102 protein-coding genes, 1 tRNA gene and 2 pseudogenes (2 of these 105 cut by a window edge) are annotated in these 115,343 nt (G+C 39.0%); 54 read left to right on the forward strand and 51 right to left on the reverse strand.

The window, feature by feature from the left end; translation table 11 throughout:
• Together R2R28_RS07405 and R2R28_RS07410 are read left to right on the forward strand one after the other, a co-directional pair.
• Positions 1-946: the 3' portion of a DUF4374 domain-containing protein gene (locus tag R2R28_RS07405; protein ID WP_316825055.1), read on the forward strand. It extends 296 nt beyond the left edge of the window; the window shows 946 of its 1,242 coding nt (coding positions 297-1,242); its start codon lies off the left edge, out of view; its stop codon occupies positions 944-946.
• Between the two features lie 33 nt (positions 947-979).
• The gene (locus tag R2R28_RS07410) at positions 980-2,281 is read left to right on the forward strand and encodes a PepSY-associated TM helix domain-containing protein (RefSeq protein ID WP_316825056.1); all 1,302 of its coding nucleotides are present in this window, start codon (positions 980-982) and stop codon (positions 2,279-2,281) included.
• 211 nt (positions 2,282-2,492) lie between these two features.
• Here R2R28_RS07410 and R2R28_RS07415 read toward each other — a convergent pair whose 3' ends face one another.
• The gene (locus tag R2R28_RS07415; RefSeq protein ID WP_055910391.1) at positions 2,493-2,693 is read right to left on the reverse strand and encodes a hypothetical protein; all 201 of its coding nucleotides are present in this window, start codon (positions 2,691-2,693) and stop codon (positions 2,493-2,495) included.
• Positions 2,694-2,891: 198 nt separating this feature from the next.
• Between R2R28_RS07415 and R2R28_RS07420 the strand changes: the two genes are divergently transcribed.
• Together R2R28_RS07420 and R2R28_RS07425 are read left to right on the forward strand one after the other, a co-directional pair.
• Positions 2,892-3,575 carry a Crp/Fnr family transcriptional regulator gene (locus R2R28_RS07420; protein WP_316825057.1) on the forward strand — a complete coding sequence of 228 codons (684 nt, stop codon included), beginning with the start codon at positions 2,892-2,894 and terminating at the stop codon, positions 3,573-3,575.
• A 278-nt stretch (positions 3,576-3,853) separates the two neighbouring features.
• Positions 3,854-4,447: a molybdenum cofactor guanylyltransferase gene (locus tag R2R28_RS07425; protein WP_316825058.1), complete on the forward strand. Its 594-nt coding sequence runs from the start codon at positions 3,854-3,856 to the stop codon at positions 4,445-4,447.
• Between the two features lie 119 nt (positions 4,448-4,566).
• On the opposite strand, the gene R2R28_RS07430 is transcribed toward R2R28_RS07425, so the two are convergent.
• The 7 genes from R2R28_RS07430 to nirB form a co-directional block, all read right to left on the reverse strand.
• Positions 4,567-6,048, reverse strand: coding sequence for a rubredoxin (locus R2R28_RS07430; RefSeq protein WP_316825059.1), 1,482 nt, complete (start codon positions 6,046-6,048; stop codon positions 4,567-4,569).
• A 3-nt stretch (positions 6,049-6,051) separates the two neighbouring features.
• Positions 6,052-6,558 carry a nitrate reductase associated protein gene (locus R2R28_RS07435; protein WP_316825060.1) on the reverse strand — a complete coding sequence of 169 codons (507 nt, stop codon included), beginning with the start codon at positions 6,556-6,558 and terminating at the stop codon, positions 6,052-6,054.
• 291 nt (positions 6,559-6,849) lie between these two features.
• Positions 6,850-10,401, reverse strand: a complete 3,552-nt coding sequence (locus R2R28_RS07440; RefSeq protein ID WP_316825061.1) for a molybdopterin-dependent oxidoreductase — start codon at positions 10,399-10,401, stop codon at positions 6,850-6,852.
• Between the two features lie 36 nt (positions 10,402-10,437).
• Positions 10,438-11,805, reverse strand: coding sequence for an MFS transporter (locus R2R28_RS07445; protein WP_316825062.1), 1,368 nt, complete (start codon positions 11,803-11,805; stop codon positions 10,438-10,440).
• Positions 11,806-11,839: 34 nt separating this feature from the next.
• Positions 11,840-12,235 (reverse strand): hypothetical protein, encoded by a 396-nt coding sequence (locus R2R28_RS07450; protein WP_316825063.1) that lies wholly within the window; start codon positions 12,233-12,235, stop codon positions 11,840-11,842.
• A gap of 58 nt (positions 12,236-12,293) precedes the next feature.
• On the reverse strand, positions 12,294-12,641 hold the full coding sequence (nirD, locus tag R2R28_RS07455) for a nitrite reductase small subunit NirD (RefSeq protein ID WP_029276048.1): 348 nt from the start codon (positions 12,639-12,641) through the stop codon (positions 12,294-12,296).
• A 36-nt stretch (positions 12,642-12,677) separates the two neighbouring features.
• Positions 12,678-15,191: a nitrite reductase large subunit NirB gene (gene nirB / locus R2R28_RS07460; protein WP_316825064.1), complete on the reverse strand. Its 2,514-nt coding sequence runs from the start codon at positions 15,189-15,191 to the stop codon at positions 12,678-12,680.
• A gap of 240 nt (positions 15,192-15,431) precedes the next feature.
• Here nirB and cobA point away from each other — a divergent pair, with 240 nt between their 5' ends.
• A complete protein-coding gene (cobA, locus tag R2R28_RS07465) occupies positions 15,432-16,196 on the forward strand; it encodes a uroporphyrinogen-III C-methyltransferase (protein WP_316825065.1) in 765 nt (254 codons plus the stop codon).
• A 135-nt stretch (positions 16,197-16,331) separates the two neighbouring features.
• On the opposite strand, the gene R2R28_RS07470 is transcribed toward cobA, so the two are convergent.
• The 3 genes from R2R28_RS07470 to R2R28_RS07480 all read right to left on the reverse strand — a co-directional run bounded on the left by R2R28_RS07470 (position 16,332) and on the right by R2R28_RS07480 (position 18,809).
• Positions 16,332-17,069 (reverse strand): DUF481 domain-containing protein, encoded by a 738-nt coding sequence (locus R2R28_RS07470; protein ID WP_316825066.1) that lies wholly within the window; start codon positions 17,067-17,069, stop codon positions 16,332-16,334.
• Positions 17,070-17,093: 24 nt separating this feature from the next.
• Entirely contained in the window at positions 17,094-17,345 is a 252-nt protein-coding gene (locus tag R2R28_RS07475) for a hypothetical protein (protein ID WP_316825067.1), read from the reverse strand.
• A 114-nt stretch (positions 17,346-17,459) separates the two neighbouring features.
• Entirely contained in the window at positions 17,460-18,809 is a 1,350-nt protein-coding gene (locus R2R28_RS07480) for an alpha-L-fucosidase (protein ID WP_316825068.1), read from the reverse strand.
• Between the two features lie 192 nt (positions 18,810-19,001).
• Here R2R28_RS07480 and R2R28_RS07485 point away from each other — a divergent pair, with 192 nt between their 5' ends.
• Together R2R28_RS07485 and R2R28_RS07490 are read left to right on the forward strand one after the other, a co-directional pair.
• Positions 19,002-19,853, forward strand: coding sequence for an SDR family oxidoreductase (locus R2R28_RS07485; protein WP_316825069.1), 852 nt, complete (start codon positions 19,002-19,004; stop codon positions 19,851-19,853).
• A 27-nt stretch (positions 19,854-19,880) separates the two neighbouring features.
• Positions 19,881-20,705, forward strand: coding sequence for an ion transporter (locus R2R28_RS07490; RefSeq protein WP_316825070.1), 825 nt, complete (start codon positions 19,881-19,883; stop codon positions 20,703-20,705).
• A gap of 39 nt (positions 20,706-20,744) precedes the next feature.
• On the opposite strand, the gene R2R28_RS07495 is transcribed toward R2R28_RS07490, so the two are convergent.
• Positions 20,745-21,044 carry a hypothetical protein gene (locus R2R28_RS07495; protein WP_316825071.1) on the reverse strand — a complete coding sequence of 100 codons (300 nt, stop codon included), beginning with the start codon at positions 21,042-21,044 and terminating at the stop codon, positions 20,745-20,747.
• Between the two features lie 192 nt (positions 21,045-21,236).
• Between R2R28_RS07495 and R2R28_RS07500 the strand changes: the two genes are divergently transcribed.
• From R2R28_RS07500 to R2R28_RS07510, 3 genes are all read left to right on the forward strand, one after another.
• Positions 21,237-22,040 carry a glycoside hydrolase family 97 N-terminal domain-containing protein gene (locus R2R28_RS07500; RefSeq protein WP_316825072.1) on the forward strand — a complete coding sequence of 268 codons (804 nt, stop codon included), beginning with the start codon at positions 21,237-21,239 and terminating at the stop codon, positions 22,038-22,040.
• On the forward strand, positions 22,025-23,155 hold the full coding sequence (locus tag R2R28_RS07505) for a glycoside hydrolase family 97 catalytic domain-containing protein (RefSeq protein ID WP_316825073.1): 1,131 nt from the start codon (positions 22,025-22,027) through the stop codon (positions 23,153-23,155). Before R2R28_RS07500 ends, R2R28_RS07505 begins: the two co-directional genes overlap by 16 nt.
• Before the next feature lie 236 nt (positions 23,156-23,391).
• Entirely contained in the window at positions 23,392-23,988 is a 597-nt protein-coding gene (locus R2R28_RS07510; RefSeq protein WP_316825074.1) for an FMN-dependent NADH-azoreductase, read from the forward strand.
• Positions 23,989-24,158: 170 nt separating this feature from the next.
• On the opposite strand, the gene R2R28_RS07515 is transcribed toward R2R28_RS07510, so the two are convergent.
• The gene (locus R2R28_RS07515; protein ID WP_316825075.1) at positions 24,159-24,521 is read right to left on the reverse strand and encodes a response regulator; all 363 of its coding nucleotides are present in this window, start codon (positions 24,519-24,521) and stop codon (positions 24,159-24,161) included.
• A gap of 260 nt (positions 24,522-24,781) precedes the next feature.
• On the opposite strand from R2R28_RS07515, the gene R2R28_RS07520 reads away from it, so the two are divergent.
• Positions 24,782-25,096, forward strand: a complete 315-nt coding sequence (locus R2R28_RS07520; RefSeq protein WP_316825076.1) for a hypothetical protein — start codon at positions 24,782-24,784, stop codon at positions 25,094-25,096.
• 300 nt (positions 25,097-25,396) lie between these two features.
• Here the strand turns inward: R2R28_RS07520 and mnmA are convergent, their stop codons facing one another.
• Positions 25,397-26,488: a tRNA 2-thiouridine(34) synthase MnmA gene (gene mnmA / locus R2R28_RS07525; RefSeq protein ID WP_316825077.1), complete on the reverse strand. Its 1,092-nt coding sequence runs from the start codon at positions 26,486-26,488 to the stop codon at positions 25,397-25,399.
• Positions 26,489-27,180: 692 nt separating this feature from the next.
• On the opposite strand from mnmA, the gene R2R28_RS07530 reads away from it, so the two are divergent.
• Complete coding sequence (locus R2R28_RS07530) at positions 27,181-29,466, forward strand: GH92 family glycosyl hydrolase (RefSeq protein WP_316825078.1); 2,286 nt, start codon at positions 27,181-27,183, stop codon at positions 29,464-29,466.
• A 207-nt stretch (positions 29,467-29,673) separates the two neighbouring features.
• Here R2R28_RS07530 and R2R28_RS07535 read toward each other — a convergent pair whose 3' ends face one another.
• Positions 29,674-30,087: an EamA family transporter gene (locus R2R28_RS07535; protein WP_316825079.1), complete on the reverse strand. Its 414-nt coding sequence runs from the start codon at positions 30,085-30,087 to the stop codon at positions 29,674-29,676.
• A gap of 141 nt (positions 30,088-30,228) precedes the next feature.
• On the opposite strand from R2R28_RS07535, the gene R2R28_RS07540 reads away from it, so the two are divergent.
• From R2R28_RS07540 to arsB, 4 genes are read left to right on the forward strand one after another with little or no spacing between them, the layout of a single operon-like run.
• Entirely contained in the window at positions 30,229-30,558 is a 330-nt protein-coding gene (locus tag R2R28_RS07540) for a metalloregulator ArsR/SmtB family transcription factor (RefSeq protein ID WP_316825080.1), read from the forward strand.
• 37 nt (positions 30,559-30,595) lie between these two features.
• Positions 30,596-31,162 carry a DUF6428 family protein gene (locus tag R2R28_RS07545; protein WP_316825081.1) on the forward strand — a complete coding sequence of 189 codons (567 nt, stop codon included), beginning with the start codon at positions 30,596-30,598 and terminating at the stop codon, positions 31,160-31,162.
• A gap of 18 nt (positions 31,163-31,180) precedes the next feature.
• Complete coding sequence (locus R2R28_RS07550; protein WP_316825310.1) at positions 31,181-31,600, forward strand: arsenate reductase ArsC; 420 nt, start codon at positions 31,181-31,183, stop codon at positions 31,598-31,600.
• A gap of 1 nt (position 31,601) precedes the next feature.
• Positions 31,602-32,666, forward strand: a complete 1,065-nt coding sequence (arsB, locus tag R2R28_RS07555) for an ACR3 family arsenite efflux transporter (RefSeq protein ID WP_316825082.1) — start codon at positions 31,602-31,604, stop codon at positions 32,664-32,666.
• A 124-nt stretch (positions 32,667-32,790) separates the two neighbouring features.
• Here the strand turns inward: arsB and R2R28_RS07560 are convergent, their stop codons facing one another.
• The 3 genes from R2R28_RS07560 to R2R28_RS07570 form a co-directional block, all read right to left on the reverse strand.
• Entirely contained in the window at positions 32,791-33,642 is an 852-nt protein-coding gene (locus R2R28_RS07560; RefSeq protein ID WP_316825083.1) for an SDR family oxidoreductase, read from the reverse strand.
• Positions 33,643-33,742: 100 nt separating this feature from the next.
• Positions 33,743-34,576 carry an SDR family NAD(P)-dependent oxidoreductase gene (locus R2R28_RS07565; RefSeq protein WP_316825084.1) on the reverse strand — a complete coding sequence of 278 codons (834 nt, stop codon included), beginning with the start codon at positions 34,574-34,576 and terminating at the stop codon, positions 33,743-33,745.
• Between the two features lie 90 nt (positions 34,577-34,666).
• Entirely contained in the window at positions 34,667-35,578 is a 912-nt protein-coding gene (locus R2R28_RS07570; protein WP_316825085.1) for a helix-turn-helix transcriptional regulator, read from the reverse strand.
• A 147-nt stretch (positions 35,579-35,725) separates the two neighbouring features.
• Here R2R28_RS07570 and R2R28_RS07575 point away from each other — a divergent pair, with 147 nt between their 5' ends.
• From R2R28_RS07575 to fabF, 4 genes are all read left to right on the forward strand, one after another.
• A complete protein-coding gene (locus R2R28_RS07575) occupies positions 35,726-36,313 on the forward strand; it encodes a TetR/AcrR family transcriptional regulator (RefSeq protein WP_316825086.1) in 588 nt (195 codons plus the stop codon).
• 73 nt (positions 36,314-36,386) lie between these two features.
• Positions 36,387-36,836, forward strand: coding sequence for a PaaI family thioesterase (locus R2R28_RS07580; protein WP_316825087.1), 450 nt, complete (start codon positions 36,387-36,389; stop codon positions 36,834-36,836).
• 12 nt (positions 36,837-36,848) lie between these two features.
• Positions 36,849-37,616 (forward strand): SDR family oxidoreductase, encoded by a 768-nt coding sequence (locus R2R28_RS07585; protein ID WP_316825088.1) that lies wholly within the window; start codon positions 36,849-36,851, stop codon positions 37,614-37,616.
• A gap of 221 nt (positions 37,617-37,837) precedes the next feature.
• Complete coding sequence (gene fabF / locus R2R28_RS07590) at positions 37,838-39,088, forward strand: beta-ketoacyl-ACP synthase II (RefSeq protein WP_316825089.1); 1,251 nt, start codon at positions 37,838-37,840, stop codon at positions 39,086-39,088.
• A gap of 302 nt (positions 39,089-39,390) precedes the next feature.
• Here the strand turns inward: fabF and R2R28_RS07595 are convergent, their stop codons facing one another.
• Positions 39,391-40,041: a YceH family protein gene (locus tag R2R28_RS07595; RefSeq protein WP_316825090.1), complete on the reverse strand. Its 651-nt coding sequence runs from the start codon at positions 40,039-40,041 to the stop codon at positions 39,391-39,393.
• A gap of 217 nt (positions 40,042-40,258) precedes the next feature.
• Between R2R28_RS07595 and R2R28_RS07600 the strand changes: the two genes are divergently transcribed.
• Positions 40,259-41,305, forward strand: a complete 1,047-nt coding sequence (locus R2R28_RS07600) for an NAD(P)-dependent alcohol dehydrogenase (RefSeq protein ID WP_316825091.1) — start codon at positions 40,259-40,261, stop codon at positions 41,303-41,305.
• A gap of 55 nt (positions 41,306-41,360) precedes the next feature.
• On the opposite strand, the gene queG is transcribed toward R2R28_RS07600, so the two are convergent.
• Positions 41,361-42,296, reverse strand: coding sequence for a tRNA epoxyqueuosine(34) reductase QueG (gene queG, locus R2R28_RS07605; RefSeq protein WP_316825311.1), 936 nt, complete (start codon positions 42,294-42,296; stop codon positions 41,361-41,363).
• 137 nt (positions 42,297-42,433) lie between these two features.
• Here queG and R2R28_RS07610 point away from each other — a divergent pair, with 137 nt between their 5' ends.
• Positions 42,434-42,640: a hypothetical protein gene (locus R2R28_RS07610; RefSeq protein ID WP_316825092.1), complete on the forward strand. Its 207-nt coding sequence runs from the start codon at positions 42,434-42,436 to the stop codon at positions 42,638-42,640.
• A 58-nt stretch (positions 42,641-42,698) separates the two neighbouring features.
• Here the strand turns inward: R2R28_RS07610 and R2R28_RS07615 are convergent, their stop codons facing one another.
• The 3 genes from R2R28_RS07615 to R2R28_RS07625 form a co-directional block, all read right to left on the reverse strand.
• A complete protein-coding gene (locus R2R28_RS07615) occupies positions 42,699-44,207 on the reverse strand; it encodes a bifunctional GNAT family N-acetyltransferase/carbon-nitrogen hydrolase family protein (RefSeq protein ID WP_316825093.1) in 1,509 nt (502 codons plus the stop codon).
• Between the two features lie 337 nt (positions 44,208-44,544).
• Entirely contained in the window at positions 44,545-45,567 is a 1,023-nt protein-coding gene (gene ruvB, locus R2R28_RS07620) for a Holliday junction branch migration DNA helicase RuvB (protein ID WP_025144690.1), read from the reverse strand.
• A 31-nt stretch (positions 45,568-45,598) separates the two neighbouring features.
• Positions 45,599-46,492 carry a 3-hydroxybutyryl-CoA dehydrogenase gene (locus R2R28_RS07625; RefSeq protein ID WP_316825094.1) on the reverse strand — a complete coding sequence of 298 codons (894 nt, stop codon included), beginning with the start codon at positions 46,490-46,492 and terminating at the stop codon, positions 45,599-45,601.
• Positions 46,493-47,028: 536 nt separating this feature from the next.
• Here R2R28_RS07625 and R2R28_RS07630 point away from each other — a divergent pair.
• From R2R28_RS07630 to R2R28_RS07640, 3 genes are read left to right on the forward strand one after another with little or no spacing between them, the layout of a single operon-like run.
• Positions 47,029-50,139 carry a SusC/RagA family TonB-linked outer membrane protein gene (locus tag R2R28_RS07630; RefSeq protein WP_316825095.1) on the forward strand — a complete coding sequence of 1,037 codons (3,111 nt, stop codon included), beginning with the start codon at positions 47,029-47,031 and terminating at the stop codon, positions 50,137-50,139.
• 11 nt (positions 50,140-50,150) lie between these two features.
• A complete protein-coding gene (locus tag R2R28_RS07635; protein WP_316825096.1) occupies positions 50,151-51,752 on the forward strand; it encodes a SusD/RagB family nutrient-binding outer membrane lipoprotein in 1,602 nt (533 codons plus the stop codon).
• Between the two features lie 25 nt (positions 51,753-51,777).
• Positions 51,778-52,692 (forward strand): DUF1735 domain-containing protein, encoded by a 915-nt coding sequence (locus tag R2R28_RS07640; protein ID WP_316825097.1) that lies wholly within the window; start codon positions 51,778-51,780, stop codon positions 52,690-52,692.
• 621 nt (positions 52,693-53,313) lie between these two features.
• On the opposite strand, the gene pdxH is transcribed toward R2R28_RS07640, so the two are convergent.
• Positions 53,314-53,964 (reverse strand): pyridoxamine 5'-phosphate oxidase, encoded by a 651-nt coding sequence (gene pdxH, locus R2R28_RS07645; protein WP_316825312.1) that lies wholly within the window; start codon positions 53,962-53,964, stop codon positions 53,314-53,316.
• Positions 53,965-54,010: 46 nt separating this feature from the next.
• On the opposite strand from pdxH, the gene R2R28_RS07650 reads away from it, so the two are divergent.
• The 3 genes from R2R28_RS07650 to R2R28_RS07660 all read left to right on the forward strand — a co-directional run bounded on the left by R2R28_RS07650 (position 54,011) and on the right by R2R28_RS07660 (position 55,561).
• Positions 54,011-54,574 (forward strand): YqgE/AlgH family protein, encoded by a 564-nt coding sequence (locus R2R28_RS07650; protein ID WP_316825098.1) that lies wholly within the window; start codon positions 54,011-54,013, stop codon positions 54,572-54,574.
• Positions 54,575-54,694: 120 nt separating this feature from the next.
• Positions 54,695-55,351, forward strand: coding sequence for a hypothetical protein (locus tag R2R28_RS07655; RefSeq protein ID WP_316825099.1), 657 nt, complete (start codon positions 54,695-54,697; stop codon positions 55,349-55,351).
• A gap of 9 nt (positions 55,352-55,360) precedes the next feature.
• Positions 55,361-55,561 (forward strand): helix-turn-helix transcriptional regulator, encoded by a 201-nt coding sequence (locus R2R28_RS07660; RefSeq protein ID WP_316825100.1) that lies wholly within the window; start codon positions 55,361-55,363, stop codon positions 55,559-55,561.
• A 237-nt stretch (positions 55,562-55,798) separates the two neighbouring features.
• On the opposite strand, the gene purE is transcribed toward R2R28_RS07660, so the two are convergent.
• Both purE and R2R28_RS07670 read right to left on the reverse strand, forming a co-directional pair.
• A complete protein-coding gene (purE, locus tag R2R28_RS07665; RefSeq protein WP_316825101.1) occupies positions 55,799-56,299 on the reverse strand; it encodes a 5-(carboxyamino)imidazole ribonucleotide mutase in 501 nt (166 codons plus the stop codon).
• An 81-nt stretch (positions 56,300-56,380) separates the two neighbouring features.
• On the reverse strand, positions 56,381-57,520 hold the full coding sequence (locus R2R28_RS07670; RefSeq protein ID WP_316825102.1) for a 5-(carboxyamino)imidazole ribonucleotide synthase: 1,140 nt from the start codon (positions 57,518-57,520) through the stop codon (positions 56,381-56,383).
• A gap of 54 nt (positions 57,521-57,574) precedes the next feature.
• Between R2R28_RS07670 and R2R28_RS07675 the strand changes: the two genes are divergently transcribed.
• A complete protein-coding gene (locus tag R2R28_RS07675; RefSeq protein ID WP_316825103.1) occupies positions 57,575-58,765 on the forward strand; it encodes an NAD(P)/FAD-dependent oxidoreductase in 1,191 nt (396 codons plus the stop codon).
• A 249-nt stretch (positions 58,766-59,014) separates the two neighbouring features.
• On the opposite strand, the gene R2R28_RS07680 is transcribed toward R2R28_RS07675, so the two are convergent.
• The gene (locus R2R28_RS07680) at positions 59,015-59,731 is read right to left on the reverse strand and encodes a hypothetical protein (RefSeq protein ID WP_316825104.1); all 717 of its coding nucleotides are present in this window, start codon (positions 59,729-59,731) and stop codon (positions 59,015-59,017) included.
• Positions 59,732-59,954: 223 nt separating this feature from the next.
• Here R2R28_RS07680 and R2R28_RS07685 point away from each other — a divergent pair, with 223 nt between their 5' ends.
• Positions 59,955-62,150 carry a radical SAM protein gene (locus R2R28_RS07685; RefSeq protein ID WP_316825105.1) on the forward strand — a complete coding sequence of 732 codons (2,196 nt, stop codon included), beginning with the start codon at positions 59,955-59,957 and terminating at the stop codon, positions 62,148-62,150.
• A gap of 707 nt (positions 62,151-62,857) precedes the next feature.
• On the opposite strand, the gene R2R28_RS07690 is transcribed toward R2R28_RS07685, so the two are convergent.
• From R2R28_RS07690 to R2R28_RS07700, 3 genes are all read right to left on the reverse strand, one after another.
• The gene (locus tag R2R28_RS07690; RefSeq protein WP_316825106.1) at positions 62,858-64,270 is read right to left on the reverse strand and encodes a S41 family peptidase; all 1,413 of its coding nucleotides are present in this window, start codon (positions 64,268-64,270) and stop codon (positions 62,858-62,860) included.
• Between the two features lie 105 nt (positions 64,271-64,375).
• On the reverse strand, positions 64,376-67,603 hold the full coding sequence (locus R2R28_RS07695) for an amidohydrolase family protein (protein WP_316825107.1): 3,228 nt from the start codon (positions 67,601-67,603) through the stop codon (positions 64,376-64,378).
• A gap of 14 nt (positions 67,604-67,617) precedes the next feature.
• Complete coding sequence (locus R2R28_RS07700) at positions 67,618-68,586, reverse strand: YhcG family protein (protein ID WP_316825108.1); 969 nt, start codon at positions 68,584-68,586, stop codon at positions 67,618-67,620.
• Positions 68,587-68,701: 115 nt separating this feature from the next.
• On the opposite strand from R2R28_RS07700, the gene R2R28_RS07705 reads away from it, so the two are divergent.
• From R2R28_RS07705 to rplT, 10 genes are all read left to right on the forward strand, one after another.
• On the forward strand, positions 68,702-70,594 hold the full coding sequence (locus R2R28_RS07705; protein WP_316825109.1) for an ATP-dependent DNA helicase RecQ: 1,893 nt from the start codon (positions 68,702-68,704) through the stop codon (positions 70,592-70,594).
• Between the two features lie 154 nt (positions 70,595-70,748).
• Positions 70,749-72,056 carry an MFS transporter gene (locus R2R28_RS07710; protein ID WP_316825110.1) on the forward strand — a complete coding sequence of 436 codons (1,308 nt, stop codon included), beginning with the start codon at positions 70,749-70,751 and terminating at the stop codon, positions 72,054-72,056.
• A gap of 22 nt (positions 72,057-72,078) precedes the next feature.
• Positions 72,079-72,816, forward strand: coding sequence for a (Fe-S)-binding protein (locus R2R28_RS07715; RefSeq protein WP_316825313.1), 738 nt, complete (start codon positions 72,079-72,081; stop codon positions 72,814-72,816).
• A gap of 480 nt (positions 72,817-73,296) precedes the next feature.
• The gene (locus R2R28_RS07720) at positions 73,297-74,193 is read left to right on the forward strand and encodes a hypothetical protein (RefSeq protein WP_316825111.1); all 897 of its coding nucleotides are present in this window, start codon (positions 73,297-73,299) and stop codon (positions 74,191-74,193) included.
• Positions 74,194-74,411: 218 nt separating this feature from the next.
• Positions 74,412-75,503: an acyltransferase gene (locus R2R28_RS07725; RefSeq protein ID WP_316825112.1), complete on the forward strand. Its 1,092-nt coding sequence runs from the start codon at positions 74,412-74,414 to the stop codon at positions 75,501-75,503.
• A gap of 98 nt (positions 75,504-75,601) precedes the next feature.
• Positions 75,602-76,096 carry a hypothetical protein gene (locus tag R2R28_RS07730; RefSeq protein ID WP_316825113.1) on the forward strand — a complete coding sequence of 165 codons (495 nt, stop codon included), beginning with the start codon at positions 75,602-75,604 and terminating at the stop codon, positions 76,094-76,096.
• A 115-nt stretch (positions 76,097-76,211) separates the two neighbouring features.
• Complete coding sequence (thrS, locus tag R2R28_RS07735) at positions 76,212-78,137, forward strand: threonine--tRNA ligase (protein ID WP_316825114.1); 1,926 nt, start codon at positions 76,212-76,214, stop codon at positions 78,135-78,137.
• A gap of 17 nt (positions 78,138-78,154) precedes the next feature.
• Positions 78,155-78,724 (forward strand): translation initiation factor IF-3, encoded by a 570-nt coding sequence (gene infC, locus R2R28_RS07740; RefSeq protein ID WP_025144713.1) that lies wholly within the window; start codon positions 78,155-78,157, stop codon positions 78,722-78,724.
• A gap of 29 nt (positions 78,725-78,753) precedes the next feature.
• Complete coding sequence (rpmI, locus tag R2R28_RS07745) at positions 78,754-78,954, forward strand: 50S ribosomal protein L35 (protein ID WP_010600880.1); 201 nt, start codon at positions 78,754-78,756, stop codon at positions 78,952-78,954.
• A 74-nt stretch (positions 78,955-79,028) separates the two neighbouring features.
• Positions 79,029-79,373, forward strand: a complete 345-nt coding sequence (gene rplT / locus R2R28_RS07750; RefSeq protein WP_025144714.1) for a 50S ribosomal protein L20 — start codon at positions 79,029-79,031, stop codon at positions 79,371-79,373.
• A gap of 258 nt (positions 79,374-79,631) precedes the next feature.
• Here the strand turns inward: rplT and R2R28_RS07755 are convergent, their stop codons facing one another.
• From R2R28_RS07755 to R2R28_RS07775, 5 genes are all read right to left on the reverse strand, one after another.
• Positions 79,632-81,083: a DUF294 nucleotidyltransferase-like domain-containing protein gene (locus tag R2R28_RS07755; protein ID WP_316825115.1), complete on the reverse strand. Its 1,452-nt coding sequence runs from the start codon at positions 81,081-81,083 to the stop codon at positions 79,632-79,634.
• A complete protein-coding gene (locus R2R28_RS07760) occupies positions 81,073-81,744 on the reverse strand; it encodes a 3'-5' exonuclease (RefSeq protein ID WP_316825116.1) in 672 nt (223 codons plus the stop codon). The genes R2R28_RS07755 and R2R28_RS07760 overlap by 11 nt, the downstream gene beginning before the upstream one ends.
• 454 nt (positions 81,745-82,198) lie before the next feature.
• Positions 82,199-82,936 (reverse strand): MIP/aquaporin family protein, encoded by a 738-nt coding sequence (locus R2R28_RS07765; RefSeq protein WP_316825117.1) that lies wholly within the window; start codon positions 82,934-82,936, stop codon positions 82,199-82,201.
• Positions 82,937-83,047: 111 nt separating this feature from the next.
• Complete coding sequence (gene glpK, locus R2R28_RS07770; RefSeq protein ID WP_316825118.1) at positions 83,048-84,538, reverse strand: glycerol kinase GlpK; 1,491 nt, start codon at positions 84,536-84,538, stop codon at positions 83,048-83,050.
• 34 nt (positions 84,539-84,572) lie between these two features.
• Positions 84,573-86,141 carry a glycerol-3-phosphate dehydrogenase/oxidase gene (locus R2R28_RS07775; protein ID WP_316825119.1) on the reverse strand — a complete coding sequence of 523 codons (1,569 nt, stop codon included), beginning with the start codon at positions 86,139-86,141 and terminating at the stop codon, positions 84,573-84,575.
• A gap of 158 nt (positions 86,142-86,299) precedes the next feature.
• Here R2R28_RS07775 and R2R28_RS07780 point away from each other — a divergent pair, with 158 nt between their 5' ends.
• Both R2R28_RS07780 and R2R28_RS07785 read left to right on the forward strand, forming a co-directional pair.
• Positions 86,300-87,064, forward strand: a complete 765-nt coding sequence (locus tag R2R28_RS07780) for a DeoR/GlpR family DNA-binding transcription regulator (RefSeq protein WP_121283352.1) — start codon at positions 86,300-86,302, stop codon at positions 87,062-87,064.
• Between the two features lie 43 nt (positions 87,065-87,107).
• The gene (locus R2R28_RS07785; RefSeq protein WP_025144721.1) at positions 87,108-87,497 is read left to right on the forward strand and encodes a response regulator transcription factor; all 390 of its coding nucleotides are present in this window, start codon (positions 87,108-87,110) and stop codon (positions 87,495-87,497) included.
• 386 nt (positions 87,498-87,883) lie between these two features.
• On the opposite strand, the gene R2R28_RS07790 is transcribed toward R2R28_RS07785, so the two are convergent.
• Entirely contained in the window at positions 87,884-88,897 is a 1,014-nt protein-coding gene (locus R2R28_RS07790; protein ID WP_316825120.1) for a zinc-binding alcohol dehydrogenase family protein, read from the reverse strand.
• 122 nt (positions 88,898-89,019) lie between these two features.
• On the opposite strand from R2R28_RS07790, the gene R2R28_RS07795 reads away from it, so the two are divergent.
• Positions 89,020-89,859: an AraC family transcriptional regulator gene (locus tag R2R28_RS07795; protein ID WP_316825121.1), complete on the forward strand. Its 840-nt coding sequence runs from the start codon at positions 89,020-89,022 to the stop codon at positions 89,857-89,859.
• Between the two features lie 15 nt (positions 89,860-89,874).
• On the opposite strand, the gene R2R28_RS07800 is transcribed toward R2R28_RS07795, so the two are convergent.
• Complete coding sequence (locus R2R28_RS07800) at positions 89,875-92,259, reverse strand: outer membrane beta-barrel family protein (RefSeq protein ID WP_316825122.1); 2,385 nt, start codon at positions 92,257-92,259, stop codon at positions 89,875-89,877.
• Between the two features lie 109 nt (positions 92,260-92,368).
• On the opposite strand from R2R28_RS07800, the gene R2R28_RS07805 reads away from it, so the two are divergent.
• The 3 genes from R2R28_RS07805 to R2R28_RS29140 all read left to right on the forward strand — a co-directional run bounded on the left by R2R28_RS07805 (position 92,369) and on the right by R2R28_RS29140 (position 94,889).
• Positions 92,369-93,823, forward strand: a complete 1,455-nt coding sequence (locus R2R28_RS07805; RefSeq protein WP_316825123.1) for a HAMP domain-containing sensor histidine kinase — start codon at positions 92,369-92,371, stop codon at positions 93,821-93,823.
• Positions 93,810-94,502, forward strand: coding sequence for a response regulator transcription factor (locus R2R28_RS07810; RefSeq protein WP_316825124.1), 693 nt, complete (start codon positions 93,810-93,812; stop codon positions 94,500-94,502). The genes R2R28_RS07805 and R2R28_RS07810 overlap by 14 nt, the downstream gene beginning before the upstream one ends.
• A gap of 177 nt (positions 94,503-94,679) precedes the next feature.
• Positions 94,680-94,889 carry a CPCC family cysteine-rich protein gene (locus R2R28_RS29140; protein WP_410479163.1) on the forward strand — a complete coding sequence of 70 codons (210 nt, stop codon included), beginning with the start codon at positions 94,680-94,682 and terminating at the stop codon, positions 94,887-94,889.
• Positions 94,890-95,209: 320 nt separating this feature from the next.
• Here the strand turns inward: R2R28_RS29140 and R2R28_RS07815 are convergent, their stop codons facing one another.
• Positions 95,210-96,202, reverse strand: a complete 993-nt coding sequence (locus R2R28_RS07815; protein WP_316825125.1) for a GlxA family transcriptional regulator — start codon at positions 96,200-96,202, stop codon at positions 95,210-95,212.
• 275 nt (positions 96,203-96,477) lie between these two features.
• Here R2R28_RS07815 and R2R28_RS07820 point away from each other — a divergent pair, with 275 nt between their 5' ends.
• Both R2R28_RS07820 and R2R28_RS07825 read left to right on the forward strand, forming a co-directional pair.
• A complete protein-coding gene (locus R2R28_RS07820; RefSeq protein ID WP_316825126.1) occupies positions 96,478-96,972 on the forward strand; it encodes an SRPBCC domain-containing protein in 495 nt (164 codons plus the stop codon).
• A 71-nt stretch (positions 96,973-97,043) separates the two neighbouring features.
• On the forward strand, positions 97,044-97,487 hold the full coding sequence (locus tag R2R28_RS07825; RefSeq protein ID WP_316825127.1) for an SRPBCC domain-containing protein: 444 nt from the start codon (positions 97,044-97,046) through the stop codon (positions 97,485-97,487).
• A gap of 613 nt (positions 97,488-98,100) precedes the next feature.
• Here R2R28_RS07825 and R2R28_RS07830 read toward each other — a convergent pair.
• The 4 genes from R2R28_RS07830 to R2R28_RS07845 all read right to left on the reverse strand — a co-directional run bounded on the left by R2R28_RS07830 (position 98,101) and on the right by R2R28_RS07845 (position 101,073).
• Entirely contained in the window at positions 98,101-98,832 is a 732-nt protein-coding gene (locus tag R2R28_RS07830; protein WP_316825128.1) for a DUF6261 family protein, read from the reverse strand.
• Between the two features lie 629 nt (positions 98,833-99,461).
• Entirely contained in the window at positions 99,462-100,169 is a 708-nt protein-coding gene (locus tag R2R28_RS29145) for a hypothetical protein (RefSeq protein WP_410479165.1), read from the reverse strand.
• Entirely contained in the window at positions 100,133-100,363 is a 231-nt protein-coding gene (locus R2R28_RS07840; protein WP_316825130.1) for a hypothetical protein, read from the reverse strand. The genes R2R28_RS29145 and R2R28_RS07840 overlap by 37 nt, the downstream gene beginning before the upstream one ends.
• A 350-nt stretch (positions 100,364-100,713) precedes the next feature.
• Positions 100,714-101,073, reverse strand: coding sequence for a lipocalin-like domain-containing protein (locus R2R28_RS07845; RefSeq protein WP_316825131.1), 360 nt, complete (start codon positions 101,071-101,073; stop codon positions 100,714-100,716).
• Between the two features lie 985 nt (positions 101,074-102,058).
• On the opposite strand from R2R28_RS07845, the gene R2R28_RS07850 reads away from it, so the two are divergent.
• Genes R2R28_RS07850 through R2R28_RS07870 form a run of 5 tightly spaced genes read left to right on the forward strand, consistent with a single transcriptional unit; the run spans position 102,059 to position 108,030 of the window.
• A complete protein-coding gene (locus R2R28_RS07850) occupies positions 102,059-103,210 on the forward strand; it encodes a porin (protein WP_316825132.1) in 1,152 nt (383 codons plus the stop codon).
• Between the two features lie 9 nt (positions 103,211-103,219).
• Positions 103,220-104,650 carry an anion permease gene (locus tag R2R28_RS07855; protein ID WP_316825133.1) on the forward strand — a complete coding sequence of 477 codons (1,431 nt, stop codon included), beginning with the start codon at positions 103,220-103,222 and terminating at the stop codon, positions 104,648-104,650.
• 41 nt (positions 104,651-104,691) lie between these two features.
• Positions 104,692-105,354: a succinate dehydrogenase cytochrome b subunit gene (locus tag R2R28_RS07860; RefSeq protein ID WP_316825134.1), complete on the forward strand. Its 663-nt coding sequence runs from the start codon at positions 104,692-104,694 to the stop codon at positions 105,352-105,354.
• 2 nt (positions 105,355-105,356) lie between these two features.
• Positions 105,357-107,267 carry a fumarate reductase/succinate dehydrogenase flavoprotein subunit gene (locus R2R28_RS07865; protein WP_316825135.1) on the forward strand — a complete coding sequence of 637 codons (1,911 nt, stop codon included), beginning with the start codon at positions 105,357-105,359 and terminating at the stop codon, positions 107,265-107,267.
• A 16-nt stretch (positions 107,268-107,283) separates the two neighbouring features.
• Positions 107,284-108,030, forward strand: coding sequence for a succinate dehydrogenase/fumarate reductase iron-sulfur subunit (locus tag R2R28_RS07870; protein ID WP_316825136.1), 747 nt, complete (start codon positions 107,284-107,286; stop codon positions 108,028-108,030).
• Between the two features lie 348 nt (positions 108,031-108,378).
• Here R2R28_RS07870 and R2R28_RS29150 read toward each other — a convergent pair.
• The 7 genes and pseudogenes from R2R28_RS29150 to R2R28_RS07895 all read right to left on the reverse strand — a co-directional run.
• Positions 108,379-108,603: pseudogene (locus R2R28_RS29150) on the reverse strand (Arm DNA-binding domain-containing protein); the annotation flags it as partial.
• A 146-nt stretch (positions 108,604-108,749) separates the two neighbouring features.
• Positions 108,750-108,974, reverse strand: a pseudogene (locus R2R28_RS29155) (Arm DNA-binding domain-containing protein); the annotation flags it as partial.
• Between the two features lie 300 nt (positions 108,975-109,274).
• Positions 109,275-109,361 (reverse strand) — tRNA-Ser (locus tag R2R28_RS07875).
• Between the two features lie 94 nt (positions 109,362-109,455).
• Complete coding sequence (locus R2R28_RS07880; protein ID WP_316825137.1) at positions 109,456-110,445, reverse strand: YihY/virulence factor BrkB family protein; 990 nt, start codon at positions 110,443-110,445, stop codon at positions 109,456-109,458.
• Between the two features lie 8 nt (positions 110,446-110,453).
• A complete protein-coding gene (locus R2R28_RS07885; protein WP_316825138.1) occupies positions 110,454-110,861 on the reverse strand; it encodes a thioesterase family protein in 408 nt (135 codons plus the stop codon).
• Positions 110,861-111,916 carry an endolytic transglycosylase MltG gene (mltG, locus tag R2R28_RS07890; protein ID WP_316825139.1) on the reverse strand — a complete coding sequence of 352 codons (1,056 nt, stop codon included), beginning with the start codon at positions 111,914-111,916 and terminating at the stop codon, positions 110,861-110,863. The genes R2R28_RS07885 and mltG overlap by 1 nt, the downstream gene beginning before the upstream one ends.
• 18 nt (positions 111,917-111,934) lie before the next feature.
• Positions 111,935-112,705 (reverse strand): PASTA domain-containing protein, encoded by a 771-nt coding sequence (locus R2R28_RS07895; RefSeq protein ID WP_316825140.1) that lies wholly within the window; start codon positions 112,703-112,705, stop codon positions 111,935-111,937.
• Positions 112,706-112,937: 232 nt separating this feature from the next.
• Between R2R28_RS07895 and R2R28_RS07900 the strand changes: the two genes are divergently transcribed.
• On the forward strand, positions 112,938-113,924 hold the full coding sequence (locus R2R28_RS07900) for a D-alanine--D-alanine ligase (RefSeq protein ID WP_316825141.1): 987 nt from the start codon (positions 112,938-112,940) through the stop codon (positions 113,922-113,924).
• A 188-nt stretch (positions 113,925-114,112) separates the two neighbouring features.
• Here R2R28_RS07900 and R2R28_RS07905 read toward each other — a convergent pair whose 3' ends face one another.
• Complete coding sequence (locus R2R28_RS07905; RefSeq protein WP_316825142.1) at positions 114,113-114,637, reverse strand: hypothetical protein; 525 nt, start codon at positions 114,635-114,637, stop codon at positions 114,113-114,115.
• 282 nt (positions 114,638-114,919) lie between these two features.
• Positions 114,920-115,343, reverse strand: partial view of a copper homeostasis protein CutC gene (locus R2R28_RS07910; protein ID WP_316825143.1) — the 3' portion only. It continues 323 nt past the right edge of the window; the window shows 424 of its 747 coding nt (coding positions 324-747); the start codon falls outside the window, past its right edge; its stop codon occupies positions 114,920-114,922.

Below are 115,343 nucleotides of genomic sequence, written 5' to 3' on the forward strand. Positions count from 1 at the left end.
ACAGGGAAATCCAGGTGCTGTAACCTCTTACCGCCTGGATGGAACAGGAAAGCTGATTAAACTGACTAATTTTCAGAGTGAAACGGTACAACTTTTTGCTCCTGTTAAAGACGACGTTTTAACCATTAAAGTACCAAGATCAGGAAACGAGTTTGCCACCATGTTCAGGATAAATGCCCGTAAATATCAAATTGTGGGAGAGCAACAGGTAAATATTGTAAAGCTAGCCGGTAATGGCGAGCGGGCTCACTTTACCTGGGCAACACAAGTTGGCGATAAACTTTTTGCACCCTATATGAGTATAAAAGGTGTAGCGCCTGATGCATTCGGAACGGCTTATCCTGATAGCTCATGGGTAGCGGTTTATACCTATCCGGAGTTAAAACTCGAAAAAATTATCCGCGATAACCGCACCAGCTATATTGGCGCTTATTTTACGGATGGACTTGTTGAAATTGAAAATGGAGATGCCTATGCATTTTCATTTGCAGCGGCAACCAATGGTGGGATTCCAACTTCTAAAAATCCTTCAGCAGTTATCCGCATCAATAAAGGAACGACCGAATTTGATAAAAGTTATTTCTTTAACGTCCAGGAGATTTCCGGAGGACATCATATTGCTGGTCAGAGTTATTTAGGAAGTGGAAAATTTATCCTTCAGATGTATCCTCAACCAAATTCTCTGGAAGGTTCGGCCAGGAAATTTGCCATTGTGGATGTGATCAGTAAAAGTTTTAAATGGGTAACCGGACTTCCTGCTGATATTACCAAAACAACAACCATTAATAATTACGCACCAAAAGATGGAAAAACAGGTTATATCGGCATTACCACGGCAAGCGAAGGAAGTTATGTTTACGTATTCGATGCCGATATCGCAGTAGCAAAAAAAGGTTTAAAGGTTGAAGGTGGCACCATTACCGCAATCAATGCCCTTCAATATTAAAAATAAAATTTATACGCTTAACAACACAGAACAATGGCAACGGCAAACAAAACTATTCCAGCAAAGAAAAAGAATAAAGATTCATTATTTAACAGGATCAATAAATGGCTTCATCTCTGGCTTGGCCTCATTTCGGGAGTCATTGTTCTTATTGTTTGCATAACAGGTTGTATTTGGGTTTTTAATGAAGAAATTACCGGATTGCTGGAGCCTGAAACGAAAATCGAAAAACAGGATAGGCCTGTGATTACGCCTTCGCAACTGAGTGCCATTGCTTTTAAGCTTTACCCTGAAAAGATTCCTTCTTATGCACAGTATCAGCAGGGAAGAGTTATCACTTTAAATTTAAGGGGAAAAAAGGATGAAGGACGGCGCGGAGGAGGAACCAGTTTGAAAATTAATCCTTACACAGGAGAGGTCATCAGTAAAGTGGTACACAAAAAGGGGGAGGTCGATTTTTTTAGGTTTATCCTCAACGGTCACCGTTTCTTGTGGTTGCCATACGCCATCGGAAGACCGATTGTAAACTACGGAACCATGATATTTGTGGTCTTGTTAATTACCGGATTAATCTGGTGGTATCCCAAAAAATGGAATAAATCAACCCGTGATAAGAGTTTCAAAATTAAATGGGGCGCTTCGTTCAAAAGGGTAAACCTTGATCTACACAATGTATTGGGTTTTTATTCTTTAATCTTTTTGCTGTTTATCGCCTTAACAGGGATGGTATACGGGATTAAGTGGTATAGCGAAGGTTTGTACTGGGTAACTTCCGGAGGCGATAAATTAGGCGATTTTCAGCGTCTCGAATCAGATTCTTTATCGTTAGGCAAATTCTATACCCCACAAAAAGCAATGGATCTGGCCTGGCAGAAAGTAATCAGCCGTCACCCCAAATCGCAGGGTTTTTACTACAATTTTCCTGATACTTCAAAAGCTAAAGCTACCATCAATATTACGGTTTATCCCAATACAGGCCAGTTTTACAATAACCAGGGTTATACCTTCGATCAGCATACTTTAAAAGAATTTAAGCGCGAAGGTGTTTATTCCATTCCTTACGAGGAGGCTGGTTTTGGTGGTAAACTGCGCAAAATGAATTACGATATTCATGTAGGGAGTATTTTGGGCTTTCCCGGTAAAGTAATGGCTTGCCTGGCTTCGTTAATTGGCGCAAGCTTACCGATAACCGGTTTTCTAATCTGGTATGGAAGGAAATTCAAGAAAAAAGCACCAAAAAAAGAGCCGGTTTTAACGGCAGCAGGTAATGGTTCGGGAGGTTTTAAGCCAGGAGCTAAATTTCGGGTTAAAAAAGTTGAAGAAGTTTTAGAATAGGGTGAGTTTTTTAACCACAGATAACCACAGATTTTAAGTCTGGATGAAGAAGATCGTCGTTGCGAGGAGGAACGACGAAGCAATCTTACAACGATCGCTATAATCCATAGTTTAAGATTACTTTTCTCACGGATTTTTTAACGATAGTTTTAATTTATATTGATAAAAAAAGAAAACCCAGACATTCGTCTGGGTTTTCTTTTTAAATCTTTTACAATTTTACCTTTTTAGCTTTTGGTTCAGGTTTTTCAGGTAATTGTATCGATAAAATTAAATCAATGCTTTCCGAATTGGTTTCATAATCGGCTGCAATTTTTTCCCATCTTTTTAATTCTGCCTGTAAGGTTTCGATTTCCTTACCTAATGATTCGATCTTATTCTGGATTGATTTTCTAACGTTTGTATTTGCCATAACACAAAATTATGATTTGGTGGCATATCTTTAAACTTCTTTATGCCTGGTAGGCCTATAAAAAACGCTAAGTGTTCTATGTCAACGAGTTTTATTCTAATAAAATTTTCAACAACAGTGAAGAACATTAGAATTTATATGAGATGACATAAAATTGTGCAATCATTTGTTATTTTTACCCAACGTCCCTTTTAAAATATGAAAAAAAATAGCAGCTGCGATCTGAATACCTGTTTTATGTGCAAATTCACATTAAAAGAATGGCATCCTGCTATAGAAAGCCATAAAAGCAATTTTACCGCTAAAAAAGGGGAAGTGATTATCAAAGAAGGCGATCCGGTTAGTGGTGTTTATTTTGTTACTTCAGGCAACATTAAAGTGCATAAACAATGGGGCGATAAAGAACTGATTTTACGTTTTGCAAACGATGGTGCTATATTTGGTCACCGTGGGATCAGCACCAGTATTTCTACCTATCCAATTTCTGCAACGGCTTTAGAAACCACGAAACTTTGCTTTGTCGATATCGAATTTTTTAAAACCACCATAAAGGTAAACCACGAATTTGCTTATAGTTTACTCATGTTTTATGCTGATGAACTGCATGCTTCGGAGAAAAAAATGCGTAATTTGGCTTTAATGTCGGTAAAAGGCCGGCTTGCCGTGGCTATTTTAGGGTTGAGAGATCAATTTGGATTAGATGCCGAAGGATTCTTAAATTTAGCACTAAGCCGTCAGGATCTGGCCGCTTTTACTGGCGCCACTTATGAAACTGTTTTCAGGACGATGAACGAGCTGCTAGCAGAAAAGTTAATCGTAGTGAAAGGAAAGCAAATTGGCATTTTAAACGAAGCTGGGTTAGTGGATTTGAGTAGTAAATAACCTAGAATCCTTTCTGTCACTGAAAAATGAATATAAATGGTAAGTTTTTTTTTAGAAATAGTAAACTAATAATGGTCGTCATTGCGAGAAGGCTTTTTCAGCCGACGAAGCAATCTTAGTAGCAGGGTTCGAAAAGATGAAAGATTGCTTCGTCGTTCTTCCTCGCAATGACGATTTTTCTAGTTGAATCTATTATTATTAGCGTAGTCGAAGTGCCGTTCAATATGTATGTTTCATTCAGTTTATCTTAACACCAGTTATTTAATGATAAGCATAATATGTTAGGAATCGTTTTATGTGGTGGGCAGAGTTTGCGTATGGGCACCGATAAAGGTTTGCTCAACCATCAGGATAAATTATGGGCGCAGGTAGCCTTCGATAAGCTAAGCTCGCTTAATCTCCAGGTAAAATTTTCGGTTAATCCATCACAGCAAGAAATCTATGCTGGTTATTTTGGCAACGAACAGCTAATAGTTGACTATTCTTTACTTGATATCAAAGGACCATTATTGGGGGTGCTTTCTGCTCACATATCAAATCCTGAAGAAGATCTATTCCTGTTAGCCTGCGATATGTTGTTAATGGAAACAAAGTTGTTAGAGAAACTTATCTACTCGTTTAAGGCTGATAGCACTTTCGATGCTTATATTTTCAGTAAAGATGGTCAGCAAGAACCTTTATGCGGGATTTATAAAGCTGATGGTTTGAAAAATATTGCCCACCTGCTTAATACCAATGGTTTGGCCAAACACAGTATGAAATACATTTTAAGTAATCTACGGGTTTGCGAAATTACAGTTGATGAACATGATTATCGTTACTTCGGGAATTTTAATTCGCAGGAGGAGGTAAAACAAGTATTCCTAGAATGACGTCATCTCGACCGTAGCGGAGAGATCTATCTCGAGACAGATTTCTCGACTTCGCTGCGCTCCACTCGAAATTACAATATGGGAAGTGAGCTTTGCTCGAAATGATGATATTCTTCATTTTACAAAATCTGCAAAGCCGATTGATCAATTTTAGTGAAATTACTTTTCTCTCCTTCGCAAAGCGTACAGCAATAATCTTCTGGTAAATCTTTAAATGCCGTACCGGGATTAATGTTATTTTCAATTTCTCCAATCCGCTCATTGTAAACGGTTAAACAGTTATTACATTGATATAAAAAACCAGCATCTTTTTTTTGAATTTCTTCTGTTTGGAAGCTTTGTTTTTGATTACCCGTTTTCATAGCATCTAAGCGGTATTTATAGAACTTAAATATCGATCGCCTGATTTGCTCTGGTAAAAGAAAACTGGGATTGCTGCGGCTAAAAATTTCGCCAGTACGCTCATTGGGATTAAAGTCCTTCGCGCATAAAATATCATAAACAGGAAACAGTTTTACACCTGGTAAGTTAATGAGATGGCGTTTTTGGATCAGGATACTGCTAAAAACTTCACTTTTTTTACGGGTTTTAATACCAAAGCAAATGCCAAAGGTTCGGGTATCATCAATGCTTAAATGTTTAACAAGAAAGCTTTTTAGCGCTAAACCTTCGTTGCAATTATCTTCTACCTGAAAATTTAGCTCGTTAGCAGCATGACGCATATTAATCTCGAATTCTTCGAGCAAGGCATTCCAAAGGTTTTTATCTTTTTCGTCAATCCCTTTTATAATAATGGTTTTCCAGGAGGTACAGCACAATTGACCGAGTTTGGTATCTAAACAAAGCTGACATAGTTTTTTTAGAAATGCAATGCTAAACAGTTCATCTCGCCTGTAAATTCCCAGCCAGTATTTGTTGTTGTATCGGTTTAAACCCTCGTAATAAGGCAGATTGAATGAGGATAAGGACACTATATTTTCTGCCGGTTTAAGAATGAAGTTATCCTGATCTAAAAGTGCAAAAAGATCTTCACCATTGGCTAAAGCATTATCTGCAAAATATGTTGGATTATTTTTAATAATGGTTTCTAACGCTTTGGTAACCTGAGCGATGTGGTTGGTGTAGCAGAGTTGATTCCACTCGTAAGTTACATTGGTTTTCGGAAAGCGGATAATTAAATGCCAGTAATGTTCTGATTGTGAAGAGGCTATCCAGTTGATGTTTCCCGTTAACATAGGCGTAAAACTCTGGTCGCTATCGCAGATATTTACTTTTATAGAAGGTTTAAAATCGATATCATCTAAAATATCTTTATACACACCTTCGGTAAGCCAGGTTTTACGAATAAAAATTTCTTCTGCAGGGTAAGAACTGATGATATTCGGGAAATTATTGCTGTCTACTTCGTAATCGATCCCGAGTTTATCCATTTCACCCGTAAAGATGTCGATGTTGTAGCTTGTCGTATCAATCAATAACTGCTGGCGAAGGCCAAAACGAACATATTGGATTCGCGCTCTTGTTGCAGCAACCAGGATGTTGTACAGATTGCCTGGTGATATGATGCCGCCTGGAAAGTTAATGATGATGGTTTGATACATGGTTTAGCTATTTAGAAGTCCGAATTCTACTACTGCCTTTGAAAAATTTTTGTTTTCGTGCCCTGGCCGGCATAATTTTAAAAGTGCAAATCTTTGGATATTGGTAAGTTTGCGCCACTGGTTTATGGATAGCTGCAACTGCAATTCGGCTGATTTTTCTTTCAGCATTAAAGGGATTTGATGTAAGTTTCCCCAATCGGGTAAAGGATCGATAGCTAAAGTTGTGGCCTGGTTTCCTGTATATTTAGTAATCAGGCCAATTAAAAACTGATGATACTTGTCTGTTTGTTCACGGGTTGAAACAGGTAATAACGCTAATTGGATTCTTTCGGATGGATGAAATTTACTCCATTCGGCCAATTTTAATTTTATTCCAGCTGCATCCATCTTAAAACGGACCACCATAGGGATGCAACGCATATTTTCTTCAATAAAATCTTCTTCGAACTTAAAATATTCAATTCCTTTAAGGTTTTTAAATTCTGAAGGACTCATTTTTACTTTCATCATTCTGCTTAATTTTAAATATTCTTTAGCAATCTATCGTCATTCCCGCGCAGGCGGGAATCTTAATGCTTATTGTATTACGATTCCCGGTCGTTTACTAATGACAATTTTCAAAAATCGATCGTCATTGCGAGGAGGAACGACGAAGCAATCTTTCCAACCTATGATAAAGATTGCTTCGTTGGCTGAAAAAGCCTTCTCGCAATGACGACCTCCCTAGGAAAACCTGTCATCAGAACCCCATTATCTTTTTCTTAAAACTGACTGCAAGGGATCATGAACCGCCAAAATCTATCATTTCTCTGCTAAAACCAGCTTAGGTTCCGTTTTTAAAACGTTTACAAACGAATCTAAAATTACTTTTACTTCTGGTCGGCAACTGCCACAGCCCATTCCAGCACCTGTTAACTGGCAGAGCTGCAAATGATCTTTACAACCATCTTTAATTTTGTTGATCAGATTGCCTTCGCCAACATTATTACAACTACATACTGTTTTGCCAATAATAGGTTCGGTTGTTTTGCCGCTCCTCAATAGTTGAAGCCGTTTTTCGCTCAGCTCCATTTTGTTTTCGATCAGGTTTCTGAATTCTAAGAATTCGCTTTTATCGCCAATTAATATGGCCCCAACCAGTTTATCGTTGTGTACAATACATTTTTTATAGTAGCGCTTGGCTTTATCAATAAAAACAATTTCCTCATAGGTAGGGTCGTTATTCGGTATTTCTGCCAAGCCTAAAGAGCAGAGTTCTAAACTGTGCATTTTAAGGATATTCATAAGCAAGCTGCCCTGGTAAAATTTGGCAATGTCTCCGCAAAGAAACCGCGCTACTATTTCAGCCTGTTGTTCTGCAGCTGCGGTAATACCGTACATTTGACCTTTAAATTCAGCAATTTCCCCAATAGCATAAATGTCTTTCTCGTTGGTTCTCAGGTATTCATCCACAACAACACCTCTTTTACATTCTATGCCAGCATCTTTAATCAGTTCGGTGTTAGGCACAGTACCAATGGCAATTACCAACGATTCGCAATCGATTAACAAGCCGCTTTTTAAGCGGATACCTGAAATGCTTTTTTCGCCGATAATCCGATCTACCTCATCGTTGTAAAAGATTTCGATGCCTTTGCTGATGAGTTCTTCGTGCAGTAATTGACTGCCCAGTGCATCTAACTGGCGACCCATTAATCTCGATATCCTTTGGATGATGGTTACTTTTGATCCGGTTTCGGCCAGCGAGGTTGCAAGTTCAATGCCCAGTAGTCCACCGCCAACAATGACTACTTTTCCGTTTGTAGTATCAACATGTTTTTTAAAGCTGTCTGCATCGTTACGGCTGCGCATAGTAAATATGCCGTTCAGCTTAGGGATATCCTTAAGCACAAAAGCCCTGCTTCCGGTAGCCAGAAGCAGAATGTCGTAATGGTGGGTTTCGCCATTGCTATCGGTAACCGTTTTATCTTCTTTGTTAATCTTTTCGATACCCAAACCGCGGTGCAGCTTAATCCGGTAATCGGTTTCCTCGCTGTCGCTCATTTTAATAAGGTTATGCCAAGGCAAAGTGCCGATGATATAATCGGGGAGGAGTACCCGGTTGTAAAAAGGGAAGTTCTCTTTGCTGAATATCTCGATATCATCTTCGGTGTTTAAGGCCCTGTAACTTTTCACAAATCCGCAGGCACCGGCACCTGCGCCGATAACGATAATCTTTTGCCGCTCTTTTTTATAGCGTTTTACCTGTACCGCACTGAACTTAAAATCGGGTTCTTTGCTCTGCGGATCAACCAGATTATTAGTAAGGTTGTTTACCCTATTTAAATCACTTTTTAATATTTTGCCCCAATGCATGGGCATAAAAACTACACCAGCCTTTATATCTTCTGAGAATTTAGCCTTTACGCGGGCATTTCCCCGTAAACTAGAAATCTCGATAATATCATTGTCTTTAATGTTTCGAACTTCTGCATCAATGGGATTAATCTCCAAAAAAGATTCGCTAATGTGTTGGTTTAGTTTGTTTACCTTTCCCGTTTTGCTCCGTGTATGCCATTGATCCCTGATTCTTCCTGTGGTTAAAATCAGCGGATGTTCTGGTGTTAAAGCTTCCGATTGGTTCTGATCATCAAATGATAGGATATTGGCTTTTTTATCTGGAGTGTAAAATTGATGATCGGTAAATAATCTGGCAGTTCCAAATGCCTTTTCTTCTTTTGGATAAGGCCATTGAACGGCTCTTTTCTCCTTTAAAATCTGATAATTAAGGCCGCTGATATCAATGTTGGTTCCAGCTGTTAAAGCTGCGTGCTCATCGTATATCTCGGCTGCATTACTAAAGTCGAAACCATGATAACCCATTTTTTTTGCAAACCGGCAGATAATTTCCGAGTCAGGTAGCGCTTCTCCGGGTGCTTCTGTTACTTTACTCAGATAAGAAATATAGCGGCCTGCATTGGTCATGGTGCCTTCTTTTTCTATCCAGGCAGCCGCAGGCAATACTACATCGGCATATTTTACGGTTTCTACGGTATTGCTAATATCTTGAACAACAACAAACTTTGCTTTTTTTAATCCTTCTTCAGCTACGCGCACATTGGGAAGGCTGATTAATGGATTGGTACATAAAATCCATACTGCTTTGAGTTTTCCGCTGTTCAGTTCATGGAACATTTCGGTGGCGGTTAATCCTGGTTTAGCTTGTATGGTACCCAATGGGATCTGCCAAAATTTTTCGACTTCATTACGATGCTTTTCATTGGTTAAAACACGGTGTGCAGGTAATAAATTGCTTAAGCCGCCAACTTCACGACCGCCCATGGCATTCGGCTGTCCGGTAAGTGAGAAAGGACCGCTCCCCGGTTTGCCAATGTGACCAGTAATCAGATTCAGGTTAATGAGCGAGAGGTTTTTATTGGTGCCCACCACACTTTGGTTAAGCCCCATAGTCCACATGCTGATAAAACCCTTTGCATTACCGATGTAAGATGCGGCTAAACGAATATCATTCTCTGCTATACCACAAATTACTGCCGCTTCTGCCAAAGAGGTAGCGAAAACAGTGGAGTGGTATTTTTCATAACCGTTGGTATTGTTAATGATAAAATCGGTATCAATTTTCCCATCTTCTATCAAACATCTACCTATGGCATGGTGAAGCGTGATATCGGTGCCTGGATTAAGCTGTAAATGAACATCTGCTAGTGAACAGGTTTGTGTTTTCCGAGGATCGCTAACGATAATTTTTAAATCAGGATTTTTCTGTTTTGCGGCTTCAACACGGCGCCACAGGATAGGGTGGCACCATGCCGGGTTTGCGCCTGCAACAAAAATACAATCGGCAATTTCAATATCATCGTAACTAATGGGCACAGTATCTTCACCAAGACTCATTTTATAACCAACAACCGCACTGCTCATACATAAGCGGCTGTTGGTATCGATGTTATTACTACCGATAAATCCTTTAATTAATTTATTTACTACGTAATATTCTTCTGTTAAACATTGCCCGCTGGCATAGAAAGCCACACTATCTGGACCGTGTTTTTTAATCAACGCTTTAAAAACTGCAGCTGTTCTTTCTAGTGCGGTATCCCAACTAACCCTTTGGAGGGGCATATTTTTGTTGTAACGCATTTCGGGGTAGAGTAGTCTGTCACTTTTATCATTTGCTGTATAATGAAGATTCATGCCTTTACTGCACAGCATACCTTTGTTTACAGGGTGGTTTTTGTCTCCTTCAACAGTTATGCGCTCATGGATATCTTTATTTACCACAATACCACAGCCCACTCCGCAATAGCAGCAGGTGGTTGTTTTGTTAGGCGATATGTTTTTTTCTTCTTTCAAATGATCGGCTTGTAGGATAGATTTTATAAGCGTTGTTTATTTGCTAGGAGTAAGTGCCAGGTCTTCTATCTCAGCTGTTTTTTGCGCCATAATGGTTCTGAAGATGAATACTGCAACGCCAATGCCGAGGATAATAAAACCAAGTAAGGTAAAAGCGCTGGTATAATCAATCAGATCTTTTTGAACGCTAAGGCCATTTTCGATTACATTTTTAGATGCGTGACTTGCTTTAGCTTTAAACATAAAAGCAATAAGCATAGCGCCGATATTTCCACCAGCCCCTACAATACCTGCTACACTACCAACTGCAAGCGGATTAATGAATGGAACAAGGCTGTAAGTTGCGCCGTTGGCCATTTTTAAACTTAGGCCGAAAACAAACATCATGAAAATAGCCATTCCGATATTGCCCGATTTTGCGAACCAGATTAAACCGATTCCTTCTACCAAAAGTAATAAGGCGAGCAAAAGTGTTTTGCCATCAAATCCCCATGTTTTACCGATTTTATCGGCAACAATTCCACCTAGTGGTCTGGCGAAAATATTAATCCAGCCAAAAATGCCTGCAACCATTCCGGCCACAGCTATTGTTGCGCCAAATGAATCTGTAAAGAAGATTGGTGCGAAATTATCTACTGTAATTTCTACGCCAAAACATGCTGCATAAGCAATGGTTAAAATCCAGGTGCGGTAATCCTTTGCGGCGATTAAAAATGTGTTTTTGGTGCTTTTTATGTTTTCGTCTTTTAAGTCTTTAAAATCCCCTTTTGGGGTATCCAAAGTATAGTGGTGATATAAGAAGGCGCAGATCAAAAGCATTACGCCGGGGAAAATCATAGCATAGCGCCAGCTGTCTTCAGTGCTACAGAAACCAAGGGCTGTAAAGCCTGATGCAATTAAAGGCATAAATAAATTGGCTGCACCACCACCAGCGTTACCAAAACCTCCGGCCGTTGCATTTGCTGTTCCTTTAATATTGGTTGCAAACATAATTGAAGTATGGAATTGGGTAATTACGAATGATGCGCCGATTACGCCAATGGCTAAACGGAAAAGTAAAAAAGAGGTATAAGAGTGGCTGGTTCCGATTAAGAGGACTGGAATGGCGCAAAGCACCAAAAGCCAGGTGTAAATCAGTTTAGGGCCAAATTTATCAATCAATCTTCCGATGAGTAAACGGGCAATAATAGTGGCCGATACTGAAGCGATTTGGATATTGCCTACCTGATCTTTAGTGAGGTGAAGCTGTTCTCTTGCTATCTTCATTAAGGGTGCCATTCCGAACCAGGCGAAGAAACAGAAGAAGAAAGTTAACCAGGTAATATGAAAGGTTTTCATCTGAACACCTTTAAGCGAAAATATATTAAGTTTATCTAGTGGTTTGGTTGTAGTATTCTGTGTCATAATGGTCGATTTAAGCGTGATAAATTGGTCCTTGTTAAAATTTATAGCCTAAACCTACGCCGACGTTCCATTCGCCATTTTTGACTGCGGTTTTAGGATTGTAATATAGGGGCACTTGTAAGGCTATATGGCGAAATGCTGCCGTTAAGCCAAAGCCGAGGTTAGGGGTAAGGGCTGCATTTTTTGGCGCCCCCGCAGCAACCTTATCTTCTTTGATCCGTAAGCTTGGCAGTAGCCCTAATAAAACGGTATAAGGTTTTTTACTGAATTTTATGCTAGGTCCGGTACAGTTTATAAAAGCACCATGATCAACGTAACCAGCAACGATAGTACCGTCGAATAAAACGGCTTTAGTTTGCGATTTAGCAGAAAAAAAGAACAAGGTAAGTGCAAGGCAGCCTGTTATGGCTACATAATTAGAAATCTTCATGTCGGTTTGGTTTGGGTTAAATTTTTATCCGGAAAAGTTTAAATCTTACTGGGTCAGGTTAAGATTTTGGCGTTGTGCCAATATAAACAGTTCCGTTTTCTATCTTTACAGGATAGGTTTTTATGGCGCATTCGTCGCCACTTAAACATTCGCCAGTGCTCAATGAGAATGTTTTTTTGTGAAAAGGGCAAGCTACCTTAGGTTCATCGGTAGTGGAGCCAATCATTCCACGGCTTAATGCCATTTGCTTTTTATGCGGGCATTCGTTTTGAGTGGCATACCACTCATTTCTTCTGGTGAAATAGAAAAGTGCAATCTGATCTTCACCATGTTTTACACAAACGCCACCGTTCTCAATGGCATCCTCGACTCGGCAGGCTGCTAGCCAATTTGATTGTTCATTCATAATTTTGGGTTTTATAAGGTTTGTAAAGATTTAATGTTAAACTGTTTTCCATTCTGCGGTTCTTTTTTGTCCACGCATTTCAACAAATTCTATAGTTGGATCTTTGTCTTCTGGTGCATTTACAAAATGAGAGAATCTTTTTCTGATCGCAGGGTTTTCAACTGCCTCTTTCCACTCGCATTTATACGAAGCGATTAAATTCTCAATTTCATTTTCCCATTGGGCCGCCATCCCTAAACTATCGTTGATAATCACATTCCGTAGGTAATCTATTCCGCCTTCCATTTTGTTCAGCCAGGTTGCTGTTCGGGTAAGCGGATCGGCAGTACGGATGTAAAACATCAAAAATCTGTCGATGTATTGAATGCAGGTTTCGCTATCTAAGTCTGTTGCCAGTAAAAGGGCGTGTTGTGGTTTGCTGCCTCCATTACCGCATACATATAGGTTCCAGCCTTTTTCGGTAGCAATAATGCCGAAATCTTTGCTTTGGGCTTCTGCACATTCTCTGATACAGCCACTTACGGCCGATTTGAATTTATGTGGTGCGCGTATGCCTCTGTATCTTTCTTCAATTCTGATGGCAAAACTCACGCTGTCGTGCAACCCGAATCTGCACCAGGTGCTACCAACGCAGCTTTTAACTGTTCTTAAGCCTTTTCCATAAGCATGGCCACTTTCAAAACCTGCAGCAATTAATTCCTCCCAGATAATAGGAAGATCGTTAAGGTGTGCGCCAAACATGTCGATCCGCTGACCTCCTGTTATTTTAGTGTAGAGGTTGTATTTTTTAGCTACTTCGCCAATTACAATCAATTTTTCGGGCGTAATTTCTCCTCCCGGAACCCTCGGTACTACGGAATATGAGCCACCTTTTTGGATGTTGGCTAGAAAACGGTCGTTACTATCTTGGGCTACATCGTTTCCTTTTTTAAGGATCATTTCGTTCCACAGGCTGGCCAGGAGAGAGGATACCAATGGTTTACATACTTCGCAACCATCGTTTTTACCCAATGCATCCAGTACCTCATCATAACTTTTTAATTCATGAATATGGATAAGGTCAAAAAGTTCCTGTCTGCTGTAGTTAAAATGCTCGCAAATTACATTTTTGATGTATTTACCTTGCGATTTTAAGGTATAAGTCATTAGATCCTTTACCATTGGCAAGCAGCCACCGCAACCTGTACCTGCTTTGGTGCATTTTTTCAGGTCATCAATATTTTCGCAAGAGCCGTCTGCCACTGCAGAACATATGTCGCCTTTGCTAACACCTTCGCAACTGCATATTAATGCGCTATCTGGTAAGCCTGTAATTCCGGCTCCGCCAGCAGGTTCGCTTCCTCCGCGTGCCCCCAGTATCAGTTCTTCAGGATTTTCTGGCAATACAATCCGGTTATTAGAGGTCTGCAACAGCAGGTTATACGCTGTTGCATCTCCAATTAATATACCTCCTAAAAGGTATTGCCCGTCATTACTAACATTTATTCTTTTATAAACTCCTTTATGTTTGTTTTCGAAGATGATGGTACGACAATCGGGCTCGGTAATAAAATTATCACCAAAACTGGCTACATCAATTCCGATCAGTTTGAGTTTGGTACTCATATCAAACCCTGTGAAAGCTTTATCACCTTCGCAAAGATTTGCAGCCAACACTTCGGCCATTTCGTAACCTGGCGCAATTAAGCCATAAATCATCCCATCGTATAAAGCGCATTCGCCAATGGCAAACACTGCAGGATCGTTGGTCTGCATTTTTTCATCAACTACAATTCCGCCCCGCGGACCAACCTCAATGCCACAGGCTTTGGCCAGTTCATCACGTGGTTTTATACCGGCAGAAATCACCAGCATATCTACATCTATAGCCGTATCGTCGCTAAACTTTAATGCGGTAATACGGCCATCGCCTTCAATACTGGTGGTGTTTTTATTTAAGTGGATTTGTAAACCTAAATCTGCAAGCTTCGATTTAAGCATGTCACTACCAGCAGCATCAATTTGTCTTGGCATTAAACGTGGTGCAAATTCAATAATACTGGTTTTATCGATCCCCAAATCAATCAAGGCTTTAGCAGCTTCTAGCCCCAATAAACCGCCTCCAATAACTGAAGCTGTTTTTGCCTTTTTTGCATAACTACTAATAAGGTCAAGATCTTCTATCGTACGGTAAACAAAAACACCTTCTTTCTCAATTCCAGGGATGCTTGGAACAAAAGCACCCGAGCCAGTAGCAAAAACTAGAATATCGTAGCTGTAATCTAAACCATTGGCGGTATAAACTTTCTGAAGATCGCGGTCTATTTTAGTAACAGGGTTATTAAGAAAAAGGGTGATATTTTGTTCCTGGTACCAGTTCTCTGTAGAAAGGGAGAGGTCGTTGGCAGTTTTGCCGTTAAAATATTCACTTAAATGAACACGGTCATAAGCTCTGCGGGGTTCTTCGCCAAAAACAATAAGATTAAAAGAGGAGGTTTTCGATCTAAGCTTTTCGCAGAATTTATATCCCACCATTCCATTTCCTATTACGATTATTTGTGGTTCTTTCATAAATCTTAAATGTTTTTAGGTTTTTTGCTTTGTTTTGTTGGTGATTATTTGCTTTTAGTGTATTTTATTTAAAAATATCGGTTTAAAATTTATTTTTTCACTTGTAATATGATTTTTGATATTCAAATATATGTTTTAATTGCTTTAAAAGTTTATTTTTCATGATTTTTATCATAAAATATTTAATTTTTTAATAAATTTTCATCACTTTTATGCTTAAATAGTTAAATTATTAAAATTATGAATCAAAAAACTACTGATTTTGGACTTTTTATAATGGGTGGAGGTCCTGGTGATCCCGAATTAATCACTATGAAAGCTTTTAATGTGCTAAAAAGGGCAGAAGTTATCCTTTATGATAACTTAAGTAATGAAAAATTGCTGGAAATTGCTCCGAAAACATGTAAAATGATCTATGTTGGTAAACAACCTTATGGAAATTACACGCCGCAAGAGAAAATAAATGAATTAATTGTCGAAAATGCCCAAAATTACCAGGTGGTAGTGCGTTTAAAGGGCGGAGATCCTTTTATCTTCGGTAGAGGATTTGAAGAATTGATTTATGCGGAGGCAAGAGGCATTAAATGTCATTATATTCCAGGTATAAGTAGCATGCAAGGTGCAGGCTTTATCGATGTGCCCTTAACACACCGTGGAATTAGTGAAAGTGTTTGGATACTTACCGGAACCAAGAAGGACGGTAGTTTAACCGATGATTTAAAATGCGCCATGAAAAGTTCGGCTACAGTTGTTATATATATGGGTATGAAAAAAGTTGGCGAAATCTCTAAAGCTTATTGCGATGCGGGTTTAGGCGATATGCCTGCGGCAGTTATTCAGCATGCTACCTTGCCCAATCAAAAACAAGTGGTATGTTCAGTGCAAAATTTACAGGAATCAGCCGAGGAAGCTGGCTTAACTTATCCGGCCATTATTATTATTGGTAATGTGGTGCAGGCTAAAGCTTATGCAAACTTAAATCAGGGAGAGTTGTTGTCAGCGTAAATAGGTTCATTAGTTCAATGGTGGTGGAGACACTGCTGTTTAAATTGGTTAATCGACTCCGTTCATGGTGACTGGTTCAGGTAATCTACTCGGGATCTCAGACGGCAGACTTAGGCCTCCGGACTGAAGGCTAATCTAAAAAAACTTATCAAGCGTTAAACCATATGTAAGGTTAAGGTTTTCACTACGTGTAATATTCAGTTTGTTATAAGTTAATGCTGTGGTTAAGCTAATCCACTTGCGAAGTTTTAAGCCAAGTGTGGTTGTAGAACGGATAATGTGATCGCCTTTTCTATCGAAAGAATTTTGCAGAAAATGGTTCCCATCTATTGTAATCAGTTCTTTTATAGCGAAATGGTATTGTAACCTTAACGAGTTTCGATAAGTATGATAACTGTCGCCCACAATTAAGCTACTTTGATCAAACAGCACACCATCACTTAAGTTGATGTAAGCATTCGGTTGATCCAAAATACTATAAGCAATGCCACCGCCTGCAAGCAATTGATTTTTAAGTTTTAACGAATAACTGGTATTGTAATTTACCAATCCCCAATAATAAAAATGCGGAAAGGTTTTATAGAGGTTAAAATTTAATGTAGTCGAAAAATCGTTATTGGTTAAATCATTATTCTGTTTACCATAAAGCCAGCCAGTGGTTGAGTTTAGGACAAAACTTTTCTTTTTCATGCCAAAATTAAGTGCATTGTTTAGCAAATAGGCTCTATCTTCGTTCGTACGGTTGATAGATCCAGTTGAAGCAAGTGTAATGTGATAGTTGGTACTATCGGTATATTGGGCGTAAGATTTCGAACAACAAAGTAAAACTAAAAAGGAAAGCACAATAAACCTCATCAATAATTTAATATTCATCTCCATCAATATGTTTAACCAGATTTAATTCTGTTCGTACCACTTTGGTACCGGAATATAATCTTCATTCCAGGTTACTTCGTCGTTTTCATCTTTATAACCTGCAGAAATCAGTGCTATTCTTGGTTCTTCCGCAACAATATCCTTTTTAAACTGATAAGCATCTACAGTTAAATGATGGTAAAGCTTTTCCTGCTCTGTTTTGCTGCCGGTTAACAGGATTAAAGCATTTTCGCCTGTTTTTAGTTTATGTATAAATGTACCTTTTACTTTCATCTCAATTGTTTAGGTTTTATACAAATGAAAATTGAATTATGTTTGGTCATCTTCACTAAAACAAAAAAAGCCTGCAAGTTTTCACTCGCAGGCTGATTGATTCATATAGGTAGATTAATTTAACGTTAACTCAATTACCGGGATTTCGAAATCCGGTTTTTTCTTTGGCAGTTTTAATACCAGTGTATTCCCTGTTGATTTTTCCGTATTGATCTGTACTTCCGAATTATCATGTAAAAACTGGGCATATTTAGCTTTGTTTTTATAACCTTCTAACGTGATAGAACCGGTATTCGGATACTCGAACAGGTGGACATATAATTTTTTGGCATTTTTATTATAGGTGAGTTTCGTTCCTTCAGGTGCTTTAAACTCAGCCGGGGCAAAACTACAATGATAAATAGATTTAGCGTTGGCGTGCATCCAAAGACCTAAACTATCTAATGCCGTATTGGCACGGCTATCAAACTCGCCTCGGGCGGTGGGGCCAACATTTAATAATAAATTACCACCATTGGCTACCGAGGTAATTAATAAATCCAATAATTTTCGGTTTGTTTTCCAGGTGTTTTCATCCCGGTGGTATCCCCATGAGCCTGAAAAAGTTTGGCAGGTTTCCCAAACTTTGCCACGGTATTTTTCCAGTTCTTTCGGCCCCACCTGTTCAGGAGTTTCAAAATCGGTTCCATCTTCATAATCGTTCAAATCGAGGCGGTTATCTACAATAATGCCTGGCTGTAATTTTCTGATCTGTTTTAACAATTCTACCGATCCCCAATCATTTTTCCCCTTGCCATTTTTTCCCGGATAAGAGAAATCGGCCCAGAGAATATCAATTTTGCCATATTTGGTCAGTAGTTCTGTAACCTGGTTATATAGGTATTTACGGTATTTGGCCATATCCCTGTTTTTGTTTAGGGCGGCATAAGCTTCGTCAGTTTCAGGTTGTGGCCTTAAAGGATGATATTTATCGACAGGAAAATCAGGGTGGTGCCAATCAATCAGCGAATAATAAAAACCAACTTTTATGCCTTCTGCACGGAAAGCATCTAAAAATTCTTTTACCAGATCACGTTTGGCTTGTGTGTTGGTCGCTTTATAATCAGTATACTTACTATCAAATAAAGTGAAACCTTCATGGTGTTTAGTCGTCAATACCGCATACTTCATTCCGGCAGCTTTGGCCTCTTTTGCCCACTGTTTTGGGTTGAATAAATCAGGATTAAACTGATCAAAGTATTTCTGGTAGTTTTCGTTGGTAATGCGTTCTGCATTTCTTACCCATTCATGACGGGCAGGTAGGGCATAAAGCCCCCAGTGGATAAACATCCCGAAACGGGCATCAGTCCACCATTCCATTCTTTTGGTTTTTTGCGCTGCGGTTTCGTTACCTAATCGCTTTTGGGCAAAACCCGGTAAGGTTAAGCTCAGGGCCAGCAAAGCCGATAAAATGGTTTTTCTCATGTGTGGTTTTTTTGGTTAGGGTAAAGTGCTAATTTAGTGAGCTATGTGTTTTAAAAATGTTGGCATATGAGCAAAATATTAAGTTAAATTGGTTTAAAATATAGCTTCTGATTTAAGGTTACAAAAACTTTGCAGTTGATATGCTTGTTTAATGAGCGATAACTAAATGTTAATCCGATTAAAATCAATGCAATGAAAACTCAAAAAACACCAGCTAAACAACATAAACAACCGGGTATAGAAGCCAAAATGAATCCCAGGCCAGAAGTGATTAAAGCAAATTATAATGGTGCCGGAAAGCTTAACGAAAAAGTAGCGTTAATTACAGGCGGCGATAGCGGTATCGGCCGTTCTGTTGCAGTTCATTTTGCAAGAGAAGGGGCTGATGTGGCCATAGTTTACCTGGATGAAGACATTGATGCTAAAGAAACCCAGCAACTGGTTGAAGCCGAGGGAAAAACCTGTTTGTTGATTAAAGGTGACGTGAAGAAGCCTGCCTTTTGCAAAAAAGCAGTAGTATTAACCGTTAAAAAATTTGGGAAGATTAATATTTTAGTAAATAATGCCGGAATGCAGGTGCCGCAAAAAGACCCGAAAAAAATTGATGACAAACAGCTGGAGGAAACTTTTCGCACCAACATATTCGGGTATTTTTATTTTGCGCATGAAGTGCTTGAATATTTTCACGCCGGAGATACTATCATCAATACCACTTCAGTAACTGCCTATCGTTCTTCGCCCAATCTGATCGATTATTCTTCCACCAAAGGTGCAATTACCTCTTTTACACGTTCGTTGGCTACAAATCTCGCTAAAACGGGCATCCGCGTAAATGCAGTTGCACCAGGACCAGTGTGGACGCCCCTGATCGTATCCACTTTTGATGAAAAGAAAATTAAGTCATTTGGATCGGAAACCGCAATGGAAAGGGCAGGGCAGCCTTCTGAACTCGGTCCGGCTTATGTGTTTCTTGCTTCAGATGATGCCTCTTTTATTACGGGCCAGGTTATACATGTAAATGGTGGCGAAGTGGTAAACGGTTAATGCTTACCTTTAACCTAAATAAAACGCATGGAATCAGATCAACCCAAACACTGGCGGTTTAAACTGCACGAAGTAATTTACGAATCGAATACTCCGGCAGGTAAAGCTTTTGATGTTGGCCTGCTAATCGCCATTTTTTCGAGTATTATTGTGGTAATGCTTGATAGCGTGGTGAGTATTCATTTAAAATACGGCAAACTATTCAACATTACCGAATGGATTTTCGCCTCCCTTTTTACCATCGAATACATTTTAAGGCTGGTGAGTATCCGTAAACCGATCAAATATATGCTGAGTCCGCTTGGGATTATCGATCTCGTGGCTTTGTTACCTTCTTATTTAAGTATCTTTTTTATTGGTGCACAATCGCTGCTGGTTTTTAGGGCTTTAAGATTACTCCGCGTTTTCAGGATATTTAAACTTGGACACTTTTTAACGGAGATTAACTTTTTAACCCAGGCCTTAAAAAACAGTGTTCGTAAAATCAGCATTTTCCTGTTAACAGTTTTAACCATCACGGTAATCCTGGGGTCTATCATGTACCTGGTAGAAAAACGTGAAAATGGATTTTCTAACATTCCCGAAAGCATTTATTGGGCTATTGTAACCATTACAACCGTTGGCTATGGAGATATTTCACCAATTACACCATTGGGCAAGTTTGTTGCTTCGGTAGTAATGCTGATCGGTTATGCCATTATAGCCGTGCCTACCGGGATTATCACCCACGATATTGCCATGGCAGCAAAGCAGAAAAAAGAATTGCCCGAATCTTGTCCGAGTTGCAGCAGGGAAGGGCACGACAGCGATGCGCTGTTCTGCAAATATTGCGGATCATCCTTGTTCAGGTAAAAAAGCCAGACTGAACTCCAATCTGGCATTTTTATGCTTTTATAACATTTCACTATCATCTTCATCATAAGCATTGGGGTCGTTATCCAATTCCTCAATGTCCGATTCATTATAGTCATCTGCTGCCTCTTCGTTCTCTTCATCATCAGGACCTTCAATTTCTTCATTCAATTGCGTTCCTTCACCATCAGCAAATTGAACTTCATTTTCAGTATATTCATCATCGTCTGATTCAGGAGTGTTATGTCCATCTGCTGCATTTCCGTTCGAACGGTCGATTTGAAACTGTTCGATGTTTTGAATTTCTTCTTCCGGTTGATTATTTTCTAAATTTTCCATGGTATGTTCTTTTATAATAGAACAGGTTGAAGAAGCATTAAGTTTATGGAAATTTAAAATCTTAAGTTCCTAAGGTTGTTAAAGTATTATTTATTGATCGGGAGGCATTGTGAATTTAAAAACTTGTTTAACTTTAAATAACTAAAACGATTTATGTAATTCGTTTAATACACAAAGAAATCCTAATCAAATATGAAAAAACAACTGTTATTATTTTTATTGCTGTTATGCACAGTAAAACTCTTTGGCGCGCCGGTAGAGCTCTTGTCGCCCGATAAGCGTATTAAAATATCCGTAAATATTAAAGATAAAATCGGTTATGCCGTTACTTTTAACGGTGATCCTTTTTTAGCCAATTCTTACCTGCAGTTAAATTTAGATCAGGCTGAGCTAGGAGCAAATGCCAAATTGATCAAAAAAACATTTTCGATGGTTAACACCAGTTCTAGCCCCGTAATCCCACTTAAAAATAGTACAGTAATCGATCAATATAACCTGTTAAAACTCGATTTTAAAGGCAATTTCAGTGTAGAGTTCAGGGCCTACAATGATGGCATCGCTTACCGTTTCATTACCAATATAAAAGATTCGATTACGGTAAACAGTGAAGATGTACATATCAGTTTCAATGATGATGTTAAAACGGCTTATTTAGAAACCGGAGGCTTTAAAACTTCTTACGAAATTCTTTACCGCCAAGACGAATTAGGTCAAGTAAACAAAGATAAAATGAGTGTACTGCCCATCTTATTTAATACCGGTAAGTATAAAGCCCTGTTATCAGAAGCTGATCTTTACGATTACCCATGTTTATTTGTAAAAGCAGTTGACCACAAAACTGTTGATGCCATTTTTCCAAAAGTACCGCTTGTTTTTGGAGACGATGGCGATAGGAGTAAGAAAATTTTGCTGGGAAAAGATCATTTCCCTGGCGCTTTTTGGTCATTACCGATAAAGATACCCAGTTGGCAGCTAACCAAATGGTGTATAAATTAAGCACACCCAATAAATTGCAGGACATCAAATGGATAAAACCTGGACAGGTAACCTGGGAATGGTGGCATAATGCCTATGTTTATGGTGTTGATTTTAAATCGGGTTATAATCAGGATACCTATAAGTATTATATCGATTTCGCTTCAAAATTTGGTATTCCCTATATTATTATGGACGAAGGCTGGGCAAAAACTACCTTAAATCCATTTGAGCCTAACCCTACCATTAACCTGCAGGAACTGATTGCTTATGGCAAGCAGAAAAACGTAAAAATTGTACTTTGGTTTACCTGGCTGGCGGTAGAAAATAACTTCAATATTTTCGAAACACTGGAGAAATGGGGGATTGCAGGGGTAAAGATCGATTTTATGGATAGGAGCGACCAGTGGATGGTAAATTATTATACACGAGTAGCAAAAGAAGCTGCCAAACACCATATTTTAGTCGATTTTCATGGTGCCTTTAAACCTGCCGGACTTGAGGTTGCTTATCCCAATGTACTTTCGTACGAAGGTGTGGTGGGGATGGAGCAGAATATCGGTGGCGGATTGGCAACACCAAACAATAATTTATTCCTGCCTTTTCTACGTAATGCGGTTGGTCCGATGGATTATACGCCAGGGGCAATGCGTTCGGCACATAAGCAGGATTACAAACCTAGCTGGGTAAATACCATGAGTATTGGCACCAGGGCACATCAGCTGGCGATGTATATTGTTTTTGAAAGTGGTTTCCAGATGCTGGCCGATAACCCTTTCAATTATTTACGGGAACCGGAAACCACCTCATTTATTACCAGTGTTCCGGTAACCTGGGATGAAACCAGGGTTTTGGATGCAAGCGTGGGCGAATATATTGTTACGGCAAAACGCAAAGACGAAAAATGGTTTATCGGTGCGATGGGTAACGATCAGAAACACGATTTAAAAATTGAAACTAATTTCCTTAAAGCAAATACCAGTTACCAGATCACTTTAATTAAAGACGGAATTAACGCCGATTTCCAGGCCATGGATTTTAAACGTGTAGTAAAACCGGTTAAAGCTGGTGAAACAATCGATATTAATATGGTAAAAGATGGTGGTTTTGTCGCTGTAATCGAATCATTGAAATAACATAATCTTTATTTTCTTCTTGCCGTCATTCTCGCGTATGCGGGAAGCTTAATGCAATTTTAAAGCTTGAAGATTGTCCCTTATTCGGGAGTGACGGTTTTTTACAATATATCTCGATCAATTTTAAAAGATTAAAATAGCCACTATACTAAAGGATAGCACTATCCTTTAGTATAGTAATAGCTTTTTGATACTTCGTATCCATAATTTTGCCATGCATAAAAGGCAAAAAAAACATGAAAATATTACATCTTATATCAAGCCCTAGAGGCGCAGCATCTTTCAGTATTAAATTGGGAAATGCCATTGTAGAAAAATTGCAGGCCGTAAATCCAGACAGCACTTTAATTACGCATAATTTAGTCGAATCTCCTTTCCCGCATTTAGAAGAAGTGCATATCAATTCTTTCTTTACACCGCTCGAAAGTCATACACCGGAGTTTGCAGAAGCGATAAAACATTCAAATGAGGCTATTGCCGAACTTAAGGATGCAGATGCCATTGTTATTGGTGCGCCAATGTACAACTTCGGGATTCATTCGTCATTAAAAGCATGGATTGATCATATCGCACGTGCTGGTCAAACATTTAGTTACTCTGAAAAAGGTCCCGAAGGTTTGGTGAAAAACAAAAAAGTTTATCTGGCAATTTCTTCAGGTGGCGTATATTCTGAAGGACCAATGAAACCTTACGATTTTACAGAATCTTATTTAAGATCAGTATTGGGATTTCTGGGCATGACAGATGTTACTGTTTACAGGGCAGAAGGTTTAAACATGCCAGATCTTAAAGAAGTAGCTTTAGATAAAGCAATCGAAAGTATCGCAATTTAAGTTCATTGGTACATTAGTCATTAGTTCATTCGTGGGTTGGCCGGTCATTTAAATCGACTAAAACTGTGAACTAATGACTTTGGACTAAATTTAAAGGCATTAAAACTTAATTTTTTTAATTCGTCGGTTCATTTTCTGATTGCTAAAATCGAAGAACTTCAGACTAAAAACTAAGCTGCTAAATACTTCTCAACTCTGCTGGCAAAATCGTTCAGGTCAAAAGGTTTATTGATAAAATCCTCTGCATCACATTTCGCTTTAACTGCATTCAAATGGTTATTAGCCGACATCATCATGACTGGTATATTGTGTGTTTTGATATTCCTTTTTAAAGTATTACAAATATCCAAGCCATTTCCATCCGGCAACATAATGTCTAGTATCACCATATCTGGCCTGTGTTTGCCCATCTGAAGCCAGAAATCGTTGCTATTCGGACAGGTTCTTACTTCGTAAAGTTCTTCAATCAATAGGAATTCGATAATTTCCCTGATATTCGGGTTATCTTCCACTACATAGATGCACTTTTTCATAAGCTCTACTTTTATAATACTAATAACTTATCTCGTTATCAGATGTTTAAAGGAGTTATGCACAATGCCAGAGTTATCAACCTTTGCCTGATTGATGTCATGCTTTTATATAATTTTTTTTTTTACTAAAAAAAAGATAAGAATAATTTTTATTACTAATATTTTTAGTATAAATTTGTTTTAGGGCAATTTTAATATGCCCTCAAGTAATTCTAAACAAAAGGCTTTTGCCAGTTGTGTTTGTTAATATATTTTTTTCTATGACCGTTACCGTTTTACCCATATTCGAAACCGATTTTAGACCCGATGCTTCATTAGGCAAAATTATGAATGAACGATTACGTATTGCTGCGGCAGACTTGCAGGATATTCATTTACAACACTTAAATGCAATGGGGCAGCGGAGTGATGATGTAGTGGTTTATGTGAGTTATAATCCCAAATATAAAATCAGGTGGCGGGTGGTTAACGATGTGCCGCAAGAAGTAGAAGGTTTTGTTACACAGATTTGTGGTAATTTAGGCTATATTCAATGGAAAACCGCTGTGATTAATGTTTTTAAAGGTGTTGAGTAGTTAATTGTAAAGTCCTCTTTGTTAGTGATAGCCCTATCTATACCGTTATTTCGGGTTTGAATTTATCGCATGAAAATCAATAAGATTGATAGAGAAGTTAGTGCGTACACCCTCAAAAAATATCGTCATTTCGAGCGGAGTGCAACGCTGTCGGGAAATCTGTTTCGAGGTAGATCTCTCCGCTCCACTGCGTTTCGGTCGAGATGACGATCGTTCTGTAGAAAGTTATGAAGATGCTTCCCGATGTTAAAATCGGGACAGCATGACAGTTGCAAGGTAAGTAACGGATTGGAAAGTTTCTTAAATCAAAAATCCACCACCTAATAAATCGTTTCCTTCGTAAAATACTGCCGATTGACCTGGAGCAATTGCCGAAACATTATGATCGAATACCACACGCATTTTATCTTTTTCCTGAACTATTGTACTCAACATACCCGCATCTTTATAACGGATTTTAGTAATTACATCATTCATTGGTTCTTCAATGCTGGCGTATTTAACCAGGTTTACATTGCGTACCATGGCTTCTTTACGTTCAAGTTCATCAGCCCGGCCCAATACTACCGTATTGCTTTCAGGCAAAATCTGGGTTACAAACATCGGTTCGCCGAATGCCACGCCCAAACCTTTACGCTGGCCGATGGTATAAAAAGGATAACCTTTATGTTGGCCAACCACCATTCCATTACTTAAAATGAAATTTCCGCCGGCAACCCTGTCTTCTAAATCCTCTACTTTATGTTTCAAGAAAGCCCTGTAATCGTTATCCGGTACGAAACAAATTTCATAGCTCTCTGATTTTTTGGCCAATTCTTCCTGTCCCATATCCAAAGCCATTTGTCTGATATCAGATTTGGCAAAACTGCCCAAAGGGAATTTAGTACGTGAAAGATTTTCTTGTGAAACACCCCACAATACATAAGACTGGTCTTTATTTTCGTCTTTTCCTTTCGAAATTACATAACGGCCACTATCTTGCTGGCGGATATTGGCATAATGCCCCGTTGCAATAAATTCGCAATCCAGTTTATTGGCACGTTTTAATAAAGCTTCCCATTTAATGTGCGTATTACACAATACACATGGATTTGGGGTTCTTCCGGCCAGGTATTCATCCACAAAATTATCGATTACATAATCGCCAAATTCATCGCGGATATCTAATATATAGTGGGGAAACCCATAGTTTACCGCAAGTGTACGGGCGTCGTTAATGCTATCTAACGAGCAACAGCCAGTTTCCTTACTGCTACCACCAGAAGTGGCATAATCCCAGGTCTTCATGGTTAAGCCAATAACCTCATAACCCTGCTCATGCAACATTACAGCCGCTACCGAACTATCAACCCCGCCACTCATGGCAACCAGAATTCTACCGTGTTTACTCATCTTAAAAATATAAGGTTGCAAAAATAAGGTTTATTTAGCTGAAATTATTTAAAGCAAGTCAGTTACTTGTAAAAAGCGGTAGCTAAATTGTACGAGCTTTTCACTTAGTTGTTCTAAGGTGGTCAATAATAACATCAACCCCGCAGGTTTTAAAAACATGCGGGGCTTGAATCTTAATTAATTGTATCTTCCCGCTATCGAACGAGCGTTGAATAGTTTATCGTTTACAAACGATAGAAATCGCTAAATTAATAATTGCATAACATAGGTTGGTTGGCAAGTAAGCAATTTCTTTTTTTGATGCCCTGGAGTAGCTTATATGAAGCAATAATATTTTGAAAAGCAAGGTTTGGTGTACTTCGGTTCCGAAAGTCCTGCTATCGCTGCAAGTCCTCTCCAGATGAAACCTGTGAAACAATCAAGCACACAATAAAAGACAAAACAGAAAGTGCTTAAATCGGGATTCGGGCTTTACGCTTATATCAGGTTTATTTAACAAAGTCTGTAGTCTAAGCGCATAAACCTCGCAGGTTTATAAAACCCGCAAGGTTTAAAGTAAGATAAATCGTATCTTCAAAAGTCTAAATTGTATTTTTTGTTTTACTTAAACGTTTTAGTATCCTGTTTTATGCATATTTGAAGATAAATTTATACCTTAGAATTTTCAATAAAACAAACTAATTTAAACCAATATGATTAAAAAAGTTATCCTGCCTTGTCTTTTGCTTTCAGGTATGATGGCATCGGCACAGCAGAACCTGGTGCAGTATGTGAAGCCCATTATCGGCACCTCAAAAATGGGGCATACCTATCCGGGTGCAACCGTTCCCTTTGGCGCAGTGCAGTTAAGCCCCGAAACAGATACTTTATCTTACGAAGTAAACGGAAAATACAACGGCGATGTATATAAATACTGTGCGGGTTACAAGTACGAAGACAAAACCATTACGGGTTTTAGTCATACACATTTCAGCGGTACCGGTCACTCTGATTTAGGCGATTTCCTGATTATGCCTACACAAGGCAAATTACAGCTAAATCCTGGTATAGCATCAAACCCTAAAGGAGGTTATCGCTCGGCCTTTTCTCATGCAAACGAAGTTGCAGAAGCAGGTTACTACAAAGTGAAGTTAGATGATGATAACATCACAGCAGAATTAACCTCAACTACGAGGGTAGGCATGCACCAATATACTTTTCCTAAATCAGATCAATCACACATTATCCTCGATCTGATGGCGGGGATCTATAATTACGAAGAAAAAACTGTTTGGACTTATGTTCGTGTGGTAAACGATACCCTGATTACAGGTTACCGTCAAACAAACGGATGGGCCAGAACCAGAACCGTTTATTTTGCCATGAGTTTTTCTAAACCTTTTAAAAGTTACGGACGTAAAAGCTACGATGCAAAACAGGCTTACAGAGGTTTTTGGGGTAAATTTAACCAGGACCAGAACTTCCCTGAAATTGCAGGTAAAAAGTTAAAAATGTTCTTCGATTTTGATACCCAAGAAGGGGAGAAGATCAAAATTAAATTTGCTTTATCGCCGGTTAGTCAGGAAAATGCCTTGCAGAATATGCGTGCAGAAATTTCGGGCTGGGATTTCGAAAAAGTAAAAGCACAGGCTCAGGCTACCTGGAATAAAGAACTGAATAAAATTCAGGTAACAACTTCTAACGATAATAAAATAAACTTTTATACCGCTTTATACCATGCGTATATCAATCCAACCACTTATACCGATGTAAACGGAGAATATAAAGGTTTAGATCAGGGTGTACATAAAGCAGATGGATTTACCAATTATACAACTTTCTCTCTTTGGGATACGTATCGTGCCCTGCATCCGTTTTTTAATATTACACAGCCAGCCCGCAGTAACGACATGGTGAAATCAATGCTGGCACATTACGATCAGAGCAGTTTACACATGTTGCCAATCTGGTCGCACTATGCCAACGATAACTGGTGTATGAGCGGTTACCACAGCGTTTCGGTAATTTCTGATGCGATTATTAAAGGCACTTACACTGGCGATCCGAACCAAGCTTTGGATGCTTGTATTGCAACAGCCAAACACCGCGATTACGAAGGCATTGGTTATTATATCGATAAAGGTTATATCCCTGCTGAAAAATCAGGAATTTCGGTTTCCAATAACTTAGAATATTCTTACGATGACTGGTCGATTGCTCAGCTAGCCAAGAAATTGAACCGTATGGATGTGTATGACGAATTTATCAAACGTTCTAACAACTGGAAAAATAACTACGACAGCGCTTCTGGTTTTATGCGTCCGAAATTAGCCGACGGAACTTTTAAAAAGCAATTTGATCCAAAAGATACCGAAGGACAAGGTTTTATTGAAGGAAACAGCTGGAACTATAGTTTCTTCGTTCCGCAGGATCCTGCTTCGCTAATCGAATTAATGGGCGGTAAAAAGAAATTTGCTACCCGTTTAGATACTTTGTTCACCATGCATTTACCTGATGAATTTTTTGCCCATACTGAAGATATTACCCGAGAAGGTATTATCGGCGGTTATGTTCATGGTAATGAACCGGCACACCATATTGTATATTTTTACAATTGGACGGATCAGCCATGGAAAACTCAGGCACAGGTTCGCCACATTTTAAACATGCAATATAAACCTACGGCCGATGGTTTGGGTGGAAACGATGATTGCGGACAGATGAGCGCCTGGTACATGTTTTCATCACTTGGTTTTTATCCTGTAGCACCAGGTTCTGATGTATATTCATTAGGTAGTCCGCTGGTTAACAATGCCGTAATTAATTTAGAAAACGGCAAAACCTTCACGGTTGAGGCCATTAAACAAAGTGACAAAAATGTATATGTAGAAAAAGTTTTATTGAATGGAAAAGAAATTACCGATCATAAAATCAAACATGCAGATATCACAAACGGTGGAAAGCTCACTTTTTACATGAGCGCCAAGCCTAAAAAATAGCGATACATCACTTTAGTATTGAACCGTTGACTAATTTTTGGTCAGCGGTTTTTTTTTAGTCGATAGTTCATGGTTGATAGTCTAATAGACTAATAATCATATCCAATAACGCCTTAATATTCATAACATCTCAATGATGAAAAAGATTAGTGTTTAAGTCGATTCCGTGCTTTCAGTGTCTCCGTGGCTAAAAATATACGCCAAATCTTAAAGTAAAATTACCAAGCTACCCGCTACAATCAACCCACCTCCAATTAATGTTTTGGTATCAATAGGTTCCTTTAAAATCAAAAAAGCCAACCCCATGGCAATGGCTACACTTAATTTATCGATCGGTGCCACTTTAGAAACACTGCCGGTTTCGAGCGCTTTAAAATAGAAAATCCACGATAAACCCGTTGCCAGACCCGATAATCCCAGAAATATCAGGTTGTTTTTACTCAATACTTTAAGTTGAGAAATTTCTCCGGATACTAAAACGATGCCCCAGGCGATAAATAAAATCACCACGGTTCTAATCGCCGTTGCTATGTTTCCAATAACGCCTTTTAAACCAACTTTAGCTAAAATAGCCGTCGCAGCCGCAAATAGGGCAGAGAGTATGGCATAAAATTTCCACATGTTTTTATTTTTTCTTTAAAATACAAAATATTTAAACACGAAGTAAAATATACAATCTATAGAAATTCTGTAGCTGTATAATCTTATTTAAAATAAATTTGGAACTTTAATTTATATATCGTAATATTGCGATATATAATTATGGGACTTACCAAAACAGAAATCTTTACCGAAGAGCAAAACCAAATGGCTGCCTTGCTTAAAGCGATGGCACATCCTGCCCGGATAGCCATTCTTCAGCGTATTCTAAAATCAAATACCTGTATTTGTGGCGACCTTGTTGAAGAGCTTGGTTTAGCACAGGCAACCATTTCGCAGCATTTAAAAGAGCTTAAAAATGCTGGCATTATACAAGGCACTATAGAAGGAGTGAGCATTTGTTATTGTATCGAGCCTAAAACATGGAAATTACTTCAAAATCAACTGGGCGATTTCTTTGCTTCTTATAAAGGCGAACAAAACTGCTGTTAAAATTTTTTACTCAAATCAATCGTTAAATTGCAATATTATGATTAATATGTTTTCAATCGAATGGAATAGCTTTAAAGCTGAACTTCAACGACATCCAGAGCTGATTTTACAGTTTCAATATGCCCAAAGTAAGTGGGTAAAAGCCAATTATCACATCACTGAAATTAAACAGGCACCAATTACCTCGGTTGACTGTGGTGGCGTGGTGAATGCCTGGACAGAAATTATCGTACAATTATGGGAGCCTACCGAAGCAGAGGAGGGCAGGGCGATGCAAGTAAAAAAAGCATTATCCATTATTGATCTGGTAGAAAGCAAAATGGCTTTAAACACCAAGGGAATTGTGAAAATTGAATTCGGCAATTCAGAATTTGATACCAGGCAAATGTATCCCGGCGAATTTAAAATCGACGGCGATAACTTGGTTATAAACCTAACACCCGATGCCACACAATGTAAGGCCATTAACCGAGGTGGAAGTTGTGGAACTACTGAAACCGGCGAAGAATGTTGTGCACCCGCTCAACCCGAAAAAATTAAGGTGGCATTGGTTAATCTTGCTGTCGGTCAAAATAGTTGTAGTCCGGAAAGTGGCTGTTGTTAAAAATAAAAATTTATGAAAATGAAAAATGTGTTGGTGCTTTGTACCGGAAATAGCTGCAGGAGTCAGCTGGCAGAAGGTTATTTAAAATATTTTGCCCAAAATAATGCCAAAATTTATAGCGCAGGTATTGAAGTGCACGGTGTTAACCCAAGAGCAATAAAAATAATGGCAGAAGATGGGATCGACATTTCCAGCCAAACATCAAATAATTTAGACGAATACTTTGATGTTCCTTTCGATTATGTGATTACCGTTTGTGATCATGCGAAAGAAAGCTGTCCGTATTTTCCAACAAAGGCAATAAAATTACACCACAACTTTCCTGATCCTGCGAAAGCGGTAGGTACAGAGGAAGAAATCATGGCTCAATTCAGAATTACGAGAGACTTGGTTAAAGCTTATATGCAGAAATTTGTAAATGAAAATTTAAAAGCATAAGATGTCGGCAAATGTTTGTGCACCGGGCACTAAGTCTAGAAAATTAAGTTTTTTAGACCGCTATTTAACCTTTTGGATTTTTTTAGCCATGTTATTGGGAGTGGCATTGGGGGCTTTATTTCCTTTATCTGCAATATTTATCAATTCTTTTTCCAGCGGAAGTACCAATATTCCATTGGCTATCGGATTGATTCTGATGATGTATCCACCCTTAGCTAAAGTTAATTACCGGAATCTGGGCGAAGTGTTTAAAAATATTAAGGTATTAAGTGCTTCGCTTATTCTTAATTGGATAATTGGTCCGTTTTTAATGTTTTTCCTCGCGATTATTTTTTTACATGGTTATCCTGAATACATGGTCGGTTTAATGATGATCGGTTTGGCCAGGTGTATTGCCATGGTGGTAGTTTGGAACGATCTTGCTGATGGAAACCGCGAGTACGCAGCTGGTTTAATAGCCCTAAACAGTATTTTTCAGGTATTGCTTTACAGCGTATTTGCTTATTTTTTTATTACTGTTTTGCCACCTTTTTTTGGCCTTAAAGGTATTGCTATAGATATTTCTATAGTAGAAATTGCAAAGAGCGTTGGTGTTTATTTAGGAATCCCTTTCTTGCTTGGTATTTTAAGTCAAAAAATACTGATTAAATTGAAAGGAGAGGAGTGGTTCCGCTTAACTTTCATTCCTCTGATTTCGCCGGTCACCTTAATTGCTTTGTTATTTACAATCGTGGTGATGTTTAGTTTAAAAGGAGAATTAATTATGCAGATTCCCATGGATGTATTGCGGATCGCATTGCCATTGGTTATTTATTTCGTGGTCATGTTTGTAATCAGTTTCTTTACTGGCAGGTACTTTGGAGCCGATTATAGCAAAAGTACGGCTATTGCTTTTACCGCCACCGGGAATAATTTCGAACTGGCCATCGCGGTAGCCATAGGTGTATTCGGTATTAATTCTGGTCAGGCTTTTGCTGGTGTAATCGGTCCATTGGTAGAGGTACCAGCATTAATTGCATTGGTGAATTTGGCGCAATGGTTTAGGAGGAAATATTTTAAGATGTAAGATTAAGTAAAAAAGTCGTCATTGCGAGGCACGAAGCAATCTTAAAGCGCACGCTGGTAGCGATTGTTGTAAGATTGCTTCGTCGGCTGAAAAAGCCTTCTCGCAATGACGACTGCGATAAATATTAAGCGCCAATCTCTTCGAAATTGGTCGCCGTTGCCAGATATTTCCAATTGGCCATGTCTCTTTGTACATCTGCAATTTTTGCATCAGCCACCTGGTAAGCATCGGGGCCAAGGAATAAATGTAGTGGCGGATTTTCGCTTTTTGCAGCTTCAATAATAACTTCTACCGCTTTTGCCGGATCGCCTGGCTGTTGGTTGTTGATGTCGTTTTGGTGTGCAGCCTGCGAATCGCGCACTTCTTTATAAGCATCGATCGGAGAACTTGGTACTGCTAATGATCCTTCGGTAAGAAATGCTGTTCTGAAATAACCTGGTTCTACAACCGTTGCTTTTATGCCCAATGATTTTACTTCAGCAGCCAACGATTCCGTAAAGCCAACTACCGCAAATTTTGTAGCGCAATAAATTCCGAAACCAGGGAAGTTACCTGAAAAACCACCGATTGAGGAAATATTGAAAATATGACCCGATTGTTGTTTTCTTAATTGAGGAAGCACTTTTCTGATTACATTTAAGGAGCCGAAAACGTTCACGTCGAAATTTTGACGAGATTCTTTATCGCTTAACTCTTCCAATGCACCAAGCATGCCATAACCGGCGTTGTTTACCACTACATCAACCTGACCGAATTTGCTAATGGTTTGGCTTACTGCAGCTTCTACACTATTTTCGTTAATTAAGTCAACGCTTAACGGTAAAAAATTCTCGTGTTCGCCTACGGCTTTGATTAAATCGTTTAAATTTCTTGATGTTGCAGCAACATTAAGGCCGTTGTTTAATAATGTTTTCACTAAGATTAATCCCAGACCTTTGGACGCGCCTGTTACAAACCAAACTTTTTGATTTTCCATGATATTGTTTTTTAGAATGAAATGAAATGATTGGCAGGCAGTCCCGAAGTGCTTCGGGACTGTAGCCGTTGTGGATTGCTAATTCGCCATTAGCATGTAATTAATTGTCGAAATCTGTCGAAATCGTAATGGCTTTCCAGTTATTGAACTCTTTCGATAAACAGTCTATTTTATCAGAAGCCCTTTGAAATGCGTCGTTACCTAAAAGCAAGTGGACCGGTGGATGTGGCATACTTGCCAGAGAGATCATTGCAGCAGCTGCTTTTTCAGGATCTCCAACCTGCTGACCATCCATTTTCAAATACTTATTGTGTATTGCCCTTACTTCTTCATATGCTGCAATTGGATTAGCAGCCAATATCAGCGAATCAGGTGTTAAGAAATTTGTTCTGAAAGCGCCGGGAGCAACAACAGTAACTTTTACACCAAATTCTTTAAGGTCTTCGGCCGATACTTCTGATAATGCGATTACCGCTGATTTTGCAGCAGCATAAACCGCCCAGCCTGTTGCACCGGCAATACCCGCAATTGATGCAATATTGATGATATGTCCCGAACGTTGTTCCCTTAAATAAGGTGAAGCTTTTCTGATTACATTTAATGTTCCGAAAACATTTACATCAAAACTATTACGTGTTTCGGCATCAGTTAATTCTTCAATACTACCCCCAATGCCATAGCCAGCATTGTTAATCACCACATCAATCCTTTCGAATTTGGAAATGGTCGCCTTAATTGCATCCTCCACACTTTGTTCGTCGGCCAGGTTAACAGCCAGTGGAAGGAATTTTCCCGTATCAGCATTTACGGCTTTTTTAAGTTCATCAATATTTCTTGAGGTAGCCGCAACAGACTGACCAGCTTTCAGTAATTGATTTACTAAACTTAATCCTAAGCCTTTTGAAGCACCGGTAATAAACCAAACTTTTTTCATGCCCATAGTTTTATTCTTTTTTTGTTAAAACAAAATTACAGCAGAAACAGCTTCAGTGTATTACGTTAATCAAACTGATGATTACGAAATTCAAACAATTCGGTAAGACGTAGGGGTGTGCTTAGTCAGTTTTTTGAAAAAGTTGTTAAAATGGGTGGGTTCTTCAAAGCCCAGGCAATAGCCTATTTCCGATATATTCCAGTCTGTATGTTTTAATAAAGCCTTTGCTTCAGTCAACAATCGTTCGGTAATGTAATTTGTAGTGGTTTTTCCGGTAGTTTCTTTAATGGCCCGGTTTAAGTGGTTTACATGTACCGAAAGCTGGGCGGCATAATCTTTTGCCGAACGCATGGTGAGCCTTTGTGTAGTAGTTTCAATAGGAAACTGGCGCTCCAGCAGCTCTGTAAATACTGAAGTAATCCTCGTATTGGCATCAGTATGTTTAAATAAAGCTTCTGACGGTTGCGTTTTTAGGGCAAAGTGGGTAATTTCTGTAATGTAATTTCTCAGCAGGTCGTACTTGTAAATATAATCCGTACCAATTTCTTCAAACATTTTAGCAAAAATGCCTTCCACCTGCGCATCCTGTTGGTCATTTAAAAAGTATGCCGGGTTTCCTCCGGGAACAAACATTGGCAGATCGCCGATATTACCACGGATTTTTTCCTTAAAAAATGATTCAGTAAAAATGCAGAAATAACCAGTTACATCACTTTTATTGCCACTGGCCAATTCCCAGGTATAAGGTACAAGAGGGTTGAAAAAAATTAAAGCAGTGCCATCTATTTCAATGCTTTTATCTGCATAATGGTAAACGTTATGGCCGCGGGTGAGGCAGATTTTGTAATAATCCCTGCGGTTATAACTCATTGGTTTCTGATCGTCCCTTAAACAGTCTTCCAGTTTAAAAACGTTAAAATGCCCCACGCCATTTTGCAGATTATCGGGCAGGAAACTGAATTTGTTCTGATAAAAGTCTTCAATGCTTTCTGGTTTGTTCATAGATCAAAGTTACAAAATTCAAACGTAAAATAGATAATATGAATATTGATGAATGGAGCGCACTTTTTAAAAGGAGATTCCGATGATAAAATAATTTGCAGTTAATATACCGATTGGTATATATTTGCATCGTCAATTTAGCAGAACATGACCAAAGCAGAAAAAACGAGAAATTTCATTGTAGAGAAAACCGCACCTATTTTTAATATGAAAGGTTATGCAGGTACCTCTTTAAATGATATTACGGCTGCTACAGGTTTAACCAAAGGTAGCATTTACGGTAATTTTGCCAATAAAGATGAAGTGGCAATGGCTGCTTTTGATTATAACCTTAAAAATGTTTCAACCCGGATTGAAGCTGAAATGAACCGGCAGACCAGTATTAAGGATAAACTTTTGGTGTACATTGATATTTATCAGAAATTTATCGATGGTTCGGTCTCAGCAGGAGGCTGCCCGGTACTCAACACGGCCATTGATGCTGACGATACCCATCCCGAATTGAGGGGAAGGGTGTTAAAGGCTGTTTTAGACTGGAAAAATAAAATAGGTAAACTGGTTGAGGCAGGTATTGCCAATAAAGAAATTTATGCAGATCAAAATCCTGAGCAAATTGCCTTAACCATTATTGCGATGGTTGAAGGGGGAATCATGATTTCGAAGCTGACTTCAAAAACTGAATATTGGGGCCTTATTACGGGCTCGTTAAAAAAATATGTAGATAGCCTCGGCTAAAAATTTTAACCTAAAATATACCGATCGGTATTTTGTTATGGAAAGAAGTAGAACAATAACCTGGGAAGACCCCATGAAAGGAGCAAAGGAGGCCATGCAAATGGATGGAATAGCTTATTTACAAGCCATGAGCGACAATAAATTTCCTTTGCCGCCGCTTTTACACACTTTAGACTTTAGTGTAACCGTAATTGAGGCAGGAAATGTCGTTTTTGAATTTACACCACAAGAATTCCATTATAATCCCATCGGAACCGTACATGGTGGTGTAATTACAGCCATTTTAGATTCGGCGATGGGTTGTTCTGTGCATTCGCTTTTGCCTGCAGGAAAGGGCTATACCACTTTAGAGCTTAAAGTAAATTTTCTAAAGGCCATCACCATTAAAACCGGAAAATTAAAAACCATCGGAAAAGTCATCAACCTGGGTGGCCGTACTGCTTTGGTAGAAGCACAATTGGTTGATGAAAATAACACCGTTTATGCTCATGCCGTGAGCACTTGTTTAATCTTAAAATTTTAATAAAAATATAAAATGAAAACTTCACAAAATACCGTTTTATTGATCGGTGGAACAGCCGGTATCGGCCTGGAAATTGCAAAACAATTAACCGCTTTAGATAATCACGTCATTATTACCGGCAGAAACCAGGAAAGGCTTGATGCTGCAGCATCACTTCAAAATGTAACTACCATCCTATCTGACGTAAGCAAAGCCGGAGATGTAGATCAATTGGTAGAAAGGATTAAAATAGACTTTCCTCAATTAAATATAGTGATCAATAATGCAGGGAGGGCAATTCTTTACAATTTGGCCGATCCTAATCAGGATGCGTTTGCAAATGCAGAAGATGAAATGTTAACCAATTACCTGTCAATTATCAGAATTAACCAAAAATTATTGCCTGTTTTATTAACGCAGCAATCATCGGCTATTGTAAATGTATCTTCAATCGTTGCTTATGTTCCTGGTATTACTTTGCCAACTTACGCAGCAAGTAAAGCAGCGCTTCATTCGTACAGCACCGCTTTAAGGTTAAGTTTGGAAGAAACTTCGGTTAGGGTTTTCGAATTGATGCCTCCGTTGGTGGATACTGAATTTTCGAAAGAAATTGGTGGGCATAACGGTATCAAACCATCGGTGGTTGCCGACGATTTATTGGCAGCTTTGGCAAATGATGAGTATGAAATAAGAGTAGGTGATACGGCTAAAATTTACGAACTGTTCAGACAATCGCCTGCTGACGCTTTGAACGTAATGAATGCCAATAGAAAAGCCTGGATCGATTCTGTCCAGAATTAATTTAGTATAGCAGGAATAAAAAAGAAATTGTTGTTTCCTTTATTATGACAGTTTTCCATGCAGGAATTGTTACTTTCGCGGCATTAAGTGTAAATCCTGGATTTGCATCAACCTTAATAGGCGATAGGGCAACGTATAGCTATTCCTGCTATATTAATAAATACCCTTAGCATAATGACAGGTTGATATTTATCCAGGGGGATTGACTAAAAAACAATAAAATGAAAAGAGTAGTAGTAACAGGTTTAGGTGCGATAACCCCGCTTGGCAACACTGTTGAGCAATTTTGGCAGCAGATTTTAGCTGGTAAAAGTGGCATTGGCCCAATTACAAAATTTGATTCGAGCAAATTTAAAACGCAGTTTGCAGGTGAAGTAAAGGGTTTTAACCCTGATGAATACCTGGAGAAAAAAGAAATTAAAAAGTACGATCTGTTTACCCAATATGCCATCGGCTCCAGCGATCAGGCAATAAAAGATGCTGGTTTGGATTTTAGTGCCATGAGCGATGATCAACTGGCTGAAGTTGGCGTAATCTGGGCTACCGGAAATGGTGGTATCGGTACTTTTGAATCGCAATTGGAAGAATTTCACGCCGGAGACGGAACGCCAAGATTTAATCCTTATTTCATTCCGAAAATGATTGTGGACATTGCCGCGGGGGCTATTTCCATCCGTCATAAATTACGCGGACCGAATTACTGCACGGTGTCGGCCTGTGCATCATCCAATACTGCAATTATTAATGCTTTTGATACCATTCGTTTGGGGAAAGCAAGTATCATGGTTGCAGGTGGATCAGAGGCTGCAATCACTAAATCATCTGTTGGTGGATTTAATGCAGCCCAGGCTTTATCTAAAAATAATGAAAATCCTCAAGGTGCTTCTAAACCTTTCGATAAAGACAGAGATGGTTTTGTGATGAGCGAGGGTGCCGGAGCATTGATCCTGGAAGATCTAGAACATGCACTACAGCGTGGTGCGCATATTTATGCAGAAATTATTGGTGGTGGAATGGCTGCTGATGCTTATCACCTTACCGGTACGCCTCCGGATGGAATTGGTGCTGCTTTAGGCATGAAAAAAGCGCTAAAAGATGCCAATATTACGGCTGATAAAATTGATTATATCAATGCGCATGCTACTTCTACCGGATTAGGTGATTTAAGCGAATTACAGGGTATTAATACCATTTTTAATGGTTTACCGGTAATAGTTGGCGCTACTAAATCAATGACAGGCCACTTGCTTGGTGCTGCAGGTGCTATTGAAAGCGTAATCAGCATTTTATCGATCAGAGATAATGTAATTCCTCCTACCATTAATACTAAAAATCTGGACGAAAATATCCCTAAAGGATTGAATATTGTATTGGGCGAACCGATTAAAAAAGAAATCAATTATGTATTAAATAATACTTTTGGTTTCGGTGGACACACAGCCAGTACGATTTTTAAAAAACACGGTGCTTAATGAGGATTATTGATTAAAGTGATTTGCTGGTCTTAGCGTCTCGCTAAGACCTTTTTTGTTGCAGTTTTTTTGCCATGGAGGCACGGAAAACACTCCCCGTTCTGTCATTCTGAACGCAGTGAAGAATCTTTTGATAATTGAGGGCTTTTTGTGGGTATTGCAACGGAACACAGAGATTCTTCGTTGCACTCAGAATGACAAAAAATTATACGTTCCACTCGAAATGATGAATTTACCAGGATTACAACTATGGGTGAATACCAATAAACCAATGGCAAATGAACCAATGAACTAAAATAAACTTACTTATCCATCAACAAATTTACCAGTTCCTTCAATTCTTCTATTTCCAGTTCCAGTTTTTCGATGCGATTTTCCAGTTCAGTGGGATCAAACGCTGCGATTGAAACTGTTTCGGTTTCTACTTCGGTAGTGGTTTCTGCCTGTTCGCCCAGAAGGTGAACAAAACGGGCTTCTTTCTGTCCGGTTTTTTTAGCGAGTTGTTTTACAAATGCAGGTTCATCATCCGATAGTTTTTGAAGTTGCTCCTGTACTTCCTCAATACTTTCAAATTCATAAAGTCTTCCCGAATTGCTGTTGATTTCGCCTGGGGTTAATGGTCCACGTAAAAGCAACAGACAAATAATGGCCAGCTCAGAAGGTAGTAATGGGTAAACAATGGCCAGGTTATGCTTGTATTTGGTTGCACGACTCGATCCTCCGGTGGCGGTAGAAATTAAGCCCTTTATTTTAAGCTGGTTTAACGTTAAGGTTATGGTTTCTTCATCGTAATTTACCACAGGGTTTCTGGCGCTTTTTTGATTGCATGCCGCTGTTAAGCTGTTTAAGGTCATGGGATAATAGTCAGGCGTGGTTCTGCTTTTTTCTATCAATGCGCCTAAAACACGTTGTTCTGCTGCAGATAAATCGGGTAGTGGTTTTACGTTGTCCATATTATAAAAGTATAAATTGGTTGTACATTTTGAAAATTATTTTGTTAGTGCTTTATTTACAGGCGGTTATTTGTGTTATGGAAGAGGTGTGTGTGGCAAAACCAACCGGATAATTAAGTTATCTGCCAATTGCAACATGATGGCATATACTGAAATGAACCCGCTCTGACAAAGCGTAAGGCTTAATGCTCTAGCTTTGAACAAAATTTAAATATATATGATAGCTGCAAAAGGATACGCTGTTCACAGCCAAAGCGATAAACTGGCTCCATGGAATTTCGATAGAAGGAACGTTGGGCCTAAAGATGTATTGATTGAAATTTTATTTAGTGGTATCTGTCATTCTGATATCCATCAGGTAAGAAGCGAATGGGGACCAGCAAGATACCCAATGGTACCGGGACACGAGATAGTTGGTCGTATTACCGAAGTCGGTTCGGCTGTTACTAAATTTAAAGTAGGCGAATTGGCGGGGATTGGCTGTATGGTAGATAGTTGTAAAGAATGCCCTACCTGCAAAGGTGGCCAACAACAGTTTTGTGAAAAAGGTGAAACCGTGTGGACTTATAACAGCGTTGAACGCGATAAAACCACACCAACTTATGGTGGTTATTCGAATAAAATTGTTTGTACAGAAGAATTTGTGGTTCATGTTTCTGATAAATTACCTTTGGCTGGTGTTGCCCCGTTATTGTGCGCAGGTATTACCACTTATTCGCCAATTAAAAGATGGGGAATTACAAAAGGACATAAAGTAGCCGTTTTAGGTTTGGGCGGCTTGGGCCACATGGCGGTTAAATTTGCGGTTGCCTTTGGTGCAGAAGTAACGGTTTTAAGTACCTCTCCATCAAAAGAAACTGATGCTAAAAATTTGGGTGCACATAATTTTGTGATCACCAAAGATCCGGAGCAATTAAAACAATACGCTAAACATTTCGATTTTATTATCGATTCGGTATCTGCACCGCATGATTACGAAATGTATTTCAAATTATTGAATGTAAACGGCGTGCATATTTGTGTAGGTATACCAGCAGAGCCTATTAAATTCCCGGGTTCAGGTTTAATGCATGGTAACAGGGTTTTAACAGCCTCAAGTATCGGGGGAATAGAAGAAACTCAGGAAATGCTTGATTTTTGTGCCGCACACGATATTGTTTCGGATGTAGAGGTAATTAATATCAACTATGTTAACGAAGCTTATGAGCGTGTACTTGCCAGTGATGTGAAATACCGTTTCGTAATTGATATGGATACCTTGTAGTAGGATGAAAGGAGCCAGGTTTTTAAAGCTTGGCTCCTTTAATTTTAATTTACAACTATTCAGGTTTCAGGAAATCGATATTTCTTTTAAGGCCGGCATATTTGGTACGCTTAACAGCTGATCCTTTAAAAACCTTTTTAAACACATCATCTGTAATTTCGGTTAAATCTTTCGCACTTAAATCCAATAATCCACTTTCAGGTTTAAAAGCATCTTCGTTGTGTGCTTTAGAAAAACGGTTCCAGGGGCAAACATCCTGACAGATATCGCAACCGAACATCCAATTGCTCATTTTATCCTTAAATTCACTAGGAATCTCGTTTTTTAACTCAATGGTGAGGTAAGAGATACATTTAGTGCCATCCACCACTTGTGGCGCGATAATGGCATCTGTAGGGCAGGCATCTAAACAGCGGGTACAGCTTCCGCAATAATCTGCCTGGTAGGGATGATCGTAATCCAATTCCAGATCAACAATCAGTTCAGCAAGAAAGAAAAAAGAACCATTGGTTTTACTGATCAGGTTGGAGTTTTTTCCAATCCAGCCAATTCCTGATTTTTTTGCCCAGGCACGGTCTAAAACAGGCGCTGAATCTACAAAAGCCCTTCCAGATACTTCACCAATATTTTCTTCAATAAAATAGGTAAGCTCTTTCAGTTTATCTTTAATTACTGTATGGTAATCCTGTCCGTACGCATATTTAGATATTTTTGGCGCGTTCGGATCTGTTTGCGTTTCTTCTGTATAATAATTTAACGATAAGGAAATTACCGATTTTGCACCATCAACCAATAGTCTGGGATCGAGGCGTTTATCGAAATAATTTTCCATATATTTCATTTCGCCATGACGATTCTGGTTCAGCCAGTTTTCAAGTCTTGGTGCTTCTTGTTCGAGAAATTCAGCTTTCGAAATACCACAAGCCAAGAAGCCCAAACGAAGGGCTTCATCTTTGATCAATTGACTATATTTTGCAGAATTGTTGTACACCTGGCTGCAAAGATAAGGCTTAGGATTTAAAACATTTTCATTAATCACTTGTTCTAAATACAGAAACTAAATTAATTGATTATGGTTCATCCGGATTGGGAGATCACCTAAAAGGGAGAGACTTTAGAGTATTAGCCATGGAAAATATAGATCCACAACATACGGAATCAGGAGCAGCTCCGAAACCGATAGAAAAAGATTACGAAAATCATAAACAAGATCCGGGACCGGCAAAACCAGCGGTTACCGAAAAGGATGAAAATGGTGGTGGACAAGCCCTGAAATGGGTGCTGCCAATTGCCGTTATCATTGGCTTGATTATATGGTTTATCATGAGAAAATAATCAGCTTTAGATTAAAATGAAAATGCCGGTCCATTAATTTGGCCGGCATTTTTTTTTGTTATTTTAAGAGTTTTACCTGATAAAGGTCTTTTCTGCGGTCTTTTAAAACTTTTACCGTTCCATAATGATGCAGTTCATCCAGTAAGTGGAGATCAACATCCACTACCAAAACCATTTCTGTATTTGGGGTGGCTTCGGCTTTAATGGCATTGGTTGGGAAAGCAAAATCAGAAGGAGTGAAAACGGCCGATTGTGCAAATTGAATATCCATATTATTTACCTTAGGCAAATTACCCACACAGCCTGCAATAGCCACATAACATTCGTTTTCTATGGCCCTGGCTTGTGCACAATGGCGAACACGGGTATAACCATTTTGCGTGTCAGTTAAGAAAGGTACAAAAAGAATCTGCATTCCCTGATCGGCATAAATACGGCTTAATTCAGGGAATTCTACATCATAACAAATTAAAATACCCACTTTACCGCAATCGGTATCAAAAACCTGCACTTTATCGCCGCCAATCATCCCATAGTATTTCTGCTCATTCGGGGTGATGTGTATTTTTCTGTACTCGTCTATTTTGCCCGTGCGGTGGCAAAGGTAAGTAGCGTTGTAAAGTTTGCCATCTTCAATCAGCGGCATGCTGCCGGTAATGATGTTTGTATTGTAACTCAACGAGTATTCGTGCATTTTCTGTACAATCTCTTCCGTTTTTTCGGCAAGCTTGCGCATGGCCTCAATTTCGGGTAAATGATTGTAAGGCTGGAGTAGAGGTGTGTTAAACAGCTCGGGAAACATCACAAAATCTGATTTGTAACCGCTTAATGCGTCAACAAAAAACTCTACCTGTTCGTAAAACGCTTCCATATTGGGGAATAAACGCATTTCCCATTGTACCAAACCCAAACGAATAGTCATGGCCGAACGGGCAGAGGCATCAACACCTTGATAATAAATGTTGTTCCACTCAATCAATGTGGCATATTCTTTTGACTGATGATCTCCGGGAAGATAGTTTTTAAGCACTTTCCTTACGTGAAAATCATTAGAAATTTGAAAAGTAAGCGTAGGATCGTAAATTTCTTTTGATTTTACCTTATCAATATATTGTCTTGGGCTTAGATCATTCGCATATTCATGGTAACCTGGTATTCTGCCGCCGGCGATAATACTTTTAAGGTTTAAACCTTCGCAAAGTTCTTTCCGGGCTTCATACAGCCTTCTTCCTAAGCGCAAACCGCGAAATTCGGGGTGTACAAAAATTTCGATGCCGTAAAGCGTATCACCGTTTGGATCATGTGTAGAAAATGAATAATCACCGGTAATCAGCTTGTAAGTATGGCGATCTCCGTATTCATCATATTCTACGATAATGGCTAATGAACAGGCTACAACCTTATCATCAACAGCAATGCAAAGCTGTCCTTCAGGAAAAATATTTAAAAGTTTAGCGATACTTGATTTAGGCCAAATGGATCCGCCCATGCTATCGTATGCCTGAAGCATAGATTCTTTAAGATCTGCGTAATCTTCGAGCGTTAGTTTACGTAATTCAATATTCATAATGTTTGATTTCTATATTAATGAACACCGAACGGGCTTAAATGTTCAGATGGATATTGTTTTTTTAGCAGATCGTCTTTGCGAACTGAAGGGCGGGATTAAGTGGGTAGCGTGAAGCAATCTTTTATATAACAATAATAGATTTGTACATTTAGTTGCACTCCGCTACCATTGATAGGCTTCATAAAAGCGCCGTCATCTCGACTGGAACGCAGTGGAATGGAGATCCTTCGACTGCGCTCAGGATGACAGAGCAAGGAAAAAACCTCTTATGATAGATTTCTCGGCTGCCTTGCACTTCGCTTGAAATAACGACTTGGTTTGAAGCAATACTATCCTAAAACAATTTCCCGGTTTGCCCAGGGTAATTCTTTTTTAGGTGTTTATAGGCCGCTTCAGTAACCTCGCGGCCTCGTGAAGTACGCATAATATATCCTTCCTGAATCAAAAATGGTTCGTAAACTTCTTCGATAGTACCTTCATCCTCACCAACAGCTGTTGCAATGGTTTTTAAACCTACCGGGCCGCCTTTAAATTTATCGATGATGGTAACCAAAATCCTGTTATCCATTTCATCTAGTCCATGCTCATCTACATTCAGTGCATTTAAGGCGTAACGGGCAATTTCGGTATCGATATTTCCATTTCCTTTAATCTGTGCAAAATCCCTTGTTCTTCGTAAAAGTGCATTGGCAATACGAGGTGTGCCACGGCTACGGCGCGCAATTTCGTAAGCACCTTCATCGCTGATTGGTGTTTTTAAAATCTCTGATGAACGTAAAACAATCGTGGTTAATAATTTAGCATCATAATAAGCCAAACGGGCATTAATGCCAAAACGCGCCCTTAAGGGAGCCGTTAAGAGTCCTGATCTGGTAGTAGCGCCAACTAATGTAAAAGGGTTAAGCGAAATCTGTACAGAACGGGCATTAGGGCCAGTTTCGAGCATAATATCGATCTTAAAATCTTCCATGGCAGAATATAAATATTCTTCTACAAGGGGCGATAAACGGTGAATCTCGTCGATAAAAAGAATATCACCCTCATCTAAGCCCGTTAATAATCCTGCCAGGTCGCCGGGTTTATCTAAAACAGGACCGGAGGTTACTTTAATGCCTGTAGCCATTTCATTGGCTATAATGTGTGAAAGTGTGGTTTTTCCCAATCCCGGAGGACCATGTAAAAGCACGTGATCTAAAGCCTCACCACGCAATTTTGCTGCCTGAACAAAAATTTTCAGGTTTTCCATCACTTTTTCCTGTCCCGTAAAATCTTCAAAAGCCTGTGGCCTTAATACCCTTTCAATATCGCGATCGGTAGGAGTTAGGTTGTTTGCTTCAGGATCCAGATGCTCATTCATACAGCAAATATAAAATTAAATGCTAAAAAAATTAGGATTTTTTAAATTTATCAGAAACAACCAGTTCTTTCGATCCGGGAGTGTAGGTGTAAAAGCCTTCGCCACTTTTTGTGCCTTTTTTACCAGCAGCAACCATGTTTACCAGTAAAGGGCATGGTGCATATTTCGGATTGCCAAAACCATCATGTAATACTTTAAGGATGGCGAGACAGACATCCAGACCAATAAAATCGGCTAATTGTAACGGTCCCATTGGGTGGGCCATTCCTAATTTCATTACGGTATCAATTTCATACACACCGGCAACGCCTTCATAAAGGGTATAAATGGCTTCGTTAATCATTGGCATTAAAATACGATTGGCAACAAAACCCGGATAATCATTTACCTCAACAGGAACTTTCTCCAAACTTTGGGATAATGACATAATCGTATGAGTGGTTTCATCACTGGTGGCATACCCACGGATTACTTCAACCAGTTTCATTACCGGTACGGGATTCATAAAATGCATGCCGATAACTTTATCGCCTCTATTGGTTACGGCGGCAATCTGTGTAATGGAAATGGAAGAAGTGTTTGAAGCTAATATGGCATTTGCCGGGGCATGCTCATCCAGATCTTTAAATATTTTCAGTTTCAGGTCTACATTTTCAGTTGCCGCCTCTACCACTAAATCTGCATGTTGAACGCCCTCTTTTATGGAAGTATAGCTGGTAATGTTTTGAAGCGTTGTACTTTTCTGCTCTTCCGTTAAGGTACCTTTCGCAACCTGTCTGTCGAGGTTTTTGCTGATGGTTTGTATGGCTTTATCTAAAGCAGATTGGTTAATATCAATCAGACTTACCTGATAGTTAAATTGTGCAAAGGTATGGGCAATACCATTCCCCATTGTACCAGATCCTATAACTGCGATTTGTTTCATCTTTAAAGAATTTAAAGAAGCGAATTTACTTATTTGTAACCGAGTACACTAATCTTTGTGTGTTCTCAAATTGAAGTGTTTTTAGCGTTTTATTTATAGAATCGGCGTTGTTCTTTGTTGGTTTTCTTTTTTTAAATTCTGTTTTGAATTATTTTGTTTGCTATTTATTCTTTATTGGTGTTTTTTATTCTTTTTTAGGCGTTTTTTTTAATAAATGATCTCTTATTAATAAAATTTTCCAAAAATTTTGTTAAAAAATGTCATTTAACATTGTTAAAATGATCTATCGACACAAATTATCTGTTTGTCGTTTCTTAAAATTTTAGTTGTTGCCATTCTTTTTTATTAGAGGCTGAATTATTAATCGCCGCATTTGTTCGTAACGGACCGGATCTCCTCTCATTTTCCGTGTATGGTGAGAAATTTAACTAACCATTTACAGATTTTCAATTAAAGCTGAGCACTGGCTTCTGTTGTGATTCTTGTTGTGATTAATTTTTCAGGCACATTATTAACTTATTAAACTAAAAATGTAAATGAAAAGAAAACTACTAAAGTGTTTGTTGTTCTTTATTGTTTTGCTCGTAACCAGGGTTTCGGCACAAGAAAGAATTGTTACAGGGGTGGTATCGGCCAAAGAAGACGGTTTACCGCTACCCGGGGTAAGTGTAAAAGTAAAAGGAACAAACAACGGCGTAACCACTGGCGCCAACGGGGTCTATTCCATCAAAGTATCATCGGGTGTTCAAACCCTCGTATTTACCTTTATCGGTTACAAAACAAGAGAACAGAATGTTACAGCTAAAAACATTGATATCACGCTCGAATCTGATGTAAACAGTTTGGATGAAGTGGTAATTGCCGCTGGTGGTATTAAAAGAACCGCGAGGGAGCAGGGTTATGCTTCTACCCGGGTAGATGGCGAATCGTTAACCGCAGGTAAATCGCCAACCATTGCCGGTGGTTTGGTGGGCAAAGTACCAGGTTTGCAGATTAATGCTGTAGGAAGTGGTGTAAATCCAAGTTACCGTTTGGTATTAAGGGGAAACCGCTCCATTACAGGGAATAACCAGGCGCTTATTGTATTAGATGGTGCCGTGGTACCAAATGCCATTCTGGGCAATTTAAATCCTGATGATATTGAGGACATTACCGTATTGAATGGTGCAAGTGGCGCTGCTTTATATGGTTCTGATGCCTCCAACGGCGCATTAATCATCACCACTAAAAAAGGTAAGGTTGGAACACCTGTAATTAAATTATCGAATACGACGGTTTTGGAACAGGTAAGTTTTTATCCGTTATTGCAAAACCGTTTTGGATCTGGTTCTACTTCAGGTGCGCAGGTATACGACCCGATCGAAAACCAGCAGTATGGTCCGGCATTTGATGGAACATTAAGGCCAATTGGTCGCGTAACCGAAAGTGGCGCACAACAATACACGCCATATTCTGCCACTAATGATAAATATGATTTCTGGAAAACGGGTATATCCAACCAAACTGATTTTTCTATCTCTTCCGCTGATGAGAAATCATCAACTTATTTATCGGCACAGTATTTAGATGGAACCGGAACCACACCAAAAGATAAATACAACAGGGCGGCATTCAGATTTAATGGTATGCGGAATTTTAGCAAAAGGTTTACGGCCAATTATAACGCCAGTTATACCCAGAACAAGTACGATATTACCAGTGCAACTTCTACCATTTACGATAACCTGTTAAATACGCCTGCGCAGATTCCTTTGCTGCAATATTCGAACTGGCAGGATGCAACGGGCTGGGGCAATCCGGATAGTTATTATAATGATTATTATAAAAACCCATACTGGGCCATTGATAATTACAGGCAAAATACCACCAACGATTATTTAACAGGTTTACTGGAGCTGAAATATAAAGCAGCGGATTGGCTGGATTTTACCTACAGGGCTGCCATTACAAACCGTTATTACCGGAACAAAAACAGCACTACAGGTTACAATTATACCCAGTATACATTAGATCATTCTGCCAAAACGAACCAAAGCAGTGGTGTGAGTGATGAAATGCTGAACACAAGCAACTTTAGTACAGATTTTTTTGCCAACATTAAAAAAGATGTGAAAGATTTCTCGTTCAATGCGCTGATCGGAACCTCATTAAAAAGTTATGTTTATAAAGATCTTAATGCCTCAGGCAGTGGTTTGCAGGTAAGTGAACTTTATAATTTAGGCAATATAACCGGAACGCCATCTGCGGGTGAAGCCAATTACAATACCCGCCAGTATGGGGTTTGGGCCGATATAACCGTTGGATATAAAAAATACCTTTATGTGCATGTAACAGGCAGGAACGATTGGGTTTCGGTGCTTGCTCCAGCCAACAGGTCATTTTTCTATCCGGCAGCTGATGTGTCCTTTATCCCGACCGATGCTTTTAGTTTCTTAAAAAACAGTAAAGTTTTAGATTACCTGAAAATCAGGGCCGGAGTTTCAAAAGTAGGTAACGTAAACGTGGGTAATACCACCAATGGGGGTGCTTATTCCTTGCAATCTACCTTCGATTCGCAAACAGGTTATGGTTATGGTACGGGTTATACACCGAACAATACTTTGGTTTCGAGCAACCTGAAGCCCGAAATTACCACAGGTTACGAAGGTGGGGTAGATTTCAGGTTGTTTAAAGGTTTAATTGATGGAACGGTAACTTATTATAATACCAGTTCTACCGGGCAGGCCATTACAGCAGGCGTTCCTGCAACTACAGGTTATAACTACTATCTTTTAAATACCGGCGAATTGACTAATGAAGGTTTGGAAACAGCTTTACATTTTACACCGATCAGAAAAGGCGACTGGAAATTAACCGTTGGTGGTAATTATACATACAACAACAATAAACTGGTTTCATTATCTAACGATTTAACCCGTATCGGTGTAAGTAATAGCTCGACTATTTTTGGTCAGGTAGGCAGCATTTATCCGGTAATTATCGGGTCAGATTATATCCGCGATTCAGAAGGCAGGGTAGTGGTAGATCAAAACACAGGTTATCCGGTAGGAAAAACGGAGGGCAATATATTAGGAAATACCATACCGAAGAATAGGTTAGGTCTTGATTTTCAGCTTTCTTACAAAGGTTTAACCTTATCCGGATTGTTTGAGTACCGCTCTAATTATGTGCAGTACAGTACAGCGGCATCTACATACGATTTTTCAGGTTCATCGGCCAGAAGTGCTTATTACAACAGAGAGAAATTTGTTTTTCCTAACTCCTCATATTACGATTCGGCAAGCGGAACTTATGTAGCCAATAACAGCGTTACCGTGTCAGATGGTGGTGCAGGTTTCTGGACCAGCAGCAGTTTATATTCTAGTGTAACCAGCAATTATGTGTATTCAGGTAACTATTGGAAATTGAGGGAACTGGCCCTGGCTTATAAACTTCCGTCATCCGTATTGCGTAACGTAAAATTCATTAAATCGGCTACCATCAGTGCGCAAGGAAGAAACCTGTTTATCTGGTTACCGAAATCAAACGAGTTTGCAGATCCTGATTACAGTAATAACGGATCAGACAGTAATGCCGTGGGGATTACTTCATTATCGCAAACCCCTCCAACCAGGTATTATGGTGGCACTATATCATTAACTTTCTAATGACAAGAATTATGAAAAGATTTTTAAAATTAACTGTCCTTTTAACCATCATTTTTGCTGCTCCCGGCTGTAAAAAGAGTTACCTGGATATCAACGAAAATACCAATTCGGCTACCTCTTCATCACCAGAACTGGTTTTGCCTGCCGCACTCAATAATACGGCATCAAATTTTATTACTTATTTTAATTACGGTGCATGGATGGCTGGTTACCAGGCTAATGCGGGTGGCTATTCTTTTTCAGGATCAACCTTTTTTACCTACAACTGGAACTCAGGAACCAATAATGGTTTATTTAACAGTGCATTTTCTGATTTAAGAAGTTATCAGTATATCATTACTTCTACTTCAGGCGTAAGCAAATATGTATTGTTTAATGCCGTTGCAAGGGTGATGAAATCATATTACTACCAGATTTTGGTAGATGAGTATGGTAATGTACCTTATACAGAAGGTTTGGCCGGTATTGATAACCTTACGCCACATTACGATGATGCTGCAACCATTTATAAATCTTTAGTAACCGAAATAGATGTTGCCATTGCGCAACTTAAAGCCAATGGATCAAGCACGGTGGTAAAAGCTTTAGGCTCCGCAGATGTGATGTTCGGTGGCGATATTACCAAATGGATTCAGTTTGCCAATAATATTAAACTGCGCATTTTAACCCGTGCACAGGATGGTCCTTTAGCTTCTTTTGCAGCCACTGCATTCGGTACCTTTTCTTCCGAAGGTTTTTTAACCAGTGATGTATTGATCGATCCGGGGTTTGTAAGTACCAGTGCCCGTCAAAATCCGTTATGGAATACTTATCATTCTAGCTACACCGGTAGTAATGGCGCTTATGCGGCACAGCAAATCCCGACTAAATGGATTTTTTCATTTTATAACGGTACAAAGCTAAGCGATGGAACACGAGGTGCGCTGATTTATAAAAATTATGCGGCTAATACTACTCCAACCAATCAATTGGGAAATGAAACAGGCGTTCCTTCATGGATTTCAGGTTATCCGGCCTGGTATATCGGTGTTGGAACAGCTTTAAGTGCACCAGCGGCGCAGGGAATTTTAAAAAGCAGGGTAATGGGGCAATTAATGATGCCAGCTGCCGAAACTTATTTTTTACTTGCTGAAGCAGCACTAAAAGGACATCCGCTATCAGGTGATGCTGCAACCAATTTCGATAACGGAATCAGGGCTTCATACAATTATCTTCAAAAATCGGGTACCACCACTACATCAGCCACAAGCACTGTTTTAGATGCATACCTTACTGCATACAAAGCTGCAAACTCGGGTAGTTATCTGGTTAATTACAATCTGGCAACTACTGCGGCACAGCGTTTAGAAGCTATTATCACCCAAAAATACATTGCGTTAAACTTTGTTAATGGTTTCGAAGCCTGGCAGGAATACAAAAGAACAGGTTATCCGGCCATATCAGGAACTGCAGCAACAACAACCTTTGTATCGTTGCAATCATCTGCTACAGCAACAGATCGTTTACCAGTACGCAACCTCTACCCAACTACAGAGTATAATTTAAACCCTAATGTTCCAACCGGTTTAAGTGCATATACTTCAAAAATTTTCTGGGACGTGAACACTAACTAAATTTTTTTAGATAAAGAAAATTGATATGAAAAATTATAAAAAAATAGGCTTTGCGTTGTTTGCAATCGCATTAGGCTTTTCATCGTGTACCAAACAGGATGGAATTTACGCTGACAATGGTTCTAACGGCATTGTAGAACTGGCTGATTTGCCTTCAAGAACAAGTTCAACAGCATATGCTTCGGTAACCAAATCTTTTGATGCAGTAACTGAAGTTGATTGTCCGGTTTTAATTAATTATACCGGTGTAGATGGAGCCCCGGAAGATGTAACCGTAACTTTAGGTTTCGATGCGACAATAGTAGACGCCATGTCTACGTCTACCGCTGTTTTAACCAGTTTGGATGCCAGTTTGTACACTGTACCATCTTACACAGTTACCATTCCGAAAGGACAAAAACAGGGCACTTTCCACATTAAACTTAAAACCAGTGCTTTTGATTTTAGCAAGAGTTATGCTTTGGGCGTTGTGGTTAAATCAACTTCAGCAGGTACGGTAAGTGGTAATTATGGCAAAGGTTTGTTTAAAATTAATGCTAAAAACGCTTATGATGGCATATATTCAGTTGGGACAGGAAGTAATGTGATCAGGTATACAGCGCCTGGTATACCTGCCAACGATGCTTTAAGCGGGAGTATAGCTGGTAATCCAAATCTTACCTTAAGTACCGTAAGTGCAACAACGGTAGAGATTACCAATTTAAGATGGGCTGGTGGAACCTCGGGTGTTTCTGGTATCGATAACCTCAGGGCTACAGTAGATCCTGCAACAAACCTCGTAACTATGACATCTTTAGGTAATGCCACCCTTGCAAATTTAGCTGGTAAGGATAATAAATATGACCCGGCTACCAAAACATTTACGTTAAATTTCCGGTGGAACCCGGCTACAACAACAAGGGATGTAAGTTTGGTGATTAAGTACGCAAGTGCGAGGTAAAAGTTCCGAAACAAAATTAATTTAAAGAGAGATAACTCATTTTTGCTTGTCACATTGAGCCTGTCGAAACGCCTTAAATAAGTTGATTTTATGTAAGGCCCTAAACAAGCTATCATTGACAGACTCAATAAAAACTCGTCATTGCGAGGAGGTACGACGAAGCAATCTTTCCGGCAAGTAATTCTTGCAAGAAAGATTGCTTCGTCGGCTGAAAAAGCCTTCTCGCAATGACGATTCTTCGCAGCTTATTACAACGAAATAGTAACCCGTTAATACTAAATTTTTACTTTTTGTTTATGATTTAAAATGCTGATTAACAAAAATATATAGTTAAAGTTTGTTAAATAAAATGTTAAAATTTCGAGGTAATTTTTTAATCGATACAAAGCATTTATTCATCGATACCTGTTTCATTTTAATGTCTTTTTTAAGGACTTTTGATCCATCAGGAAAAACAAAATAAGCAGATAAATTGCTTAATAAAAGATAGAAATTACCGCCGGCATTGTAAAATGCAGGCATTTTAATAAAAGTACTTCCTAGTAAATTTAGGTTAGTTAATGATTAGTTATAATAGAGATCTTGCTGGATAGCCGATCTCTATTTATTTTTTAAAGCAATTTATGGCGCTAACCTGGTTTTGGTCCAGATGCCTTTTACCAGTTCAAAATTTATCCTGTCGTGTAACCTGCTTCTTCTGCCTTGCCAAAACTCTATTCGGGTAGGTTTTACAATATAACCGCCCCAATGCGCCGGTTTAGCAACACCCTTATCGGTACTTTTAGCTTTTAGCTCTTCCACTTTTTCTTCCAAAAAACTTCTGTTCGGGATTACCTGGCTTTGCGGAGATGCTACAGCACCAATCTGGCTCGCAATTGGCCGGGTATTAAAATAGGCTTCGGATGTTTCTTTATCCAGTTTTTCTACTGTTCCTTCAATTCTTACCTGTCTTTCCAGTTCTGGCCAGAAAAATACCAGTGCGGCGTAAGGATTACGTTTTAGCTCTTTCCCTTTGGCACTTAGGTAATTGGTGAAAAACCTGAAACCATCTACATCAACACCTTTTAACAGCACGATACGTGCATCAGGTCTTCCGGCTTTATCGGCAGTGGCCAGAGTCATCACATTAGGCTCATATATCTGGGCATCAACTGCATGTTGAAACCACTTTTGAAACTGGACAATCGGATCCTGATCCACGTCAGATTCATCCAGCGAAGCGCTTTTGTAATCTTGGCGCAGGTTTTGTAGAAATTCATTTGTAACTTGCATACAACAAAAATAGGCATCTTTTATGGTGTAACAAATGATTATCATCATGCTAAACAATATAAAACCAAAAACAGGCCGCTTGCTCATCTCAGAACCTTTTATGGCCGATCCCAATTTTAAAAGGTCTGTTGTGTTATTAACCGAACATGGTGACGAGGGGACCGTGGGTTACATCCTTAACCAGGTTGGAAACTTAATCCTCAACGATGTGATACAGGATTTATGGGATGCAAAAAACTACATCTATTTCGGTGGACCAGTTGCTGCAGATACCCTACATTTTATACATCGTTGTTATGATAAAATGCAAAGTGGCGAAGATATCGGAAATGGATTATACTGGGGAGGGAATTTTGAAACGCTTAAAATCCTGTTAAATACAAACGCCATCAATGCTGATGAGGTGAAATTTTTTATGGGTTATTCTGGCTGGGATAAAGGGCAGTTAGACCGTGAAATAGAACAAAATGCCTGGATGGTGAGCGATAAATTTGATCCTGAACTTATTTTCAGTAGCGATGACGAAAAACTCTGGCGAGATGTAATCGTAAACTTAGGGCCAAAATATGCACATATCAGTAATTTTCCGGTTGATCCGAGTTTAAATTAGTCGGTTTTCAGTTGGCAATTTTCAGTTAACAACTTTTACTTATTTAAAATAAAACGATAAATATTTATTGTTTTATTTTAAATATTATTTTATGTTTGTTTCATATTTAAACTATATTTTATGAAACTCTCAGAAAGCAAGGTAATTAAGTGGCTAAATAAACTGTCTACACTGGCGCTCGCTTTATATGCAATTGTTTTGCTAATCTCTATTTTTAATGCCGGTGTGCCAAATGCTACCAGAGGGATAAAGTGGTATAGTATATATGATGTAAAAGCAGAGAAAAAAGATCATAATAAGATCAGAACTACGGATAATGGTTTGGGTAATTGGTTTAACCAAAAGGTTTTTGTAAGCGAAGCAAAAACTGCTTCGATATCTTTAAGATTTAATTCATACGCTGAATTATTTTCTTTTTCATCCATTGCTTTTCAGCTGGCTTATCTGATTTATTTTATTTGTATCGGTTTTTTGGTTCTATCAGTCAAACTGTTTTTCAGGTCTTTACTAAGAGATGAAGTTTTTACAAGAAAAAATTCATCTATAATAATATATAGCAGCATAGTGCTGATTTTTTTACCAGTGTTAAGATGGATTAGGCAAGAATTGTCTATCAATTGTATTAACAACCTGCATATCAATGATTCGGGTTATTATCTTTTTAATGGTGCCAGTTTTTTTGGCGCGGAAACACTTATTGGCCTGGTATTATTGGCATTTGGCCTGGCATTTAAGGTTGGCGTAGATATTAAACAGGAAAATGAAGCATTTGTATAAACCTAAACCATGCCTATAATTATTAATTTAGATGTGATGTTAGCCCGCCGGAAAATGTCGCTAACCGAGCTATCAGAGAAAGTTGGATTAACCATCGTAAACCTTTCTATATTAAAAACCGGAAAGGCAAAGGGCGTGAGGTTTGATACTTTAGAAGCCATCTGCAAAGTTTTAGATTGTAAACCTGGCGATATTATTGATGTTGAATAAAAAATGGGCTATGGAAAACTCTGGCGAGATGTAATCGTAAACTCAGGGCCAAAATATGCGCATATCAGTAATTTTCCGGTTGATCCGAGTTTAAATTAGTTTGGAGTGTTGATTTTCTAGACAAGCATAGGCAGAGCGTCATTCCCAACTTGATTGGGAATCGTAATGCAATAAGCTTTAAGATTCCCGCCTGCGTGGGAATGACGCCTCTTTTTAAGAATTTGTCTTACTACTTTATTACATCGTTTCAGCGCTTTCCTCAACTTTTCTTCTAAGTTCATCTTTATAAGCCTGCATTTTAACCGTTAAAGTTTCATCTGCAGTAGCTAAAATCTGAGTAGCCAATAAACCTGCATTTTTAGCTGCATTTAAAGCTACAGTTGCCACAGGAATACCATTTGGCATTTGTAGTATAGATAAAATACTGTCCCATCCATCAATAGAGTTTGACGATTTAACTGGCACACCGATTACAGGTAATGTAGTGATAGAAGCCACCATTCCTGGTAAATGGGCAGCACCACCGGCACCAGCAATAATTACCTTCAAGCCACGGCCTTGTGCTTCTTTAGCATAGTTGAACATGCGTTCTGGTGTCCTGTGCGCAGACACAACCGTAATTTCATAGTTTATTCCAAATTCTTTTAATACATCAGCAGCATCCTGCATCACAGGTAAATCTGATTTGCTACCCATGATAATTCCAACTAATGCCGAATTTGAATTTCCTTGACTCATATTTATTTTATTTCTTTTTAACTTCTTTAAACTTTTGCATTTCCACCTTGTTTTTAATTCCCGTTTAAAGGGCTAGGAGTTTTATGCGATTACTTTTAATGTTTTTTGTACAAACCTTGCTTTTTCGATCGCTTTTTCCCTGTCGATATCTACAATGGTAACATGCCCCATTTTGCGGAAGGGTTTAGTATATTTTTTGCCATATAGGTGAACATAAACACCATCAATGGCTAATATCTTTTCTAAATTTTCATATTTGGCTACCCCTTCAAAACCTTTTTCACCAAGGAGATTAATCATAATGGCATTGGTAATGCTGCTGGTATCGCCCAATGGCAGGTTATAAATAGACCGTAAATGCTGTTCGAACTGAGAAACATAATTGCCTTCAATCGTTTGGTGACCGCTATTGTGTGGGCGTGGGGCAACTTCGTTAACCAATAATTCGCCATCTTTACAAACGAACATCTCAACCGCTAAAATTCCGGTGATATTCATTGCCGAGGCGATATTTTTAGCAATGTTTTCTGCTTTTTGCTGTAAACTTTCGGCAAAAGTGGAAGGAGAAATCAAAAACTCTACCAGGTTGGCTTCCGGATTAAATTCCATCTCTACCATTGGGAAGGTTTTCATATCGCCATTGGCATTACGGGCTACAATTACCGCAACTTCTTTATCAAAATCAACCAGTTTCTCAATAATACAGGGAGCATCAAAAGCTTTCTCCAGATCGGCCGCACTGTTGATTTTCATTACACCTTTACCATCGTAACCGTCTTTTCTCAATTTTAAAATATACGGAAAATGGAAAGGACTGTTTTCCATATCCTCTTTGGTATTTACAATCTGGAAAGGAGAGGTAGGTATGTCGTTTTCTTTAAAAAACTGTTTTTGTACGCCTTTATCCTGAATCAGGCGGATTACCCTCGATTGCGGGAAAACCTTTTTGCCTTCTTTTTCGAGCTGTTCAAGCGCATCAATATTTACTTTTTCAATTTCGATGGTAATAATATCTGCTTTCTTTCCGAAGTTGTAAACGGTGTCGAAATCGGTAATAGAGCCATTTTCGAAGTAATTTGAGATATGTTTACAAGGAGCATCCGGATCAGGATCTAAAACCAATGTGGTTACATTGTAGTTAATTGCCTGCTGAATGAGCATTCTGCCCAATTGTCCGCCACCTAAAATACCTAATTTTAATTCGCTAATCTGTTTTGCCATGCGCTTGAAAATAATGCTATTTTTGCACAAAAGTAACCATAATAAATTTTATTGATGAATGCTGATGCAATAATTATTGGTGCAGGTGCTTGCGGATTGATGTGTGCGGTGCAGGCAGGCTATCTGGGTAAGAAAGTAATTGTGCTCGAAAAAAATGAAAAGCCAGGGGCTAAAATTCTGATTTCCGGAGGGGGTAGATGCAATTATACCAATCAATTCGCATCAGCTGAACAGTTTATATCTGCAAACCCGCATTTTATTAAATCTGCCTTTAACCAGTGGACGGTTGATGATACCATCAGTTTTTTTGAAACTTATGGCATTAAGGGTAAAGAAAAAACTTTAGGACAATTGTTTCCTGATGATAAAAATGCTAAGGATGTGGTACAGGTTTTTACTTCCATCTGTGCCGATTTTGGGCAGGAAATTAGGTGTAATGCTGATGTAAAGGATATTGAAATATTACCCGATGGCTTTAAAGTAAGTTATGAGAAGAATGGTAAAACAGTTGTTTTAACTTCCGAAAAGCTGGTAATTACCACTGGAGGTTTACCCATTCCTAAGATGGGTGCCACTGATTTTGCTCTTCGTTTTGCCAGAAAACATGATCTCAAAATCATAGAAACTGCTCCAGCCTTAGTGCCTTTAACCATTACTGGTAAAGATGAAGAATGGTTTGCACAGCTTTCGGGTAATTCTGTTTTCTGTGAGGTAAGCAATGATGAAATTTCTTTTGAAGAAAATATCCTTTTTACCCATTGGGGATTAAGCGGTCCGGCTATTTTGCAGATTTCTTCCTTCTGGAGAAGGGGCGAAACCATCAACCTGAATTTATTGCCACATCAAAATATGGTTTCGTTATTGGATGAAGAAAGAAAAAATAATGGTAAAACTTTATTATCGACGCTGTTAAACCGGATTTATACCAAAAAATTTACGGATGCATTGGGCAAGTTTTTACCTTTAAGCAAACCTGTTGCGGCTTTAACCAAGGCAGAAATCGATTTAATTGAACAAACCATTCATCACTTTAAGGTTAAACCTGCGGGCGATAAAGGTTATGACAAAGCCGAGGTGATGCGTGGTGGAATTGATACCAATGAAATATCTTCCAAAACTTTGGAATGTAAAAAGATCCCGAATGTGTTTTTTGGCGGCGAATGTTTGGATGTAACCGGTTGGTTGGGCGGCTATAATTTTCAATGGGCCTGGGCCAGTGGTTTTGTGATAGCGCAAAATATCTAGGTAATAAACATCGAAAGCAATTTTTTTTAGGCGCTTTGAACGCTTCGCCGAAGAACCACAGGCTCAAGTTAAATAAACCTGATAAAGTGGAAAGCCCGGAGTAAGGTACGAACGAGGACTTGAAACGATAGCAGGGCTCCATTACCCAATTGTGCTAACCCATGATTTCCAAAAAAAAAATGACCACCTAAGAACATCTAAGCAAATAGCACAACCCGTTTACTTTGAAGACCTGATAAGTTTGCCCTATTACAAATAAACATTCGGCATAATTTCCCAGGCCCAGGGCTTTTTAAAGGTTTTAAACGTTCTTAACTGCGAAAAATACAAAACTTCACTTGTTCTTCGGTTGGCAATATCCCTTCGGTGCAGATTACCAACAGTGGTAAATAATTCACGGGTTTTAAAATCGTAAACCCTTTCTGTCATATCGCCGCTATTTTGGTTAAAATAAAGATTTATTGCGCTTGTTAAAAACCAGTCCTTATTTTCGAATTTAAAGGTATAGCCCAATTCCCAACGCCATTCTGAGCCCCCTTGAAACCGCAAATACAGTTGTTGATCTTTAATGGCAATCTGTTGTAACGGATCGCCCAACTTACCACCTTCTTCCGAACGCAGAATGAAATCGTTGTTTTGGGTTGATAAGCTATAAACCCCTGTTGATTTATCTTTAAAAAAAATGGCTAATATCCTCGGTTTTTGCGTTTCCTTTATAATATCGGTATTGTTATCGCCATATACACGGGTTTCGTCAATCGATTTGTTAAACTCAAAAACTACCGCTAAATCTTCTGAAGCATCATTGTTTAAATCGCCATAAACCTGATCGATGGCCGTCCAGTTTGGTGGAGTAACTTGTGCAATGAAAGATCCTTGCGCCTTGATTTTAGGGAATACAAATGTTTTTTGCGCAAAGCCGATTTGCGCACACAGCATCAGGATGTAAAAACAAAAAACTTTCATTCAGGCAAAAAAGGTGTTGATGTAGGATTAAAACGTTTAGATTGGTGTTTTAGTTTAAGATAGTTGCATATCCCGATAGACCGTCATCCCCAACTTGATCGGGGATCTTAATGCATTAGACTTTTAAAAAACAGTTTACGATTTTCTAATTGTAAAGTCGTTTCTTCATGCGTTTAGCAATAATCCTTAAAAATCCCGTACTTTTGCAGAAACATAATTCCTTTTGAAAGCCGAAATTTTTGCCATTACGCCACCATTTACCCAACTGAATACTCCATATCCAGCAACGGCTTATATAAAAGGTTTTCTCAACACCAAAAACATCAGTGCAACTCAAGCCGATTTAGGTATCGAGGTTATTTTAGAATTATTTTCTAAAAGGGGGCTTAAACAATTATTTGAGGTAGAAAATGAAAATCCAAAAAGCGATAATGCCAACCGTATTTATGCTTTACAGGATGAATATTTAAAAACTATTGATGCGGTAATCGCATTTTTGCAGGGTAAAAATCCAACATTAGCCCTTCAAATCTGTAGTGATGATTTTCTTCCACAAGCTTCTCGTTTTGCAGCTTTAGAAGAACTGGACTGGGCTTTTGGGGCCATGGGTACGCAGGATAAAGCAAAACATTTGGCTACACTTTATCTTGAAGACATCTCTGATTATATTGTAGAACGTATTGACGAAAATTTTGGTTTTAGCCGTTATGCAGAACGTTTGGGTAGAAGCGCCAATTCTTTTGATGAGTTATACGATGCTTTATCAAAAGGACCAACTTACATTGATCATATCCTGATTTCGATTTTAAAAGAGAAAATTGAAATCGTTCAACCAAAATTATTTCTGATTTCTGTTCCTTTTCCTGGTAATTTATATAGCGCTTTCCGTTGTGCACAATGGATAAAAGCCAATCACCCTGAAATTAAAATTTCTATGGGCGGTGGTTTTCCGAATACTGAATTAAGATCTTTATCAGATGCCAGGGTTTTTGAGTTTTTCGATTACATCACTTTAGATGATGGTGAATTGCCAATTGAGCTGTTGCACCACAACATTACACATCCCGTTCCGGCAGAAGCGCATTTTTATAAAAGAACTTTTTTGCTCGAAAATGGTAAAGTGGTTTACCGTAATGATGCTTTCAGAAACGATTATAAGCAGGCTGATGTAGGTACACCAGATTATACAAGTTTACTTTTAGACAAGTATATATCCGTTATCGAAATTGTAAATCCGATGCACCGCATGTGGAGCGATGGCCGTTGGAACAAACTCACCATGGCACATGGCTGTTATTGGGGGAAATGTACCTTTTGCGATATTTCGCTCGATTATATTAAGGTTTACGAACCGGTTGCGGCTAAATTAATTGTAGATCGCATTGAAGATCTATATGAAAAAACGGGTCAGAATGGCTTCCACTTTGTGGATGAAGCTGCACCGCCAGCATTGATGCGTGAACTAGCATTAGAAATTATCAGGAGAAAACTGGCGGTTACCTGGTGGACAAACATCCGTTTTGAAAAGAGTTTTAGTCAGGATTTATGTTTGTTATTAAAAGCGTCGGGTTGTATTGCGGTTTCCGGCGGATTGGAAGTGGCATCAGATCGTTTGTTAAAACTGATCGATAAAGGTGTAACGGTAGAGCAGGTAGCTAAAGTAACCAGCAACTTTACCGATGCCGGGATTATGGTTCATGCTTATTTGATGTACGGTTACCCAACACAAACCATACAGGAAACGGTTGATAGTTTGGAAATGGTACGCCAGTTATTTGAAGCCGGCGTATTACAATCAGGTTTTTGGCACCAGTTTGCCATGACGGCCCATAGCCCGGTAGGTATGTACCCCGAAAAATTTGGTGTGGTAAAAGAAACTGAAGTTATCGGCACATTTGCCAACAATGATATCAATTATACTGATAAAACCGGGATTGATCATAATAAATTCAGCTATGGTTTAAAGAAATCGCTCTTTAATTTTATGCACGGCATCTGTTTTGATTATGAATTACAGGACTGGTTCGATTTTAAAATTCCGAGGACTAAAATACCAGTTGATTTTATCGAAAAGGCATTAAATGATGGCGATCAGTTTAACACCAAACCTACTGCAAAAGTAGTGTGGATAGGTGGAAAGCCGTCGGCTGAATATTTCACCAAATCGAAAAAAGGAAATACCTGGGAAATGGTATCGCTCACTTTTCACGATAAAAAAGAAACTTTTACCGTACAAACGAATAAAAAAGAAGGTGAATGGTTAACCGCCATTTTAGCTCAAATTTCGATCTCCAATGAAAAGGTATTTACTTTTCAGGAAGTTAAAGCCGAATTTGAGCGTGAAATGGAAAATTTTGAACTGTTCTGGTATTCAAAACCCATTAATACGTTAAGAGAATACGGTTTATTGGTGCTTTAATCTGAAAATGATCATTTAATTCGCGAAATATAAAACCGCAAAAATTATTGGCGCAAAAACGAAATATAGACCTCCAGCCATGTATGCCCACACATCAAACCTGGAGGGTGTTTTGTAATTCCTACGTCTGTATGCTATAAAGCCCATGATTATTGGAGCAATAAGCGCTAAGTAAAAATAAACCAGGTAGAAGACTGCTGACCACTGCAATAGAAAGAAAATAAAGACTATTTGAACGAGCACGCCATAATTAACAAAAATCAGGAAAAATTCTAATAAAAGAAGGTTACCCAATTTTTTCTGTACTATTTTTCTTGCTAAGCATATATAAAGTATAATCCCAATTAAAGGAATGATTAAATAAATAATGATTTCTTTGTCTTTGGTATTCATAAGGATGCGTACGATTTAGAGTGGATAACAAAAACTACATCTTCATTTTAAAATGTGTAAGGAAATAGATGATGCAGATCAGTATAATCGAGTTTACAACAAGTAATAACCAGGAAATAACAGATTTCCGATTTTTCATTACAGCAATAAAAGAAGTAATGTAAGCCATTGCAATAAGCGCAAGAAACAGGTTTACTGTTGGGATACCCAATAAGTCATATCCGCTGTATGAAAAAACAAGCAGGCTTATTATTAGGAATATAACTGAAGCAATAAGGTAGAGTTTATTCGGTTTCATATGATATGGTTTAAAATTACCTGTTTTTTTCGATATCCTTCAATGTCCAATCCATTCCGAGGTCTTTTTTTGCGAGATAATCGCCTAAAGTATAATTGATTTTTACATTGGGCATTACACCACGACCAATTGTATCAGAGGGTTGTGGTAAATTAAAAGGCACCAGACCGATCCTGTAAACAATCCCAGTATTTTTTAGTTTGGTGTTAAAATATGTACCTGCATTGGTGTTATTCCTTCCTCCACCAGTTTCTTCACCGATTAAAATGCCTCTTTGAGATAATGCCAATGTGTTGGCAAAAATACTGGCTGCCGAAAATGTGCCTCCGTTTATTAAAATATACAGCTTGTTTTTATAAGCATTATTAAAGGGGACCAGGTTTGCATAGCCGTTTTGATTAAATTCTTTAACATAATTAATCTGTTTTTTTCTGTTGCTGTCTAAAGTTGGCAATAACATTCCCTTAATCTGTTCCTGCGGAAATTCAATAGGGTGCATAGGTCTATCAAGAAAGAACTTTAGGAAATGGCACATTAAAAAAATATTTCCACCGGTATTATTCCTCAGATCAAGGATCAGGTTTTTTGTTTTTGATAGCTCGTTATTGAAGAGGTTTACATCATTTTGAGCCATTTTAGCTTCAAAAGTATTTACTTTCAGATAGGCCGTATTGGTGTCGATTTTTCTATAATCCAAAAATTGGTTTTCTACATTTGAAATTTGTTTACCTGCCAGCAATGCTGCTTCAACATTGTAGGGTTTTCCGATCAGGTATGCGCTATCCGTTTTATTCCCATTTTGAAATACCAATTTTAAACTATCCTTGTTCTTAAAAATGCGCCAAACATTGTCTAAATTTCCATAATTCAAAAAGAAATACTTGAATGTAGTATTGTAACCATCTGAAAAGGAATTTTGCAAAGCTTTTTTAGTGACGTCGGCCGCTAAAACTTGATTAATACTCAGAATTTCCGATCCGGGTTTTAGGTTTTGATCTTCACTTTTGTTTTCGATAACGAAAATCTTTCCATTTATAAATTTTAATCCAAGTTGTTCAAAAGGAGAGGAGTAGCGTTTGCCATATTTAAGGTAGTCGCTTTCTGTTACCTTTGCAGGTTCAAAAAAATCAATCTTTAGGTGTCCGTCGCCAATTTGGCTCAAAACAGGCAACAGCTGCTGGTATAACGCTGCCGAGGTTAATGGCTGGTTGATCGCTGATTTAAGGCTATCAATCTTAAAATCGAGATCGCCTTTTTTAAGGTATTGATAAAGTTTGAGGTGATGCTTTTTTAAATCAGCATACAATTGATCGATATCTTTCCTAATTTCGGAGATAGGATGTTTTTCTTCTAATTGATGATATAAATATTGGGCTTTTGAGGTATCGGCTAATAAGAAAAGAAATACTAACGTAATACAATATCTCATATGGGTAATGATCTGATTTTATTTATATTCTTTTGACCATATAACGAATTTAAGATTATATGTTCCTTATATGGCAAAAATGTTTCTGAAATTTAACTGGTAGTTTTAATCACAATGCGGAACAGTAAAAGTCCAGGTTTCCGATTCTCCAGTTGGAATAATGTAGCCATTCCCCCTGATATTTTCGAACCATAATTTGCCACGGAGTTTTTCTCTTGTGCCCACCTCATTTAAAGTTGCGCTATCGTAAAGTCGACCATTGATCATCACGTATTTGATTTTTTCTGAATTACGGATATCATCTAAAGGATTGGCATCCATAATCACCATATCGGCTAGTTTGCCCACCTCTAATGAACCTATTTCTTTATTCATGCCCAGGTAGCCTGCGCCATTTAAAGTGGCAGCCCTAATAGCTTGCAGCGGACTAAAGCCACCTTGTACGAGCATCCAAAGCTCCCAATGTGCGCCCAAACCTTGTATCTGCCCATGTGCGCCCAGGTTAACCTTTGTACCACCATCGGCAATTTGTTTAGTGGCTTTAGCAATGTCGATATGGTTATAATCACTGTATTCGGAAGTAGTTCTGCGTCTCGCCCTTGCATCAATAATCGAACGGGGCGTATAGGTCATTAATTTTTCATTCTCCCAAACGTTGGTTCTGTCGTACCAGTAATTTTCGCCCCACTGGCCGCCGTAGGCAACAATTAAAGTAGGGGTATAGCCCACTTCGGTATTGTTCCAAAGGGTGGTAACATCTTTATAAACCGGTAAAACAGGGATACTGTGCTCAATTCCGGTATGGCCATCGGCAACCATATTCATATTGGTGAAAAAGGTAGAGCCACCTTCGGGCACCACTTCCATTTTTAACTGCCTGGCAGCTTCTAAAATCTGTTGGCGCTGCTCTCTTCGTGGTTGATTGTATGATTTTACAGAAAATGCACCAACGGCCTTTAACCTGCGCAAATTAGCCAATGCATCATCCAGACTGTTAATCACCACTTTAAAATCTCCGTCAGCACCATATAAAATAGATCCTGTAGAATAAACCCTTGGCCCAACCATTCTGCCAGCTTTAAGCATTTCGCTCTGACTAAAAACCATTTCTGTATTGCTCGATGGATCGTGTGAAGTAGTTACACCAAAAGCTAAATTAGCCATATAACTCCAGTCGTTTTGAGGCGTAATTCCATCCGGGCTGGTGCGTAAATGTGCATGAACATCAACAATGCCGGGCATAATGGTTTTGCCGTTTACATCAATTACTTTAGCATTGGCGGGAATATTTACAGCATCTGATTTACCGATTGCTGTAATTTTATTGCCGTCGGTAATTATGGTTCCATTTTCGATTACTTCGTCACCTTTCATCGAAATAATCCTGGCGCCTTTTAAGGCTACAATCCCGGTGGGTACATCAGATTTTAATACCAGATTGATATCGACAGATGAAGCTTCGGTTTTTGGCGTGTTGCCATCAAAATTGAAGGCACTGTTTACATCAATGGTAAAATATTTTGGTCCTAATGTCCAGTGTAAATTTTTACTGTCGGCACTCCATTGAATGTATGTTCCACCATCGGTCGTTACTTTGGTAACCGGAATGGCTTTATTTCCTGCAGATGCATCCTGAGCGGTTCCAATATTGATCATTGGCGTGATGTAAACATTAAATAACTCGTTAAATGCCACCCATTTATTATCAGGACTAATCACAAACTGATTGGCATATTGCGAAGTAAAATGTGTTCTTTCGTTTGCACCATTTAAATCGATGCTTTTTAAGGCTTTTTTGCCATCAGCATAACTTTGAAAATAGATGCGGGTATCAGTATTGTTAAATTGTGGGCGAATGCCATTGTCAGCAACCAGGGTTTTTGCACCTCCGTTAGCTGCCATCATAAAAATACCTGTCCCCCGGCCATAATTATACCCTAAAACGTCATTTCCACTTCCTTTTCTAAAAACTATTTTATCACCTTTGGTCGAATATTGAGGCGAATAATAAAAACCTTTTTCGTCGCTTAAAGTGATAGTTTTTCCTGATTTTAGATCGGTACGTTTTATTGCCCCGCGTAATTCGTCGCTCCAGGTAGTATAAACCAAGTATTTGCCATCAGGACTAAAAGCTGGTTCAAATTCAAAATCCAATCCATTGGTTAACCTTTCTGGTGTACCTGCTGGTAATTCTTGTTTATATAAAAAACCTGCTGCATTAAAAACAATGGTTTTCCCATCCGGCGAGGTGGTTAACTGCCTCAGCATTTTTGCAGAAAATTCATTACTGAAAACCTGTTGTTCAAAATGTAAAGCCTGTTGTACAGTCTGTATGGTGTTGGCCTGAAAAGGGATGATACTATTAATCAAGGTACCGATTTCGGTCTTCCTGATTTTGCCCCGGGCATAAAAAACTAGGCTTTTGCTGTCGGGCGTCCATGCAAAATTCGGGTAAACACCAAAAATGGCCCAGGTTTCCTGCTGATCGTGTGATAAATCTTCATTTACAGGCCATTCTTCGCCCGTTTTAAGATTCTGCACATATAAAGTAGATTTCAACCTTACACGTTTTACGAAAGCAATCATATTTCCATCAGGCGAAACCTGTGGACGGCAAGCGCCTCCCTGTTCGTTAATTAAGGTGCTTAGTTTACCTGTTGTTAAATCCAGCTGACGGATAGCATAAATCGTTCCGTTGGGATCTTTACTATATTCGAAATTCGGTCCGGGGCTTACATCTTCACTAAAATAAACATATCTGCCATCCGGAGAAACGTTTGGCTCTCCGGCATCCTGCTGATCGTTTTTACGTTTGGTTAACTGCACGCCATCACCACCGTTTATGCTGTACATCCACATTTCACCAGCACCTAATGATCGGCTTGCAGTAAAATGTTTTCTGGCCACTATATATTCGCTGTTTGGCATCCAGGTAGCATTGTTCAATAACCTGAAACTTTCTTTCGTAACCTGTTTTTTGCCCAAACCATCACGGTTCATGATCCAGATGTTATCGCCTCCACTTTTATCACTCGTGTAAGATATATACTTTCCGTTAGGACTAAACCTTGGCTGTACATCCCAGGCAATGCCACCACTAATTAATTTTGCAACACCTCCGGCGATTGGCATCACATAAATATCTCCGAGTAAATCAAACACAATTTCCTGCCCGTCAGCACTTACATCCAGGTTCATCCAGGTGCCCTCATCGGTGTTTAGGGTGAAATTTTTTGTAGTACCCTGGTATTTTTCAATGTCCCATTTCTTTTCCTGGGCATAAGAACTGAAAAATAATAGTGAAAGAGCGGATAAAAAATAGAGGTGTTTCATTATATATTGGATGGTTATTTGAATAATTCGTGTATTTTTCTTTGGAGTAATTTTTTATCTGGTAGCTGGGTTTTGTATTCTGCGACCAGGGTAGGTGAGAGGCTCCGGCTCAACGCATATTCTACCACTTCGTTATCTTTATCCTTACAAAGCAGAATACCAATGCTTGGATTTTCATTTGACTTTTTAACATCTCTATCTAAGGCTTCCAAATAGAAATTTAACTGACCTAAATGTTCAGGCTTAAATTTACCTACCTTTAATTCAAATGCAACTAAACATTGTAAGCCACGGTGGTAGAAAAGAAGATCAATATAGAAATCGCTATTACCAACCTGTATTTTATATTCTTCACTGATAAACAAAAAGTCTTTGCCGAGCTCAAGAATGAAATTTCTCATTTCTAAAACTAAATTTTTCTGTAGATCGTTTTCGCTGTGAGGTTCGGAAAGATTAAGGAATTCAAATACATAAGTATCTTTAAATATGGTTTCAATCTCGTTTTGTAAAACTCTCACCACTGGTGAGAGTTTTGTATTTCCCATTATAGATCTTTCGTAATGACTAGCAGATATATGTCTTTCAAGCTCTCTCTTACTGTATTTTTCTTTTAGACAAAGTTTTAAATAAAATTCTTTTTCCTCAATTGATTTTAATCTAGAAAGAATGATCAGATTGTGTGTCCAGCTAATTTCTCTCAGCAGTGTTGAGAGTTTTGGGTAATCTTTATAACTTTCGTAAAACTGTTTCATTCGCCAAAGATTCTTATCAGAAAAACCTTTTAAATCATGTTCGTTTCTGGATAAAAATTCTGCCAGTTGTTTTACAACCGATTGTCCCCATTCGGCATTTTTAACTTTATTGTGTATGTACTCACCAATATTCCAATATAAGTTTATTAATGTATAATTAACAGTTTTTAAAGCAACCGTCCGGGCATTCTTGATTAAGCCAACAATATCTGCAAACTGCGTTTTTAACATTTAATCCTTCTTATTTAGCAAAGTTAATAATCTTTTCTAAAGATGATTTTTTCAATTTCTAACAATAATAAGTGGCGATTTTGGATTAAATGTATAGTTTTGATACCGCCGATTTATGACAGCAATAGAGATTTTACAAAAATATTGGGGACACCAAGCTTTCAGGCCGCTACAGCAAGACATTATTACCTCGGTTTTAGAAGGAAATGACAGTTTAGCCTTGTTGCCGACAGGCGGTGGTAAATCCATCTGTTTTCAGGTGCCTGCTTTGGTTAAAGAGGGAATTTGTATTGTCGTTTCTCCTTTAATTGCCCTGATGAAAGATCAGGTAGAAAACCTGAAATCCAAAGGAATTGAGGCCATTGCCATTTATGCTGGGATGGGCAAACGGGAAATCGATATTTTATTGGATAACTGCATTTACGGTAAAATTAAATTCCTTTACTTATCTCCCGAACGTTTATTAGCCGATTTAGTCCGTGTGCGCATTTCGTACATGAATGTAAACCTGATTGCGGTTGATGAAGCGCATTGTATTTCGCAATGGGGGTACGATTTCCGGCCGCCTTACCATCAGATTGCCAAACTGCGTGAAATCTTACCTAATGTTCCCGTATTGGCACTTACCGCAACTGCTACTGATTTTGTAAGAAAAGATATTATCGAAAAACTGGAAATGAAAAATCCACAGGTTTTCGTTAAAAGTTTTGCCAGGGATAATTTAAGTTATGTGGTTTTCGGTAACGAAGATAAATACAAAAAGCTGATCGATATTTGCCAGAATGTTAAAGGAACAGGCCTGGTTTACGTACGTAATCGCAGGGAAACCGCAGAAGTGGCCAATTTTATTAACCGAAACGGTATCAAAGCCGATTTTTACCATGCCGGATTGGAACGCGATGTGCGTTTTTTAAAACAGGAGGAGTGGAAAAACAATAAAACCCGGGTTATGGTGGCTACCAATGCCTTTGGGATGGGGATAGATAAGGCTGATGTACGCTTTGTGGTGCATTTAGATTTACCCGAAAGTTTAGAAGCTTATTATCAGGAAGCGGGAAGGGCCGGACGTGATGAGAAGCGGAGTTATGCTGTATTATTGGCCAATCAGTCTGATATTATGGGTTTAGAATCCAGATATTTAGATAGTTTTCCTTCTCCGGATGAAATCAGAAAAACCTACCATTATTTGGGTAACTACTTTCAATTGGCATTTGGCGCAGGTGAAGGTTTAACATTTAATTTCGATATAGCCGATTTCTGCAAAAGATTTAACATAAGTGTATTAAAAACCATTTCTGCATTAAAATTTTTAGAGCACGATGGCTACTTAACGCTATCTGAAAGTGTTTTTCTGCCCTCACGAATGATGTTTATCGCCAGTCACGAAGATATTTACCGTTTTCAGATCGAAAACAAAGCTTATGATGGGATCATCAAAACAATCCAACGTTCGCATGGAGGTGCTTTTGATGGTTTTGTGAAAATAAAAGAAGCTGATCTGGCAAAAAAAACCGGACTTTCTTATAAAGAAATCATTGCACTGCTTAACAAACTGCAAAGTATAGAATTGCTTACCTATATTCAACAGACTGATCAACCGCAATTACAATACGTTCGGCCCAGGATAGATATGGATCATTTCGACCTGGATGTAAAATACCTTGGATTGAGAAAAGAAATTTTGCATAAACAGATTAATGCTGTAGTGGGCTACGCCTCGTCTAATTTGTGCAGAAGTGTTCAATTGCTTAACTATTTTGATGAACACCATGCAACAAAATGCGGTGTATGCGATGTTTGTTTAGCCGAAAAAAGAGCCGAAAACCAAAGTCAAATGGGGGAGGAAATTGAATTCGAGATCGTTTCTTTGCTTCAACAACAAGCGCTGAGCCTCGATGATCTGGTTACCAATATTAAAAATGGCGTTGAAACTGAAAGAATTGATGCGATCAGGGAATTATTAGATGCTGGGAAGATTAAAACAGACGGGAAGAAATATTATATTTAGATGTGAGATGTGAGATGTGAGATGTGAGATGTGAGATGTGAGATGTGAGAAAAATGCCAGTCAATTTACCAATAAAGTATTAGTTTTGTAATGAACTATTTAATCGGTGGAATCATATTAATCAACGCAATCACCAGCGAAGCGAAAAAACTCAATGATAACAAAAAACAATAAGAAAACCATCCGGTCATGGGCATTCTTCGATTGGGCTAACTCGGCCTATAACTTAGTCATCACCTCTACCATTTTTCCGGCTTATTACACCATTATTACCACCACCAAAGAGCATGGTGATAAAGTAATTTTTTTCGGTAGAACCTTTGTAAATACTTCGCTTTCCAATTATGCCCTCTCATTTGCGTATCTGATCATGGCTTTTGCTTTGCCGATGCTTTCGTCAATTGCCGATAGAAGGGGGAATAAAAAGTCGTTTATGAAATTTTTCACCTACATGGGCGGTGTTGCCTGTATTGGTTTATATTTCTTTAAGCTGGATACCCTCGAAATGAGCATTATTTTATTCGCCCTGGCTGCAATGGGTTATATTGGCGGGGTATTATTCAGTAATTCTTACCTGCCAGAAATTGCAACAGAAGAACACCAGGACAGGGTAAGTGCCCAAGGTTTTTCATATGGTTACATTGGCTCTGTTTTACTTCAATTAATTTGTTTTCTTTTTGTACTAAAACCAGAATGGTTTGGCATTACCGATGCTTCATTTCCACCTAGACTGTCCTTTTTACTGGTGGGGGTATGGTGGATAGGCTTTTCGCAGATTCCTTTTAAAGTGCTTCCAAACGGAACACCGCAAGAAGGTAAAGTAAAAACCAATATTTTTAAGGATGGCTTTAGCGAGCTTTCTAAAGTATGGGGCCAGTTGAAAAAGATCAATAGACTGAAAGGATTTTTATTTTCTTTCTTTTTCTACTCCATGGGTGTACAAACCATTATGCTTGCAGCTGCTGGTTTTGCCGAAAAAACCTTGAAATTAGGAACCGCCAAACTGATTGCCGTAATATTGATTATCCAGTTGGTGGCTATTCCAGGGGCCATGCTGATGTCGTTCCTTGCTAAAAAAATAGGTAACGTAAATGTACTGATTATGGTTGTTTTGGTATGGATAGGCTGCTGTATTTATGGTTATTACATTACAAACGAGTATCAGTTTTATTCATTGGCAGCAATTGTAGGCTTAATTATGGGTGGAATCCAATCTTTATCACGTTCTACTTATTCTAAATATTTACCCGTTGATACAAAAGATACCACTTCATTTTTCAGTTTTTACGATGTAACCGAAAAACTAGCCATTGTAATTGGTTTATTCAGTTTTGCTTACATTGAAGATTTAACCGGAAATATTCGCTTCTCAATTATCGCTTTGGCATCATTTTTTATTGTTGGATTAGTCTTTTTAGTGCTTTTAAGAAAAATCGAGCGTAAAGAATCGCTAAAGTTGTAAGTTTGCAGTCGTTTAGAATATGATGAAAGTAGAATTATTTGTGCCCTGTTTTGTAGATCAGTTATACCCAGAAACTGCTTTTAATACCTTAAGATTATTAGAAAAATCGGGATGTGCGGTAACCTACAACTCAAAACAAACCTGTTGTGGACAACCAGCATATAACGCCGGTTACTGGGATGAAGCCAAAGAAGTGGGTACAAAGTTTCTGAACGATTTTACCGAAAATACTTATGTGGTGGCGCCATCTGCATCGTGCGTAGGCATGGTAAAGGGTGGTTATAACGATTTGTTCACGAATACCATTGTACATAATAAATGCCGCAGTTTGCAATCGAATATCTGGGAGCTTTCTGATTTTTTGGTAAACGTGGCCAAAAAAGATTATTTCGGTGCCGAACTGGAAGGCAAAGCCGTTTACCACGATTCGTGCAGTGCCCTGCGCGAATGCAAAATTAAAGATGAACCACGCCAACTGTTATCAAAAGTACATGGTTTAGAAATGATCGAAATGGAAGATACCGATATGTGTTGCGGCTTCGGCGGTACTTTTGCCGTTAAATTCGATGCCATTTCATCTGCTATGGCCGAACAAAAAGTTAACCACGCGCTTGCGCAACAAGCTGATTATATTATTTCTACCGATCTTTCATGTCTTTTACACCTTCAGGGTTATATCGATAAAAATAACCTGCCTGTAAAAACCATGCACATTGCCGATGTGCTTTGCAATGGGTGGTTAGAAAGTACGGAATACTAGTTTAATCCTCGCAGGTTTAATTCGGGATATTTATGTTTTAGCGCTAATGCTCGTTTCTAACGAGCGTTGTATAATTTATCGTTTACAAACGATAGAATCGTATAGCTATTTATGCACTCGTTTGGAAACGAGCGCAAGCGTTTTTCTATTTCAAACCTCGCAAATTTTTTGCACCACTTTTTGTAAAATAAACCAGACCGACAGCGTTATCCCGACTTAAAGATCAATTTTAATTTAAAAGATATGTTCTATCGGGATTAAGCAAAGGGCGGGACTGTAGCACCCGAAAAACCACTGCAATTGCTTTTCAAAAACTATATCAATTGTAAAAAATAAATTACATCTGCCCTTAAACAACTGATTAGGCCGATCTTTCCTTTGTTTTTAACACATTTTAACACGCTTTGCGTTACAAACTACAATACCTTTGTTAAACCTTTTAAAGGCTTTCGTATCTAAACAACAAACAAAATCATCAAAATGAAAAAAATATTCATCGCTTTATTAGGATTGATGTCAATTGCAGGCTTTGCAAATGCACAAAAAAAGACTTCTGGAGCAATACAGTTCGAAAATACCATAGATCCGGCTGCAATGGCATCAGCCAGCGGTATACAGTTAACCGACCAGATGAAAGCCAGAATGCCTTCATCAAGTAAAACCAATTTTGAGTTATTATTTACTGCAACCAACGCAAGTTACATGCCAGTTGAAGAAACGGAAGATAGTAACGGTGCAGGTGGTGGCGGCGGCGGAATGGGCCGTATGATGATGCGTTTTGGTGGTGGCGGTGGTAACCGCGAATACTACTATACTTTCGCAGATAAAGGCCTTACAGAGGTTTTTGACCTGAACGATACCACTTATTATATGCCAAGTAAATTAACCTTATCTACTTCTGGTCCGATTGGTTCGATGAGAATGGGTGGTGGAAACCCTAATGATACCACCAGGGCAAAACCTGCTCCTGCACCAACCATCGAGGTGGTTAAAACCGATTCTACCAAACAGATTTTAGGCTTTACCTGTCACCAGGCAATTGTAAGATCTACTAGGGCAATTAAAATCCTGGATATGGATAAAAATGTTGTGGAAGAAACCAAAATCTGGTACACTAAAGACCTTGGCTTCGATTTTTCTCCAAATCCAAACATGTGGACAGAAGGCGCAGTATTGGCCATTGAGGGTAGGGGAAACAGCTCCATCGCAAAAAGCATCGAATACAGAAATGTAAGTGCAAAAGATGTAACTGCCCCTAAAAAAGCGAAACTGATTACTGCTGAAGAGTATAAAACTAAAATGGAGAACATGATGAAACGTTTTAGACAAAACAGACCAGGTGGCGGTGGTCAGGGAAGAGCATTTGGAATGAATTAATATTTCCGGGCCAGGTTTCCGAAGTTAGCATGGCTAAATGCATTGGCCCAAATTCCGGAAGTTTACATACCACCATAATAATTCTATTAAGCCCCGAAGCTTTTAAGTTTCGGGGCTTTTTTGTATCATTTTTGAATATTATCCTTCATTGCACATTGTAATTTGTCATATAAAATGAGAATGGTTATTATTGAAACAAAATTAAATAACCTAACCAAGTGATTACAGCAGAAAATAAGACTAACCTACTGGCAACCAAACAGCATTTCGAAATTTTAGATGGATTAAGAGGCGTGGCGGCCATCATTGTAGTGATTTACCATTTTATGGAAATCGCCATTACCGATTATAACAAGAATTTTCTGTCGCATGGTTTCCTTGCGGTCGATTTCTTTTTCTGTTTATCGGGATTTGTGATTGCTTATGCTTACGATAACCGCGCACCACATATTGGTTTAATGCAGTTTTTTAAATTAAGGTTAATCCGTTTACATCCATTGGTTTTAATCGGTTCTGTTTTAGGCTTGTTAACCTTTTTATTCGATCCCTTCAGCGATTTTTATACCATTTATGGTTTTGGAAAAACAGCTTTATTGTATTTAGCATCGGCTTTTTTAATTCCTTATCCGGTAATGCCAGAGCGTTATACCAATCTGTTTTGCTTAAATGCACCGGCCTGGTCGCTATTTTGGGAGTATATTGCCAATATTTTTTACATCCTCATCCTTTACAAACTCAATAAAAAGGTATTGGTTGCTTTGGCAGTAGTTGGGGCAGCATGCCTTATTTATATAGGTGTAAAGGTTCCAAATGGCAATTTGGGTGGCGGCTGGGGCGGACAAAATTTTTGGGATGGAGGAGCGCGTGTGCTCTATTCTTTCTCTGCCGGCATGCTGGTTTACCGCTTCAACTGGATTATTAAAAACAAATTGGGCTTTTTAGGTGTGAGCATACTTTTGATCCTCGCTTTTCTATTTCCTTATGCTGATCGTTACAACTGGATTACAGAACCGATAATTGTATTGTTTTACTTTCCGTTTTTGGTTGCTTTAGGCGCTGGTGCAACATTAAATCCTGCTTCCAAAAACAGCTGTAAACTCTCTGGCGAAATATCATATCCTTTGTATATGACGCATTATCCATTTGTTTGGGTATTCTTAACTTACGTAGCTGTGGTTAAACCTGCTATGTCAACCTTATGGGTTGTAATTCCTGTTTCAGTATTTATTTTAATTATTCTGGCTTATCTTATTATGAAGTTTGTAGATATTCCGTTGCGAAAATATTTGAAAACCAAATTTTTGCTTTAATGTTATGATTGGTTCGTGGAGACACAAACCAAGGCTGCGGTTCGTGCAGACACAAACCAAGCGTGCTAATTTTCCATACATAAAAAAGATAACAGCATATGAAACCGTTAAAATTCGCTTTGCTCTTTTTTCCATTAAGTTTACTATTCAGCTGCAAATCTTCAACAAGCGATTATGCCAATAACGAAAAAGTAACTTCAATTTTTTTGAGCCAGATGAAGCAGATTGACGAAACTGACAGCGTTTTCAGAGACACATCGAAGGTATATGTAAAAGGGTTTCCTGATTCTATTTTCCTTTCACATAAGGCAGAAAATCTGATCAATAATTCAAAAATGGATCTTGCTGATATTGCCGCACTGAAACCAGGCGAAGCAGCCGGAAAATTTAATGACGGAGTAATCTCATATCTAAAATCCATAAACGATTACGGTAAAACGGCAGCAGAAATGATTCAGGCAAAAAGCATCAGCGAAAAAAAAAAGCTACATGCTCAGCTTACATTAAAGTATGAAAAATTGAATAGTTATCCAGATCGTTTATTAGCAATACAGCAAACATACCTGAGTGAAGTGGGCTTGCAACCAAAGTAGAATTTTAAGTTTATCTATCGATAACGGTATAAAATTCGTACCTTTGCACAAAATAAAATCACATTGTAAGTGATCTTTAAAACTTTTTTATTTAAACTTTAAATCATAGTTGTAGATGATTAACATTACTTTACCTGACGGTTCTGTCCGTCAGTACGAAAAGGGCACTTCTGCCCATCAAATTGCATTGTCAATTTCTGAGGGTTTAGCCCGTAACGTTTTAGCCGCTGAGGTTAATGGCGAAGTTTGGGATTCAACAAGGCCAATCGAATCTGATTCATCAGTGAAATTGCTAACCTGGAATGATACCGCCGGAAAATCGACTTTCTGGCATTCATCGGCCCACTTAATGGCTGAGGCTTTAGAAGCGCTTTATCCGGGCACTAAATTTGGTATTGGCCCGGCAATCGAAACTGGTTTTTATTACGATGTAGACTTTGGTGATCAGGAATTCTCGTCAGACGATTTCAAAGCCATTGAAACCAAAATGATCGAACTGGCCAAACAAAAGGAAACTTTTGTGCGCGAAAGTGTAAGCAAGGCTGATGCGGTAAAATATTTTACAGAAAAAGGCGATGAGTACAAACTGGATTTAATTGATGGCCTGGAAGATGGTAAAATTACCTTCTATAAACAGGGATCATTTACCGATTTGTGCCGTGGTCCACATATTCCGAATACTGGTTTTGTAAAAGCCGTTAAACTGATGAATGTGGCTGGCGCTTACTGGCGTGGCGATGAAACCAAAAAACAGTTAACCCGTATTTATGGGGTAACTTTTCCTAAGGCGAGTGAGCTTACCGAATATCTTTTGATGATCGAAGAAGCTAAAAAACGCGATCACCGTAAATTAGGAAAAGAGCTGGAATTATTTGCTTTCTCGGAAAAAGTAGGGATGGGTTTGCCATTGTGGTTGCCTAAAGGAACTGCTTTGCGCGAGCGTTTGGTTAACTTTTTAACTAAAGCACAAGCTAAAGCAGGTTACGAGCAAGTAGTAACACCACATATCGGTCATAAAAATTTGTATGTAACTTCTGGTCACTGGGAGAAATACGGTAAAGATTCGTTCCAGCCGATTAAAACCCCGCAGGAAGGAGAGGAGTTCTTCCTAAAACCGATGAACTGCCCGCACCACTGCGAAATTTACAAAACAAAACCACGTTCTTACAAAGATCTTCCGGTTCGTTTTGCTGAGTTTGGTACTGTTTACCGTTATGAACAAAGTGGTGAATTGCATGGTTTAACACGTGTACGTGGTTTTACTCAGGATGATGCACACTTGTTCTGTATGCCCGAACAAGTTAAAGAAGAGTTTAAAAAAGTAATTGATTTGGTACTTTATGTATTTAAATCCTTAGGTTTTGATAACTATACAGCCCAGGTTTCTTTAAGGGATCCGGAGAACAAAGCGAAATACATTGGTTCTGACGAGAACTGGAGGTTATCTGAAAATGCAATTATCGAAGCTGCTGCAGAAAAAGGCCTAAATACCGTTGTAGAATATGGCGAAGCCGCTTTCTATGGTCCTAAGCTCGATTTTATGGTTAAAGATGCTTTAGGTAGAAAATGGCAGTTGGGTACCATTCAGGTGGATTATAATTTGCCAGAGCGTTTCGAACTGGAGTATACTGGTAGTGATAACCAGAAACACAGACCGGTAATGATTCACCGTGCGCCATTTGGTTCATTGGAAAGATTTATCGCCGTGTTGATCGAGCATTGTGCCGGAAACTTCCCATTATGGTTAAGTCCGGAACAATTTATTATCCTTCCTATTTCAGAAAAATATGAAGAATATGCAAAAAAAGTTTTAGATGAGCTAAATAATTCCGATATTCGCGGGCTGATTGACTTCCGGGATGAGAAAATCGGTCGTAAAATACGCGATTCGGAAGTTAAAAAGATCCCATATATGCTCATTATCGGTGATAAGGAAATGGCAGAAGGAAAAGTTTCTGTTCGTAAACACGGTGAGGGAGATTTGGGTGAAATGACCTTGGAAGAGTTCAACAATTTATTAAGAAAAGAAATAACAGTTTAAATTAAAATAGTACAAATTTGGCATTAGGAAGACCAGGATTTAACAGGGGACCACGTCCACCTTTTAAGAAAAAAGAAGCAGAGCATAACATTAATCAGTATATAAAATCGCCCGAAGTGCGTTTAGCTGGCGATAATGTTGAGCCGGGGATTTATCCTTTGGCGAAAGCTTTGGCGCTTGCTGATGAACTGGAATTGGATTTGGTAGAAATTTCGCCAAATGCCGTACCACCGGTTTGTAGGATTATTGATTACAGTAAATTTGTTTACGAACAAAAGAAAAAGCAAAAAGAGATTAAATCTAATGCTAAACAAACTGTAATTAAGGAGATTCGTTTTGGTCCTAATACCAACGATCACGATTTCCAGTTTAAACTAAAGCACGCCATAAGCTTTTTAGAGAGCGGTGAGAAAGTTAGGGCTTATGTGCATTTTAAAGGAAGGGCAATTGTGTACAAAGAACAGGGAGAAATTTTATTATTGAAATTTGCCCAGGCTTTGGAAGATGTAGGAAAAGTAGAGTTATTACCTAAGTTAGAAGGTAAACGTATGTTCCTAACAGTTGCGCCTAAAGTAGCAAAAAAATAAAAATAGGTTTATAAATTAAAAAACAGGTTATGCCAAAAATGAAAACCAATTCCAGTGCTAAAAAGCGTTTTTCGCTTACTGGAACAGGTAAAATCAAAAGAAACAAAGCATACAAAAGTCACATCTTAACAAAGATGAGTACTAAACGTAAACGTGCTCTTGGAAATGCAGGAATTGTAACAGATGCAGATTCAGGTAACGTTAAACGTATGCTTTGCATCGGAAAGTAATTTATTAATTTCACCAGGTATCAGGCATTAAAGTTCCTTAAGTTGGACGCCGCTTACCAAAAAACAACAACAACATGCCACGTTCGGTAAACGCAGTAGCTTCGAGAAGAAGAAGAAAAAAAATCCTTAATCTAGCCAAAGGCTATTGGGGAGCAAGAAGTAAGGTTTATACTGTTGCTAAAAACACAGTAGAAAAAGGTTTGCAATATGCATACCGTGACCGTAAAGTTAAGAAAAGAGAATTCCGCGGATTGTGGATCCAACGTATCAACGCTGGTGCACGTCAACACGGTATTTCTTACTCTCAATTGATCGGTAAATTAGCTTCAAAAGAAATCGGTTTAAACCGTAAAGTATTGGCTGATTTAGCAATGAATCACCCAGAAGCTTTCAAAGCTGTAATTGATGCAGTAAAATAGAAATTTTCGCTTAGGCGATAATCATATTTAGAAAAGGTTCCGATGCAAATCGGGACCTTTTTTGTTTTACTTGTTCGTCTTCTCGACTGGAACGCAGTGGAATGGAGAGATCTATCTCGAGGCAGACTTCTCGACTTCGTTGCACTCCGCTCGAAATGACGACTATTTCGGACTTGAAGATAACCTTAAGAGGTTTACCAGCACCATGACTATCAGACCTCGTAAGTCTTTAAACGCCAAACGCAATCCGCTCAGCCTTTAACCCAAACTATTGGTAAATTTCATCCTGATGCCACTTTGAAAGTTTTGGATGATCTTGAAAATTTCAATTAATGTTACCTTTTCAATTTTGGTTAATGCATCAATTTCGATGAAATTATTTGGCGTAGCCTGATCGTTGATGATGAGATTAGCCTGATGTTTTAAGCGAAGGCCCATCAGGTAATAATAAGATTGAGCAAGTTCGTTATACTGAGCTTCGGTAAAAACGCCCAATTCTTTAAGTGCTTTTAATCGTTCGCCGGTATTTTCTTTTTGAAAAATCCTGTTCTGTAAGGCGTAAACCCTTGCCAGATCTACAATGGGCGTCATCGCCGTTTTAATGTCGAATACTTCTTTCTTATGGATTTTCTGGGTCCTGATGTTCCTGAAATAAGTTAGTGGTGGTTCGTAAAGTAAAGCATTCTTGGCAAGATACACATAAAACTTTTCGATGGGTTTTTGCAGTTCTTCGTCAACAAAGGCTCTTAAACTTTGCATGATATTTAAATCACCATAAATAGCCCTGCAGTCGAAAAATGCTGCAAATTTAACGGCAGCTTCTGGCAAAGCCTCTTCAATCCAGTTTTTATAATTGTATTTCCAGTGCGAAAGGGAGTGTGTCCAGTTTGGGTTGGTGGCCATGTAATCGCCGTCGCAATATACAAAGCCAACAAAATTTAATTTATCAGAAACTTGTGTAGCCAGATCGAGGAAATAAGAGCGAACTGCTGCACGATTATCTTCCGGAGTATCTTCATAAATAATCGCATTGTCCTGATCGGTTTTAAGGCTCAATTCTTTTCTGCCTTCACTACCCAGAACCATAAATACAAATTTGGCTGGAGGTGGCCCCAGTTTAGCAATTACTTCTTCAATAATTTTAAAAGAAATGGTATCGGCAATGGTAGTAACTACTTCATTTACAATTTTGGCATGCACGCCTCTGGCCAGTAACTGCGCCACAATGTTGGGTACTTTTTGCCATTTTAGTTTTAAGTCGCTGGTATTTACCGCCGATTTTACAGATTGGATAAAAACCAGGGGAGATTCAGCCTGCTCGCTTAATAACCTGTTCCTGCTCAAAAAACCAACATAATGGCCATTATCGTTTACCAAAAGGTAACGCGATTTTTTACTGAACATCATCAATATCGCCTCGTACACATATGCCTCTGGTGATATAGTTACAATGTTGGTATCCATTACCGTATCAATTGGTAAGTTGGTGTTTAACTGTTTGGCAATTACATCATCGCGGAGGGTAATATCAGTTACAAAACCCAGGAAATCACCTTTTTCATTTTTAATAAAAAGGCAACTGGTTTTATGCTCTGCCATTTTAATTGCTACTTCAAAAATGGGTGTGCCAGGGCTACAACTCACAATTTTTTTAAAGGTGATATCGCCAATACGGGCTGTATAAATCTGATCTGCTAATTTATCTTCCATTAAAAATTGCCTGTAAAATGCTTTTAAACGAAAATGTCTTTTTCTTTTCCTGATTAAAAGTGTGTTCCTGATGGTAAGTTGAAGTTAGGCTTATTTTGCCTGTTTCTAAAAGATGAAAAAAGATTTTGGCTGTATTTAAAGCATCTGAAAGTGCATTATGCACATTTTCAGGTATTTCGTTAAATAAAACTGTATAAAATTTATCGAGTTTTAAATGGCTGATTACCGTATTGGTAATGTAAGGCGAACTTGCTTTCATGGTGCAGAAAAAAACAAGATTTTTAAAAATATTTTCCCTGCCGATCCGGTGCAATTCTACATTTATCATGTGATAATCGAGTTCGATAAAATGGCCGATAACCAGGGGTTTGTATTGTTCAATATCTTCAGCAAATTGCAACATCACTTTTTCTTTATCCTCGCCATGAAATTGAAGGTATTCAGAAGTGATGTGGTGGATTTTTAGTGCTTCCTTGTCTATTTTAACGCCAGCACTGCTGATAAAATGATTTTCCCGCTTAATTTCCCTGTGTTGGGGGTCATAAATAATCCAGGCAATCTGGAGAATGTGAGGCCAGTTTTTTTCGTTAGTATACGGTGCCGACCAGTTTTTTGGTAGCCCGGATGTTTCGGTATCAACAACTAAGAAATATTCCTGCAATGTTACATGGTTAGGTAAATAATAGCTCGATCTTATCTCAAAGATAATTATTATTCGGTAGCTGTGTAAAAGAAAATTGGATGATAGCCATTTTTAACATGTTAACTTTACAGGGTATGAAAGTAACACGTCCAGGTAAAAAATCACTGGTTTTAGGGGATTAGTTTAAGGTTGTAAAAACCACAGGACCGGGTTTAATAAACCTGATAGAACGGAAAGCCCGTAAGCGAGGAACGAGCGCGGACTTGAAGTGATAGCAGGACTGTTATACCCAAAATGTACCAAACCCTGATTTTCAAAATAATATTGATCACCTAAGTCACCTGAGTGCATTTAAGTATTGGTTGGCTTTATTATTATCTTTAACCAGGCCTCGCAGTTATAATTTGGGGTGTATGTGTTTAGATACCTCATTGAGGGCTACGCGATTTTCGAAACCTGCGAGGTCTGATTTTTATTTGCTAATTAACAAAAATACCACCGCTGCCAATACCGATCCGATGATTGGGCCAACAATAGGCACCCAGGCATAAGCCCAGTCGCTGCTTCCTTTACCCTTCATGGGGATTAACGCATGAACAATCCGCGGGCCTAAATCTCTTGCGGGGTTGATGGCATATCCAGTGGTTCCACCTAAGGCCAAGCCAATTACCCATACTAAAAAAGCAACCGGAATTGCCCCCATAGAACCTAAACCAATAGGGGTAACCGTTTCTTTTGTACCCATGCTTGCATCTGTAAAATAGAAGATTACAAATATGAGTACAAAAGTGCCGATGATTTCTGAAAGCAGGTTGGATACTTTATTCCTAATGGCGGGAGCTGTGGCAAAAGGTGCGGCTTTTAAGCCAGGATCTTCTGTGGCATCGAAATGATCCTTATAAATAAGCCATACTAAAAAAGAACCCGTAATAGCACCAGTAAGTTGTGCTAAAATGTAATAGGGCACCAATGCCCAGCTAAAGCCTTTTCCAATGGCCAAACCTAAAGTTACAATAGGGTTTAAGTGTGCACCGCTATATGGACCGGCCACCACAACACCTACAAATACGGCAAGCGCCCAGGCGGTGGTAATTACAATCCAACCGCTGTTATTGCCTTTTGTGCCTTTGAGGACCACGTTAGCTACCACTCCATTACCTAATAGGATCATTAATGCGGTACCAATAAATTCTGCGAGATATACGTTCATAGTAAAAAAATAAGCGATTTTCAATTAATTTAATTAATAGCAATTCCTAACAAGTATCTTTTTATATACGCCAAGACCCTGAAATAAATTCAGGGTGACGATTGCCTTGCATTAATCCTCTGCATTAACCCTGGCGGCTTTTACAGCCCTGTTCCAGCCCTTGATCCTCTCTGTATTGTTTATGCCTTCTTCTGCGGTGAAGGTTTTGTTGATTTTCCATTGGTTACGGATTTGATCGATATTTTCCCAATAACCAGTAGCTAACCCTGCCAGATAAGCAGCACCAATGGCCGTTACTTCGGTAACTTGGGGCCTGATAACTTTACAGTTAAGCAAATCTGCCTGAAATTGCATTAACAAATCGTTTGCCGTTGCACCGCCATCAACTCTAAGCTCTGCAATACTTACTCCTGCATCAGCCTCCATGGCTTTTAGTACATCCATAGTTTGGTAAGCAATGCTTTCTAAAGCAGCCCTTGCAATGTGTGATTTATTTGTTCCCCGGGTTAATCCGGTTATGGTGCCGCGGGCATGCTGGTCCCAATGTGGTGCGCCTAAACCCGCGAAAGCAGGTACTACATACACGCCATCGGTATCATTTACCTTTTTAGCCAGTGTTTCTACATCGGCAGACCTGGAAATGAATCCCATTTCATCCCTTAACCATTGTACAACTGCGCCACCAATAAAGATACTGCCTTCTAAAGCATAATTTACTTCGCCATTAATTTGCCAGGCAATGGTGGTTAAGAGGTTGTTTGCCGATTTTTTTGGTTTCGATCCGATATTCATCAGCATGAAACAGCCTGTACCATAAGTATTTTTTACCATGCCAATTTCGGTGCACATTTGTCCGAACAGGGCCGATTGCTGATCGCCGGCTATGCCTGCGATAGGAATTTTAGCTGCCAGTATTCTTCCGGCGGTTTCACCATAAACCTCGCTTGATGATTTTACCTCGGGTAACATTGCCTTCGGAATAGAAAATAATTCGAGCAGTTCGTCATCCCAGCTTAAGGTATTAATGTTATAGAGCATGGTACGCGATGCATTGGTTACATCGGTTACGTGTTTTTCGCCAGCCGTTAATTTCCAGATCAGCCAGCTGTCTATGGTGCCAAAAGCCAGTTTTCCGGCCTCCGCTTTTTCTCTTGCCCCTTCCACATTTTCCAAAATCCACCTGGCTTTGGTTGCTGAGAAATAAGAATCGATGATTAAGCCAGTTTTATCCTGAATTTTAGTGGCAAGACCTTGTGCTTTAATTTCATCACAATAGGCAGAGGTACGCCTGTCTTGCCAAACAATGGCGTTATGGATGGGTAAGCCGGTTTCTTTATCCCAAACCACCGTCGTTTCGCGCTGATTGGTGATACCAATGGCGGCAATATCGTTTACAGTAAGGCTTGCCTTAACAATTACCTCGGTTACCACGGCCAATTGTGTAGACCAGATTTCCATAGGGTCGTGTTCCACCCAGCCCGCTTTAGGGTAAATTTGTGTGAACTCTTTTTGTGCAATCGCTACAATTTCGCCATCGTGGTTAAAAATAATGGCCCTCGAACTTGTGGTTCCCTGATCGATAGATAAGATGTACTTGCTCATAATTCATATTTGGTTTTGGGCAGTGCCCAAATGGTTATTTTATAGGTTGATGATAAAGGTAACCATCAGCTAATGTATTAAAAGTTTCAACCTGTTGGCTTTCCCAATTTTGATCTGCAGATAATTCTTTCGCCAAAAGGGAAGCTACCCGTGGTGCCATCTCTTTTGCCGCCTGTGCATCAATAAATAATACCCTCAGCCTTCTGCTTAGAATATCTTCTACGGTTTCTGCCATTTCATTCCGTGCAGACCAAACGACTTCAGCCTCGGTAAAAGGGAAAGAAGGATGTAATTTATGGCCAAGATCAGGATATTGACTGATTAAGGTTTCAATTTTATCACGGTCTGATCCGTAGATTGATAAATAGTGATTTTCTTCGGTTATTGCACTGCCGTGGATGCTCAAGTTTTGGGTTACACATGCTTTCGGTTCAAGCCCAGCGTGTGTAATGGCCAAATCAACGGTTTCTTCTGCCATGCGGCGATAAGTGGTCCATTTTCCACCGGTTATGGTAATAAGCCCTTTGGCTGAAACAATTAGTTTATGATCCCTACTGATTTCTTTTGTACTGTTTTCATTACCGCTGGTAGGCGCAGCCAGCGGGCGTAAACCCGAGAACACACTTAATATATCTTTTTCCAATGGTTTTCGGGTAAAATAACTGGCCGCAGTACCCATAATAAAATCTACTTCTTCTTTTAATGCTCTTGGTTCAAGGCTGTGTTCATCCAATGGGGTATCAGTAGTGCCTACAAGTAAATGTTCGTGCCAGGGAACGGCAAATAATACACGTCCGTCAGAAGTTTTCGGGATCATTAAAGCAGATTCGCTGTTCAAAAAACTTTTTTCCAATACTAGATGTACGCCCTGACTTGGGCGGACCATTTTTTTCGAATCAGGATTGTTCATATGCAGGATGTCATCTACAAAAACACCTGTGGCATTAATCACTACTTTGCCATGATATGTAGCTTTTAAGCCAGTAATTGCATCTTCTGTTTCAATTCCTGTAACAGTTTCTCCGTTTTTTAATAAACCAGTTACTTTTGTGTAATTTAATAGGGATGCCCCTTTTTCTATCGCGGTTTGTGCAATATTGATCGCTAAGCGGGCATCATCAAACTTTCCATCGTAATACCTGATGCTTCCTTTTAAGCCTTTCGCTTTTATGCCGGGCATCATGGCTAATGTTTCTTTTTTGGAGAAATATTTAGATTTTCCGAAGCTGTATTTTCCTGCCAGCCAATCGTAAAGGGTAAGTCCGGTTAGGTATTTAATAATAGAAAACCAATCGTAGCAAGGAATTAAAAACGCTTCTTTATGGACCAAATGCTTGGCATTCTGTTGTAATAAGCCACGTTCTTTAAGGGCATGCCTTACCAGGCCTATATCTCCCTGGGCAAGGTATCTTACACCGCCATGTACCAGTTTGGTACTTCTGCTCGATGTTCCTTTTGCATAATCAGCCTGCTCTACCAGTAAAGTTTTAAAACCACGGCTTGCAGCATCCAGAGCAGTGCCCAATCCTGTCGCACCGCCACCAATGATAATTAAATCCCAATTGATGTTTTCTTCGGTTTGTGGCTGATGTAATCTTTTCATTTTTAAGTATAAAGATAATAAAACGAAACAATACGCAATTATACGAAATCGTAATCGGAATAATATAGTATCTGTGTTAAAAATTTATTAATTATTTGTTTAAAATATTTTAAAGAATGTTTTTATTGCTAATTTGCAGCCTGCAAATTAAATATACTATGATGAATTTGGCTGAAAGGCACCAGTTTATTTTAAGTCGCCTGCAACGCGATCAGTACATCAACGTGGTTGATTTATGTAAGGAACTGAAAGTATCGTCGGTAACAATAAGAAAGGACTTAAAACTACTTGAAGATAAAAGCCTGCTGTTTAGAACCCATGGTGGTGCTACGGTAAATAATCCATATACGGTTGATCGTCCGGTTAACGAGAAAGAGAAAATCCAATCTACTGAAAAGAATAAAATTGGTATGGCTGCTGCTGCATTGCTGAATGATAACGACTCTATCGTAATTGCATCAGGCACTACTGTACTTTATTTCGCCAAAAATATAGCACCGGCAACAAATTTAACCGTGGTTACCTCAGCGTTGAATGTGGCTTTAGAATTGATGCGAGAACCCAGTATAGAAGTGATCCAATTGGGTGGTTTGTTAAGAAAAAGTTCATCATCGGTAATGGGCGCTTATGCCGAGCAGGTTTTACAGGATTTTTATTTCAATAAGCTTTTTTTAGGTGTAGATGGAATCGATCTTGATTTCGGATTAACTACCACAAATGCCATGGAAGCACATTTAAACCGTAAAATGATCGGTGCTTCGCAAAAAACGATTGTACTTGCCGACTCGACAAAATTTGGTAAAAGGGGCTTTGGAAAAATATGCGGATTAGAAGAAATCGACCATATTATTACTGATAAAGGAATTTCTGAACAAATTGTAAAACATTTAGAGGGGTTGGGTGTTACTGTTACTATCGTATAGCGCATTCCACGCCCACGGTACATCCCAAACATATAATTTGAACATGGAAAAAAAACGAATACACATTTTAGAAGACGATCAGGAGATCAGAAACGTTATTGAAATTCTATTAAAGGAAGAAGGCTTTGAACTGCAGCTTTCATCATCGTTTGCAGAGTTGAAAAAGAATATTCAGGATGCAATGCCTGATCTTTTCTTATTAGATGTAATGTTACCAGACGGAAACGGAGCAGAAATTTGCGAAGATTTAAAAACTGATATTTTTACCAAACACATTCCAATTATTGTAATGTCTGCACAAAATAATAGTGAGCAGAAAGCCATCGATGCATTTGCAGATGATTATATCAGCAAACCTTTTGATATTTACGATGTTTTGGAGCGTATTAATGCCCAGTTAAAAAGAAGTTCGGAAAACAGGACTAAAGTTTAATTAAACAAGAGATAAAAAGAGAGAAGTCAAAACTGGCTTCTCTCTTTTTTTATACTGTATAACTCCACGAAGGCTCGGTAAATCATCATTGCCAGAAGGCTTTTTCAGCCAACTGCCTGCCCCGATTTTTTGCGAAGCAATCATTATCGCAGGGATCGCTGGAATGAAAGATTGCTTCGTCGTTCTTCCCCGCAATGACAACCATTTTCTTGAAGTCTGTCAATGATAGCTTGTCGAAGGACTTTACTAGTTCAATGCAAAGCGTTTCGACAAGTTCAGGGAGACAAACTTCCTGATGAAAAGGTTTTATAATACAACCTCATCTTTCTTGCAAGATAGAGCTTGAAATAAATCCAATAATTATCGGATCGAGGTGACCATAGTTTCTAATATTCGATTACAACTTTACCAATGGTTTTACCGCTCTCCAATAAACGGTGGGCTTCCTTTAAATTTTCTGCAGTAAATCCTTTCAATGTTTGATTTAGCGTGGTTTTAATCGTGCCATTGTCAAATAATTTTGCCATTTTGTTTAAAATATGATGCTGTTGCTCCATATCATCAGTTTTATACATGGAACGGGTGTACATCAGTTCCCAGGAAAAGGTAACACTTTTATTTTTCAATTTATTTAGTGCAACAGGTGTGGCCGAACCGGTTATGGAAGCGATATGCCCTTGTGGTTTAATTAATTCCACTATGGCATCCCAATAACTGTTCAGGTCTACAAAATCGAGTATAAAATCAACTTCCTGAACACCTGCTGCGCGTACTTCTTCAACCAGGTTTTTATGATTTACCACCACATCGGCCCCCATGTTTTTACACCACGCTACTGTTTCTGGCCGGGAGGCGGTGGTAATTACTTTCAGTCCGCTTACTTTCTTTGCCAGCTGTATGGCTATTGAGCCAACACCACCTGCACCACCAATAATCAGGATACTTTTTCCTTTATCTTTTTGATCATTAATTCGTATCCGGTCATAAAGTGATTCCCAGGCTGTAAGTGCGGTAAGTGGCATGGCTGCAGTTTCTGCGTTATTAAGCTGAGCGGGCTTAAATCCAACAATACGTTCATCTACCAGCTGGTACTCGGTATTAGAACCATCACGGGTTAAATCGCCTGCATAATAAACGGCATCGCCGGGTTTAAAGAATGTAACATGTTCTCCAACGGCCTCTACAACACCCGAGGCATCCCAGCCAATCACTTTAGGGCTTTCCAACACAGTATCTTTGGCACTGTTCTGGCGGATTTTATAATCAACCGGATTTACGCTGATCGCATTTATCTTAACCAGGATATCGCGGCCGGCAGGTTGCGGAACAGGCATTTCAAATTCAACAAAACTTTCTTTTTCGTTTATCGGGAGCGAGGTTTTAAATCCTATGGTTTTCATAGCTTATCAAATATTTTTAATACAATTATTCTTTTTTATATAGCAAATATAAACTGATATAGTTTTACAACCCGGTATAAATTCGCTTTTAATTGGTAAATTTACGCCTTATTTTTTATGGTATGAACAAAGAAACTTTATACGAACCTTTCGAAATTGTTTATCAAAAGTTGGATGATTGCCCTAAAGAAGGACATAAACATCTGTTTTTTGAACTGGTTTATATTCTTTCTGGTACCGGAAAGCAATGTATCAATAATAATAAATTCAATTATTGTGCCGGGCATATGTTTTTAATTACGCCTGAAGATTGTCATTCTTTTGAAATTGAAACAACCACCGAATTTTTCTTTCTGCGTTTTGGAAATGTTTACCTCCGCTCTAAGGATTTCCATACTGATGATGTGAAAAGACTAGAGTATATTCTGCAAAACGCCAGTCACCAGCCCGGTTGTATCCTTAAAAATTTCTCTGATAAACCTTTAGTTAAGTCGCTCATTGAAGCCATGATTGCAGAATACGTTAACCGCGACCTTTATAATAAAGAGCTGATTACAAAAATGGTCGACACGATGATTGTATTGGTGGCCCGGAATATCGCCAAATATCTGCCAGCCTGTATTGGGGAAGATGCTGAACAAAAAACATTAACACTTTTAAACTATATACAGGCAAATATTTATAATCCTGAGAAATTAAGGGCTGAAAAATTGAGTATTGAGTTTGGTATTTCTGAAAATTATTTCGGTAAGTATTTTAAAAAGCAAACTAATGAAACCCTGCAACAGTATATAGCTAATTTGAGGATTAAACTTATAGAAGCCCGTTTACGCTTTAGTGATATGCGGATTAATGAAATTGCTTACGAACTGGGTTTTACAGATGAAAGCCACCTGAACAAATTTTTTAAATCGCAAAGAGGAATGAGCCTGAAGGCTTTTAGAAGTTCGGTTGCGAGTTGAGATTCGGTTTAAATTTTACTGCGTCCGTTTCTTTTCTTCCTCACTTGCCGAGCTTCTTTTTCTGGCGGCAGTAGGATTGCCACCTAAACGGTACGAGAAGCTTAGTGTAGCATTGCGTGTATCATTTTTCTCATAAAAACCATTTTTTTGATTTTCGTAATCAACGTTGATCCGGTAGGCATTACCATAAAAAATATCATTAACAGCAAACCTGATTGTTCCCTTACCTTTAAGCAGGGTTTTACGTATACCCGCACTTACATCATAAAGTTGTGCAAGTTTATAAATCCCCTGAACGGTAGGAGAAGAATACCACGCACTGAGTTCGGCTTTTAGTCCCTGTGCTTTATTTAGGGTAAAAGCATGGTTTGAACTCAAATAAATCCCCCAAACGTGGTAATCGTATCGTGCCTGTAAATAACCTGATTTTTCTTGACGATAGGAAGCCTGCGCATCATTATTAATTTCCCACCATGAAGTTGGTTTAACAGGAAAAGAAGCTGAAAAACCCATTTGCTGACTCAGGTTCAGGTTTCTTTGTGTATCGTAAAAAAGTTTCGAAGTATTATCCTGCACGGTAATGTTGCTGAAATAATTAACTACCCGCCTTAAGAAGAATGATATGTTATATTGTTGTTTATAGGTATAACCCAGTTCGCCGCTGTAAATAAACGCAGGCTGGAGGGCAGGATTTCCTTCAAGATAGGAATAAGGGCTGGTGTACGATTTAAATGGATTGAGCCTCCAGTATTCAGGTCTGTTTATTCTCGAATTATAGGTTAGGCTCATTTCATGGTCTTTATTTATTTTGTACACCACAAAAAGTGTAGGGAAAAGCTTGAAATAGTTATTCTGGTTATTGGTATTTAAAACATGAGACTGGCCGTTGGTAAGGGTATATTCGCCACGCAAGCCGCCTTCAAAGCTCCATTTTCCCACATCGCCGGCAAGGCTGGCATAAATAGCCGATATGTTTTCAGCATATTCGAACCGGTCACTTCGGTTTTCGATAAGCACCGGCCCAGTAGCAGGATTGTTGTAAAAGTCAAAGCCATTGCGGGTGTGGATACTGCTGTATTTTAAACCTGATTCCAGTGTCCACTTCTTCCAGATTTTATCGGTATAGTCCAGTTTTGCAGAGTAAATATCAATATTCTGGCTTGATGGGGTAAAAATGTGGTAATTATCCTGAAGCAGGTTGCCATTATTTAATGTGCTGTAGGTATTTACCTGCTGGTTATTTGTATTTTGGTAAGGCACATAATCTACATCGATATTGATGCTTTTGCCTATGGTATCCAGTTTAATTTTATAATTCAGGTTAAAACTGTATTGGTTTACTTTTCCATCCGAAAGATTTTGAGTATGCAGTACAGAATCTGCCACTGTTACATGGTTATTAAATATATTGGTTACAATGTTATTGGGCCTGCTACTTGTTCCGTTATAGCCATTTACCAGTATGCCTATAACCTGTTTATCGGTTAGGTTGTAATCGGCTCCAATTTTGTAACTATTGGCATCGCCGGCACGGATTCCGGATTTTTCATTTCTCCAGTCTGAATAATTTTGCGGGGCATCGAATATAATATATTCTGTTTCTGTGTGGTCTTTTTTACGGTTGCTATAGCCGTAATTGCCATAAAGGTTAAGTTTGTTTTTGCGGTAATTGAAAACTATACCTGGGTTATAACTTCCATAGGTTGCCTGGGTATAACCGCCAGAAAATATCACATTATAACCATCGCCTTTTGGTTTTTTTGATATAATATTAATCACTGCGCCACCCTGTGCGTCGTATTTGGCAGTAGGATTGGCTATAATTTCGATTCTGGCAATATTATCCGATGGAAGGCTGCGGAGGTAAGCCGCCAGGTCTTCTCCCGATAGCCTCAGTGGTTTATCATCCATATAAATCATCACACCTTTACCATTAGCTGTTACGCCACCATCAAAACGGGTTTGTACACCTGGTGCTTTACCTAATGCCTCCCAAACGGTTGCGCCACTAGCCACAATGCTGTTTTCGACATTGAATATTACCCGGTCTATTTTTCGGATAATGGTTGGTTTTGACGCCGATACGGTTACCTGCTCCAAAGTTTTATCTTCAGCAAACATCACAACAACTATAGAATCAATGGGCAGGTTTATGTTCTTTTTTATACTTTTATACCCTACAGCATTAGCCAATAGCATGTAATTTCCTTTTAGGGGCTGAGAAAAGCTAAAAAAACCATTCTTAGCCATTTGTACTGCAACGGTCGAATCTGCATGCAGCAAGCTCACCGTTACTCCGTCTATCGGAGTTCCGCTTTTTTCGGTTATTAAACCTTTAAGCAGTTGTGCATGTGAGATAACAGGGAGGAAGCAAAAAAGGAGCAGGGTTAGTTTTTTCATGTTTCAAAACTACCTCGTAATGATGTAAAGCAAAGTTAAGCTCGGTTAAATATGGTTAAATCTTTAAGCCAAACTTCCATTAATAAAATGATTTGTTCATTTTAGAGGAATGAAATGGCTTTCCTCCAGGTATGTTTTTCCATTGGCAGTGATCACACTGGTAATTAGCCTTTGCTTGCAGTGTGCCTGGATCCGTCAGTTATATTTAGCGCAGAGGCAGGCCGTTGCAACAACACTTGAATTAATTGTGAGCGATGCTTCTAAACAGATTACCTATCAAACCATTGCAAAAGGGCATGAGAAAAGCCTTCGCTTTCAACAATTTTTCCTTTCTCCAGAATGGCTTGCCCTCAGGCAGGCTTTTGATGAGCTAAAAGTGGATAACCTGCGGAGTCAGTTCCATTACGGAATTACGAATGATAGTTCAGTCGTTCAAATGAAAATGTCGTTCCTGAATGATGCTAAATTGAAGTTCGATCATAAATCTACTGCTGTTACCGATGGCAAATCGCAACGCGAAGTTTCGTTGCAAGATCAGCGTGACCTGAAAGTAATGGACAGTATGGTAAACCATCGGCTCAATTTATTGGGCGTGCCGGTGGATAGAAGTTACACCTTATACGATTACTCCAGCGGGAAACAGGTAAAAGGAAAACTGCTTTCTAAGTTATCTCCTTCTTTTGCAAGTGGAAAATATACGTATAACCTGAAGTTTCAGAACAGGTACCAGCTGGTTGTGCCTGTTGTTACCTGGCTGGTTATTTATCAAATGCGTTATTACCTTATTTCATCGTTCCTGATGTTGATGCTTACTGCGGCAGCATTTTATTTGATTATCCGGTTAATGAAAAATCAGCAACTTTATGCACAGGCGAAAATAAGCTTTACCAGTAATATGACTCATGAATTGCAGACCCCAATTGCAACTATTTCTGTAGCGCTCGAGTCAATCAGTAAATATCATTTGGTTGATGAACCTGAAAAACTGGAGAACTATATCAATATCAGTCGCCACGAACTGGAGCGTTTGCAAACGATGATTGAAAAGGTGCTTAAGCAAGAGCAGATGGACCTGGGCAAGACAAAAATGCAGTTTAGCCTCTTCGATATTCAATCGGTATTGAAACAGGTAACGCTTTCGATGGAGATTCAGGTGCGTGCAAAAAATGCCGAACTGGTACTTTTACCATCTGATGAACCTTATTTTATTAAAGCTGATTTTATGCATATTTCGAATGTATGTTATAACCTTATTGATAATGCCCTGAAGTATTCTCCTCCGCAATCGAAAATTGAAATATCCTGCAGCACCGCTGAGCACAAGTTAGCCATCAGTTTTAAAGATAATGGCCCTGGGATTAATGAAATTTATCAGCAGCAGGTTTTTGAACGCTTTTTCAGGATTTTCAACCAGGATAATATACATCAGGTGAAAGGCTCTGGTTTAGGACTTCATTATGTTAAGCAAGTGGTAGAGTTGCATGGTGGTGGTGTTGAACTGCATAGCAAGGCAGGACAAGGGAGTAATTTTATAATCATTTTACCCTTATATGAAGAAAATTAAGGTTTTATATGCCGAAGATGAACCTTTTTTGGCAAGGATTGTACTCGATGGCTTAACCAGTAGCGGTTATGAGGTACAGCTTGCACCGGATGGAGAAAATGCCTGGCACCAGTTTCAGGATCAAAAGCCGGATATTTGTGTGCTCGATATTATGATGCCTCAAAAAGATGGTTATACTTTGGCAGCCGAAATCAGAAAATCGGATCCCAATATTCCGATCATATTTTTGAGTGCAAAAGCGCTTACGGAAGATGTAGTTAACGGATTCAAGAGCGGAGGGAATGACTACCTCAAAAAACCTTTCAGCATTGATGAACTGCTGGTACGGATGGAATCACTTTTGAAAAGATTTGGTCATACAACTAAGGATGGTTATGATTTAACGGTAAAATATCAGTTTAAAAACTGCGAACTAGATCCGGTTACCCAAAAATTAACAACTTCTGAAGGCGAACATTCTCTTTCTTATAAAGAAACAGTATTGCTCGAATTGCTCTTGCAAAACCGTAACAATATCCTGGAGCGGGAAGACGCTTTGGTCAAAATCTGGGGTGAGGATAGTTTTTACAATGGCCGGAGCATGGATGTATTTATGGCTCACCTGCGGAAGCTTTTAAAAAGCGAAACGGATATACAGATTATCAGTTTAAGAGGAGTGGGGTATAAGCTTATTTGTTGAGTGTACTCGGATATAAAAGCTGCTTTCTTGAGCCAGTCTTCGTGGTTGAAACTATTTTAAAGCACAAGTCAGGCCTTTGCTTGAGCCACGTCGCTAAGACTTGCGCTAGAATGGGTTGAATGTGTGTTCGTAATTTAATTAGATAATATTTTATCTTAGAGATCGAAAAAATAAATAATGAATACAGCGAATAAAATTAAATGTGCTTGTTGCGGTTTTTATACGATCGAGAAGGAGGTAATTTCAACGATCTGCTCAGTTTGTTTTTGGCACAAAGATTTTTATCAAGAGGAGCGCATCGATGATGATGGGGGACCAAATTTAGTTTCTTTGCGGGAATCAAAAGTGAATTTAAGTCTTTTGGTGCTACAGAGAGGAGCGTTTTAAGTTTTGTAAGACCACCTAGAGAAGATGAGATTAGGGATGATTAACTTTGTTATAGGATAAATTTGATGCAAAAAGTGGTCTTCGATGGCGTTCCGGTTTTTGCAGTATAATGTTTCTTGGCGAAAGTTTTGGTGGAGGCAATGAATATACTTTAACCAATCATTTGTAAATTTTTGATCTTGAAGATAGCTTTAAGCGCATGCCCGATCTGGCAGATTAGGGACGGAGAGACCTACACTTGCGCTAGATGTGTGAACTAATGCTCAGTTAACCGATTAATCAATTTAAACAGTTAACCCAATGAACCAATGACCAATGAACTAATGACTAATGAACCAACTACTGTCTTTATTGTATTTCCCCCTGTAATCTAAAGGCGACAAACCGGTATATTTCCTAAATACTTCACGAAATGCTTTTATGTCTGCATAACCTACCTCGTACATCACTTCATTAATGGTTTTACGGCTCGTTTCGAAAGCTTTTTTAGCCATCTCGATTTTAACCCGCTGCGCATATTCAATAGGAGTATTTCCGGTGGCCTTGATAAACCTTCTGTCGAAATTCCTGCGGCCAACATTGAATTTTGAAGAGAGGTCGCCAATTGTAATTTTTTCTTCCAGGTTGTTCTCGATATAGCTCTGGGCCTGTTTTACAACTTCGTCCTCATGTTTTTTCTGACCGTTAAAAATCGTGAACTCCGATTGCGTGCTTCGGTCTATCTCAATCTGGAAGACTTTTGAACAATAGATTGCTGTTTGCCGGTCGTAATATTTTTCGATCAGGTATAAGATCAGGTTTAAAAAGGAATAAGCCCCGCCATTGGTATAAATTCCCTTTTCATCGGTAATGAGAAGATCGGTTTGCAAATGTACTTTCGGGAACATCAGTCGAAAATTTTCAGCGACTGACCAGTGTGTGGAACAAACTCTTCCATCTAACAAGCCCGATGCTGCAAGCAAAAATGTACCAGTACAGATGGTAGCGATTTCAGCACCAAGTTGATGTTGTTGCTGCAACCAGGTAACTAAGGCATCATTTCCCTTCAGCGCAAGTTCATAGTTGTGGTTGAGTGAGGGTACAATAATCAGGTTAGTTTTAGCGATTGCAGCAATGGTAGTGTGTGGTTTAACCGAAAACAGACCCGCATTAAAATCTACCCGTGGCGATACCCCGGCCAGCTGGATGCTAAACAGCTCCTGTTTCCCTGTATTTTTCCAGTACAAGTTTGCCCTCGAAAAAATCTCGTAGGTTCCTGTTATGCTGCTCAGGTTATTCTCTCCGTTGGGTACTATGATCGTCAGGTGTTTCATGGCTGCTATTTTTATCCAAAGATAAGAGATATCGTTGTCCAAATCAACCCGCTATATTGTCCATTTAATACCCTAATGGATTGTAAATTTCTCTATTACTTTGTATATCAGCCAGAACACGGAACCATTGGGTTCAGCTGAAACACTTAAACCTAAAAATGAAAATCATGATTGTACCTTTTCTATTAACCGCATTACTCAGCTGCCAAAGCCCGACAGGAAAGCTTGCCGAACCACAAGAATTAACAGATTCAACCAACATAAAAAAAACGACCATGAATAACAAAGACTACACCACACAGATTGTGGTAAACAAAAATCCGCAAACCGCATTTGAGGCCATCCAAAATTTCAGGGGCTGGTGGTCGGAAGAAATAAAGGGCACAAGCGATTTGCTCAACGAATCCTTTTTTTACCATTATAAGGATGTGCATTTGTGCAAACTGAAACTCATCGAAAAGATTTCCGATCAAAAACTCGTATACCTGGTGATCGATAACCAGTTCAATTTCGTGAAAGATAAAACAGAATGGGTAGGTACCAAACTGATTTTCGAGTTAAGTCCGGAAGGTAACCACACCAAAATCGTATTTACCCATCAGGGTTTGGTACCCGAATACGAATGTTACAAGGTTTGCCAGGATGCCTGGACCAGCTACATCCAGGGAAGCCTGAAAAACTATATTGAAACCGGAACGGGAAAACCTAACGGAAAAGAAGGTGGCCTTAATGCCGAACTCGTTAAAAAATGGGGCTTGCCAGATAAATAATGGATAAACATATGCCTCTCGTTTAGCAACCCGCATTTGGAAAAGCCGATTATACATTTAATTGAAATAAAATGGAACAACAAAAAGATTATAGCACATCAATCCTGGTTGATCAAACTCCTGAAGAAGTATTTAACGATATCAATCATGTGAGCGGATGGTGGCAAGGAGAAATTAAAGGCAACACCGAAAAACGGGGTGATGAGTTTACCTATCAAATGGGCGACGTTCACTTTTCTAAACAAAAGGTAATCGAATCGCTGCCCGGAAAAAAGGTAGTATGGCTGGTTACCGATAGCGAAATCAGTTTTGTATCTGATCAAAAGGAGTGGGTAGATACGAAGATCGTGTTTGAGATCAGCCCGGAAGGAGATCAGACCAGATTATCTTTCACCCATCAGGGACTTGTGCCAGCAATCGAATGTTATTGCAGCTGCTCAGGCGCCTGGCAAAGCTTAATTGAAAAAAGCCTGTTCAGTTATATCCTTACCGGCAAAGGCGTAGAGGTGTTTTAAATCATGTATTTCAAAGCGTGGGTTTCTTGGGCAGGGTGATGGTGCCTGAATATAATTTAACCCTTTGGCTAGGCTAGAGTGGTCGTCATCCGATAGCTATCGGATCCCGCGCAGGCGCAGATCGTAATGCATACAAATATCCGCCCTGTTTTAAGTAGAGGCGCAGAGAGTTGCGTTAGATTGGGTGCTTTAAAATTTGCGGTAATCTGTGTGATCTGCGGGAGAACTTTTTTGGTTAATTTGTTCCCGCAGATTTAAATTGATTCACGCTGAATAGCTTAGTCATCCTGAGGGATAATTTGTTTTATAAAAATCAATATAAATGACAGGAGAGAATGTGGGGTAAATTACCTCAAAGTATCGTCATCCCATAGCCATCGGATGCGAGGTACTGGAGCCTGTCAATGGTAGCGGATCCGAAGGGTTTTAACATATAAACCATTTTAGAAACATATAAGCTTATATGTTCTTATATTTTCTCATATGGTAAACAATGAATATCTAATCGAAAAAGGTCTTCGAATACGCTCGGGATGACAATTTTCCAATATCAGTTTGCCATTTTCAGTTAACCGGTTAAACAATTAACCAGTTAACCAAAAAAGCAAATTCATCAACCCGTTACTTCTGTACTGCCAATGCCAGCGGTGCGGCGGGTTTGCAATAACGTGTACGTGCTAATATTCTGGTTCAGCAAGTTTACTGTGGTTGCCCATGGCTCTGCACCATCGTTAATATCGAGGTTGGAATTGATCCGTGTGCGGAGTTTGTAGTACAGGCTGTTCGCCGTATTGCGCAGTTCCTTCAACTTTTCCGTTGGTGCGGTGGCCAGTTCCTCATTACGTTTAGCATAAGATAGGTTAAATTCATTATTGGCATTTTCGAGTTCGTTTAACCAGCTGCCCAGGTTTAAAGCAGTAACGGCTTCCTGAAGTTCAGGTTTGTTTTTCCAGTCGTTGGCGATATTGCGCAGGATGGTGGTTTCGCTCTGGTAATTCTCAATAGCTATCCGTGGACCAAATAAAGCCAAATGGGCAGTAAGTGTTTTGCCATGTTTGTTCACTACCGCATCAGCACTATAGGCAAAGGCCTGTACCAATAGGTTAATGCCGATTATGGCATCATCCCTTCGCTTATCCAAAACTTCGATCTCTGTAGTGACCAAACTGCTCTGACTTATTTTAAAAAGCTTTTCCACCTCATCTTTTGCGTCGCTTAAGGCATTATATTGCGCACTAATGTTAAGGGCCTCTGGATTGTTTTTCGATAATATGTTTAGTGTATCGGTTATAAATTGGAGATATTCGCTATTTCTAAGCGGTTGTAATACTATACTGTTAATCATAGGTATTCATTTTATGGTTAATATTATGTTTTTGATGGTTTTTACTTTGATTTATCGCCACCTACGGTGGGAAGGTTTCAAAGTAACTTTGATTGGTCGCCACCCAGGGTAGGAAGGCTTCGAAGTAACTTTGATTTGTCGACACCTATGGTAGGAAGGTTTCCAAGTAACTTTGATTTATCGCCACCTATGGTGGGAAGGTTTCAAAGTAATTTGCCTTTTTTTTAAAGGTAATGGGCTGTCCCAACGGCTTAGCGCAAACACGGAGGCGCCCTAATCAGACTTATAATTGCCATAACGTAGTTTAATTTATGGGTATAAAACCCGTTAATACCTGTGGGATGAATAATTTGAGCGTAGGGGATAAATTGTTGCTCCGTAAAATTGGGATATAATAAGACTAAAATAACGAAATGGTTAGTTTATGTCAAGAGATATTTTGAATTAGTATCGTCATCCCCCTCACTAGCGCAAGTCTTAGTAGCCAGGACGATGTGGGTTGGCTGACTTGTGCTTTCTAATACTTAATTAGTTGAGATTCTTTAAAGAGATTAATATGTATATTTAATGAAAGCACAAGTCGGGCCTTTGCTTGGGCCGGGGCGCTAAGACTTGCGCTGGAAGGTTTATTACCGTGAAACTGGAGTCACGCTGATATTGTCAAACAAATTGTGATCATAGGAACTGGCGATAAAAGCCATTCCCTTCATATTTGATTTGTCTGTAACTGTGGTTAATTTTATACCATCCACAAATCCGGTAATCTGGTCACCTTTCATTTCCAGGCGCATGTGGTGCCAGCTGGCAGGGTTAAAGTATTCAATCTGTCCGGAAGCCAGGGTGCTATATTGCCAGTTGAGCTGCCATCTGCCATCCCTTGCGAGGATCAAGCGCAGGCCCAGTTTATTTCGGTCGGCATAGCGGCCACCTAATTCCACTTCACCACCATCGATTAGAACATGGCCTTCAATTGCATAATCCTGCCAGTTTACATCACCGATCAAGCTGTGCGGCTTTAGCAACCAATTGCCATACCAGAGGATACCCTGGGCAGGCACTATCTGTGCAAGACACATTCCGCCATTAGGATATTGATAGGTCTCGAAAGTTCCTTTTTGATCAGAAAAGAACCGCGGTGTTTCACCAGGCTTATAACTGCTGAAATCTTCTGTATATGGAAATGGGAAGGGTTTATTTTCTGGAGGACTGCCAAATGTGCCTTTTGTTTGTCCGGTGGTAGTCGTGATGATATATATTGCATCAGCTTCTAATTCCAGCTCCAGTGTGTTTTGATATAGCTTTAGTGGTTTTTGGCGTAGAAACTGTTTGGTTTGAATAGAAAGTCAAGAACTTCGGAGCGTTGCTTTTGAGGGTAATCTAAAAGGTTACGGGTAGAAGCACCTGCACTCACGGCACCAATTCCTTCAAAAACTCTTCCCTTATCATTTGCATCTAAAGTGATGGTTGTTTGTGCGTCAATATCTGCTATCATCAGGAGCGACAGGATAAGAAAAGTTACAGGTGTTTTCATAAAAATGAGGCGTTTCGGTTTAAATATTTTAGCGAATATAATCTATAACCATATAAGAAGTGTACAGAGAATGAAAGTTTTAGAACCGAAAAAAGCCTGAAATCTTTCGGTTTCAGGCTTGATCTAGGTTTTGACACCTCGGCGGAGAGTGGGGGATTCGAACCCCAGCTTAAAATTCCGCTCTATATGGTTTAAAAGACACTTCTGGTAACTGACTCCCCGAATCACTCACCAATACTTTCTTAACTGCAAATGCTATTGTATAAAATTAAAAAAACTTATCCATAATTAGATAATTAACAGAAGAAAATATTAATTTGACAGTAATTGTTTGGTTAGTTTGTGATTTATTAGTTTAATAAGTAAACTTTCTCATATTCCAGTGATCCTGTTTTATCATTACTGATTATTCTTTTTTTGCTATCAAAATAATCTACAGTGAAAGTGAGAGAAATGATACTGATTTTAATCGTCAGTTTCTTATTATCATCCGATAACTTCCATTTGCCTTTGCGCGAATTATCTCCGTTAATTCCCTTGAATTCTCCGCCTTCCACAAAAACCTGGTAGGTGTCTTTCGGTGTCTTCACCACACCATCTTTTGTTTCACTTACTAGTTTCCACTTTCCGATAAGTTCTTTTGAGGTTTGAGCGTAGCTAACGAAGCCTGCTATGCAAAATAGGAAGGTAATCAAAAGTTTAAACTGCATTTTTTTCATCTTTTTTTTTGCCAAACTAGTGATTTAATAAATAGGGAACAATTAATTATTCATCGATCACCTCTAAAAACCGGGATAAGCAAATTAAAGGTGAAATCACTGTATTTGAAAAAATGTTTAAAGAACTAGGCCTCAATCCACATTTGGCCTTTGCTAATATTAAAAGCCACGGTTATTTCATTGCAACAATCGGCATTAGTACCTTTAGTACTAATCATTATTATGTAGATACTATATACTCAGATCTCATGCAAAAGAATATGTGGCAGCTGGCTATTCTATTGGCGCTAAAACATTAGAAATTAACTGATATTCCATATGTTATAGTTTATGTGCCTTTAGCCAACGATTTATAAATTTCTGATTAAATCTTATGAATAAATATCATTTAGACTTGTAAGTTATTTAACCCACTATGCCTCTGCTATAAATTTGAGTCAGTCGGTCCAGTGAAACTTTGGGCGCTGTTATGCGAGCATCTTTCAGACAAGGTCAAAATAAAACTTGTTCTTTACGTTTAAAAAATAGTGGGGCTGTGTATATGCTGAGCGCTTAAATCAATAGCTCGATGAATTGTGATTCTTTATTGAAATACCCAATTAGTCCTTATTTTTATTGTAGATCATTCATGGAAAATACAATCGATTTGCTATATTAGTGTTGTATTTCTACTTTTTATTTCTTAAGGAGATAAGATCTAGTGGGAAAAAATAATACTTTGTAAACAATTCAACTAATATAAGTAGAAAGCCCGGTTTAAAGGTGTTGTTAGTACAGAGAGAAATCAAAATCATTAGCGTGATTACAATTTGTATGCAGAGATACTTGCATGCTCAAAAAAAAGATCAGGTATGCAGTCTTAATCCAATGATTGACAGATTGAGTTCTGGGCAGTGAACGAAGGAGGAAGAATTGAAATAGGGGGAATTCCAGATACACTGGAGATTTCTTTAAATCTTTACCAAAATTTTAATGCGTGAAAAAAATCATCCCACTAATCATCGCGGCCACCTTCGGCTTGGCAACATTTAGCCAGGCACAGCAAAAGGATCAGACAACATTGACAGATACAATTAAAAATTATTCGGCCTACAAGCGAAAAATGACCTTTGCCGGAGTTCTACAGACGCGTTATGTACTTTCTTTAGATAAAAATGTAGATATCAACGGTAAACATTTTGATCCTGCCACTTCTAAGGCAATATCAAACAGTTTTCTGGTCAAACGTGCCAGGGTGATGGTAAAAGGGGATATAAATGACCATTTTTCGGCAAACATATTGGCGAATCTTGCTGAATTTAATAGCGATCCGGCCAATAAGGTGCTTGAAAACGCTTATATTAAATATTCGCTCAATCCGTATTTTCAGGTGCAGGCGGGGCAGTTCAGGCCATTTTTTGGGATTGAGGACGCACTTCCTGTTGATATTATCCGAACGCTCGACTTTTCCAATCAGTATTATGCTTTTGGTAAAAACGGCTGGCAGAGTTTTCAAACAGGGCTTTCGGTTTTAGGCAAAGTAACAAAGAACGGTAAACTCAGGTATTTTGCCGGCGCTTATAATGGAAACAACAAAAACCAGTCTTCGGATGATAACAATACCAAGAATCTTTATACTAGGTTAGAAACAGATCTGATCAAAGATTTTACCCTCGGTATAAATGCCGGTTCAGGAAGTCTTGCTTCCAGTGGGATCGGAAACGCCTATGGTGCGGATGCGACTGCAAAGATAGCACTATCCGGGAAAATTGTTCTACTGTTAATGGCCGAATATAAAACAGGCGCTAACTTTCTTGCATATAATGCTGATAAGCAGCCTGAACGCCCTGATTTGGATGAATATAAAATGCATGGCTTTTATTTCTTTCCCACACTACGTTTAAATCACGGCAGCCGTAGGCTCCGTGCTATAGAATTTTCCTGCAGATATGAGTATTTTGATGAAAATTACAAGCTTGCAAGCAATCCGCGACAAACTGTTATCCCAAATGTATCGCTTGTTTTTGCCGATGATTTTTTTGCGGCACTCCAGATGGGGGTAGCAATTGATCGGTACAAAAATCAGATCCCGCTTTCCAATACTTATAACCATAACCTGGGATACGTACAGTTACAGATACGCTTTTAATTTAAAAACATGAAAGAGATCAATTTAAAATCGCTCATTATCACACTTGTTATCGGCCTGGCCATTTGGTTTATTCCAGCTCCTGAAGGCGTAAAACCCAATGCCTGGCATCTGCTGGCTATTTTTGTAGCTACAATTGTGGGCATTATTTCAAAAGCAGCCTCTATGGGCACAATGGCCATTATTGGGATCACACTTTGTGCCGCTACACAGGTTCTTGCTCCAGGTGATCCGACAAAATCCATCACTAATGCCTTAAGTGGCTTTGGTAATTCAACAATCTGGCTCATAGGTCTGGCTTTCTTTATTGCGAGAGGTTTTATCAAAACCGGCCTGGGTACGCGGATTGCCTATAGTTTTATCAGGATCTTTGGCAAAAGTCCACTGGGCTTAGCTTATGGACTGAATACTGCCGATCTGATCCTCGCACCAGCGATCCCGAGCAATACCGCAAGGGCGGGAGGTGTCATCTTTCCGATCATGAAATCCATCGCGGTAAATATGGGCTCATTGCCAGAAGAGCCCGTTAGTCATAGAAAGATCGGAGCTTTTTTAACTTTAAGCAGTTATAATGCAAATATGATTACCTCGGTTATGTTTTTAACCGCTACAGCCAGTAACCCGATGGCGCAGAAATTTGCCAAGGATCTGGGAATTACCATTACCTGGGGAAGTTGGGCCATTGCAGCTATTGTTCCCGGCCTGGTATGTTTCCTCCTTATTCCACTTTTTCTATATAGGTTTTACCCGCCAGAATTAAAAACGACTAAAGAAGCCCCGGCAATCGCGGCAAAACAATTAAAAGAAATGGGACCTATTACCTTGCCCGAGTGGCTGATGGTAGCAACATTTGTAATCCTGTTGGTACTCTGGATTTTTGGAAATCTTTTTGCGATAGATGCGACCACAGGTGCGCTTATCGGACTGTGCATCCTGCTTTTATGCGGTGTGCTCACCTGGGATGATGTGAAATCGGAAAAAGGCGCCTGGGATACCATTGTATGGTTTTCTTCATTGGTAATGATGGGATCGTTCTTGAATTCTTTGGGTTTTATCGGTTGGTTCGGTCATCTGGTAGGTGCAGAAATGGCTCATTTGAGCTGGCAGCTAGCCTTTCCGGTTATTATCCTGGTTTATTCCTATTGTCATTATATGTTTGCCAGTGCAACCGCACAGGTAGCGGCTATGTATTCTGTTTTCCTTGCTGTTGGTATTGCTGTTGGGGTACCTGGTACCATGCTTGCCATTTTCTTAGGCGCCTGTGCTTCTTTGATGGGCTCATTGACCCACTACGGACATGGACCAGCCCCGATATTTTTCGGCAGCACTTATGTCGATCTTAAGGACTGGTGGAAACAGGGCTTTTTTATGAGCACATTGTTTCTGTTGGTCTGGTTTTTAGTGGGTGGCTTATGGTGGAAGATAATCGGGCTATGGTAGGTCGACCTTAATAAACAATTATCCCTTTATAATATAGCGTGATGAAACAGACAACACTCATATATAAGCTCATCATGGCCTCAACAGGGCTGTTTCTTTGCTTTTTTCTCATTATCCATTTGTTGGGAAACCTACAGTTATTATTGCCGCCATCTACCGCCAGAGAGCAGTTTAACTGGTACTCGCATCTTCTGTCGGGGAATATTATCATCAACGTCATCTCGTATATCCTGTATCTTTCATTAATAGGCCATGCGGTTTATGCACTGTTAATCTCCCGAAAGAACAGTAAAGCTAATGGAGCGAAATATGTTTATGACAGGCGAGGTGAGGTAAGTACCTGGAACAGTAGGAATATGGGCATTCTGGGAACAATTATACTGGTTTTTCTTGTCATCCATTTTAAAGATTACTGGTATGTGTACAAATTTGGCAGTCTTCCATTGGATGAAAAGGGGAATAAGGACCTGTACTTAATTGTTGTAAGATCTTTTCAGCAAGGATGGTATGTATTTGTTTACGAAATTTCGTTTTTGGCCTTAGGCTTTCACCTGCTGCACGGCTTTTTTGGTGCTACCAGAACTTTGGGGATTTATCATCCCAAATATGTTAAAGTAATGCGGGTTCTTGGCTGGGTATATACCACATTGATCACCCTTGGTTTTATGACGATCCCTTTATATGTTTATTTTAATCACATTTAATTATGCTGAACTCGAAAATCTCACCCGGCGAGCTTGCCAACAAATGGACGAACTATAAGGATACTTCCAAACTCATCAATCCAGCGAACCGCAAAAAGCTTAATATCATCGTGGTTGGCACTGGTTTGGCTGGCGCTTCTTGTGCGGCTACGCTGGCCGAACAAGGATATAATGTGACTAGTTTTTGTTTTCAGGATTCGGCACGAAGAGCGCATTCAGTTGCAGCTCAGGGCGGTGTGAATGCGGCTAAAAATTATAAAAACGATGGTGACAGCGTTTATAGAATGTTCTACGATACCATTAAAGGTGGGGATTTCCGCTCGCGTGAAGCAAACGTGTACCGTTTGGCCGAATGTTCACTGGCCCTGATCGATCAGGCCGTGGCCCAGGGGGTTCCTTTTGCAAGGGAATATGGCGGCTATCTGGATAACCGTTCTTTTGGTGGTGTACAGGTCTCGCGCACTTTTTATGCCAGGGGCCAAACCGGGCAACAATTGATGATCGGAGCCTATCAGGCATTAATGCGGCAGGTTAATACAGGGAAGGTAAAAACATATACCCGCCACGAAATGCTCGATCTGGTACTAGTTGGTGGAAAAGCAAGGGGCGTTATTGTCCGTAACCTTGAAACGGGAGAAATTGAACGTTATGCTGCCCATGCTGTAGTGTTAGCTACAGGAGGATATGGAAAAGTATATTACCTCTCTACACTGGCAATGGGCTGTAATACTTCAGCAATCTGGCGGGCACATAAAAAAGGTGCATTTATGTCGGGGGTGAGCTGGGTACAGTTTCATCCTACCTGTTTGCCCCAGATTGGCGAAACACAGTCTAAACTAACCCTGATGTCCGAATCGCTCCGTAACGATGGCAGGATCTGGGTGCCCCTAAAAGCGGGGGATACCAGAACGCCAAACGATATCCCTGAGGAAGAAAGAGATTATTATCTTGAGCGGCGATACCCTGCTTTTGGTAACCTTTCTCCCCGCGATATTTCTTCGAGAGCTGCAAAAGAACGAATTGATGCTGGATGTGGGGTTGGCCCGATGAAAAACGCGGTATGCCTTGATTTTTCCAGAGCGATAAAGGAACAGGGAAAAGACAAGATTGAAGAAAAATACGGCAACCTGTTTAGGATGTACAATAAAATCAACGGTGTAAATGCATATAAAGAGCCTATGCTCATTTCGCCTGCAGCCCATTTTACCATGGGAGGCCTGTGGGTAGATTACGAGCTGATGACCACCATACCGGGACTCTTTGCTTTGGGCGAGGCCAATTTTTCTGACCATGGGGCAAACCGTTTAGGGGCCAACTCTTTATTGCAGGCCTGTGTTGATGGGTATTTTATCGCGCCTTATACCATCCCAAATTACCTTTCAGGAGAAATTAAAGGTGAGGAAATCACTACGGATCATCCTGCATTTGCTGAGGCCGAAATATTGGTAAAGGAAGAGATTAGGCAGTTCTTAAGCTGTAATGGACACCTCTCTGCCGATTATTTCCATAAAACTTTGGGTAAACTGCTTTACGATAAATGTGGATTGTCGCGTACCAAAGAAAGCCTGGAACAGGCAATAATTGAAATCAGGGCATTGAAGAAATCTTTTGACCACGAACTTAAGATCACAGGAGATAATGGAATCAACTCGGAACTGGAAAAAGCAGGGCGGGTTTCTGATTTTTTGGAACTGGGCGAGCTGATGTGTTATGATGCCTTACAGCGCGAAGAATCCTGCGGAGCGCATTTCAGGGAAGAATATCAGACTGCTGATGGGGAGGCTGTGCGTAATGATGAAGATTTTTGCTATGTATCAGCCTGGGAATGGAAAGGCAAGGGGCAGCAACAGGAGTTACATAAAGAACCGCTCAGCTTCGAAGCGGTAAAGCTTACAGTTAGAAGTTATAAATAGTTAAGGAAGGATTATTATGAAATTATATCTCAAAATCTGGCGACAGGAGCATAAGGAATCAAAAGGAAGTATGGTGAATTATGAAGTTGATGGGATTTCTGTGCATATGTCCTTTTTGGAAATGCTGGATCTGTTGAACGAGAGGCTGATCCAAAGGGGAGAGCGGGTGATCGAATTTGACCACGACTGTAGAGAAGGGATCTGTGGTACCTGTGGCTTGATGATCAATGGCCGTGCACATGGGCCGTTAAAAGGCACTACAACCTGCCAGCTGCACATGAGGACCTTCAAAGATGGTGAGACGGTTTACATCGAGCCTTTTAGAGCAGCAGCTTTTCCGGTCCTGCGCGATCTTAAGATAGACCGTTCGGCTTTTGATCATATCATCCAGGCGGGGGGCTACATTTCAGCATCCACAGGGCAGGCACCAGAACCTAACAGTATTTTAATAGCTCATGAAACAGCTGAGGCCGCATTTGATGCTGCAGCATGTATAGGCTGTGGAGCCTGTGTGGCTACCTGTAAAAACTCAAGCGCTGCACTTTTTACTTCAGCTAAAATATCCCATCTGGTTCTTCTGCCCCAGGGAAAAGTAGAATCATCAGATCGGGTTATAAATATGGTTAACAGGATGGATGAAGAAGGATTTGGGCACTGTTCCAATACCGAGGCCTGCGAAGCAGAGTGCCCACAGGAAATTTCAGTGCTACATATTGCAAGGATGAATGCCGGTTACAACAAAGCCTTAGTTATACGTAAATAATTTGCCAATCTGGCGGGCCCGAAGCGGAAAGCGATTAGAATTGGCACTTATGTGTATGATATGAAAGTGCGTTTTTCTGTGGAATTACTATATCTACAATATTTATATTCACGAGAACTTATCCTCAGCACGCTTTAAATAGTTATGAACTTGGGATTATTGACATTTGTTGAAACTAATAGATACGTCCAAGTTGAGTACAGCAATAAAAGGCCGCGACGTGACAAAGACTACTTTTGGGAAACCCAATATGAATACGGTTGAGGGTAATATCGCAGATTTTCTGTTGAATCATATGAAAGATTAAAATGTGTAAATACATTTAGGATCTGTATGTTCTTGTTTAGCTTATGTAATCAGGTTGCGGCATAGGCTAAGCTGACGATGCGCTTCAAAGATCTTCATCTGCAGGTCCGTTAGGTAGGCGTTCACGGACCTTGTATCCTCTTTTTTCCCATTGATCCGACCGGTGGCAACAATCCACTTCTCCGGTTCACAGGATCTTCCTTTAGTGATTTCGGATCTTTTACCATCATCAGTAATCCTCATGTAGATTGCTACAGGGCCGTTTTGATAATTTTTTGACTTCTACAAATAGAAGAGCAAGCTGAAATTGGTTTTCATAATGTCTTACATTATTGGTTAACAAATTTAGCTTTGCAGTATTCAAAAGATTTAAATGTGCAAATACATTTAGGATCTGTATGTTCTTGTTTAGCTTATGTAATCAGGTTGCGGCATAGGCTAAGCTGACGATGCGCTTCAAAGATCTTCATCTGCAGGTCCGTTAGGTAGGCGTTCACGGACCTTGTATCCTCTTTTTTCCCATTGATCCGACCGGTGGCAACAATCCACTTCTCCGGTTCACAGGATCTTCCTTTAGTGATTTCGGATCTTTTACCATCATCAGTAATCCTCATGTAGATTGCTACAGGGCCGTTTTGATAATTTTTTGACTTCTACAAATAGAAGAGCAAGCTGAAATTGGTTTTCATAATGTCTTACATTAATGGTTAACAAATTTAGCTTTGCAGTATTCAAAAGTCAAGATGTGTATTTTTTGAATATCTTGACGGTCAGTGTTTTATAACTAATTCGGTGAGTCATTTCAATTTTTCGTTTTACTCACCGAATCACTCACCAGAACTATGCGAATTCATGCATGTTTTGTATAGTGCCGGAAACGAAAAAAGCCTGCTATCATACGATCTGCAGGCTTTTGTTGGTTTTTGAAACCATTTCGGCGGAGAGTGGGGGATTCGAACCCGCGGACCCTTTAACAAGTCAACAGTTTTCAAGACTGCCGCAATCGACCACTCTGCCAACTCTCCGCTGCAAAAGTACGAACTCAAGTTAATTCTACAAACTCAGAATGTCTTTTTTTTATCTAAACTTGATAATTCCTTAACACAGAGGAAGAAAAAATTATTTCTTCCGGATATTTTCCTCAATTGGCTCCGATTTTTTGAAAAGATTGAAGTTAGGGCGGATAATCTTCACACTTCTTTTGCTTACATCCACGCTGGCATTCAATTCAAAACCGATCAATAAAATCAACGAATTTAAATAAAGCCAGATCATGACTACGATTAAGGTGCCAATAGAGCCATAAACTTTGTTGTAGGAACCAAAGTGGTTGATGTAGAAGGAAAATCCCCAGATGGTAAGAAAAGCCAGGATAGTGGCCAGCCAGGAGCCCGCACTAAATAACCTCCATTTTTTAGAATGTGCCGGCCCATATCGATATAAAACCGATACGGTTAAAAAATATAAAATAGCCAACAGTGCCCAACGGGTAAACTTCACGGTGTAAACCACGAAACTATCCTTGATATGGAGTTCATTTGTGATCTTATACAGCAAAACCTCACCCAAAGCCATCGCACTGATGCAGATGATAATTGAAAAGCAAATAATAGTGGTTAATACCAGTGCAATCAAACGTTGTTTTAACCAGCCCCGGGTTTCGATTATCAATGAAGATTTATTGAAAGCCTTCATCAGGTTTTTAACGCCGTTTGTAGCAAAAAATATGGCGGATAAAAAACCAAAAGATAGCAATCCCTTATTCTGGTTTTTGATGATGTCTTTTAAAGTGGTTTCGAAGGCCTCATAAGCATTGTGCGGCAATACCAGCTGTATTAAATTTAACAGCTGATCCTGGAAACCATTAATCTTGATAAAGGGAATTAAGGTGAAAAGAAAAATAATGCCTGGGAAAATGGCCAGCATAAAACTATATGCCAGCGAAGACGATTTATTGACCAGTGCATCCTTTCCAATTTCGCGAAAGAAAAACGTAGCAACAGTATATAAAGGGAGTGGGCTAAAACCAGGCAAAATACAGCCTTTAGTCCATTCGATAAACCGCGAATAGAGCTTAAGATGTAATAATTGCCTGTGTAACCATTCCATTGTATTTGTTAATTAAAGAATATAGATAACTTTTCCATAAAGTTTTCGGGTGGATTGGTGGGCTTATTCTTCTTCATGTCGACAAAAACAAGTGTAGTGGCTCCAATGTTTATTAATTCTTCATTTTCATTGTACAATTCGTATTCAAAGAAAATCCGGATACCCGGTAAAGTTTTAATTGTGGTTTTAACCGTGATCTCCTGATCGTACAAGGCAGGTTTGATGTATTTGCATTTTAGTTCTAAAACAGGCATCATAATGCCATCCGCTTCCATAGAGCTATAACTCATGCCCAGGCTTCGCAACATCTCCACACGGCCAACTTCGTAATATTGCGCATAATTGCCGTAATACATATAACCCATCTGATCGGTTTCGCCGTAACGCACCCTGATTTTTGTACTGTGGCTATACATTATTTAAAAATGTTTCTTTTGTTTAAAGCCTCTCGGTATTTTTTAGCATTGATTTCGTGTTCTGCTTTCGTTTCTGCAAAGTTATGGTAGCCAGAAAAATCTTCCTTAGCACACATGTAAATGTAGTTGTTTTTGTCGCGGTTTAATACGGCATCTATTGCATTAATACTTGGCATCATAATCGGACCAGGAGGTAAACCTGCATATTTATAAGTGTTGTAAAGCGATTGTACCTGTAATAATTTTCCGGTCACCCTTTTTACAGTAAAATCGTTGTTGGCAAAAATTACTGTTGGATCGGCCTGTAATAAGATGCCTTTATTTAGTCGGTTTAAATACAAACCTGCAATAATGGGCATTTCTTTATCGTAAAGTGCTTCTCCATCTACAATCGAAGCCAGGGTATATACCTGGGCTGGAGTAAGGTTTAAGCTTGCCGCCTTTTGTTTACGGTCTGCATTCCAGAATTTATCGTATTCTTTATGCATGCGCTCAAAAAAATCAACCGGCGAAATGTTCCAGTACATTTCGTAAGTATTGGGGATAAACATGGCATAAACATTATCCTGGTTAAAGCCATACTTGCTGATCAGTGCAGTTGAATCCAGTACATTAATAAAACTTAACGAATCGGCTTCGAGGTTACTGGCCAGGTATGCTGCGAAATTTTCTTTCTTGCGGATGTTGTGGAATTTCAATTTAACAGGATCCTGGTTACCCGCCTTAATTAAATTAATCAGACTGCGGTTCGTCATTCCTTTGGTAAGGCGGTAACGGCCCGGTTTAACGTTGGTTGCCAGGTTCATTTTTCCGGCAGCAGCGGTAAAAGCACCAATATTTTTTACCAGGTCTTTCTTTTTTATTTCGGCAAGCAGGTCATCATAACTGCTACCGGTTTTAATGTACAGGTATTTTTGATTTTCGGTAATGTTTGGGGCAAAATAAAGCCTGTAAATGTTCAGCGCAAAGTAACCGGCAATTAAAATTACAATCAGCGCAATCACTATTGCTGCTTTTTTGCCTGTACTCATGGTCTTTTTTTCTACTTCAGTCATCTGTATATTATGCGTATTTTATTGTTGTTTATTGGATAGCGTAATGTTGATTTTAGTACCTAATGGCACTTTTGTTAACGAATCAACCAGCATAGGGTCTTGTTTAATAATAATGGCGGAAGCACTGTCTGTTACGGCTCCTTCATAAATAATGGTACCTAAACTTAAGTTCGAACCCCGCAGGCTAAATTTCGCTTCATCCATTGTTAATCCCATTAACTGCGGAATATCTACCTCTTCGTTTCCACGTCCGTCTCCCAATACCAGGTTAATTCTAGAGCCTACCGGAACAATTTGTCCGGCAGCAATCGGTTGTCCGCCAAAGGAAGCTTCAAGCACTACATCGCGGCTTACATCCGGTTTGTAAGTGGTATCGCCCAATTTTAACCTCGAACTTTCGATAATGGCCTGTGCTTCGCGCAAAGTCTTAAACGCAATATCAGGGAATTTTGTATTAGGCGTTTTACCGGCGTTAATGGTTAAATAAATGGTCCGGTTGTCTTTTACAAAAGTATTGGGGTCAGGATCCTGATCAATTACAATTCCGGCTGGCTGGTCCATAATGAAAACAGAATCTACTTCATATTTTAATCCGGCATCTTCCAGTTTTTTTACCGCTTGCTCAAAAGAAAGGCCTTTTACCATTGGTACATTTAAGCCTTCGCCATGTTTGGTGTAATACCTTAAACTGAAAAATGCAACCAGCAGCAATACAATAACAGTAATTATAGCAGCTAAAATGTTGTTTCTAAATGATTTGGTTTTTAAGTAATCTATAAATTTAGACATGTATCTTAAATTGGGTTTATGCGTACAAGCTCAAATGTAACTAATTTAATTATTGATTGAATTATAGAATCTAAATCGCATTCGGTCAATCCATAATTCAATCATTTTCTTATTCACTAATTCAATCACTCCAAATCAATAATTGTTCCGTTAATTTGATCAAAGCACAAAGATATTTATATTTTTGAGGATATATTTATATTCAATTTCTATTTATAAAAGGATTTCTGACATGAAGAAAACTATTGCGTTGTTAACAGGCGGTACCACAGGCGAATGGGTTGTTTCGGTAAAAAGTGCAGCAACTATTGCGCAGAATATCGACCCTAATTTATACGATGTTTATAAGATTATGCTGAACGAAAAAGGATGGTTTTACGAACCTGCCGATTCTGTTAAAATTGAAATAGATAAGAATGATTTTTCCTTGACCATGGATGGCAGAAGGATTAAATTTGATGGTGTTTTTATTGCTATCCATGGTTCTCCTGGCGAAGATGGGAAATTGCAGGGTTATTTTGATATGCTGGGCATTCCTTATACTACCTGCGATGCGTTAACTTCATCAATTACCATGAACAAAGGTTACACTAAGGCCATTGTAGAGGGGATTGATCACTTATATACAGCAAAGTCTGTTCAGATATTTAAAGGTGGGAATTACAGTTTAAGCCAGATTAAACAGGATTTGAGGTTGCCATATTTTGTTAAACCCAATAGTGGCGGAAGCAGCATTGGCATGAGTAAGGTAAAACATGCCGATGACCTGGATGAAGCAATTGATAAGGCTTTTAAAGAAGATAGCCAAATATTAATTGAAGAATTTGTAAGTGGAAGGGAGTTTTCGATTGGTGTTTTTGGTGCCGAAGGAAAAATCATTGTTTTACCTACTACGGAGGTGATCCCTCAGAATGAATTTTTCGATTTCGAAGCAAAGTATACTCCCGGTGCTACAGAAGAAATTACGCCTGGCAGGATGAATGATGAAGAATTGGTGCGGGTTCAGCAAGTGGTTACCGATGTATATAAAAAGCTAAACTGCAGGGGAGTAGTGCGGGTTGATTATTTTCTGGAGCACGAAACCGGTAAATTCTATTTTATTGAGATTAATACTATCCCGGGGCAAACTGCAACAAGTTTTATTCCGCAACAGGTAGCTGCAATGGGCATTACACTTAAAGATTTTTATACCCGTTTGATGAAAGAAACGCTGGGTTAACAAAAGCGATAAGTCGTCATTTAGACCGTAGCGGAGAAATCTATATTCATTTAATAAGTAGACGCAATTCCATGGTCTGTGGCTCACCGATCATCAGGTTAATTAATTGCAAATGAGAAAGATAAGCTATAATAAAAAAGAGGATATCACTTGCGGATATCCTCTTTTTTTTATCCTTTTTTAAAAGATTAGTATTTGTAAGCAACTCCTTTTTTGATGTTTTGCGAACCCCCCATTCTGTTAGATGAGGATCCTACCGTGCTTTTATCATCTGTTAAGAAAACAAACGGACAGCCAATTTTAGCGGCTTCCATTTTTAATTTTTTCTCCGCTTTTTTATCGCCTGTATTTCCGGTATGGTAGTTAATCAGACCAGTTTTACCCCTTACTTCTTCAACCTTTTTTAATCCTGTTGAAGCAGCTTTATCTTCTAAAATAACAACTTTTTCCCAGTCTTCTTCAGTAGAAACCACAATTTTCTCCGTAATGTTTTCTACTCTTCCGCTTTTACCGTAAACAATTTTTTCGATGGCATACTTTCCTAAGGTATTGTCCGAATCTTCCCCGTCGTACTTAAATACAACATCGTATTCTTCTACTCTAACAACTTTACCTTTGATTGTTTCTCCATTGTGTTTTGTAATTACATCAACCTGCGCTTTGGCAAAAAATGTAGTTAAAACGAGAGTCATTAAAATGATAATTTTCTTCATGTTTTTTGTTTGTTTGATTTTTGCCCAAAAATATAAAAAAACATGATGTTACAAATTAAAATATTTCATTTAAAGCGACGATTTTCAAACAATTAGAAAAGAAAGAAAAGCACCTATACGCGAGATTCAATATTGCACTACAAAGCTTTCTAATTAATCAGATAAGTAAGTATGCTATTGAGCTTATATGTTCTCACATGACTTATATGGTTCGAAAAATTAGATGTTAATATAATTTACCGTTTTAAGTTCATCGAAACTCAAAGTTTTCAAATGAATTGTTTATAGCGTATTAATCTTACTGATACAATCAACCAAAGCTTTCACTTTAATTTCAGAAGTTAATTCGTACCGATATTCATCTTCAATACTACCCATTTTACTTTCCGTATTCCTGAAGATCATTTTACTGGCTACAAATTCTTTTGCCGAAGCATGAAATTCTGTTGCTCCCGTCTGGTTAATGAGTTGTGGGATGTTGCTTTCATTTATTCCGGCACCAGGCATAATTGTAATGCGGCCGTTGGCTTTTTTAACCAATTGAGATAGTTTTTCTGCACCCAATGGAGCTGAAGATGCACCACCAGAAGTAAGCACTCTTTTGATGCCGAGTTCGATTAAATCTTCCAACGCCTGATCCATGTCGTTACTCATATCAAATGCCCTATGGAAAGCCACATCCATGGGTTTAGCCAATTCGATTAGC

The organism is Pedobacter miscanthi, assembly GCF_032678605.1.
Taxonomy (GTDB): Bacteria; Bacteroidota; Bacteroidia; order Sphingobacteriales; family Sphingobacteriaceae; genus Pedobacter; species Pedobacter miscanthi_A.

Coding starts and splice junctions, on each gene's coding strand:
- R2R28_RS07480 (WP_316825068.1), bottom strand. CDS start 18,809: ATGAGAAAAACCATTTTATCGGCTTTGCTGGCCCTGAGCTTAACCTTA.
- R2R28_RS07560 (WP_316825083.1), bottom strand. CDS start 33,642: ATGGAAAATCAAAAAGTTTGGTTTGTAACAGGCGCGTCCAAAGGTCTG.
- R2R28_RS07505 (WP_316825073.1), top strand. CDS start 22,025: ATGGTGTATAAATTAAGCACACCCAATAAATTGCAGGACATCAAATGG.
- R2R28_RS07470 (WP_316825066.1), bottom strand. CDS start 17,069: ATGAATATTAAATTATTGATGAGGTTTATTGTGCTTTCCTTTTTAGTT.
- R2R28_RS07565 (WP_316825084.1), bottom strand. CDS start 34,576: ATGAAAAAAGTTTGGTTTATTACCGGTGCTTCAAAAGGCTTAGGATTA.
- R2R28_RS07790 (WP_316825120.1), bottom strand. CDS start 88,897: ATGAAAACCATAGGATTTAAAACCTCGCTCCCGATAAACGAAAAAGAA.
- R2R28_RS07485 (WP_316825069.1), top strand. CDS start 19,002: ATGAAAACTCAAAAAACACCAGCTAAACAACATAAACAACCGGGTATA.
- rpmI (WP_010600880.1), top strand. CDS start 78,754: ATGCCAAAAATGAAAACCAATTCCAGTGCTAAAAAGCGTTTTTCGCTT.
- R2R28_RS07475 (WP_316825067.1), bottom strand. CDS start 17,345: ATGAAAGTAAAAGGTACATTTATACATAAACTAAAAACAGGCGAAAAT.
- R2R28_RS07570 (WP_316825085.1), bottom strand. CDS start 35,578: ATGAACAAACCAGAAAGCATTGAAGACTTTTATCAGAACAAATTCAGT.
- R2R28_RS07715 (WP_316825313.1), top strand. CDS start 72,079: ATGAAAGTAGAATTATTTGTGCCCTGTTTTGTAGATCAGTTATACCCA.
- arsB (WP_316825082.1), top strand. CDS start 31,602: ATGTCGGCAAATGTTTGTGCACCGGGCACTAAGTCTAGAAAATTAAGT.
- R2R28_RS07660 (WP_316825100.1), top strand. CDS start 55,361: ATGCCTATAATTATTAATTTAGATGTGATGTTAGCCCGCCGGAAAATG.
- R2R28_RS07840 (WP_316825130.1), bottom strand. CDS start 100,363: ATGAAAACACCTGTAACTTTTCTTATCCTGTCGCTCCTGATGATAGCA.
- R2R28_RS07435 (WP_316825060.1), bottom strand. CDS start 6,558: ATGATGAAAGTAAAAATGAGTCCTTCAGAATTTAAAAACCTTAAAGGA.
- R2R28_RS07885 (WP_316825138.1), bottom strand. CDS start 110,861: ATGTATAGCCACAGTACAAAAATCAGGGTGCGTTACGGCGAAACCGAT.
- R2R28_RS07855 (WP_316825133.1), top strand. CDS start 103,220: ATGAAAGAGATCAATTTAAAATCGCTCATTATCACACTTGTTATCGGC.
- R2R28_RS07690 (WP_316825106.1), bottom strand. CDS start 64,270: ATGAGATATTGTATTACGTTAGTATTTCTTTTCTTATTAGCCGATACC.
- R2R28_RS07550 (WP_316825310.1), top strand. CDS start 31,181: ATGAAAAATGTGTTGGTGCTTTGTACCGGAAATAGCTGCAGGAGTCAG.
- R2R28_RS07415 (WP_055910391.1), bottom strand. CDS start 2,693: ATGGCAAATACAAACGTTAGAAAATCAATCCAGAATAAGATCGAATCA.
- R2R28_RS07730 (WP_316825113.1), top strand. CDS start 75,602: ATGAAACCGTTAAAATTCGCTTTGCTCTTTTTTCCATTAAGTTTACTA.
- R2R28_RS07545 (WP_316825081.1), top strand. CDS start 30,596: ATGATTAATATGTTTTCAATCGAATGGAATAGCTTTAAAGCTGAACTT.
- R2R28_RS07905 (WP_316825142.1), bottom strand. CDS start 114,637: ATGAAGAAAATTATCATTTTAATGACTCTCGTTTTAACTACATTTTTT.
- R2R28_RS07755 (WP_316825115.1), bottom strand. CDS start 81,083: ATGGAAGATAAATTAGCAGATCAGATTTATACAGCCCGTATTGGCGAT.
- R2R28_RS07450 (WP_316825063.1), bottom strand. CDS start 12,235: ATGAAGATTTCTAATTATGTAGCCATAACAGGCTGCCTTGCACTTACC.
- R2R28_RS07870 (WP_316825136.1), top strand. CDS start 107,284: ATGAAATTATATCTCAAAATCTGGCGACAGGAGCATAAGGAATCAAAA.
- R2R28_RS07535 (WP_316825079.1), bottom strand. CDS start 30,087: ATGTGGAAATTTTATGCCATACTCTCTGCCCTATTTGCGGCTGCGACG.
- R2R28_RS07575 (WP_316825086.1), top strand. CDS start 35,726: ATGACCAAAGCAGAAAAAACGAGAAATTTCATTGTAGAGAAAACCGCA.
- R2R28_RS07675 (WP_316825103.1), top strand. CDS start 57,575: ATGAATGCTGATGCAATAATTATTGGTGCAGGTGCTTGCGGATTGATG.
- R2R28_RS07895 (WP_316825140.1), bottom strand. CDS start 112,705: ATGTCTAAATTTATAGATTACTTAAAAACCAAATCATTTAGAAACAAC.
- R2R28_RS07530 (WP_316825078.1), top strand. CDS start 27,181: ATGATTAAAAAAGTTATCCTGCCTTGTCTTTTGCTTTCAGGTATGATG.
- R2R28_RS07495 (WP_316825071.1), bottom strand. CDS start 21,044: ATGGAAAATTTAGAAAATAATCAACCGGAAGAAGAAATTCAAAACATC.
- R2R28_RS07845 (WP_316825131.1), bottom strand. CDS start 101,073: ATGCAGTTTAAACTTTTGATTACCTTCCTATTTTGCATAGCAGGCTTC.
- R2R28_RS07510 (WP_316825074.1), top strand. CDS start 23,392: ATGAAAATATTACATCTTATATCAAGCCCTAGAGGCGCAGCATCTTTC.
- ruvB (WP_025144690.1), bottom strand. CDS start 45,567: ATGAATGAGCATCTGGATCCTGAAGCAAACAACCTAACTCCTACCGAT.
- R2R28_RS29140 (WP_410479163.1), top strand. CDS start 94,680: ATGAATACAGCGAATAAAATTAAATGTGCTTGTTGCGGTTTTTATACG.
- R2R28_RS07520 (WP_316825076.1), top strand. CDS start 24,782: ATGACCGTTACCGTTTTACCCATATTCGAAACCGATTTTAGACCCGAT.
- R2R28_RS07630 (WP_316825095.1), top strand. CDS start 47,029: ATGAAAAGAAAACTACTAAAGTGTTTGTTGTTCTTTATTGTTTTGCTC.
- R2R28_RS07610 (WP_316825092.1), top strand. CDS start 42,434: ATGGAAAATATAGATCCACAACATACGGAATCAGGAGCAGCTCCGAAA.
- R2R28_RS07625 (WP_316825094.1), bottom strand. CDS start 46,492: ATGAAACAAATCGCAGTTATAGGATCTGGTACAATGGGGAATGGTATT.
- R2R28_RS07640 (WP_316825097.1), top strand. CDS start 51,778: ATGAAAAATTATAAAAAAATAGGCTTTGCGTTGTTTGCAATCGCATTA.
- R2R28_RS07515 (WP_316825075.1), bottom strand. CDS start 24,521: ATGAAAAAGTGCATCTATGTAGTGGAAGATAACCCGAATATCAGGGAA.
- glpK (WP_316825118.1), bottom strand. CDS start 84,538: ATGAGCAAGTACATCTTATCTATCGATCAGGGAACCACAAGTTCGAGG.
- R2R28_RS07490 (WP_316825070.1), top strand. CDS start 19,881: ATGGAATCAGATCAACCCAAACACTGGCGGTTTAAACTGCACGAAGTA.
- purE (WP_316825101.1), bottom strand. CDS start 56,299: ATGAGTCAAGGAAATTCAAATTCGGCATTAGTTGGAATTATCATGGGT.
- R2R28_RS07780 (WP_121283352.1), top strand. CDS start 86,300: ATGATGAATTTGGCTGAAAGGCACCAGTTTATTTTAAGTCGCCTGCAA.
- R2R28_RS07830 (WP_316825128.1), bottom strand. CDS start 98,832: ATGATTAACAGTATAGTATTACAACCGCTTAGAAATAGCGAATATCTC.
- pdxH (WP_316825312.1), bottom strand. CDS start 53,964: ATGCAAGTTACAAATGAATTTCTACAAAACCTGCGCCAAGATTACAAA.
- R2R28_RS07410 (WP_316825056.1), top strand. CDS start 980: ATGGCAACGGCAAACAAAACTATTCCAGCAAAGAAAAAGAATAAAGAT.
- thrS (WP_316825114.1), top strand. CDS start 76,212: ATGATTAACATTACTTTACCTGACGGTTCTGTCCGTCAGTACGAAAAG.
- R2R28_RS07635 (WP_316825096.1), top strand. CDS start 50,151: ATGAAAAGATTTTTAAAATTAACTGTCCTTTTAACCATCATTTTTGCT.
- R2R28_RS07680 (WP_316825104.1), bottom strand. CDS start 59,731: ATGAAAGTTTTTTGTTTTTACATCCTGATGCTGTGTGCGCAAATCGGC.
- R2R28_RS07795 (WP_316825121.1), top strand. CDS start 89,020: ATGAACAAAGAAACTTTATACGAACCTTTCGAAATTGTTTATCAAAAG.
- R2R28_RS07650 (WP_316825098.1), top strand. CDS start 54,011: ATGCTAAACAATATAAAACCAAAAACAGGCCGCTTGCTCATCTCAGAA.
- R2R28_RS07880 (WP_316825137.1), bottom strand. CDS start 110,445: ATGGAATGGTTACACAGGCAATTATTACATCTTAAGCTCTATTCGCGG.
- R2R28_RS07615 (WP_316825093.1), bottom strand. CDS start 44,207: ATGAATATTGAATTACGTAAACTAACGCTCGAAGATTACGCAGATCTT.
- R2R28_RS07600 (WP_316825091.1), top strand. CDS start 40,259: ATGATAGCTGCAAAAGGATACGCTGTTCACAGCCAAAGCGATAAACTG.
- R2R28_RS07655 (WP_316825099.1), top strand. CDS start 54,695: ATGAAACTCTCAGAAAGCAAGGTAATTAAGTGGCTAAATAAACTGTCT.
- R2R28_RS07705 (WP_316825109.1), top strand. CDS start 68,702: ATGACAGCAATAGAGATTTTACAAAAATATTGGGGACACCAAGCTTTC.
- R2R28_RS07430 (WP_316825059.1), bottom strand. CDS start 6,048: ATGTATCAAACCATCATCATTAACTTTCCAGGCGGCATCATATCACCA.
- R2R28_RS07700 (WP_316825108.1), bottom strand. CDS start 68,586: ATGTTAAAAACGCAGTTTGCAGATATTGTTGGCTTAATCAAGAATGCC.
- R2R28_RS07580 (WP_316825087.1), top strand. CDS start 36,387: ATGAAAGGAGCAAAGGAGGCCATGCAAATGGATGGAATAGCTTATTTA.
- R2R28_RS07815 (WP_316825125.1), bottom strand. CDS start 96,202: ATGAAACACCTGACGATCATAGTACCCAACGGAGAGAATAACCTGAGC.
- R2R28_RS07785 (WP_025144721.1), top strand. CDS start 87,108: ATGGAAAAAAAACGAATACACATTTTAGAAGACGATCAGGAGATCAGA.
- R2R28_RS07710 (WP_316825110.1), top strand. CDS start 70,749: ATGATAACAAAAAACAATAAGAAAACCATCCGGTCATGGGCATTCTTC.
- cobA (WP_316825065.1), top strand. CDS start 15,432: ATGAATCAAAAAACTACTGATTTTGGACTTTTTATAATGGGTGGAGGT.
- nirD (WP_029276048.1), bottom strand. CDS start 12,641: ATGAATGAACAATCAAATTGGCTAGCAGCCTGCCGAGTCGAGGATGCC.
- R2R28_RS07825 (WP_316825127.1), top strand. CDS start 97,044: ATGGAACAACAAAAAGATTATAGCACATCAATCCTGGTTGATCAAACT.
- R2R28_RS07900 (WP_316825141.1), top strand. CDS start 112,938: ATGAAGAAAACTATTGCGTTGTTAACAGGCGGTACCACAGGCGAATGG.
- R2R28_RS07810 (WP_316825124.1), top strand. CDS start 93,810: ATGAAGAAAATTAAGGTTTTATATGCCGAAGATGAACCTTTTTTGGCA.
- R2R28_RS07865 (WP_316825135.1), top strand. CDS start 105,357: ATGCTGAACTCGAAAATCTCACCCGGCGAGCTTGCCAACAAATGGACG.
- R2R28_RS07800 (WP_316825122.1), bottom strand. CDS start 92,259: ATGAAAAAACTAACCCTGCTCCTTTTTTGCTTCCTCCCTGTTATCTCA.
- R2R28_RS07720 (WP_316825111.1), top strand. CDS start 73,297: ATGAAAAAAATATTCATCGCTTTATTAGGATTGATGTCAATTGCAGGC.
- rplT (WP_025144714.1), top strand. CDS start 79,029: ATGCCACGTTCGGTAAACGCAGTAGCTTCGAGAAGAAGAAGAAAAAAA.
- R2R28_RS07775 (WP_316825119.1), bottom strand. CDS start 86,141: ATGAAAAGATTACATCAGCCACAAACCGAAGAAAACATCAATTGGGAT.
- R2R28_RS07425 (WP_316825058.1), top strand. CDS start 3,854: ATGTTAGGAATCGTTTTATGTGGTGGGCAGAGTTTGCGTATGGGCACC.
- R2R28_RS07805 (WP_316825123.1), top strand. CDS start 92,369: ATGAAATGGCTTTCCTCCAGGTATGTTTTTCCATTGGCAGTGATCACA.
- fabF (WP_316825089.1), top strand. CDS start 37,838: ATGAAAAGAGTAGTAGTAACAGGTTTAGGTGCGATAACCCCGCTTGGC.
- R2R28_RS07765 (WP_316825117.1), bottom strand. CDS start 82,936: ATGAACGTATATCTCGCAGAATTTATTGGTACCGCATTAATGATCCTA.
- R2R28_RS07695 (WP_316825107.1), bottom strand. CDS start 67,603: ATGAAACACCTCTATTTTTTATCCGCTCTTTCACTATTATTTTTCAGT.
- R2R28_RS07445 (WP_316825062.1), bottom strand. CDS start 11,805: ATGACACAGAATACTACAACCAAACCACTAGATAAACTTAATATATTT.
- R2R28_RS07860 (WP_316825134.1), top strand. CDS start 104,692: ATGAAACAGACAACACTCATATATAAGCTCATCATGGCCTCAACAGGG.
- R2R28_RS07670 (WP_316825102.1), bottom strand. CDS start 57,520: ATGGCAAAACAGATTAGCGAATTAAAATTAGGTATTTTAGGTGGCGGA.
- nirB (WP_316825064.1), bottom strand. CDS start 15,191: ATGAAAGAACCACAAATAATCGTAATAGGAAATGGAATGGTGGGATAT.
- R2R28_RS07540 (WP_316825080.1), top strand. CDS start 30,229: ATGGGACTTACCAAAACAGAAATCTTTACCGAAGAGCAAAACCAAATG.
- R2R28_RS07500 (WP_316825072.1), top strand. CDS start 21,237: ATGAAAAAACAACTGTTATTATTTTTATTGCTGTTATGCACAGTAAAA.
- R2R28_RS07585 (WP_316825088.1), top strand. CDS start 36,849: ATGAAAACTTCACAAAATACCGTTTTATTGATCGGTGGAACAGCCGGT.
- R2R28_RS07420 (WP_316825057.1), top strand. CDS start 2,892: ATGAAAAAAAATAGCAGCTGCGATCTGAATACCTGTTTTATGTGCAAA.
- mltG (WP_316825139.1), bottom strand. CDS start 111,916: ATGACTGAAGTAGAAAAAAAGACCATGAGTACAGGCAAAAAAGCAGCA.
- R2R28_RS07595 (WP_316825090.1), bottom strand. CDS start 40,041: ATGGACAACGTAAAACCACTACCCGATTTATCTGCAGCAGAACAACGT.
- R2R28_RS07820 (WP_316825126.1), top strand. CDS start 96,478: ATGAATAACAAAGACTACACCACACAGATTGTGGTAAACAAAAATCCG.
- mnmA (WP_316825077.1), bottom strand. CDS start 26,488: ATGAGTAAACACGGTAGAATTCTGGTTGCCATGAGTGGCGGGGTTGAT.